Source organism: Rhizobium sp. AG207R (assembly GCF_027109195.1).
In the GTDB taxonomy this organism is placed as follows: domain Bacteria; phylum Pseudomonadota; class Alphaproteobacteria; order Rhizobiales; family Rhizobiaceae; genus Rhizobium; species Rhizobium dioscoreae.
On sequence record NZ_JAEPVT010000003.1, the window covers coordinates 1 to 113,966 of the forward strand.

The window sequence follows — 113,966 nt, forward strand, 5'->3', positions numbered from 1 at the left end:
AGAACCACCAATCAGCATCGCAGCCAATCCAGGAAACACCAGAGCGAGAGACTTCGTCGCCAGCAGCGCCGCCGCCCTCGTCAGTGATCGGGCTTATAGACCCCCCAACCCGATATAGTCAACAGGCCTATTTTGAAAAAAATCAAAAAACAAATAACTAATTGATTCTTATGTGAGTTTTGTGAAGATGCCCTGTAGTCATCGAAAATAGCCTGCAAAAACACCCACAGATATCCTGGATGAAGCGTCGGGCCGCCTGCACGATGACGGAACAAGCCGCAAAACCGCTTTTCTGCATCCCCATCTTCATCAGCGAGCCTGCCATTTTATGGGAAACAGCATATGGATCGCCGCAAAAAACGCCCGGTTGATTTGACACCCCTGTCATAAATATGCACATCTTCGCCCCCAGCCTGCGGCTCGCATGAAGGAAGCGGATCACGATCGGCATGATGACGGACAAGATGATGCTCCGATCGCTCGGCAACGAGCCGCCTATCCTGGCCGATGGCCGGCGGGCGCCGGATCGGCGCGAAGTGTCTCTCCGTTGGCTTTCCGGCACCTTTCTGACAGGCCTGACGTCGAGTATCCTGATGGGCGTGGCCTTGTTTGCCGCACTTGACGGCCGCCAGCAGCTGGCGATCCCCGCGGAAGCCTACGCGACATCGGACAATCATAATGCCACCGACGACCAGGTCACCCGCGGCGGCCGGCTGATTTCCACCGCGATCGCCTCGAAGCCGTCCGACCGCAATATTCTCGAAGTTTCGACCGTTGTGCGCGATGGCGACAAGGAGGTGGTGCGCCGCCAGCCCTTCGCCCATGTGAAGATCGCGCTCGCCACCAATCGCATCGCCAGCGAAAGCTACCCCCCCTTCGATCCGCTGGCGATCTTTTCCGCCGACGAAAACATACCGCAGCCCGCCAACAAGACCGGCGCCATCTACGGATCGGACGTCGAATCCGAAGTCAGCCTGAAGACGATTGCCTTTCCCACCAAGGATATTCCCTTCCAGCTCGCCGGCTCAATGTCACTCGATGAGGTCGAAGAGAATGTCCGTTCCAACGGTTCGGTGCTGGCGGACGGCAATACCCAGCTTTCGGCGCTCTATTATGTCGACCCGCGCCGTTTCGCCAATGACGATCCCGACGTCGATCTGACGGCGGGGCTGGCAGCTCGCATCGTTGAAGAGAACATGTCGGTCTCCGCTCCGGAAGCCGTGACCGCGCAGACGGAAGAATTTGCCGACGACATCATTCCCGTCCGCGAAAACATGTCGATTGCCGCGGCGCTGACCGGATCCGGTTATCTGAAGGCTGACGCGGACGATGTCGCAGCCAAGATCCAGCCGCTCTTCGGTTCGTCCGATGTCTCCGCCGGCGACGTGTTGCGCATCGGCATCCTTCAGAAGGGTGAGCAGGCGAAAATCATCCGCGCCAGCATCTATCGCGGCACGAAACATCTGCTCACCATCGCGCAGAACGACCGCGGCGAATTCGTCGCCGGCAGTGCACCGCCGATGCTCGATGCCATCGCCACGGCCTTCGACAACGACTTGCCAGCTGTTGCGGCCGGCCGCGACCTGCCGAGCGTCTACGACGGCATCTATCGCGCCGCCCTTTCCTACGGCATGACCAAGGAGATGGTGGCGCAGATCGTCAAGCTGCTTGCGAGCAATGTCGATTTCCAGGCGCAGCTGAAACCGACGGATTCGCTGGAAGCTTTCTTCTCGGTCACCGACGACAAGGGACAGGCGACGGCCGATTCCGAACTGCTCTACGTCAACGCCAGATTCGGCGACAACGTCACCCGCTTCTATCGCTTCGAGGATCCGACCGATCATTCGATCGACTACTTCGACGAGAATGGCAAGAGCATCCGGCAGTTCCTGCTGCGCAATCCCGTTCCCACCGGCGTCTTCAAATCCGGCTTCGGCATGCGCCGCCACCCGATCCTCGGCTTTGCGCGCATGCATACCGGTGTTGACTGGTCAGCCCCGCGCGGCACGCCGATCATCGCTGCCGGCAACGGCATCGTCGAAAAAGCCGGTTGGGATTCAGGTGGCTTCGGCAATCAGACACTGATCCGCCATGCCAATGGCTACGTCTCCTCCTACAATCACCAGAGCGCGATCGCCAAAGGCATCGTGCCGGGCGCAAAGGTGGTGCAGGGACAGGTGATCGGCTTTATCGGCTCGACGGGCCTGGCGACCGGCCCCCACCTGCACTACGAGCTGATCGTCAACGGCACGAAGGTCGATCCCTTACGCATCCGCCTTCCCGGCGGCAAATCGCTGGAAGGCGATGCGCTCGCCAAATTCCAGGAAGAGCGCAAGCGCATCGATACGCTGCTTACAGACGAGAAAACGAAGCAGATCGCCAGCAAGTAGCCTCGGCCACTCGGCCTATTTCATGCTGAGCTATCAACACTACGCTACGGCCGATAGCAAAATGGCGGCCCGAAGACCGCCATCTGCGTTGACTCGGTCGGCCAGCTTACGCTGCTTCGTTTACCGCCTGACGCGGACGGAACAACAGCCGGTCCGAACCGCTGGTGACCTTGACGAGCGAGCCATCCGGAATCTGCCCGGACAGGATCTGTTCGGCTAGCGGATCCTGGACATATTTCTGAATCACCCGCTTCAGCGGCCGCGCACCGTAGACCGGATCGTAGCCCTTGTTGGCCAGCCAATGGCGGGCATCGTCGTCGAGTTCGAGCGTGATTTTGCGTTCCGACAGCAGCTTCAGCAGACGTTCGAGCTGAATGTCTACGATCGCGCCCATCTCATCGCGCTTCAGGCGATGGAACAGGATGATCTCGTCGATACGGTTCAGGAATTCCGGCCGGAAATGCGACCGGACGACTTCCATTACCTGCTCGCGCACCAGATCGCTGTCATCGCCGTCCTTCAGCTGGGTGAGATATTCGGCACCCAGATTGGAGGTCATGATGATCATTGTGTTGCGGAAATCGACCGTGCGGCCCTGTCCGTCCGTCAAACGTCCGTCATCCAGAACCTGGAGCAGGATGTTGAAGACATCGGGGTGCGCCTTCTCGATCTCGTCGAACAGCACGACCTGATAGGGCCGGCGGCGGACGGCTTCGGTCAATGCGCCGCCTTCCTCATAGCCGACATAGCCGGGAGGGGCACCGATCAACCGCGCCACGGAGTGCTTCTCCATGTACTCGGACATGTCGATACGCACCATTGCCGTCTCGTCGTCGAAGAGGAAGCGAGCAAGCGCCTTCGTCAACTCCGTCTTGCCGACACCCGTCGGACCGAGGAAGATGAACGAGCCGATCGGCCGGTTCGGATCCTGCAGGCCGGCACGCGAGCGGCGAACGGCACGCGACACAGCCTGAACGGCGTCACCCTGGCCGACGACCCATTTTGCCAGCTCGTCTTCCATCCGCAGCAGCTTGTCGCGCTCGCCTTCCAGCATCTTGTCCACGGGAATCCCGGTCCAGCGGGAAACGACCTGGGCGATATTGTCGGCGGTAACGACCTCCTGCACCATGGAATCGCGGGCACTATCCTGCTCTTCCGCGGCGTGCAATTCCTTCTCAAGATTGGGGATCACGCCATAGGCAAGCTCGCCGGCGCGCTGGAATTCACCCTTGCGCTGGGCAATGGCGAGTTCGTTGCGGGCATCGTCGAGCTGCTTCTTGAGATCGGCGGCAAGACCGAGCTTCTGCTTTTCGGCCTGCCAGCGCGCGGTCAGCGCATCGGCTTCCTCTTCCAGCGACGCAAGATCGCCCTCCAGCCGCTTCAGCCGGTCGGCGGAAGACTGGTCGGTTTCCTTCTTCAGCGCCTCACGCTCGATCTTCAGCTGGATGATGCGGCGATCGAGTTCATCGAGCTCTTCCGGCTTGGAATCCACCTGCATACGCAGACGCGCCGCTGCCTCGTCCATCAGGTCGATGGCCTTGTCCGGCAGGAAGCGATCGGTGATGTAGCGGTTCGACAGGGTTGCAGCAGCCACCAGAGCGGCATCGGCGATGCGCACCTTGTGATGCTGCTCATATTTTTCCTTCAAGCCACGCAGGATCGAGATTGTGTCTTCGACCGTCGGTTCCTCAACCATGACAGGCTGGAAGCGACGGGCAAGCGCCAGATCCTTCTCGACATGCTTGCGGTATTCATCGAGCGTGGTCGCGCCGACGCAGTGAAGTTCGCCGCGCGCAAGGGCCGGTTTCAGCAGGTTGGATGCATCCATCGCGCCATCGGCCTTGCCGGCACCGACCAGGGTGTGCATTTCATCGATGAAGAGAATGATCTCGCCGTTTTCCGACTGCACTTCGTTGAGCACGGCCTTCAGCCGCTCTTCGAACTCGCCGCGGAATTTCGCACCGGCAATCAGCGCGCCCATGTCGAGCGCCATCAGCTTCTTGTCCTTCAGCGATTCCGGTACGTCGCCATTGACGATACGCAGCGCCAAGCCTTCGACGATCGCCGTCTTGCCGACGCCGGGCTCACCAATGAGCACAGGATTGTTCTTGGTGCGGCGAGACAGGACCTGGATGGTGCGACGAATTTCGTCGTCACGGCCGATCACCGGGTCGAGCTTGCCTTCGCGGGCCTCGGCGGTGAGATCGCGAGCATATTTCTTCAGCGAATCGAAGCCCTGCTCCGCATTGGCGGAGTCAGCCGTGCGGCCCTTGCGGATATCATTGATGACCTGATTGAGGGCGACGGGCGTGACGCCTGCATTTTTCAGGGTTGCCGAGGTCGACGCCGTGGGCTCGATCGCCAGCGCCTGCAAAAGACGCTCGACAGTGACGAAACTATCGCCCGCCTTCTTGGCCGCATCTTCTGCGGTCGTGAAAACCTTGGCGAGCGGCTGTGAGAGATAGACCTGGCCGTCACCGCCGGAAACCTTCGGCAGCTTTGCAAGTGCGGCATCATTGGCAATGCGGGCAGCCTTGGCGTCGCCACCGGCACGTTCAATCAACGAGGCGGCCATGCCCTGGTCGTCGTCCAGAAGCACCTTGAGAACGTGCTCGGGCGTGAACTGCTGATTACCCTGTGCAAGCGCATTGGTTTGGGCGGATTGCAGAAAACCGCGTACCCGCTCGGAGTATTTTTCAATATTCATATGAGACCTCCATGAATCGCTCTGCCCGGACCCGGCACAGACCGATGATTGAGATTGAGCCCCCTCTAGAGGCAGGCCCCGCCTTTCCGCCATTGAGATTTGCGGCAAGACAACTGGAGGAAATATGGGAGGATATCTGGAGAGTTTAAAGGGTATAAAACGCGAAAAAAGCGCGAGATTTGTCACCACAGCCCGCCGACTTATTGGCCGCCTCATCCAGCTCAACCCCGGCTTCGACCGTCGGTGGACATCGAATCTTTCCTCTCGCGACCTGATGACCATTCCGCCCATAGCAAAACGGCAACGGTGGTGCCCACAGCACTGCCGTTGCCGTTTCAATATTGTGACCACCTGCGCCAGAAGGCGCAGAAGTCTTATTCAGAGGTTGCGTCCGCCAAGGCCGGAGCTTCGCCCGAAGCGGCTTCGCCCTCACCGTCGCCACCGGCAGCGCTGCGGCGCGGCTGGCGGCGCGGGCGGTTACCGCCGGCACTGCGGCGGCGCGGCTGGCGCTCGGTGGCGGCCACGGCCGGAGTTTCCTCTTCGATCGCCACTTCGGCCGGAATCCCTTCGATCACCGGCTGCGGACCGGTGCCATTGATGACCTCGGGCTCGCTGGCCGGAGCGGCAGCAACCGCTGGAGCAGCCTGCTGCTGGCGACCGTGGGGCTGAGCCATCTGCGGCTGATCGTCGATCTCCTGCGCATCGATATCGTCGATATCGCGCTCGGCATTATCGCGGTCATTGTAATTGTGATGATCGTCGCGCTGGTAGCGCTCCTGCATCTGCGCCTGGGCGCTGGCAATGATCCGATTGTAGTGCTCGGCATGCTGCAGGTAGTTTTCCGCCATGACGCGGTCGCCGGAGCTTTGAGCATCGCGAGCCAAGGCCGCGTACTTCTCGGCGATGTGCTGTGCGGTTCCGCGGATTTTCACATCGGGACCGGAGCTGTCGTAAGTCCTGGTCAGCGGGTTCGAGCCCTTGCGGTTGAAATTGTTGTTGTTATTTCCGCCGCCGCCGTTGTTGTTATTACCACGCCCCCGACCGCGCTTGTTTTGCTGTCCTGGCCTCATAGATCCTTCACCTGAATTCTCTTCGTTGGGATAAAATTATACACGGCACCTGCCGCCGCGGGTCGGATACTTCCGAACCGGGGCCTGCGTGCCGCAAGCAAACTGCGCTTTAGCGCTCGTCTGCCGCTCGACTACGTCAGATTAACTGATCACGCATTGGGTTATCTTCAACCTTTGACACTCTTATCAGAGAGCGGATCCCCGAGGCTGTCCAAGATGAGCGAATCGTCTCGTTCATTCCCAGCCGCCCAACGCGTGAGCGCAACCTATATTGCTTCCTCAGGAAATCCAAGCTTTTTCTTTGCGATAACAACGGGGTTCCACAAATCCGCTGCAAAATGTCACGTTAATGTTGAAATTCAAACACAAGAACCCGGTCGTTCTGGCCGTAGTCCCGAACCGCCTCGACAAGGGAAAATCCTGCTCCTTCAAAAACCGAAGTCACCGTTTCACGCTGATCGTAGCCGATCTCCACACCAATCATACCGTTCTGATATAGAAATCGAGCCGCATCCTTTGCGATCGCCCTGTATGCATCCAGCCCATCAAGGCCCCCATCAAGGGCCGTGGGAGGATCGAAACCCTTTACTTCTGGAGCGAGAGTGGAAACGACACTAGACGCAATATAGGGCGGATTTGAGACAATCACGTGAAAACGTTCGTGGATGGCTTCAAACCAGCTCCCTTGCACAGTTCTGAACCGCGCCGCCAGGCCATTTCGCTCCGCGTTCCCGCGAGCGGTTTCCAGCGCTTCGCTGGAAATATCGGAACCAACGCCCATTGCTTTAGGGCATTCATGAAGCAGGGCCAGGCAAATGGCCCCGGTTCCCGTTCCGATGTCCAGTATATGGATATTGCCGATCTGGGATTCAAGACGCCTGACATGTGGCAGCATCGTATCGACGAGAATTTCGGTATCGGGCCGCGGTTCGAGCGTCGCAGCCGAAAGCCGCAGCGAGAGACCATAGAACTCCCGTTCGCCGAGAATGCGATAGACCGGCTCATGATTAAGCCGGCGAGCGATCGCCGCGCGTATCATCACCACATCATCCTCAGATACGGGCTCGGAACCGTGCGTCACGAGGCCGGTCGCAGAAAGATGCAGAAGGCCGCCGACAAGAATGCGTGCTTCCGTGGCGGGATCGTCGAGATCGGCCCCGGCAAATCGGGCGCGCGCCTCCTGCAGGAGCTCGGATGCGGTCGGCCCCTGCCCGCCACTCATGCCTGTTCGCCGAGCTGGGCGAGCTGGCTCGCCTGATAATCCGCCAGCAGCGCATCGACCACCTCGTCGATCTCGCCCACCATCATCCGGTCGAGCTTGTAGAGCGTCAGGTTGATGCGGTGATCGGTGACGCGCCCCTGCGGGAAATTATAGGTGCGGATGCGCTCGGACCGATCGCCGGAGCCGACCTGGCTCTTGCGGTCGGCGGAACGCTCGCTGTCGGCCCGCTGGCGCTCCATGTCGAACAGGCGAGACCGCAGGACCTGCATAGCTTTGGCGCGGTTCTGATGCTGCGACTTTTCCGAGCTCGTGACAACGATACCCGAGGGAAGATGGGTGATGCGCACGGCCGAGTCGGTCGTGTTGACGTGCTGACCACCGGCGCCGGAAGAGCGCATGGTGTCGATACGGATATCCTCAGGCCGGATCTCGATATCGATTTCTTCGGCTTCCGGCAGCACGGCGACGGTCGCCGCAGAAGTATGAATACGCCCGCTCGCCTCGGTTTCCGGCACACGCTGCACGCGGTGAACGCCGGATTCGAACTTCAATCGGGAAAACACGCCCTTGCCGCTGATGGTGGCGATGATTTCCTTGAAACCACCCGCTTCGCCCTCGCTCGCCGAAAGCACTTCCACCTTCCAGCCATTGCTGGCGGCAAAACGCTCATACATGCGGAATAGATCGCCAGCAAAGAGGGCCGCTTCGGAGCCGCCGGTGCCGGCGCGGATTTCCAGGATCGCGCTCTTCTCGTCGGCGGCATCCTTCGGCAGAAGCTCGATCTGGATCGCCTTTTCCAGCGTCTCGATCCGCTCCTTAACCTCGGGCAGCTCCATTTCGGCAAGATCGCGCATATCGCGATCGACGGATTTATCGGAGAGCATGGTTTCGAGATCGGCAGCCTCGGCAAGGGCGCGCTCGTAATCGCGGATTTTGGTCACGACCGGCTGCAGCTCGGAATATTCGGAAGCAAGCTTCACATAGACATCTGCGGCCGGGCCGGCGGACATGCGCGCCTCGATCTCGCCGAAACGGCGTTCCAATTCGCGCATCTTTTCAACAGGGAGCTTCGCCACCCTCTACTCCAATTCTTCTTATTATCTCTGCTTTGATGTTGTGATGCGCATGATCCCGCCTGCAAACCGCTTCGTGCTTTTCAGGATCGCGCGCTAAAGCGGAATATTGTGGCTCTCGGCAAAGCGCACAAGGATATCCCGCATGGAACTCGTCGGCTGCTTGTCATCGAGTGCGGCTTCCATGACTTCGGACAAGGCCTTGAGGTCAAGCCCGAGCAGCATTGCTTTGACCGGCCCGATCGAGGCCGGCGACATCGAAACCGAGCGGAAACCGATGCCGAGCAGGGCCATGGCCGAAATCGTCTTGCCCGCCAGTTCGCCGCAAAGCGTTACCGGCGTCTTGTTGCGTTCGCCAGCCCGCACAATATCGCGCAGGATACGCAGAAACGGCCGCTCGAGCGGATCGAAGCGATCCGAAACGCGGGCATTGCCGCGATCGACCGCCATCGAGAACTGGAACAGGTCGTTGGAGCCGACCGAGACGAAATCGACCTCCGCCATCAGCTCGTCCAGCTGCCACAGTAGCGCGGGCACCTCGAGCATTGCGCCGAACTGCAGCTTGCGCGGCAGGCCGTGCCCGAAGCGCGAGAGGTGCTGCACTTCCTTTTGCAGGAGTTCACGCACGGCTCGGATCTCGGAGACTTCCGTGACCATCGGCACCATCATCTTCAATTCGCTGTCGGCTGCCGCCCTGAGCATAGCCCTGAGCTGCGTGCGCAACAGGCCTGGACGATCGAGCGAGAGGCGGATGGCGCGCCAGCCGAGCGCGGGGTTTTCTTCCTCATGCGCCCGGAAATAAGGAACGACCTTGTCGCCGCCGATATCGAGCGTGCGGAAAGTGACAACGCGGCCACCCGCCTGCTTCATGACATTGCGATAGAAGACTTCTTGCTCATCCGCCTTCGGCATGGTCGAGGCGATCATGAACTGCAGTTCGGTGCGGAACAGGCCGATACCCTCGGCTCCGGATTCCGCAAGTTGCGGCAGGTCTACCAGCAGACCGGCATTCATCAGCAGCGAAATGCGCTGCCCGTCCTTGGTGACCGGCTCGACGGAGCGCAACGCACGGAACTGCTCCTGCCGACGGGCACGGAATCGGACCTTCTCTTCATAGGAGCGCTGATGATCAGCCATCGGCCGCAGGTGTACATGACCACCGTCGCCGTCGATGATGACCGGATCGCCGTTTTCGGCCAGCGCAACGACACCTACCGCCTGTCCGACGACCGGAATGCCCATGGCGCGTGCCACGATGACGACGTGGCTTGTGACAGCGCCCTCTTCCAGCACCAGGCCGCGAATATTGGCGCGGGGATAATCGAGCAGTTCAGCCGCGCCCATCGCACGCGCGAAAATGACCGCATCGTTCGGGAAGCCTTCGGCGCTGGTACGGCCTGAATGTCCGATGAGCTGCCGCAAAAGCCGGTTTGCCAGATCCTCGAAATCGTGCATGCGTTCGCGCAGATAGGGATCGGTCAGGCGCATCATGCGCGCCTTTGTGTCGCTCTGCACCTTTTCGACGGCGGCTTCAGCGGTCAGGCCGTTGCGGACGGCTTCCTCGAGCTTGCGCACCCAGCCCTGGTCGTGCGCGAACATGCGGTAGGTCTCAAGCACCTCGCGATGCTCGCCTTCCATGGACACGTCACGGCGCGACAGCATGTCGTCGATCGAAATACGCAGCGAACCGAGGGCTTCAGCGAGGCGGCCGATTTCCTTGTCGGCATCCTCGTTCAAGAGATTGGTGACGACGATGCGCGGCTCGTGCAGCACGACATAGCCGAGGCCGATGCCTTCATTGTAGCTGTCGCCATCGATCGTAACGGAGCGAGTGAGATCGAGTTCCAGGCCAGGCTTGGTGATCTTCTTCAGCTCGCCGGTTGCGATCATCTCAGCCAGCACCATGGCCGTCGTTTCGAGCGCCTCCAGCTCTTCCTCGCGATAATTGCGGCTCGCCTTGTTCTGGACGACGAGAACGCCGAGCGAACGGCCGGTGCGCAGGATCGGCACGCCGAGGAAGGAATGATAGATCTCTTCGCCGGTTTCCGGCAGGTAGCGGAAGGCCGGATGCGATTGTGCATCGGAAAGATTGAGCGGCTGGGCGGATGCAGCAATCGTGCCGACCAGGCCTTGCCCCATCTTCAATTGCGAAAGGTGGACGGCCTCTTTATTCAGACCCTCGGTGGCATAAAGTTCAAGGACGCCGTCGGCGCGCAGCACATAGACCGAGCAAACCTCGGCAACCATATTGCTGGCAATCTGGCGGACGATCCGGTCAAGGCGCTCCTGCGGCTCCAGCGGCTCCGCCATCAATTCGCGTAGCCGCTTGAGCAGAACGCGTGGACCGCCGGATAGGTCTCTCATTGCGCCACTAGCTCCCGAATCAAGATGTCATGCCCGTCTTGCCCACGTCAGGGCCGGCCGAAACTCACCTCCGTCACGGTCCGTCGTCAGCAGTCGTGACTCAACTCTTATCCAGACCGTAGCAGGAATGCAAAGTCCTGACTGCGAGTTCTGCATAAGGACCGTCGATCAGGATGGAAATCTTGATTTCTGACGTCGTAATGGCCTTGATGTTGATGCCTTTTTCGGCAAGTGCCCTGAAAGCGGTCGCAGCTACGCCTGCATGCGAGCGCATGCCGATGCCGATGACCGAAACCTTGACCAGACCTGATTCGCTCTGGACGACGTCGTAGCCGATCTTTTCCTTGTTTTCGCCAAGAACGCGCAGCGCCTTCTCGACGTCGCCCGAGGGGACCGTGAAGGTCATATCGGTCTTGGAGCCGTCTTCGGAAATGTTCTGGACGATCATGTCGACATTGATGTGGTTTTCGGCCAGCGGCCCGAAGATCGCGGCGGAAACACCCGGTCGGTCGGCAAGACGACGCAGCGAGATCTGAGCCTCATCCTTGGCATAGGCAATGCCGGTGACTACTTCCTGTTCCACGATTTCTTCCTCGTCACAAATCAGCGTTCCGGGCGGGTTAAGCAGATCGCCCATGCCCGGAGCATCGGGATCCTCGAAAGAAGAGCGCACGAAAGTGCGGACCTTGAATACCATGGCGAGCTCGACCGAGCGCACCTGCAGCACCTTTGCACCGAGAGACGCCATTTCGAGCATTTCCTCGAAGGCGATCTTCTTGAGGCGGCGCGCCTTCGGCTCGATGCGCGGGTCGGTCGTGTAGACGCCATCGACATCCGTGTAGATATCGCAGCGATCGGCCTTCACGGCGGCCGCGATCGCAACGGCCGACGTGTCGGAACCGCCGCGGCCGAGCGTCGCGACGCGATTGTCGGGACCGAGACCCTGGAACCCGGCGACGACGGCGACCTGCCCTTCCTTCATGCGGCGGATCATGTCTTCGCCGTCGATGTCGAGAATGCGGGCCGCACCATGCGCATTGTCGGTGCGGATGGGAATCTGCCAACCCTGCCACGAACGGGCGTTGATGCCCATGGCCTGCAGCGCAATCGCCAGCAGACCGGAGGTGACCTGCTCGCCCGAAGCCACGACGGCGTCATATTCGCGCGCATCATAGATCGAATGATTGGCGCCGGAGACTTTCGGCATGTTCTGGACCCAGCCGACCAGTTCGTTGGTCTTGCCGGACATGGCGGAAACGACGACTGCCACTTCGTGACCGGCATCGACCTCGCGTTTCACATGGCGTGCGACGTTCTTGATACGGTCCAGATCCGCGACGGAGGTCCCGCCGAATTTCATCACGATGCGTGCCATGTGCCTCTACCAGTACCCTGCGCCGGGCGGCCGAATGCGGAAAGCCCGACATGCAAAATCGCCCTTCCGGTTCGGTAGCCGGAAAAGCGTGATCTCAATGGGGCCGTCTCTTAGCGAGTTTGTCGGGCAGGCGCAATAGCATCGGACGCCAGAGGCGACGAAAAGTTTACTCTAAAAATCCACTTTTAAGGTCGACCAGAGCTTGTCGAGAATGCCCCCTTCCTTGGGGATATTTTCTTTGTTGAGGAAGGTGGCGACAAGCACGCCGCCTTCCGGCCGGCCGGTCGCGACAATCTCATATTCCATGACGTCGTCGTCGGTGGTCGTCTCTGCCTTCACGCCCTTCAGCACGGTACCGCTCGGCAATGTGCGCTGGGTCGCTCGCTTGCTGATCTTCGCGCCGCCATTGATGCTCTCCTGCACCATCTGCTGGAGTACGACATCGGTATAGCTGGAAGGGTTGAGCCCCTTATAGACCTGCACGATGATGCCCGTGCCGATCGGCGTCATCAGCGCATATTGCTGCACGCCGTCGCCGAGATCCGTCTTTGCAACCGTGAACTTGCCATCATGATCGAAGGAGAATTTGCCGCCGGTGAAGGTCACCGTCTCGCTGCGCTGCAGCTCCACCGGGACCTTGCGACCGTCCTTCATGGTGACTTCGAGCGTATCGCCGGGATTGATGCCGACGCTGACTCCGTCGATCGTCAGGCGAAACCCCTTGCCGTCCCCGGCGCATGCATGGCTGGCCGCAAACCAGCACATGGCGACGACCGTCGCGAGACGGAGTGGTCTCATGAGGAGCTCCTCTACAGGCCAGTCGATCGCAATCGATCCCGGTTCCGAAAGTCCATTTCACAACCCGGCGATTGATCGGCCATAAGATACCGCCATGTCAACCTCCGCACCGCAATTCGCATCGCGCAATCGAGATACCCCACAGCTGATCGAAGGCCGCAGGCCCTTGACATCGCGCATCGATCGTCCGACTTCACCCTTCAGGTAGAATTATTGCTTGCAGTCGTGCGAACCGCAGAACGACGCAAATGATGGAGTGAGCCATGAGCGAAACGGCAAAGAGCACGATCGACCAGAGCGAAGTGGACCGTTTTTCCGCCATGGCGGCTGAGTGGTGGAGCCCGACCGGCAAGTTCAAACCGCTTCACAAGTTCAATCCGGTCCGTCTGGCATATATCCGCGACCGCGCCTGCGAGAATTTCGACCGCGATCCGAAGAACAGCCGACCGCTTGAGGGCCTTCGCGTGCTCGACATCGGCTGCGGCGGCGGTCTGCTGTCGGAACCGGTAGCGCGCATGGGCGCCACCGTCATCGGCGCCGATCCCTCGGAAAAGAACATCGGCATCGCCTCGACGCACGCGAAAGCCTCCGCCGTTCCCGTCGACTACCGTGCCGTCACCGCCGAGCAGCTGGCCGAAGCCGGCGAAACCTTCGATATCGTGCTGAACATGGAAGTGGTCGAGCATGTCGCCGACGTCGAATTCTTCCTGTCGACCTGCGCAAAAATGGTGCGTCCCGGCGGCTTGATGTTCGTTGCGACCATCAACCGCACCATGAAAGCAGCAGCCCTCGCCATCTTCGCCGCCGAAAACGTGCTTCGCTGGCTGCCTCGCGGCACCCACCAGTATGAAAAGCTGGTCCGCCCGGAGGAAATCGAAAAGCCGCTTGCCGCAAGCGGCCTCGATATCATTGCCCGCACAGGCGTCTTCTATTCGCTGCTGCAGGACCGCTGGAACCTCTCGAAGGATATGGACGTCAACTACATGCTTCTCGCGAAGCGAGCGAACTTGGGCTGATCGTGCATCTGCGAATCCGCCTCAGACCTTCAATGTCAGCACGTGTGCCAGCAACTCGCTCTGGCCCACGGCGTTGCGAGCAACGATCTCTTTAATGCGAAGGCGATCGATCTCCTGAGGCCGGCCAGCAGGCCCATAGGGCTGCTTGAACGAGAAGGCAGCCGGGCCGGCACCATGATCGTGCAAATGTTCCAGGCGCTCGACGCCATCCCTCCATTCCGGAATAGTCCCGTGATCCACCCACCAAAGGACAAGCGGCGGCCAGCTCTGCCTGAGGTTCCAGTGTCGCGCGCCTTTCAGGGCGTCGGCATGCACGCCGCTGTAGGTGAATGCCATCAGCGATTCGATATCGGCCCAGAGCGACAGTGACGATGGCGCCGTCTGAAAGCCGCTGCCCTTGATGAAACGCGGAAAGACCTGTTGACCCCAACAGGGAACGCCCGGCTCGCCGGAATAACCGGATCGACCGATAAAGCCATCAGCCCGGGCAGCAGCCTCGAAATTCGCCGCCTCGCGCAGCCGAAATCCCTCAACCTCAGGACTCTCGTAGGCCGCGACATGCAGCCCGAAATTATACATGGCGAGATGTTTGCTGCCGGTCGCCGGCATCAGTTGATATCGTCTGGCAACACGGGAATGGCTGCGATCTCGATACCCTCCTCGACGAGGGCCTGCGCCTCATCAGGCGTCGCCTTGCCGATGATCCCACGCGCATCCGCTTCGCCGTAATGAATCTTGCGGGCCTCCTCAGGGAATTTCGCCCCGACATCCTCGGCATTGGCCTTGATGGCGTCAACGGCTTCCTTGAGCTTGGCCATCGCCTCCTTGCGGGCGGCATCCATGGCAAGCGTCTGCATCTCGTCCTTCTTGCGCGCGGTCGAAACCGACGGCGCCATCAGCTGCTTGGAGATCGCAGCCGAATTGCAGACCGGACAGGTGAGAAAACCGCTTGCGACCTGGCGGTCGAAATCGGCACTTTCGGAAAACCAGCCCTCGAACTCATGGGCATTGTCACAGGTAAGCGAATAGCGGATCAAGCAGCGACGCCTCCAGCCGCCGGCGTCGCGATCTTCTCCAGCGAAAATTCGCGCGCATTCTTCAGGTTCGGTATCTTGTCATGGGCTGATTTGACGGCAGCGATATCGATCTCGGCGATGACCACGGCCTCGCCCGTGCCACCGGCGGATGCCAACACCTTGCCCCAGGGATCGATGATCATCGAATGGCCGAAAGTCTCACGGCCGTCCTCATGCTTGCCGGCCTGCGCGGCGGCAATGACGAACATGCCGTTTTCGATGGCGCGGGCGCGCAGCAGAATTTCCCAATGCGCCTCGCCGGTCTGCTTTGTGAAGGCGGCAGGTACCGTCATCACCTCGGCGCCAGCAACGGCCTGGGCGCGGAAGAGCTGCGGAAAGCGCACATCGTAGCAGATGGAAAAGCCGAGTTCGGCGAACGGCAGCGATGCGATGCGCGCCTCCGACCCCGGCCGATAGACGGCGCTTTCGCGCCAGCTCTCGCCATTGTCAAGATCGACGTCGAACATATGGATCTTGTCGTAGCGATTGATGAGCTTGCCGTCGGGACCGAAGAGGAAGCCGCGATTGGCGATCTTGCCGTCATCGAGCGCAATGGCGGTCGAACCGATATGCAGGTATATGCCGAGCTCTTCTGCCAGTCCGGACGCCGTCTTGACGATGATATCGTTCGGCTCGTCACGCAGCACAGCGCGCAGGCCCGGACGATCCTTCTGCACCGCGCCGGTCATCTCCGGCGTTTGCACATAGACAGCACCCTGCGAAGCGGCATCGCGCACCAGGCGCGCCATATCAGCCGCGTTCTTCATCGGATCGACACCGGAACACATCTGGACGGCGGCAGCCTTGAAGCTCATCGGTTTCTCCCTCGTAAAGACAGGTCAGGCAGCCAGCATCGGATCGAGCTTGCCGGCCCGGTCGAGCGCATGGATGTCGTCGCAACCGCCGACATGCTCACCATTGATGAAGATCTGCGGGAAGGTCGCGGCGCCGTTCGACTTCGCGATCATCTCCTGCCGCAGTTCGGGCGAATAGGTGGCGTTGTGCTCGACATAATCGACGCCTTTGGATTCGAGCAGAGATTTCGCACGGGCGCAATAGCCGCAGAATTCACGCGTATAGATGACGACGGATGCCATGATCCACTCCGGAAAAGCCTATATCGATTGTCATATAAGATGGCGGACGACCCTTGCAAAGGTCAAAACCGTGACATCGGCCGCACCTGCTTTCTTCAGTGCGCGCGTGGCCGCGGCAACCGTGGCGCCCGTGGTATAGACATCATCGACCAGAACGATGCGCCGCCCGAATATATCGGCCGCCCGATGCTCGGAGACGGCGAAAGCGCCGCGCACATTGTCCTGTCGCGCCTTCGCCCCGAGACCCACCTGCTGGCTCGTGCGTTTGACGCGCAGAAGCGTTGCAGCGAGCAACGGTTTGCCTGAAAGACGGGCAATGTGGCGAGCAAGCTCGGCAGCCTGATTGTATTTGCGCGCAAACAGCCGCGCCCGGTGCAGTGGCACCGGAATGATCGCATCGCAATCCGCAATCGTGCCGTCGCTGGCACGCAGCATCCAGCCGGCCATCATCGGCGCGAGATCGGTGCGATCGCGATACTTCAGGCTCAGAACGAGATCCCGGACGATGCCGTCGTGAACGGCGGCGGAGCGCAGGCGGTCGAAGACGGGCGGATCGGCAATCGCCTCTGCGCTGAGGATGCCGGCACCAAGATCATGGGAAAACGGACTGCCGAGCACCTCGCAATAGGGCCGCTCGATGAAGCGAACGCCCGACCAGCATGCCGCACAAAGACCGCGATGCGCGCCCACGGAAACGCCACAACCCGGGCAGGCCGGCGGATAGACCAGATCGGCAAGAGCCATCCAGGGTCTTTTCAGCCCGGCGCCCAGCATAGACAAGGTGATTTCGCGTCCCATCATCCCCATATGATTGACACTAGCAATTCCGGGAAAAGTGTATAGCGGTTTTCCGTCCGGAATTGCGCAAGAGAAAACGCGCGTGCCCGGCACGCGCCGCCGAATTGATGATAGTGCAGGAAACCACCATGGAAATCGTGTTCGACCAATCGCTGCTTGCAGCCCGCAAGCGCCGGGCCTTGAGACAAGGCGACCCGAAAGCGGCATTCCTGCTCGACATTGCCGCCGGCGAACTGGCGGAGCGGCTTGGCGTCACCGAACGCCATTTCGACGAAGCCGTCGAGCTGCATGGCACGACCGGCGTAGCTGCGCACCTGGCTCTGGCAACCGGCAAGATCAGCCATTTGAAAAGGATCGAAAGCGAAATGGGTTTTGCCGCTCCCGGCGAGACCCTTATCGAAGCGCCGCCGGAAGAACTGCCGCTGGAGCCGGAATCGGTCAATCTCGTGCTTTCGCCGCTTAGCCTGCATGTCACAAACGACACGCCCGGCGTCTTCATTCAGATCCGCCGCGCGCTGAAGGCGGATGGTCTTTTCCTGGCGGCGATCCCCGGCTCTGGAACCCTGCAGGAATTGCGCGACGTGCTGCTCGCGACCGAAATCGAACTGACGGGGGGTGCAAGCCCGCGCGTCATCCCCTTTGCCGATGTCCGCGATGTCGGTGGCCTCCTGCAGCGTGCCGGCTTTACCCTGCCCGTCATCGACGCCGAAACCTATACGGTGCGCTACGACAATCTCTTTGCCCTGATGCGCGATCTGCGGGCCATGGGCATGACCAATCCGCTGGTCGACCGCAGCCGCAAACCGCTGACGCGTGCCTTCTTCCTGCGTGCGGCCGAGCTTTACGCCGAACGCTATTCCGATCCGGACGGGCGGATCAGGGCGACATTCTCCATCATCTACGTCTCAGGCTGGACGCCGCACGAAAGCCAGCAGAAGCCGCTGCGGCCTGGTTCGGCCAAGGCGCGGTTGGCCGATGCGCTCAAGGTCGAGGAACACAAGCTCAAGCAATAGGCGGTCGCGTCAGTTCTGGGACGCCGCCGAATTCTGTATCGTATTGGACAGGAGGTTGAATGTGCTTGAGAGGCTGCCTCCGAAGGCGCCGACACCGCTGATGATCGCAGCCGACATCAAGGCTGCGATGAGGCCATATTCAATGACCGTGGCACCGGTCTTATCGGTGAAAATACGCCGAACGGAACGCATAAGCTCGAAGCTCCAAGCATTGGACAACTGATGAATCCGATGCTCGTCATGGCATCCGGCAGGCTATGCTCACGCGCCAGAGCGTTTGTGCTTCTTTAAGTCGCAAAAACGCTCTATCTTTTTGTTTCTACGCAATTCCGATGGGAAACCGCTACGCACTTTTCCTGGAATTGCTCTATTGGCAGCCGCTGTCGGCACCATAACCCTGGACGATACAAACCGAACCCGGCTCCTGCTGCAGAACACTACGGCGGATCGTATACCGCTTGCCGTTTTCCGTCTGCGGGATCGAACCCGTGGTAATATTGTCAATATCCGGCGCGCTTGCAAGCACGCGTGACTTGGATTTGTCTGATAGCATCGGGGTCAGAATAAGCGAAAGCGCGACCGCCGCCGTACCGAACAGCAAAGCGATATTCAACGCGCCCGTTCTGCGCGACGTGGAATAGGACTGCTCTTTTTCCTGAACAGCTTTCCAGAAATCGTCGTCCATTATGTCAAGCCTTCTCTAACGCACCCAACAACCGCTTGATTGAGAGAATTGAATGCCAGAAGGTCATAAACGATCCCTTAATATCCACATGCAAATTAATGAGACGTAAAATTCCGGGACAGTGCATGATTCGCATTATCAGGCTGATATTAAATGGCTAATTCTCGTTAACCATATTTGCGACGTATTACCTTGACGCATTTCAAACCGTCACTGCGTGAACCCAAAAAAGATCCGCCCCACGACGGGACATCAAATTCGGTCCGGAGAGGCACGCACTGGACGAAAATTTCATCGATACATCAAATAATAGAGATTGACACTTGCGCGCCATGATATATCGCCAAGCTACATTTTGTTATCCTGGGTTGCGTGAATTTACACATGGCAGGTTTGCTCAAGGCGGTTGGCGGTTTGGTGATTGGTATTGCGATCCTGTTCGGGATTGCGACGTTGTTTAGTGGAAGTGCAGCGGGCGTAGCGGCGGGGCTGATAGGCGCCCTTTCCTACGCTTTTAACGGCGCCGTGATTTTTGCCCTTGGACTGATGCTCGAACATTTGGAGGCAATTCGCCGCGAATGTGACAGGCAATCTGACATGCTGACGGATTTGCTCCGCAAAATGCCGAAGACGGATGCGTCCCCTCGAGAGCCCGGCGTCTCCCAACTTGATCAGCTTGCAAAATCAAGTTTCAAATTCAGAGATATCTAGACACGGGGGGCGCGACACCGCCCGATACCGGCGCTGCCTCAGCCCTTGCCGTAAAAAGCTAAAGCAGATCCTGCAGGAACGGGATCAGCGGCTCATCGGCCGGCGGCATCGGATAGTCGCGCAGGGCCTGCGGCCGTACCCATTTGATCGCCTGCCCTTCCCGGCCATGCGGGATTCCTTCGTAACGCCGGCAGATATAAAGCGGCATCAGCAGATGGAAGGTTTCGTAAGTATGGCTGGCGAAGGTCAGCGGCGCGAGACAGGCGATTTTCGTCTGGATGCCAAGCTCTTCCTGAAGCTCGCGCACCAAGGTCTCCTCCGGCGTCTCGCCAGACTCGACCTTGCCGCCGGGAAACTCCCAGAGGCCGGCGAGCGATTTTCCCTCGGGGCGCTGCGCCAGAAGGATACGGCCGTCAGCGTCGATGAGCGCGCAGGCGGCCACGAGAACGATCTTTCGGCCAGCCTCGTTCATGCAGCCTCCGGCGGTCGCCAATAGCAATAACGATAGGCTTCGCGGAAACCGAAACGAACGTAGAGCGCCAAAGCCGGAGCATTGTCGGCGCTGACCTGCAACCAGGCGGTCTTGGCGCTGCGCATCCGGGCCCAGCGAAGCGCCGAAGTCAGGATCTCGGCTCCGAGGCCCTTGCGCCGATGCTGCTGCGAGACGGCAACCGACATGACGCCGGCAAGATCGTTGTCCTGCACGCAAAGCGTTGTCGCCACCGGTCCGGCATCATCATTTTCGATGACAAAGAGGCCCGATGGCGGCTTGATGCCGCTCACCACCTCGGCCAATGCCGGCTTCAGAGCCGGATCAGCCTCATCAACGATGAGGCTCGCATCGACAAAGCGGCCGACATCGTGGCTCGGCAGATGATCCAGCATATCAGGCAATTCGAGATCGACGAGATTGGCGGTCATGACGATCGTCTCGTCGAAACACGTCCAGCCGCGCTCCCGTAGGAGATCGATGAGCTTCGGCGAGGCGAGCGGCGTCTCGCGCACGACCATAGGCCTGCCATAGGCTTCGAACTTGCGCTGCGCTTTTGCCAGCCGGATCTCGAGATCGCGATGATCGGAGGGATCGAGCGGCACGACAGAATTCAGCCGCTTCGACGGATGACCCGCCGTCAGCCGGATTTGCCAGCTGCCATCATATTGCACCGACGAGGCGGGCCAGGCCCGGAAACCGACGGCTTCCAGCCTGCGCACCAAGGGCAGCTTGTTTATCGTGGACTGCGCATGCATCAGCTAGGTATCAGCTCCGGTAGTCGCCATTGATGGCAACATATTCCTTGGTAAGGTCGCAGGTCCAGACCGTTGCGCGGCCATTGCCGAGGCCAAGATCGACCTTCACGGGAATATCCTGCTGCTTCATGACATTAGAGGCGGCTTCTTCCGAATAGGAAGCGTCACGCTCACCGTTGACTGCGACGCGGACATCGCCGAACCAGATGGCGAGCTTGTCGCGATCCGCCATTTCGCCCGCCTTGCCGACAGCCATGACGACGCGGCCCCAATTGGCGTCTTCGCCGGCGGCGGCGGTCTTGACCAACGGCGAATTGGCGATCGAAAGCGCGATGCGCTTGGCAGCCGCGTCGTTTTCGGCGCCCGTCACCGTAATTTCGAGCATCTTGGTCGCGCCTTCGCCGTCGCGAACGACCTGGATGGCAAGATCCTTCAGCAGCTCGTTAAGTGCCGCCCGGAAACCGATAAGCTTCGGATCGTCGGCGCGATCGATATGCGCCTGACCATCAGCCGCGGCAGTGCCGGTGGCGAACAGCATCAAAGTATCGGAGGTCGAGGTATCGCTATCGACCGTCATCGAATTGAAGCTCGGGCCGACGCCTTCGGACAGCAGCGTCTGCAGCACGGCAGAAGAAATATCGGCATCGGTGACGACGAAAGAGAGCATCGTCGCCATATCGGGTGCGATCATGCCGGCGCCCTTGGCAATACCGTTGATCGTGACCTTGACGCCGCCGATCTCGGCGGTGCGGGTCGCGACCTTCGGATAGGTATCCGTGGTCATGATCGCCTTGGCGGCCTCGAACCAGAAATCGCTTGTCGCATCCTTCGCCATCGTATCGAGCACACCGGCGAACTTGCTGGCGTCAAGCGGCTCACCGATGACACCGGTGGAGGCGAGATAAACTTCGTTTTCACCGCAACCGACGGCAGCCGCCGCGGACTTGGCGGTCAGTTCCGTCGCCTGGCGTCCCTTGAGGCCGGTGAAGGCATTGGCATTGCCGGAATTGACGACGACGGCGCGCGCGCTGCCGTGCGCCAGGTTCTTCCGGCAGAAATCGACCGGAGCCGAAGGGCACTTCGAGCGGGTGAAGACGCCCGCTACGGCGGCCGGCTTGTCGAAGACCATCAGCAGGACGTCGGTCCGGTTCTTGTACTTGATGCCGGCGGAGGCCGTGGTCATGCGCACACCGCGAAGGGCGGGCATGGATACAAAGGTTTTGGGAGCGAGCGGAGAAACGGAACCGGACATGAGACCCACCTGGACGAGCATGATGCCGAAAAGTGTAGGCGGTTTTCGGATTACATCATGCTCTGCTTTTTAATTCTGGAGCGGATTCAGATTTTAGGTCGTATCGACCTAAAATCATCCGGCTCCAGTGAAGGGCCCGGAAAATCCGGGCCCTGATTGTTTGACTGCTGTCAATTACTGCTGCGGCTGAGCGTCGGGCGCTGCCGCACCGTCGGCAGGCGCAACTGCATCGTCGGCCGGTGCTGCATCCTGCTGCTTCTGCGCGTCGTCATAAGCCTTGCTGAGCGCCGGATCGTTGATGACGACCTTGGTATCCTGCTTGGCCTTGTTCAGGAGTTCAAGATACTTGTCGCGCATGACGAGCTGACGAACCTGGTCCTTGACCTGGTCGAACGGCGGAGGAGGAGCATTGCGCTTGTCTTCAACCTTGATGATGTGCCAGCCGAAATCGGTCTTAACCGGGGTCTTCGTGTAGGTTCCGACCGGAAGCGCGAAAGCCGCGTCCTCGAATTCCTTGACCATGCGGCCATGGCCGAAATAGCCGAGATCGCCGCCGTCAGCCTTGTTTGGATCCGTCGACTTTTCCTTGGCAAGTGCGGCGAAATCCTTGCCGGCATCGAGTTCCTTGATGATCGCCTTGGCTTCATCCTCGGTTTTCACGAGAATGTGGCGGGCATGAACCTCTTCCTGCTTCGGCAGGGCTGCGACTTCCTTGTCGTAACGAGCCTTGACTTCATCATCCTTGATGGCGTCGGCGACGTGAGCCTTGAAATAGGCATTGTGCAGCTCGCGGTCGCGCAGATAGGCCATGTGAGCCTGGAAGTCCGGCGTCTGATCGAGCTTCTCGGCAGCGGCCTTCTGCGACAAAAGCTTCACATCGACCGAAGCCGAGAGTGCTGCGACCTTCTTCTGGTCATCCGGAAGCTGGCCGAGCTGCGGATCGAGATTGGCGATTGCCAGATCGAGTTCGGATTGATGGATTTCGACATCGCCGACCTTGGCGACAACGGGGTCCTTGGCATCGGCCGCGAAGACCGGAGCCTGGAAGGTAACGATTGTTGCGAAAGCAACCGCAGCAAGCTTGTTATACTTCAACATAAAATAACCCTTCGGTGATCTCGACCGGCTCGACAGATGTGAATCCGGCGTGAAAAAGCCTTCAGCAGGAGAATGTGGCCTTTCTGTATCGGCCAAATCCCGTTGACATCAATCGACCCCCCTCTTATCTGTCACGCAACCTCGCGTCCAGAACAGTTTCCGGCCGTTTTGTGCTATACTCCCGTTTTTTTCGGGAATGGATCAAGCAGGAAACGGCAGGATGAAATCTCAGAAAGGACCAGTCACATGGTCAGCCTAGGTGGAATTGCCCGCAAGTTGTTCGGCTCGTCCAACGACCGTCGGGTTAAATCGTTCCAGCCGAAAGTAGCCGCAATCAACGCGCTCGAGCCGGAGATGCGTGCGCTGTCCGATGAAGCTCTGGCCGCCAAGACGGTTGAGTTCCGCCAGCAGCTCGCGGACGGCAAGACGCTGGACGATATCCTCGTGCCGGCCTTCGCGGTCGCTCGTGAAGCGTCGCGCCGTGTTCTTGGCATGCGACCCTTTGACGTGCAGCTCATCGGCGGCATGATCCTTCATTCCAATGCCATCGCTGAGATGAAGACCGGTGAAGGTAAAACTCTGGTTGCCACCCTCCCGGTCTATCTGAACGCGCTGGCCGGCAAGGGCGTCCATGTCGTTACCGTCAACGATTACCTGGCGCAGCGCGACAGCGGCACCATGGGCCGCCTGTACAGCTTCCTCGGCCTGACGACGGGCGTCATCGTCCACGGCCTGTCGGATGAACAGCGCCATGACGCCTATGCCTGCGACATCACCTACGCCACCAACAACGAGCTCGGCTTCGACTATCTGCGCGACAATATGAAATATGAGCGCGCTCAGATGGTTCAGCGCGGCCATAGCTTCGCGATCGTCGACGAAGTGGACTCGATCCTGGTCGACGAAGCGCGCACGCCGCTGATCATCTCCGGTCCGCTCGACGACCGCTCCGATCTCTATATCACCATCGACGCCTTCATTCCCCGCCTGGCGAAGGAAGACTATGAAATCGATGAAAAGCAGCGCTCGGCCAACTTCTCCGAAGAAGGCACCGAGAAGCTGGAAAACATGCTGCGCGAAGCCGGCCTCTTGAAGGGTGAATCGCTCTACGACGTCGAGAATGTCGCGATCGTCCACCACATCAACAACGCGCTCAAGGCGCACAAGCTGTTCCAGCGCGACAAGGACTATATCGTGCGCAACGGTGAAGTCGTCATCATCGACGAATTCACCGGCCGCATGATGCCAGGCCGCCGTTATTCGGACGGCCAGCATCAGGCGCTGGAAGCCAAGGAGCATGTGCAGATCCAGCCGGAAAACCAGACCCTGGCGCAGATCACCTTCCAGAACTACTTCCGCATGTACGAAAAGCTCGCCGGCATGACCGGTACGGCATCGACGGAAGCAGAGGAATTCGGCAACATCTACGGTCTCGACGTGATCGAAGTGCCGACCAACCTGCCGATCCAGCGTATCGACGAGGACGACGAGGTCTATCGCACGCACGCCGAGAAGTATAACGCCATCATCAATGAGATCCTCGACGCTCACAAGCGCGGCCAGCCGGTGCTGGTCGGCACGACGTCGATTGAGAAGTCCGAACTTCTCGCCGACCTTATGCGCAAGCGCGGCTTCTCCAATTTCCAGGTTCTGAACGCGCGCTACCACGAGCAGGAAGCCTACATCGTCGCCCAGGCCGGCGTTCCGGGCGCAGTGACGATCGCCACCAACATGGCCGGCCGCGGCACCGACATCCAGCTCGGCGGCAACCTCGAAATGCGAGTCGAGCGCGACCTGCACGAAATGGAACCCGGTCCGGAGCGCGACGCGGCCATTGCCCGCATTGCCGAAGAGATCAAGGAACTCAAGCAGAAATCGATCGCTGCCGGCGGCCTCTACGTCATCGCCTCCGAGCGCCATGAAAGCCGCCGTATCGACAACCAGCTGCGTGGCCGTTCCGGCCGCCAGGGCGACCCGGGCCGCTCGAAATTCTACCTGTCGCTCCAGGACGACCTGATGCGCATCTTCGGTTCCGACCGCATGGATGGCATGCTGCAGAAGCTCGGCCTCAAGGAAGGCGAAGCGATCGTCCACCCCTGGATCAACAAGGCGGTTGAACGCGCCCAGAAGAAGGTCGAGGCCCGCAACTTCGACATCCGCAAGAACGTTCTGAAGTACGACGACGTATTGAACGATCAGCGCAAGGTCATCTTCGACCAGCGTGTCGAGCTGATGGAATCCAAGGACCTCTCCGAATTCGTCGGCGACATGCGCCACGATGTCATCGAAGATCTCGTCGCCAGACATATTCCAGAGCGCGCCTATGCCGAACAGTGGGATGCCGACGGCCTGAAGACGGCTGTCGCCAACTTCTTCGATCTCGACCTGCCCATTCATGACTGGGTCAAGGAAGAAGGCATCGGCGAAGACGACATCCGTGCGCGCCTGACGGAAGCGGCTGAAAAGGCTGCGGCCGAAAAGGCTGAACGCTTCGGCCCTGAGATCATGACCTATGTCGAGCGCTCCATCGTGCTGCAGACGCTGGACAATCTGTGGCGCGAGCACATCGTCAACCTCGATCATCTGCGCTCGGTCATCGGCTTCCGCGGCTACGCCCAGCGCGATCCGCTGCAGGAATACAAGGCCGAAGCTTTCGAGCTGTTCCAAGCACTGTTGAACAATCTGCGCCAGGCCGTGACCGCGCAGCTTTCGCGCGTCGAACTGGTGCAGCAGCCGGCCGAGCCGGAGACGCCGCCGATGCAGGCCCGTCATATCGACGCGACAACGGGCGAAGACGAATTCTCACCATTCACGCTTGCAAGTGAGAGCGCTGTGGCACCGGAAAATCGCGATCCGCGCAACCCGGCAACCTGGGGCCGCGTCGGCCGCAACGAGGCCTGCCCCTGCGGCTCCGGCAAGAAGTACAAGCACTGCCACGGCGCCTTCGAAAGCAGCGAAGTGGTCTGAGCCTCGCAAACCGACAGCAATGAGCAAAAATGCCGCCTTCGGGCGGCATTTTTGTTTGCAACGATCAGGGACTACAACAATTCGCCGATAGGCGCCGCCGACAACCATTTCAGCACGCCCACCGCGTTCAGACAGCGGAATGCGGATCCTCATTGTAGAGATGCACCGGGTAGCCCGGTCCAATGACGTCAAGCACCCGATCGAACCAGGCCCTAAGCGCGGGGTAGTCGGCAAGATCCAAGCCGCAATCCGCCGCCCTATGGGCATAGGCGTAAACCGCGATATCCGCGATCGAGAACTCCTCACCAACAAGGAACGGCGTGTTCTTCAACCCGCGCTCGAGCGCTGCAAGCGTACGAAGGCTGCCCGCGCGCTTGGCCTCCGCCAAAACGGCATTGAGCTCGAGCCGTCCCGTGAGCGTCCAGAAGCGCAGCGTACCGATGACCGGTTCGACATGATACTGCTCGAAAAACAGCCATTGCATGACCTTGGCATGTCGATAGCGATCCGCCGGAAGAAACCGCGTGCCTTCAGCAACATAGGTGAGAATAGCGTTCGATTCCGCAATCGTTCGCCCATCCTCCAGTTCGAGAACGGGGATGCCTCCTGCCGGATTGAGATCGAAAAAGGCGTCCGTGCGCCCCTCCCCCTCGAAAATGGATACCAGGCGGGTCTGATAGGGAATATCGAGCAATCCGAACAGAACCCTGGCCTTCCAGCCATTCTGCGACGGCAAATAATCGTGAAGTGTGAGCATGAAATCCTCCTCCAATAGACCCTGGATTCTACATGCCGACCAAACCTCCGCCACCCGTTTCCTGCGACGGCTCTCCGAGTGGAGCGGGCATGAACTCCTCGCAGCCAACGGTTGCTTCTGCACTCACCCGACAGACAACCGACCGCATGCATGACCCCTGACATTTAACTATCGAAAGAACCGATTCTTAACTCTCCTCTGCCAAGACTAACGCGAGTTTGGGATCATACTTAAAGTATTGCGTATCGATCATGGCGGTCTTTCAAACAGCGGAAAGAATGTTGCCGTCCGCATTGCGGGCCGCGCTATCGCCGTATCTGCGCAAAGTCGCCGCTATGCTTACCGGCCGGGACGAAAAGGCAGTTTCACAGCGCATGGCGCTGATCGCCTTCACGATCCGCGTTGCAGGCGCCGCCCTCGCCTTTCTCTCGCAGATCATCCTGGCCCGCCTGATGGGGCGGTTCGAATACGGCATCTTCGTCTTCGTCTGGGTGCTGATGATCCTGTTCGGCAATCTCGCCTGCCTCGGCTTCCCGACCGCCATCATCCGCTTCCTGCCCCAATACGATGCCAACGGCAATCATGATGCCATTCGTGGCTTGAATGCCACGGCACGCCTGTTCGTGGTCGCCGTTTCGGGCAGTCTGGCACTGATCGGCGCGCTGCTGCTCTTCGCCTTCCGCGGCATGGTCGAACATTATTACGTCATGCCGGTTTTCCTCGGTCTGATTGCCGTGCCGATGATCGCGCTTGGAGACGTTCTGGACGGTACGGCCCGCGCCAAACACTGGCCAATCATGGCTCTCAGCCCGACCTTCCTCATTCGTCCGACGCTGATCCTGCTCTTCATGGTGACCGCCATCCTCGCCGGCGCGCCACGCGATGCCGTTACCGCCATGGCGGCGGCGCTTTCTGGCGCCTTCACCAGCGTCCTGCTGCAATATCTTGCGGTGACGCTCCGTCTGCGCCGCCATTATCCAAGCGGCCCGAAAACGACTGAATTCAGCGCTTGGACAGCCGTCGCCCTGCCGATTTTCCTGGTCGAAGGCGTGGGCTACCTGCTCACCAATTCGGACGTCATCGTCGTCGGCATTTTCCTCGATCCGGATGAAGTCGCCGTCTATTTCGCGGCGGCAAAAACGATGGCCCTGGTGCTCTTTGTCTCCTTCGCCGTCAGGGCAGCCATCGGGCCGCGTTTTGCCGCCATCCTGGCTGAGGGCGATCGCGGCAAGCTCGCAGCCTTCGCGACCGAAGCGACGCGCTGGTCCTTCTTTCCGGCGCTTGCCCTCGGCCTCGTGGTGCTGGCGGCAGGGCAACTCCTGCTTTCACTGTTCGGCGCGGCCTTCACCGAGGGCCAGATCGTGATGGCGATCCTGCTTGCCGGCATTCTCGCAAGAGCGCTCGTCGGCCCTGCTGAAGTGCTCCTGACCATGGCGGACAAGCAGATGCTCTGCGTCTATCTCTATGCTGTGGCGCTCATTGCCAACGTCGGCCTGAACGTTGCGCTCATCCCGCATCTCGGCATCGAAGGAGCGGCGATTGCCGGAGCGGTCGCCATGGCGATCGAAGCCCTGCTCCTGCACATCGCCGTGCGCCGTGCGCTCGGCATCACCCTATTCGCCCTTATCCGGCGTCCTGCAGCGCCATCGGCAACGAGGGCCCTCTGATCATGGCACGTCCACCCTATACCGAAACCACCGACAGCCAAGTGAACGCCCTGACGCATACGCTCGCAGCGCTGCATTTCGAAGCGCCGAAAGCCGAGGCTCGCGTCGAGGTCGGCCGCACCGGCCGCGAATTCTGCCTCTATCCCGGCAAGCTCGGCTACGAGCTGCAGGATGAGCTGGACTTCCTGTCCAACCGTGCCATGGAGCCGAACGTCTTCTTCTCCGGCCGCTTCCTCGCGCCCGCCATGCCCCGCCTTGAGGATCGGCAGGTGCGGCTGGCGCTGATGCGCGACAACAGCAGCACGCGCAGCCGCATCCGTCTGCTGATGCCCTTCACGGTCGACAAACCGGGCTTTGCAATAGGGCCGTCCATTATCCGGGTCTGGTCGAACTCGTTTGGCCCACTCGGCACACCCTTGCTCGACGCCGAGGATGCCGGCGAAACGCTCGACAACCTCCTCGAGGCGCTCTCCCGGCCGGAGCTGCATCTGCCGAGCACGCTCGTATTGCCGGATGTTCGTCTCAACGGTCATTTCGTCCAGATGGCCAAGGTCATCGCCATCGGCCGGAACCTGCCGATCGCCGTCGCCAACCCATTCCAGCGTCCGATGCTCCAGAGCAATGACGACGCGCTTACCTATCTCAAGCGGACGATTTCCAACGCGCACTTGCGGGAAATGCGCCGGCAGTGGCGGCTGCTGGAAAGCCTGGGCGAAGTCACCTACAGCGTCGCGCGCCAGCCCCGCGATATTCATGGGCGCATGGAAGAATTCCTGGCGCTGGAAGCAAGCGGCTGGAAGGGCAAGAAGCGCTCGGCGCTGGTCACCGATCGTCACCATGCCGCCTTCGCCCGCGAGGCGATTTCCAACCTCGCAGCCATCGACGCGGTGCGCATCCACACCATCGATCTCGACGGCAAGGCTATCGCCTCGATGATCGTACTCATTATGAGCGGTGAGGCCTATACCTGGAAAACTGCCTATGACGAGGCCTATGCCCGCTTTTCGCCGGGCAAGCTGCTGATGGGCGAGCTGACGGAATGGCATCTGGACGATGCCAACGTCGTTCGCTCCGATTCCTGCGCCGTGCCGGATCATCCAATCATGAGCCGCTTCTGGCACGAGCGTGAAGAGATGGGCACGCTCATCATCGGCCTGACGCCGAACGGCGACCGCGACGTCCGCCAGGTTACCACGCAGCTCCATATGTATCGCAGCACCCGCAACATGGCGAAGCTGCTGCGCGAAAAGATCCTGTCGCTTACGAAGCGCTGACCTCGGCGATCGCCCGCTCGCGCAGCAGGCGGCGGATCACCTTGCCCGAGGTCGTCAGCGGCAGAGCATCGACAAATTCGATCTCGCGCGGATATTCGTGCATGGAAAGCCGGGTCTTCACCCATTCGCGGATTTCGGCCGCCAGTTTGTCACTCGGCCCACGACCGGGCACGAGCACGACATAGGCCTTGACGATTTCCGTTCTGACCGCGTCCGGCTTTCCCACCGCCGCGGCAAGCTGCACGGCCGGATGGCCGCCGAGGCAATCCTCGATCTCGCTCGGGCCGATGCGATAGCCCGACGAGGTGATAACATCGTCGTCGCGGCCGACGAAGGAAATATAGCCATCTGCATCCTGCCGGCCGATATCGCCCGTCAGCAGCCAGTCATTGGCAAATTTTGCCTCCGTCGCCGCCTCGTTCTGCCAGTAGCCGAGGAACATCACCGGATCGGGCCGACTGATCGCGATCTGCCCCGTCTCGCCCACGGGAACCTCATGGCCATCAGCATCGACGATCGCGACACGATGGCCGGGGGCGGGCTTGCCCGTCGCCCCGCCGCGGCTGACGCCGAACGCCTCGCTGGAGGAGAGCACGAAATTGCATTCCGTCTGGCCGAAGAATTCGTTGACGCTGACACCAAGCGCGGACCGCGCCCATTCGAAGGTTTCACGGCCGAGCGCCTCGCCTGCAGACCCTATCGTGCGCAGCTTGAGATCATACTGCACCCGCGGATTGTCGACGGCCTTCAGCAAGCGCAGCGCCGTCGGCGGGATGAATGCATTGCGCACCTCCATCTCGGCCATGATGCGGAACGCCATGTGCGGATCGAATTTCTGCGCCGGGGAGGAAACGACGGGAACGCCGAGCATCAGGCTCGGCAGCAGCGCATTCAGGAGACCGCCGGCCCAGGCCCAGTCCGACGGCGTCCAGAGCCGATCGCCGGCTTTGGGAAAGCCCTCATGGGCGAATTGCATGCCCGGAATATGACCCGGCAGCACGCGATGCCCATGCAGCGCGCCCTTAGGCGGCCCGGTCGTGCCCGAGGTGAAGATCATCAAAGCCGGATCATCCGGGCCGGTCTCTGCCACGTCAAACAAAGGCGGATGGGCCGCCACCAGATCGGCAAAGCCGGCAACATCCTCTTCGGCGCCATCGATGCTAATCACCCGCGCCAGTTCCGGCAATCGGTCCCGGATCGGTCGCAGCCGTTCGAGGCCGAACCGGTTGGTGACGATGGCCGATGCCCCGGCTGCCCTCAGCCGGTATTCCAGCGCCTCGGCGCCGAACAGCAAGGCCAGCGGCAACGCGATCGCGCCCATCTTGTAGATCGCCACATGCGCGACGACTGTCTCAAAACTCTGGGGCAGCAGCAGCGCCACCCGATCTCCCGCCCGCACCCCGAGCGCGACAAGCGCATTGGCGAAAGAGGCGGAACGATCGCGCAACTCACCATAGGTCATGGAAAAGTGATTGCCGTTGGGATTGAAATGCTGAAGGCAGACGCGATCGGGCTCGTGCTCGGCCCAGGCATCGCAAACAGCATGTCCTATGTTGAATTTCGCCGGAATCTCCCAACGAAAGTCGCGATAGAGGGCTTCATAAGTATCACGCGGGGGCAATTTCATGCGCAGTTCCAGAAAATGGTGCGGTGCAGCTAACACCTGTCGCCTCTGGGGTTCAAGGAAACATTTGAAATCACCGTCTTCCCCCGGGCGCGAATCGCCTTATTTATTGAGGAATACTTCGAAGCTCTTCACGAATTCATGCGTCGACCGACGGCGACTTTGCCCGTCGATTTGCTTTTCGCGACGCACCCATCCCATCGCCCTTCTGACGATGGGCCTCCTTGTAGCGAATGATCGAATGGACGGAGAATAGCGATGGAATACGTAAAGCTCGGCAGGACCGGCCTTGAAGTCTCACGCATCTGCCTGGGTTGCATGACCTATGGCGATCCCAACAAGGGCACGCACGCTTGGTCATTGAAAGAAGAAGACAGCCGTCCGCTGCTGCGCCAGGCGATCGAAGCCGGCATCAACTTCCTCGATACGGCCAATACCTATTCCAACGGCTCGTCGGAGGAGATCGTCGGCCGCGCCATCAAGGATTTCGCCCGCCGCGACGATATCGTGCTCGCGACCAAGGTCTTCAATCGCATGCGCCCCGGCCCGAACGGCGCCGGACTATCACGCAAGGCGATCTTTGACGAGATCGACAACAGCCTTCGCCGCCTCGGCACCGACTATGTCGATCTCTACCAGATCCACCGCTGGGATTATACGACGCCGATCGAAGAAACGCTGGAAGCGCTGCATGATGTCGTCAAGGCCGGTAAGGCCCGCTATATCGGCGCTTCCTCCATGTATGCCTGGCAGTTCGCCAAGGCGATCTATATCTCCCGCCTCAACGGCTGGACGGAGTTCGTCAGCATGCAGGACCACCTGAACCTGCTCTACCGCGAGGAAGAGCGCGAGATGCTGCCTTTCTGCGAAGACCAGAAGATCGCCGTCATCCCCTGGAGCCCGCTCGCCCGCGGCCGCCTGACGCGTGACTGGGACGAGGCGACAGCCCGCACGGAGTCCGACGAATTCGGTAAAACGCTTTACACCCAGGCACTCGAAGCCGACCGTAAGATCGTCGATGCCGTCGGCGCGGTCGCCAAGGCACGCGGCATCCCGCGCGCGCAGGTCGCAACCGCCTGGATCTTGCAGAAAAGCGCCGTCACTGCCCCGATCATCGGCGCTTCCAAGCCCGACCACATCACGGATGCTATCGCCTCTCTGGAAGTCAAATTGACGTCGGAAGAAATCGAAACGCTGGAATCACCCTATGTCCCGCATGGGGTTGCTGGGTTCAAGTGAACCGGGATTTTGGAGCTGCCCAGGTTGGGCTGGTGATATTGCGGCTGGCTGCCTGGCCCCTCACCCCAGCCCTCTCCCCGCACATGCGGGGAGAGGGAGCTTTTCCTGCCCAATCCACGCCTTTCCACACGGTGAACGCGAGCATTTTTGCTCTGTCGTCCCCTCTCCCCGCGCGCGGGGAGAGGGTTAGGTGAGGGGCATTCCCACCCTCTGAAGCCTATTGACGCCACGGCAAATCGCGCAAAAGTGACTTCACGAACCGGTCATAGTTGGGGCTTAACAGATCGAGGTTCCTTCCCCCCGAGGATGATATCCAATGATCACTGTTCCCTTCGAAGCACGGCGATTTCAATCGACCGCGGCCTATTACCTGCGCTATCGCATTCCCTATCCTGACAAGCTGATTACCCGCGTCGCCGAACGCAGCGGCCTGAAATCAGGCGATCATGTGCTCGATCTCGGCTGCGGCCCCGGCCAGCTTGGCATCGCCTTCGCGCGGCTGCAGGGTGCCGCCGTCACCGCCATGGATCCGGAACCGGAAATGCTTGCCGAAGCCGAGATCGGCGCGAAGCAAGCGGGTGTCGATATCACCATCCGCCAAGGCTCTTCCTACGATCTCGGACCTGACATCGGCAGGCTGCATCTCTGCGTCATGGGCCGCTCCTTCCACTGGATGGACAGGCCGGCGACGCTTGAGGCCCTCGATAAGCTGATCGAGCCGGGCGGCGCCGTCGTGCTTTTCCACGATAAAGGCATTCTGGCGGAGCCGAACTGGCGCGGCATCCTTGAACCGCTGATGGAAACCTATTCGCCCGAGCGCAGCGCGGAGCGGCAGATGCGCCGGAGCAAGGAATGGGCGCCGCATGAAGCCATGCTGCTCGCCTCACCCTTCCGCAATCTGGAACGGATCGGCATCGTCTCGGAATATACCAGGGATATCGAAGAGATCGTCGGCCGCATCTTCTCGATGTCGTCGACCTCGCCGCAGGCACTGGGCGACAAGGCCGCCGATTTCGAAGCCGCACTTCGCGCGGAGCTGCTGGCGGCCGCACCCGATGGCAAATTCAGGGAGGTCGTCGAGGCGAACGGGCTGCTCGCCTTCCGCGACTAGGCAAGCTCAGCCGTTGCTTTCACCCGGCGGCGGCGAAAGCTCCTGCCGGGTCGCCGACAGAAACTCTTGCGATAGCTCAGAATTGTCCATCGCCCGCGCCAGAATGACGGCGCCCACCATGGCCGAAAGGCTGGCAAACGCCTTGCGCCGGCGCTCCTCCGGCGTCTCGCCGGGAACGATCTCTTCCAGCACTTCGACCAGCCCTATCAGGCCGCCGGTGAAGGTGGATTGCATCTTGGGGCCATGGCGGCTGACCTCCTGCGTCAGCGCCGCAAAGACGCAGCCTGTCGCGTGCTCGATGACATTGCGATGCGAGAGATAATGGGCAAGCAGCGCTTCCAGCGGCTGTTCGGGCGAGCTTGCAGCCACCTGCTTCCAGCGCTCCAGCGAGCGGGCCACCAGCGCCTTGCTCGCCTCGCAGGCAAGCTCGTCCTTCGAATCGAAATGGCCGTAGAAGCCGCCATGCGTGAGCCCGGCCGCCTTCATGATCTCTGCGACGCCGATGCCGTCGAAACCCTTCTCGCGAAAGAGCTCGCCCGCCACGGCAAGGATCTTCTCGCGATTCTCGGCGAATTTCTCGCGGCTCACTCTCATCAAAAAACTCCATCAGAGCATCAAGAAAACTGTATTGACAATTTATATGATGACCATCATCAATACGCAACAAATATGATAGCAATCATGTAAATGCCTTTACACAAACGTTCAAGCCGGGAGAACGGCGGGACGCTATAAGCGGATGTGGTCCCCAGGCCGTCCGCGATCGAGCGCTCGTAAGCCTCCCGGTCCAGCCGCCAAGACACGCAACCTGATTGGAACGCACCTCATGGTTTCCACTGCCCTTGCCTCGACGCTCGCCCGGCGCAACATCCATTACGGATGGGTCGTCGTCGCCGCCACTTTCCTCACCATGCTGGTCACGGCCGGCGCCATGGGCGCGCCCGGCGTGCTCATCAAGCCGCTGGAGGACGAGTTCGGCTGGAGCACCTCCTCCATTTCGTCGGCGCTTGCCGTCCGCCTCGTGCTGTTCGGCCTGATGGGTCCCTTTGCCGCCGCCTTCATGAACCATTTCGGCGTGCGCAAGGTCATCGTCTTCGCGCTGGCGACCATCGGCGTCGGCTTCATCGGCTCGCTCTTCATGACGCAAGTCTGGCAGCTGCTGCTCTGCTGGGGCATCATCATCGGCTTTGGCACCGGCCTCACCGCCATGGTGCTCGCCGCAACCGTCTCGACCCGCTGGTTCACCAAGCATCGCGGCCTCGTCATCGGCATGCTCTCGGCAAGCTCGGCCACGGGGCAGCTCGTCTTCCTGCCGCTGATGGCGGAGCTGACGACGCGCTATGGCTGGCGCACCACCGTGCTCTTCGTCTGCGGCATGATCGTCGTTGCCGCCCTCGTCGTGCTGCTCCTGATGCGCGACCGCCCCTCGGACGTCAACCTGCCGCTGGTCGGCGAGATCCACATCACGCCGCCGCCGGCCGCCACCAAGGACCTGAAGGCCGCGCTTGCCTCGCCGATCGCCATTCTGCGGGAGGTTTCCACCACATCCACTTTCTGGATCCTCTTTGCCACCTTCTTCATCTGCGGCCTATCGACCAACGGGCTGATCCAGACGCATTTCGTCACCCTCTGCGGCGATTTCGGCATCGTGCCTGTCGCGGCCGCCAGCGTGCTCGCGGTCATGGGCATCTTCGATTTCTTCGGCACGATCGGCTCCGGCTGGCTCTCCGACCGTTTCGACAATCGCTGGCTGCTCTTCTGGTATTATGGCCTGCGCGGCCTGTCGCTGGTCTACCTGCCCTTCAGCGACTTCACCTTCTACGGCCTGTCGATCTTCGCCGTCTTCTATGGCCTCGACTGGATCGCCACCGTGCCGCCGACCGTCAAGATCGCCGCCGACCGCTTCGGCCGCGAAAAGGCCGGCCTCGTCTTCGGCTGGGTCTTCGCCGGCCATCAGCTGGGTGCGGCCACCGCCGCCTATGGCGCCGGCCTCACCCGCACGGAGCTCAACACCTACCTCCCCGCCTTCTTCGTCGCCGGCGCTTTCTGCCTGCTTGCCGCGATCCTCGCGATCACCCTGCAAAAGTCCGGCTCCACCAGCAAAGGCCCGGCCATGGCTCACTGAGCCTCAAACGGCAAAAAGCCCATGGCGTCCACCCACGCCATGGGCCAAGCCGCAACCCTGCGGAAACACTCGCAATATCTGCCGACCCGGCTTGCGCGCCCCGCCGCTCACATGCTAGACAGCCGCCTCGTCAGTACCCCGTTGCCCCATTGGCGGAATTGGTAGACGCGCTCGACTCAAAATCGAGTTTCGAAAGAAGTGCTGGTTCGACTCCGGCATGGGGCACCAAAAATCTCCAAGCAGCTCAATTAGTTGCTGTGATTCCAATGACTTGAGCTTCCATCCGCTACAGCGCGGGGCATAGAAGACGTGACCATTAACCCGACGTCTCGATGCTTCCCTAAAGCCATTGATGAATCCGCCTAAAAACTGCACAGTCTTCACTTCTCAACCCAAAGAGAGTCTTAGGATTAGACTTTCGAAAAGAATTCCGTTTAGGCTCGATTGACTGCGTGGCCAACTGGAGAACAATTGTGATCATTACCAATCTGAGGATCGAGGGCTATCGCGGTATCAACGACCTTCGATTGGAGTTCGATGATAAAATAACCGTTATCGTGGGTAGAAACGGTCTGGGAAAATCCTCTATACTTGATGCAACGGCGTTACTCTTGGATACTATCCAACGTGGATGGCCAAGCGCAGATTTGTCGTCTCATTGGCAACAACCGCGATTGCAAAAAAAGGACAAAAAGCTTGGCAGTAACGACGCGCTGGTCGAATTGGGCTTCTCATTCGAAACCACTAACAACTCTCACCAGCCAGCTCCCATAGGTCTAAGTACCCGATATAGCGAAACAATTAACAACAATATTTCCAGTACACTTTCGTCCCTTATGAATTTTATTCAAAAAGGCGGACTGATAAACGAACCTCGCCCACTAATGGTTTATTATAAGCAAGATCGAGGTTTTGACTCTAGCAACGGTGTTCCGTCGTCCAATTTGCAAGGCGTTGTACAAACCTCTTTACAAGGGGATTTGCGGGCCATTAGCCAACTACAAATGTGGTGGGATAAACGTGATGCCGAAGAAGCTCGTCACGTACGGGATCAAGACCCCAATTATCGCGACCCTCAATTGGAAGCAGTGAGGAACCTGATTAAAGAAATCGACGGCTTCATTGGCATAGCATACTCATCAGTAAAGGAGCCAGAAGGCCTTTATTTTGAGAAGACACCCAACACCTTTATTCACGTCAACATGCTTTCATCCGGGGAGCGCTCGTTCATCATCCTGTTGGCCGACCTCGCGCGTCGTCTTCAAATTGTGAACCCCGACGCGCCCCTTGGCGAAATTCCAGGCATCATACTGATCGACGAGATCGAACTTAACCTGCATCCCGCATGGCAAAGTAAGATCATTGCTACTCTCCGCCGAGTCTTTAGGCGTTGCCAATTTGTAATCACAACGCATTCTCCTCAAGTTATTTCGTCTGTCGAGAGTGAACACGTCCGAGTTTTGTCCATATCGGAAGATGGGCATCTTGCGGTGGACATTCCGCTACGTACGAAGGGCCAAACGAGCAACTACCTTTTGGAGGGAGTTTTTGGTTCTAACGAGCGCTTCCCTGAGATTGATGAATTAATCCAGGAGTTCAACAATGCAATCGACGCAAGCGATACCAAGTTAGCCGCGAATCTTCTCCAACAAATAACATCCGAGATTGAGGGCGATCCTCCTGAACTACTCGTCCTAAGGAAGAGGCTCTCAAAGCTCGGGGGAGAAAAATGAAGGGCAGTAGAAAACTCGAACCTCCTCTTGAACTGGTAAATTGGCTTGCTCAGGCTAATGAAGACTGGCAACCGGCCTATCCCTTCGATAGCCCCGCCGTAAGAGATGCCGTCCGGAATGCGCTATATCAGGACCAAAGAGGCGTTTGCGTCTATTGCGGCAGAAAGCTTAGCCTGTCACGACCGGGGAAAACCTACCATATTGAGCATTTTCGCCCACAGACAACTTATCCTACAAGAGCGGTTGCATACGAAAACCTTTTCCTGAGTTGCGGCCAAGAAGATGGCAATGGCGGGCGGGCACCAACCTGTGGGAGCGTAAAAGGCGATTGGTTCGACGAGCTCGCCAATATTTACCCCGCTTATTCGGAATGTACTGCCCGATTTCGCTTCACGCTAAACGGTGAAGCCGTCCCGGCTACAGATGGCGATATGGCAGCAACGGAGATGATTGAGCACCTTAAATTGAATCACCCCGAACTAAGGAAAGATAGAGAAGACGTTCTCCGATTGATGGATGAGGGAACTTTGTCTCCGCTTGACTACTGGAATGCCGACGACCAAATCGCAGAAAGCTATGCCCACGTCGCTTTCCAGCATCTAGGCCAAACTATCCCCTGATGCTTTACACTGAGGCGCTCACTGCTCGTCTCATTTTTCATGAGCGAGATTAATTGGCTTCGGGCGCGTTGAACAAAACCTAGCTGCTGGATGGTTCCGGCCGGCCCTTCGGCCGCCTCAATTGCACCTTCAATATCGGTCACACGATAGGACATGTGGTTCTCTGGGTCCTTGGCCTTGCCAGCTTCCTTATGTTTATCGTGTGATCCCGCGTCGTCCTTAACGAAACGCGAGTTGAATATTACTGAGAAGGTCTGGTGACGGCTTCGATGCCGCCATCTTAACCCCACACCATCACGAAAAATTTTGCCTTTCCGCCACTTCCGTCGGTCCTCGACCATTTACAGCCATAATCCTGCCCCCTAAAGGTTTGCAACGCAGCAAAAAGGGGGCCCTATGCTTCGTAGACTGTACGACTGGACCATGTCGCTCGCCGGCCGCAAATCGGCGGAAATCTGGTTGGCCGTGATCGCCTTCGTCGAGAGCTCCATCTTTCTCGTTCCGGCGGATGTGCTTTTCCTGCCGATGTCGCTGGCGAAGCCGGAGCGTGCCTGGCGCTATGCGCTGACGGCGACGGTTGCCTCCGTGCTTGGCGGCATTGCCGGCTGGGCGCTCGGCTATTACGCCTTCGAGACCATCGCCAAGCCGATCCTGGAATTCTACGGCAAGCTCGACGCCTTCAACCAGATGAGCGCCGGCATCACCTATGAATGGGTTCTCCTGCTGCTGGTCACATCGGGCCTGGCGCATCTGCCGCCGATCAAGGTGGTGACGATCCTCTCCGGCGTCGCCCATATCAATCTCGGCCTGTTCATCGTCTCGGCCATCGTCGCCCGCGGCGCCCGCTTCTTCCTCCTGGCCTTCCTGCTTCGCCGCTATGGTGAATCCATCCGCCACTTCATCGAAAAGCGCCTGGGCCAGATCACCATGGCCGTCGCCGCCGCTCTCATCGCCCTCTATGCCGTCTTCCATTTTGCTTTGGCGAGCTGACAAGGAGCCCTCAGCATGTCCATGACTTCGCCTTCCCCCCGCGCCGGCCTCGGCTATGGCCTATTGCTGACGATCGGCATGATCGTCGTCATCGGCTCGGCGCTCGGCTTCCAGTACATTGGCGGCTATATCCCCTGTGCGCTCTGCCTCGATCAGCGCCAGCCCTATTATTACGGCATCCCCGTCGCTATCATCGCCGTGCTGACGGCGGTTGCCGGTCTGCCCTCCTGGATCACCCGCGGGCTGCTGATCATCGCCGGCCTGATGATGGTGGTCGGCGGCGGTATCGGCGTCTATCACGCCGGCGTCGAATGGCACTTCTGGGAAGGCCCGACCACCTGCTCGACAACGGCCAGCAGTGTCACGCAGAATGCCGGCGACCTGCTCGGCCAGCTGAACACCATCAAGGGGCCGTCCTGCACGGAAGCAGCCCTTCGTGTCGCCGGCCTTTCGATGGCTGGCTGGAATGTGATCGCCAGCATGATCCTGGCTGCGATTGCTTTTGTGGGGGCAAAGAAGGCTGCGTGAATCATTGGGCGAGTAGCCGTGATCTCTCGCATGTCGCGGCTCTGATACCCCCCTCTGTCACTTCGTGACATCTCCCCCCACAAGGGGGGAGATTGGTGGGAGTGTGTCGCACCTGCAAAGCAAAGTAAGCTCAACGACAGCAGATACGATGTCGATTTAGGTCGGGAAGGTACCGCAAGTTACCGATCTCCCCCCTTGTGGGGGAGATGTCCCGAAAGGGACAGGGGGGGTGCCGCACTCACTTCAAACTCGGACCTAAAGAAGCACGTCCTTACGGCTGCAGTTCCGAATCCCAGTAGAGATAGTCGAGCCAGCTGTCGTGCAGATAGTTCGGCGGGAAGAGGCGGCCGTTATTGTGCAGGTCCTGCACGGTCGGCTGGTATGGCTTCTGCGCCGGGAACATGCCGGCCTGCTTCGGCAGTTTGCTGCCCTTGCGGAGATTGCACGGCGAACAGGCGGCCACGACGTTCTCCCAGGTCGTCTCGCCGCCGTGGGCGCGCGGAATGACGTGGTCGAAGGTCAGGTCGTCATGGGAGCCGCAATACTGGCATTCGAACTTGTCGCGCAGGAAGACGTTGAAGCGGGTGAAGGCGGGATTGCGGGACGGCTGCACATATGTCTTCAGGCATACGACGCTCGGCAGCCGCATCGAGAAGCTCGGTGAGGACACGCACTGATCGTATTCTGCGATGATGTTCACACGGTCAAGAAAAACCGCCTTGATCGCGTCCTGCCAGGACCAGAGCGACAAGGGATAGTAACTCAGCGGTCTGTAGTCAGCGTTCAGCACGAGCGCCGGCAAGGACTGCGGGGAGACTGCAATCGTCAAGGAACCCTCCTGATCGATTCGGCATCTGCACCTGTATATTAGGCCGGTTGTTACAGGATTGTGAAGTCCAATAAATTCAGTGCATAAAGGCGATTTCGAGACATAGCCGATTAAACGATCGGCAGCGCATCCCGGCGCGTTTTCACGGCATAATAAGCCCAGAAAAGCCGGGCCGCGACCGAGCGCCAGGGCGCCCAAACCGCGGCTTCCCGGGTGATTTCCTTGGCCAAGGGCCTGACTTCATGGCCGAAAGCCATGCCGACGGCCGCCTGAAGCGCCACGTCGCCGGCCGGAAACACATCTGCGTGACCGCCGCAAAACATCAGGTAGACCTCGGCCGTCCAGGGGCCGATCCCCTTGATGGCGGTCAGTTCGGCGAGCGCCTTGTCGGGTGATTCGGCGCTGAGCGCACGGAGATCGAGGCTGCCACCGGCAACAGCTTCGGCAACACGGTGAAGCGTCTCGTGCTTGATTCGCGACAGGCCGAAGGTCCGCCAGGCCTCCGGCTCCAGCCCGGCATATCCCCGAGCGGTCACCTGCCCCATCCCGGCGATCATTTTCCCCCAGATCGCATCGGCGCTGGCGCGGGAGACGACCTGCGACACGATGATATGGGCAAGCCCTTCGAAGCCCGGCTCGCGCAGGCGCAGCGGCAAGGCGCCGGCTTCCGCGGCAACCGGCCGCAGGCGCGGATCGAGCTCCAAAAGGGCTGCCAGTCCCTGTTCGATATCGCGCTCGTCGCGAATGATCTGCATGACGCCTCGTGGTCCCCGGTTCAAATTCGTGGCAGAAGAAAGCATGATCGAGATTCCCCGTCAAAAGCCGAAGTTCCGTTTTGCCCCGAGCCCGAACGGCCCGCTGCATCTTGGCCATGCGCTGTCGGCGATCCTCAATCACGACATGGCGGCAAAGGCAGGCGGCGATTTCCTGCTGCGCATCGAAGACATAGATCAGGCGCGCTGCACACCCGATTTCGAAAAAGGCATCTATACCGATCTCTCCTGGCTCGGCCTCAGCTGGCAGCAGCCGGTGCGCCGGCAGTCCGAGCATTTTCCGGCCTATCAGACAGCGTTGCAGACGCTTGTCGAGCGCGGCCTCGTCTACCCCGCCTTCCTGACGCGCGGCGAGGTCAAATCGCGCGTCGCCGCTTTCGAAGCGGATGGTAAATCCTGGCCACGCGATCCTGACGGCACGCCGCTCTATCCGCCCGATGACCGCGAGCGCAGCGATGCCGAGCGGCAGCGCCTGCTTGCTTCGGGCATGAAACACGCCTGGCGTCTCGATATGAAAAGAGCGCTGGCGGCAGCGGACGAACCATTGCATTGGCGGGAAAGCGGCGATGGCGAGACGGGCATTATTCCAGCCGATCCCGCCGCCTGGGGCGATGTCGTGCTGTCACGTTCCGATGCGCCCTCCAGCTATCATCTTTCTGTTGTCGTCGACGATGCCGTGCAGGGCATCACCCATGTCGTGCGCGGGCTCGATCTCTTCCACGCCACATCGATCCACCGCTTGCTGCAGACGCTGCTCGGTCTGCCGGAGCCGCTCTATCATCACCACCGCCTCGTCCTCGGAGAGGATGGCAAAAAACTCTCCAAGAGCATGGGTGATACCGGCATAGCCGAATGGCGCCGGCAGGGCCTTTCACCGGCGGAGCTTCGCCGCCGCATCGGCCTCTGATTCCGCCGCTACCTTTTCCGATGACACCTCCGCAGCAGGGCGGCTCGCCGCCTTGCCGAACAGCAGGCGGCGCACGCGGAACTTCATCAGCGCCGCATTGATTTCCGCCCCCATGATGAAGATCACCGCCAGCATATAGAGGAAGATCAGCACGATCATCACCGATGCCAGGCCGGCATAGGTGGCGGTGTAATTGGCGAAGGTGGAGAGATAATAGGCGAAGAGCACCGCGCCGATCGACCAGAACACCAGCGTCAGTATCACGCCGGGAATGACGTCGAACAACCGCCTGCGTCCGGCGGCCAGCCACAGATGCAGGATCAGCAGGCCGGCCAGGAGCAGAAAAATCGTGCCGTAGATCCGCCAGCTGAAGACGATGTCGAGGATATCGGCAAGCTTCGGCAGCCATTGCCTGGTGTAATTGAGGGCGAGCGGCACTGCGACGAGCAGGATACTGAGGATGGCGAAGATCAGCACCGCGATCAGCACGTAACCGAGGCTGGCAAGGCGATTGAAATACCAGGGCCGGGTTTCGGGCACGCGATAGGCGCGGTTCAGCGATATGCGCAGCGCCTCGACGCCGTTCGAGGCGAAATAGGCGGCCGCAAGCACGGAGATCGTCAAAAGGCCGCCGCGCGGAATGGTCAGCACCTGCACCACCTGATCTGCAAGCGGCTTGGCGATCGCCTCCGGCCAGGTGTCGAAGATCAGATGCACAGCCGTCGACGAGAATTGGCTGGCGCCGAGAAAGCTTGCGAGCGCCGTGCCGAAGATCAGGAAAGGGAAAACCGCGAGCAGCGTCGACAGCGCCACATGACTGGCCATGGCGAACCCGTCATCCTCGACGAAATGGAACACTGCGTCGTATATCACCTTGTAAGTCGTCCGCAGGGCTGTCGGCATCCCATCTCCGCTTGACGTCGGCGCTCACCTGCCGGTTGTCGATTGTATCGGGTTCCTGAATATGGGAAACGAGTCCCGGTTTGTACAGGAATCATCTTCCATGACGGAACAACGCACGATCCTTATCACTGGTTGCTCCTCCGGCATCGGCGCTTATTGCGCGCGAGCGTTGCGCGGCGATGGATGGCGCGTCTTTGCAACCGTGCGCAAGGAAGACGATCTCGCCTCGCTCGAAGCCGACGGCATCGAAGCGCTGCTCCTCGACTACACAAAGCCCGAGACCATTTCCGCCACCGTAGCGACAGTGCGCGAGCGCGCGGGCGACCGCATCGACGCCCTCTTCAACAATGGCGCCTACGGGCAGCCGGGCGCCGTGGAGGATCTGACGGCCGATGTGCTGCGCGAACAGTTCGAAACCAATTTCTTCGGCTGGCACGAGCTGACGCGCCAGATCCTGCCGCTGATGCGCAAACAGGGGCATGGCCGCATCGTCAACTGCTCGTCCATTCTCGGACTGGTTCCCTACCGTTTCCGCGGCGCCTACACGGCCTCGAAATTTGCACTCGAAGGGCTGACGATCACGCTCAGAATGGAGCTGCAGAATAGCGGCATCCATGTGAGCCTCATCGAGCCCGGCCCGATCGCGACGCGTTTTACGGCCAATGCGCTCGCCAAGATCAACGAGCATATCGACCTCGAAGGCTCGCCCCATGCGGTGGAATATCGCAGGCAGCTGAAACGGCTTGATGGATCAGGTCCGATCAATAAACATAAATTGGGTCCGGAAGCAGTCTATGATGTGCTAAAATCGGCTTTGAACGTGAGAAACCCGCGCCCGCATTATCTGGTAACGACACCCGCCAAGCAGGGCGCCTTCTTGAAAAGGCTATTGCCGGCTAACCTTTTCTATCGTCTGATGCGCCGGCTGGACTAGAGCAATCCCACGAAAGGCGCGAAGCGTGTTTTCCGCTTGTGATTGCTTGAAATGATGACCTTGAGTGACTTGAAGCTTCAACGGAGCGCTGAGCCACTCTGAAGACAAGGGTGGAGGAGCCATGTCTACCGTTACCTATGTTGCCGCCATCATTGTCATGGGACTTGTCGCGATCGTTCTCATTCGCGGCCTGCTGAACATGATGAAAGGCGACAACCCGAACCTTTCGAACCGGCTGATGCAGCTGCGCGTGCTGCTGCAGGCAATCGCTGTGATCCTGATCATGCTGACGCTCTGGCTGACGGGCGGCGGCCGCCCGGCCTAAAGCAATTTCAGGAAAAGTGCGAAGCGGTTTTCCGTCCGGAATTGCTTAAAATAAAGGGTTAGGGCATTTCGCGATTCAAAAAAGGCGAAAGGCTCTAACCACAGGAACCCGATGGTCAAGCTCAACAAGATCTACACGAAGACCGGCGACGACGGCACGACAGGCCTTGCTGCCGGCCCGAGGCGGCTGAAGCACGACCTGCGCGTCGAAAGCTACGGCACGGTCGATGAAGCCAACTCCGCCATCGGCGTTGCCCGGCTGCACACGTCGGACATGCCCGAGATCGACGCGATGCTGATGCGCATCCAGAACGATCTGTTCGATCTCGGCGCCGATCTTTCGACCCCCGAAACAGAGGAGCCGCCCGCCTATGAACCCTTGCGCATCATCGATCACCAGGTCGAGCGCCTCGAGCGGGATATCGACCGGCTGAACACCGATCTCGAGCCTTTGCGATCCTTCGTCCTGCCCGCCGGCAGCCCCGCTTCCGCCCATCTTCACCTTGCCCGCACGATAGCGCGTCGCGCCGAGCGCCTCATGGTGGCGCTGTCGCGGGAGCGAGGCGAACGGGTGAGCCCGGCGGCGCTGAAATATATCAACCGCCTTTCCGATTTTCTCTTCGTCGCGGCACGGCACGCCAATGATCGCGGCCAGGCCGATGTTCTCTGGGTTCCCGGCAAGAATCGATAGCGGCGCGAATTCGATCACCGAAGGCAGACATATTGACGTTGACGTAAACGTTATTTATGCCTTTCAAGCAATTCGTCTCTCGGCGGCCTGGAAGCGTTGTAATTGGGAAAAAAACGCGTATCCATGTCGCCATTCGACAAATGGAATGGCGCTAAACAGCGCATGTTCTCGGGCGGTCATGTTGAAGGAAGGATTCCATGAAGATTCTCGTCCCCGTTAAGCGGGTTGTTGACTACAACGTCAAGATTCGCGTGAAGCCGGATGGTTCTGGCGTTGAGCTTTCGAACGTGAAGATGTCGATGAACCCGTTCGACGAGATTTCGGTCGAAGAGGCGCTGCGTCTGAAGGAAGCCGGCAAGGCCGAGGAAGTGGTGGTCGTATCGATCGGACCTGCCAAGGCTGAGGAAACTCTGAGAACGGCGCTTGCCATGGGTGCGGATCGTGCCATCCTCGTCGAGACCGACGATGCCGTCGAGCCGCTCGCCGTCGCCAAGATCCTGAAGGGTGTCGCTGAAGCCGAACAGCCGGGCCTCATCATCGTCGGCAAGCAGGCGATCGATGACGACTCCAACCAGACCGGCCAGATGCTGGCGGCGCTCCTCGGCACGGCGCAGGCAACCTTCGCCTCGAAGATCGAGATCGGGGATGGCAAGGCTCAGGTGACGCGCGAAGTCGATGGCGGCCTGCAGACCATCGAGGTCAAGCTACCGGCCGTCGTCACCACCGACCTGCGCCTGAACGAGCCGCGCTACGCCTCGCTGCCGAACATCATGAAGGCCAAGAAGAAGCCGCTCGACAAGAAGAGCCCGGCCGATTTCGGCGTCTCGACCGAGCCGCGCCTGAAGGTGCTGAAGACCGAAGAGCCGTCGGGCCGCAAGGCGGGCGTCAAGGTTGGCTCGGTTGCCGAGCTGGTCGAAAAACTCAAGACCGAAGCCGGCGTGCTCTGAGGATAGGAAAGGATAAGACCCATGGCCATTCTTCTTCTGGCTGATCACGACAATGCCCACCTCTCCGACCAGACCGCCAAGGCGCTGACGGCTGCCACAAAGATCGGCGGCGACATTCACGTGCTGGTCGCCGGCGCAGGCGCCAAGGCTGCAGCGGAACAGGCGGCAAAGCTTGCCGGTGTCTCGAAGGTGCTGGTTGCCGAAGATGCAAGCCTTGCCAACAATCTGGCGGAACCGCTGGCGGCCCTGATCGTATCGCTTTCCGGCTCCTATGACGTGATCATCGGCGCGGCCACTTCGGTCGGCAAGAACGTGCTGCCGCGCGTTGCCGCCCTGCTCGATGTCGCCCAGGTCTCGGAAATCATCGAAGTGGTTTCCGCCGACACCTTCAAGCGGCCGATCTATGCCGGCAACGCCATCCAGACGGTGCAGTCGACCGACGCCAAGAAAGTCATCACCGTGCGCACGGCCTCGTTCGCCTCCGCCTCTGAAGGCGGCTCGGCCGCGATCGAGACGGTGTCTGCAGCTGCCAATCCCGGCCTTTCCACCTTCGTCGGCGATGCCTTGTCGACGTCTGATCGTCCGGAACTGACCTCTGCCAAGATCATCATCTCGGGTGGCCGTGCACTCGGCTCGGCGGAGAAGTTCAGGGAAGTCATCTTGCCGGTTGCCGACAAGCTCGGTGCCGCCGTCGGCGCCTCTCGCGCGGCCGTCGATGCCGGCTATGCGCCGAACGACTGGCAGGTCGGCCAGACGGGCAAGGTGGTGGCACCGCAGCTCTATATCGCCTGCGGCATTTCCGGCGCCATCCAGCATCTGGCCGGCATGAAGGATTCGAAGGTCATCGTCGCCATCAACAAGGATGAGGAAGCCCCGATCTTCCAGATCGCCGACTACGGCCTCGTCGCCGACCTCTTCGAAGCACTGCCGGAATTGCAAAAGGCGCTCTGATCGCGCCGATAGAGTTTCTCGCAGTTGCGAGAGACTGGAAAATCGTCTTTTATAGGTCTATCAATCTTTGCCGGGCTAGAAATGGCCCGGCAAATTTGAATTAAAAGCATAGCGCATCGCCAGGAGCGCGCCGGGGAGTTGGCAATGAGTTCGCTGAAGACGATCGGTATTATCGGCGCGGGCCAGATGGGCTGCGGCATTGCCCATGTGTCCGCCATGGCCGGCTACAAGGTCCATATCTACGATCTCTCGCAGGATCGCATCGAAAGCGGCCTTGCCACCATCAACGGCAATCTCGCCCGCCAGGTCGCATCCGGCAAAACAACCGACGAAGAGCGCAAGGCAGCGCTCTCCCGCATCACCGGCTCGGCCGATCTCAACGATCTCGCCCAGGTCGATCTCGCCATCGAGGCGGCGACGGAAGACGAAAGCGTCAAGCGCAAGATCTATGCGCAGGTATGTCCGGTGCTGAAACCCGAAGCGATGCTCGCAACGAATACCTCGTCGCTCTCGATCACCCGCCTTGCCTCCGCAACCGACCGTCCCGAACGCTTCATGGGCATCCACTTCATGAACCCGGTTCCGGTGATGAAGCTCGTGGAGCTGGTACGCGGCATCGCGACCGAAGAATCGACTTTCTCCGCTGCCAAGGACTATGTCTCCTCGCTGGAAAAGACGATCACCGTCGCCGAAGACTTCCCCGCCTTCATCGTCAACCGCATCCTGCTGCCGATGATCAACGAGGCGATCTACACGCTCTATGAAGGTGTGGGCACCGTCGATGCCATCGACACCGCCATGCGGCTCGGTGCGAACCACCCGATGGGGCCTCTGCAGCTTGCCGATTTCATCGGCCTCGACACCTGCCTCTCGATCATGCAGGTGCTGCATGACGGGCTCGCCGATTCCAAGTATCGTCCCTGCCCGCTGCTGGTGAAATATGTCGAAGCCGGCTGGCTCGGCCGCAAATCGGGCCGCGGCTTCTACGACTATCGCGGGGAAACGCCGGTTCCGACGCGGTAAGATACCCTCGCCCCATTGGGGAGAGGGTCGCGCGACAGCGCGGGGTGAGGGGGCGTTACCGGCAAACGGTACTGTTTACCCAGCAACGCGCTTGCTATGACACACCCCCTCATCCGCCCTGCCGGGCACCTTCTCCCCCAGGGGAGAAGGAGAAAATCAAATACCCGCCGCAGCCTTCACCAGGTTCTTGGCATCCTCGCTATCCCAAGCCGCCGGTCCGTTCATGGCCGACAGCAGGCAGCCCTTGTCGTCGATGAGAAGCGTCACCGGCAGCCCAAAAGCGAGGCCCTGTTTCTTCAATACATTGAACACGCCCATCGTATTGTCGCGATAGTAGCCGAGCTTGTCGATCGCATATTCCGTACGAAATGCCTTGGTCTTTTCGTCGTCGCCCGTATCTATATTGACGGCAACCACTTCGAACTTGTCGCTGCCGGCGCTCTTCTCGAGCGCGTTCAGTGCCGGCATTTCCTCGCGGCACGGCACGCACCAGGTCGCCCAGACATTGAGCAGCACAGTCTTGCCGGCGAAACTGCCGATCGACAGCGGCTGGCCGTCAGCCCCCTTGAAAGAAACACCCTGAAGCGAGATCGGCGCCGGCGGCACGCTCATGGCGGCGACCTGGCCCTTGGTAAAGGGCGTCAGGGCAGCGGCGCGATCCCTGGCGGTCCCGCATTGATCGGCCGAAGCCGTTTCACCAATGCCATTGCCATACCCCGCCTCCTTCACGTATACCGCTGCCGCACCGGCAATAACCCCGGCGACGGCAGCGAGCATAACGAGTTTCATGGACGGCAGACCGAACGGCTTCTTTGCTGTCATTTCATTCTCCAGGTGGGCATCTCATGACTGACGGCACGGACACCAAATCCTCCAACCAGATGTGGGGCGGGCGTTTCGCTTCCGGCCCCGCGGCAATCATGGAGGAGATAAATGCCTCGATCGATTTCGACAAGAAGCTGTTTGCCCAGGATATCCGCGGCTCAATCGCGCATGCGAGCATGCTCGCCAATCAAGGCATCATTTCAACCGAGGATAAAGACAAGATCGTTCACGGGTTGAACACGATCCTGTCAGAGATTGAAAGCGGCAATTTCGAGTTTTCGCGCCGCCTCGAAGACATCCATATGAACGTCGAGGCGCGGCTTGCGGCCTTGATCGGCCCGGCCGCCGGCCGCCTGCACACCGCCCGCTCGCGCAACGATCAGGTGGCGCTTGATTTCCGTCTGTGGGTGAAGGAAGAGCTGCAGAAGTGCGAGCAGGCGCTGACTGATCTGATCGCAGCTTTCCTCGACCGCGCCGAGGAACATGCCGAAACCGTCATGCCTGGTTTCACCCATCTGCAGACGGCCCAGCCCGTCACCTTCGGTCATCACTGCATGGCCTATGTCGAAATGTTCGGCCGCGACCGCTCGCGCGTGCGCCATGCCATCGAGCATATGGACGAATCGCCGATCGGCGCCGCTGCCCTTGCCGGCACCGGCTTCCCGATCGACCGCCACATGACGGCCAAGGCGCTCGGCTTCCGCGAGCCGACCCGCAACTCGATCGATACCGTCTCCGACCGCGATTTTGCCCTCGAATTCCTGTCGATCGCCGCCATCGCCGGCATGCATCTCTCGCGCCTTGCCGAAGAGATCGTCATCTGGTCGACGCCGCAATTCGGTTTCGTGCGCCTCTCCGATGCCTTCTCCACCGGCTCCTCCATCATGCCACAGAAGAAGAACCCGGATGCGGCCGAACTCGTGCGTGCCAAGACGGGCCGCATCAACGGCTCGCTGGTGGCGCTGCTGACGATCATGAAGGGCCTGCCGCTCGCCTATTCCAAGGACATGCAGGAAGACAAGGAACAGGTCTTCGACGCGGCCGAAAGCCTGGAACTTGCCATTGCCGCCATGACCGGCATGATGCGCGACATGACGATCAACACCGCCCGCATGAAGGCCGCCGCTGGCTCCGGCTATTCCACCGCCACCGATCTCGCCGACTGGCTGGTGCGCGAAGCAGGCCTGCCCTTCCGCGATGCCCACCACGTGACAGGCCGCGCCGTGGCGCTTGCCGAAAGCAAATCCTGCGAGCTGGCTGAGCTCTCGCTTGCGGACCTGCAAGCGATCCATCCGGATATCACCGACAAGATCTTCGATGTCCTGACGGTCGAAGCCTCCGTTGCCAGCCGCAAGAGTTTTGGCGGCACGGCGCCCTCGGAAGTGCGTAAACAGATCGCCTTCTGGCGCGCTCGCAACTGAGAAAATCGCCGAAAGTCACAACCAACAATCAGGGTGCACAAGGCCTGGAAACTTCGCTAAGAAGAGTGACTTCCGCGTTTGCCGCCCAAGAGGATTTCGATGCAGATCAACATGCCGCACATCATCCGCCTGACCGTCGTGCTTTCGGTCGTCGGCCTTGCCGTTGTCGGATGCGGCCGCAAAGGCCCTCTCGATCCGCCGAGTGCTCATGCGACCAAAGGCGGTGACGTCTCCAAGCCGACGAAGGAGCCGGGTACGGAGGACAAGAAGTTCTTCCTCGATCCGCTTCTCTGATTGGGCAACGACCGTGAATCATTTTGAGTATCGCGACGGCATCCTCCACGCCGAGGATGTTCCGGTTCCAGAGATCGCCAAGGCGGTCGGCACACCCTTCTACGTCTATTCGACGGCAACGCTGGAGCGCCACTATCGCGTCTTCGCGGAAGCCTTCCGCGATGTCGACGCCATGGTCTGCTACGCCATGAAGGCCAATTCCAACCAGGCGGTGCTGAAGACGCTCGGCCGCCTCGGCGCCGGCGTCGATGTCGTCTCCGTCGGTGAGCTGCGCCGCGCGCTGGCCGCAGGCATTCCGGCGAGCCGTATCATGTTCTCAGGTGTCGGCAAGACCGCGCAGGAAATGGATGTGGCGCTCGAAGCCGGCATCTACTGCTTCAATGTCGAATCCGAGCCGGAACTGGAAGTGCTGAACCAGCGCGCCGTCCGCGCCGGCAAGGTCGCTCCCGTTTCCTTCCGCATCAATCCGGACGTTGACGCCCGCACCCATGCGAAGATTTCGACGGGCAAGAAGGAAAATAAGTTCGGCATATCCTGGCAGCGCGCCCGCGCCGTCTATGGCCGCGCCGCCAGCCTGCCTGGGATCAAGGTCACTGGCATTGACATGCATATCGGCAGCCAGATTACCGAGCTGCAGCCATTCGACGACGCCTTCAAGCTGCTGCGCGATCTCGTGGAGACCCTGCGTGGTGACGGTCACGACATCCATCACGTCGACATCGGCGGCGGTCTCGGCATTCCCTATCGCGACGACAACAATCCGCCGCCTTTGCCGGATGCCTATGCCGAAATCGTCAAGAACCAGCTGCGCGGCCTCAACTGCCGGATCGTCACCGAGCCCGGTCGCCTGATCGTCGGCAATGCGGGCATTCTCGTGACCGAAGTCATCTATGTGAAGGATGGCGGCGACAAGAGTTTCGTCATCGTCGATGGCGCCATGAACGACCTCATCCGTCCGACGCTCTATGAGGCCTATCACGAGATCCGCCCGGTCGTAACGAATGCTGCCGATATCAAGCGCATCAAGGCTGATGTCGTCGGCCCGGTCTGCGAGACGGGCGACTATCTGGCACTCGACCGCGAGATGGCGCTGCCGAAGCCCGGCGATCTGCTGGCCGTCGGCTCAGCCGGTGCCTATGGCGCCGTGCAGGCCGGCACCTATAACAGTCGGCTTCTGGTTCCCGAAGTGCTGGTCAAGGGCAATGAATTCCACGTCATCCGCCCGCGCGCGACTTACGAGGATTTGATTGGCCTGGATTCCATCCCGGCCTGGCTCGAAGGTTAATCGGCTTTATCGGCAATTTCGGGCAGGACCGCAAAAGCTGCTTTGCCCGATCACGTTTCGGCGAAGTCCGGTGAAAAAACAGCCTTTTGCGCCCGTTGCCCTCGTCTTCGCCACAAAGAATGTTATCTTTGATTGAATGGCGTCTCGCCGGGCGCCGCGTGCGCGAGCGTGTGGGACGCCGCGCCATCCCCAACGGGCCACTAGAGCGGATGATTTTGGATCGAATCGATCGAAACTCTGAATTCGCTCTAGAATCAGGGAAGTAGAGCATGACGCCGTCCGAAAACCGCTTACACTTTTCGGCATCATGCTCTGGCCATCAACGTCAGATCGGGAGAAGACCGGACCGATGACCAGCCCCAGCAACCCTAAGAAGGGCGCTTTCGCCACCCGTCCGGCGCTGGCGCGCATGGTTGCGGTCAAGCGTCTCTTTGCGCAGCTGGTGCTCGCCAGCGAGCAGCTTCTGCCACGGCTGCTGTTGCCGGCATCCATTCTGGCTCTTTTCCTGTCCGTCGCCTGGTTCGGCATTTTCCGCATTGCGCCGGATGTCCTGCGCTTTCTGCTGCTTGCCGTTTTCGCGGTCGGCTTCGCCATCTCCCTCTATCCGCTGCGCCGCCTGCGCTGGCCGAACACCGTCGAGGCGGACCGGCTGCTGGAGGAGCGCAACGGTCTCGCCCACCAGCCTGTCACGGTGCAGGAAGAAGAGCCGGCGCTCGACACCCCCTTTGCCCGCGCGCTCTGGCGCGAGCACCAGACGCGTATGGCCGAACGCATCGCCGCCCTGGATGCCGGCCTGCCGAGGCCGGATATTACCCGCTACGACCGCTTCGCATTGCGCGCAGTCCCGGCTTTGCTGCTGGTAACAGCCTTCAGCTTTTCCATGTCCAATAGCGGCGGCTCGCTCGGTGATGCCTTCACGGCATCAAGCTCGACATCGGGCAACCCGGATGTCCGCGTCGATGCCTGGGTTACCCCGCCCTATTACACCGGCGAAGCCCCCGTCTATCTGACAGGCAATGTCGACAATGCCGGCAATAGCCTGAACGTGCCGCAATTCTCCGAACTCACTGTGCGTGTTTCGGGTGCTGCGACGGATGAGAAAGTGCTGTTCCAGGCAGCTGGCGCCGAAAAGGGCGTCGAAATCCCCGAGCAAGCCGCTGACGCTGACAAGCAAGGCCCCGCTGGCGCAAAGCCTGCAACGCCTCCTGCCGTACCACCGGCAGCGAACGGCACCGGCAATATTCCGGCCGCGGACGGAATGGTTGCCCGCACCCATGTTCTCAAGCTTGAAAAGGGCGGCGAGCTGACCGTCAACGGCAAGTCCTGGTCCTTCAATGTGGTCGTCGACAAGCCGCCGGAGATCACCTTCGACGGCATTCCGCACGCGACGGCGAGCGGCGCATTGGAACTCGGCTTCAAGGTCAAGGATGACTACGGCGTCGAGGAAGCCCATGCCGAGATCGTGCCGGTGGAATCCGATCCGGCTGCCAAACCCCTATACGGCTTGCCCGAATACAAGCTGGAACTTCCGCGTCGCGACCGCCGCAATGGCAAGGGTCTGGCGAGCCACGATCTGACGCAGGATCCGCTTGCCGGCAAGCGCGTCCGCATCACCCTCGTCGCCAAGGACGGCGCCGGCCAGACCGGCCGCAGCTCACCCTACGAGATGGTATTGCCGTCACGCAATTTCAGCCAGCCGCTTGCCGCAGCCGTTGCGGAAGAACGCCAGGTGTTTGCGCTTGACACGCGGAAGATGCCGGAGGCGATTGAGCTCAACAAATCGCTGACCATACGGCCCGAAGAGACAATCCCCGATCTCGGCAATTATCTCGCCATCAGGTCCGCGCTTACGCGCATGAAGCTCGCGAGCAATGAGGCCTCGCTGAAGGATACCGCCGATTATCTCTGGCAGATCGCGCTCGGCATGGAGGACGCGCAGCTGACCGATGCGGAAAAGGCCTTGCGCGACGCCCAGCAGAAGCTTTCCGACGCCCTGCAGCGCAACGCCCCCGACGCCGAGATCAAGAAGCTGACCGACGAGCTGCGCAAGGCGATGGACGCCTACATGAAGGAGCTGGCCGAGCGCATGCGCAACATGCCGGCCCAGCCGAACCAGCGCTCCGCCAATATCCTGCGCCAGCAGGACCTGCAGCGCATGATGGATCAGATCGAGAATCTCGCCCGCTCCGGCAATCGCCAGGCCGCACAGCAGATGCTTTCCGAACTGCAGCAGCTGATGAACAGCCTGCAGGCCGGCAAGCCCCAGCCGGGGCAGCAGCAGAACCAGGCCAACGACAAGATGCGCGAGCAGATGGACAAGCTCGGCCGCATCATGCGCGACCAGCAAAAGCTGATGGATCAGACCTTCAAGCTCGATCAGGCCATGCGCGACCGCATGCAGCGCGGCGATTCCAACGAGGACGGCGATGGCTTGATGGATCAGCCCATGCCCGGCCTCAACGACCCGATGCGTCCGGATATGGGCCAGCGCAATCAGGGCCAGCAGGATCAGCAGCAAGGCCAGAACCAGCAGGATCAGAAGGGCAAGGACCCCACTGATGGCATGACGGCCGATCAGCTGCGCGACGCGCTGAAGCAGCTGCGACAGCAGCAGGAGGATCTCGGCAAGCAGCTCGGCGAACTGCAGAAAGACCTCGGCTCGCTCGGCATGAAGCCGAACCAGAATTACGGCAAGGCGCAGCAGGAAATGAAGGGCGCGTCCGGTCAGCTTGCCGAGGGCAATGGCGAAGGCGCCGTGCAGGGTCAGGGGCGCGCGCTGGATGCCCTGCGCAAGGGGACGCGCGAAATGATGAACCAGCTCATGGCCCAGATGCAGCAGGGTCAAGGTCAGGGGCAAGGCCAAGGCCAGATGCCGGGGCAGATGGGCCAAGGCGGTCAAAACGGCCGCGACCCGCTCGGCCGGTCACGCAATGACGGTGGTTTCTCTGACAACCCCAACGACAACATGGTGCCAGACATCATCAACGCAGAGCGCGCCCGCCAAATCCTCGACGCCATTCGCGAGCGGCTGAGCAACAATCCATCGCTCAGCGAAGAACGGCGCTATCTGGAACGTTTGCTGAATCTGGGTCAGTAAGGCAGCCCGCCATCAAAGAAGTTGCCTGTCTTCATGCTTCGCAAAGGGGGATGATATGGAGACCAAGCTTGCCCATATTTCGGATCTGCCTGTCGCGACAGGTCTGCCCGGCGTTGCCGACGCGGATGCGAGGCTGAGCGGCAAGCACGAGATTCGGCTGGCCAAAGCTGTGGGCATCACGCAATTTGGCGTGAACCTCGTCACCCTCGATCCCGGAGGAATGTCGTCATCGCGCCATTGGCATATGGCGGAGGACGAGTTTCTCTATATTCTGACGGGCACCCCGACGCTGGTCGACGAAAACGGTCACCATATTCTCGGGCCTGGCGATGTCGTGGGGTTCCCGGCGGGGCAACCGAATGCGCATCATCTGCTCAACCATTCCGCCGCCGCGGTGACGATGATCGTTGTCGGCTCAAGAAAGCCGGGAGAAGAAACTATCTACTATCCGGATGACGATTTCGGCCCTATCCGCAAATGATGATGACGTCGGCACAGGAAACGACTGCGCCGATAGTCGAGAGCTTCAGGCAGCCAAGGCCCGGGCAACAGCCTTGCGGATGTCTGGCAGCGCGAAGGGCTTGGCAACGACGTCGACGATCTTTTCCATGAGGTCGTCGGCGCGCTCGCGCTGTTCCGCATAGCCGGTCATCAGCAGGATCTTCATGCCTGGGCAGGTCGAATGGGCCTGATGGGCAAGCTCGATGCCATCCATCACGGGCATGCGGATATCCGACAACAGGAGATCGTAGCCGCCCTCTTTCAGCTTTTCTAAGCCTTCCGCTCCGTCGGCCGCCTCTTCGGTCTCGTGACCGTCCAAGCGCAGCGCGCGGGCGACGAAGGTGCGAAGTGAATCTTCGTCTTCCGTGATCAGAATTTTTGCCATGGTCCGTGCTCCTGGTCCGTCATGTTCCGCGACCGAAATCACCAGAATTCCGTTTGCGATAGGTAAACGGCGGACAGGCGATCAAGCTCCGTGGTTAACGGTTCGTCATCGCCGGAGCAGAATGGGACAGGCGGACAAGCCGCCGGCATTAACTTAAGATCAGGCCTCGGCGTCGCCCGTGACGACACCGACGAAGGGCAATTCGCGGAAGGCGTAGGCGACATCCATGCCGTAGCCGACAACGAAATAATCGGGGCATTCGAAGCCGACATAATCGGCCTCCAGCTCTTCCTGACGCTTGACGCTCTTGTCGAGCAGGACGGCCAGCGTGACATTGCGGGCGCCACGTTCATAGAGCAGCTCCTTGGCGAAACGCAGCGTACGGCCCGATTCCAGAATGTCGTCGATCAGCAGCACGTCGCGATCCCGAACGTCGCTGTCGATGTCCTTGACGATGCGCACGCCCTGCGATGTCGTGCCGGCGCCATAGCTCGAAAGCGTGATAAACTCGACCTCCGGGGCAAGCCCGGTCTCATGCAGCGCCCGCAGCAAATCGGCTGCGAAGATGAACGAACCCTTGAGAATGGCGATGACAAGGAGGTCCTTTGTCGGCCCACTGGCGATTTCCTTGGCCAGGGCATGATTGCGCTCGGCGATCTGCTCGGCAGTGAAAAGCGGCTCGATATTCTTCCCGCGTACGACAGGCATTGATTGGCATGCTCCATGGCTGCGCGGCCCCTGGCCGCCGATCAAGCTCTACAGCGCCGCACGTCGCATACGACGCGTCAAGGTCGCTGTAGCACTCTAAAGCAGTAGCCCGTAGCACACTCAGCGGCTTGGACACACCCCCTATGGCATGAAGGAAAGCCGGACATCCGGCGTTTTTCCACCAGGATGCTGCAATCTTGTAGAGAATCCGCGGCTTTCATGCGGTCCGAGACGATCAACCGGCGTATCCACGACGATGCTTCTGACCAGCTGATCGCCGGCAAAGAGATCGGCACGCACCTGCGGAACCGAAAGCGTGGCACCGCTGACATTCTCGATGATGCCGTTCAATCTCAGGACCGGCAGCCCGTTCTCATCCCTCGGCGTCAGTGTCACATGCGAGAACTGCAGCGGATCGGATGTCGCCTCGGCGGATGCGCCGGAAAGACCGGAAAAACCGCCCGAAAGGCCGAAGATCAAGATTGCAAGGCAGATGATGAGCGCCACGAAGCTGCGCCGCGATGCCCGCTGCAAGATTTCCTCGGTTACGCGCAGAACGGTGAGGATGCGCGAGAAGGTAGTCTTGCGCGTCACTGGCTGAGGTCTAGGTTGGTTACGTCCGCCATAGCGCATATTGACGCCCGATGCTGGCCGCCCGCGTGCGGCGGAAACGGTCACGAATTCGGCGTCGACGATATCGGGTTTCGGCATGACGTAATGCACCGGGCTCGACCCCGCTCCGCGTTCGGGCGGAATGAGATCATAAATCATCCCCGCCTGCTGTTGACGGTGGCGAAAAGCGCCCATGATGGCCTCCCGTTGCGGTGATCCACATGGTTTCGACGCCCATTGCCAATCTGGGCATTGAAACGAATCCTGCCCAGTCGTAAATTTTATTGGTTAATGCTTCGCAAAGATCGCCATGAATAGGGCGCCTTTCCAGAAAAATTTACCGGCTGTTAATGCCATTGGTTAACAAGTCGCCTGATTGAACCCTGCGGAAGACTGGACTGCCCGTTGATTCATTTTGAGAACGTCGGTTTGCGCTACGGCATGGGTCCGGAGATCCTCCGCGACCTGAGCTTCGACATACCGAGGAAATCGTTCCAGTTCCTGACCGGCCCTTCCGGCGCCGGCAAGACGACACTGCTGCGGCTGCTCTTCATGTCGCTGCAGCCGACGCGTGGGCTGATCCGCATGTTCGACCGGGAGATTTCCTCGATCCCGCGCAATGAGCTGCCGCTGCTGCGCCGCCGTGTCGGCATCGTCTTTCAGGATTTCCGGCTGCTCGAGCATTTGACGACCTATGAAAATGTCGCCCTGCCACTCCGCGTGCGCGGCAAGGACGAAAGCTCCTACCGCACCGACGTCCTGGAACTGCTGAAATGGGTAGGCCTCGGCGAGCGCATCAATGTGCTGCCGCCGGTTCTCTCCGGTGGGGAAAAGCAGCGCGCCGCGATCGCCCGCGCCCTCATCGACCGCCCGGAAATCCTGCTTGCCGACGAACCGACGGGCAATGTCGACCCGCCGATGGCACGCCGCCTGCTCAATCTCTTTCTGGAACTCAACCGTCTCGGCACCGCCGTCGTCATTGCCACGCACGATCTCGCTTTGATGGACCAGATCGAGGCGAGGCGCATGATCCTATCGGGGGGGCATCTCGATATCTATGACTGACCCCCGCCCCCGCAGGACAGCCCCGAACACCGGAGCTCCGCAAGCACGGCAGGCGCCTGCAGCACCCGCAGAACGCAAGCGCCCGGAAATGCGCGTGCGCCCGACGGGACCAATCGTGCCGTCCTCGAACATTCAGGGCAATGCGCTGATTGTCGTCATCGCCATCATGGCCTTTCTTGCCTGCCTGACGCTCGGTGCGGTCAGCATGGTGCGCTCGACGGCGGCAAGCTGGGAGAGCCAGATTTCCCGCGAGATCACGATCCAGATCAAGCCGGACGACAATCTCGACATGGAAAAGGCACTCGCGAGCGCCCGCGACATCGCATTGAGCTTCGTCGGCACCAAATCAGGCCAGATCGTCGACGAGGCGGCGACTGCACGCCTGCTCGAGCCGTGGCTCGGCGCCGGCCTCGACATCAAGGAACTGCCCGTCCCGCGCCTCGTCATCATCACCATCGACGAGACGCATCCGCCTGATTTCGAGGCGATGCGCAGCCTGCTCAAGGCACAGATCCCGCAGGCGACCCTGGACGACCATCGCACCTGGGTCGACCGGCTGGTATCCATGGCGCACACCACCGTTCTCATCGGCACCGGCGTCCTGCTGCTCGTCTTCACCGCCATGGTCCTGACGGTGGTCTTCGCCACGCGCGGCGCATTGTCGGGCAATCGCCATATCGTCGAAGTCCTGCATTTCGTCGGCGCCGAAAGCACCTTCGTCGCCAATGAATTCCAGAAGCATTTCCTGAAGATCAGCCTCAAAGGCTCGGGAGCCGGCAGCGCGCTCGCCGCCTTGTTTTTCGCAACAGCTGGCCTTCTGCAGAGCCATACGATCGCCACGCCGCAGACCGACCAGGCAACGGCATTGTTCGGGACTTTCTCCGTCGGCGCGCTCGGCTATGTCGGCATTCTCGCCACCATGATCATCATCGCGCTGCTGACGACGCTGACGGCGCGATTCACCGTCATGCGCACGATTTACGAGATCGATCTGGTCCGTTCCGATCCCGGGCGGACGGATAGCGTACCGAATTGACGCTTCAGCGATGTTTTTTTACCGTTTGCCAGCCCGTTCATTGCCGCAATTGGCGTATAATAGCGAATCATGAGCATGGATCTGACGACTCGCAAGTCCGTGAGTTTGCAGTCGCTGCGGGCACGACCCGGCGGCGATAGACCCGTGCGCCGCAGCCTGTTCCGCCGTCTCCTGCGCTGGGGCGGCTTCGCTTTCATTTTTTTGGTCGCCATCGTTTTCGGCGGTTTCCTGCATTTCGCCGATTCGATCACCACCTTGAAGCCGCCGCTCGAGCCGAAGGCCGATGCCATCGTCGTGCTGACGGGCGGCTATCAGCGGATCGATCAGGCGGTGGAGCTGCTGCGCACCGGTGCCGGCAACCGCCTGCTGATATCGGGCGCACATCCGACCACCACGCCAACGCAAATCCGCAAGCTGACCCAGAGTTCCGCCAGCCTGTTCAGCTGCTGCGTCGACATCGGCTATGACGCGCTCGATACGATCGGCAATGCCCGCGAAGCGGCAAAGTGGATTCACGCCAGGGGCTACAAGAGCGTTCTCGTTGTCACGAACAACTACCATATGCCCCGCAGCCTCGCAGAACTGAAATACGTGGATCCCTCGACCGATTTCATTCCCTATCCGGTCGTCAACTCCGATCTGAAGAGCAAGAACTGGTTCACGGACCCGAATGCGCTGCGCACGATGATCGCGGAATATGCCAAGGTGCTCCTTGCCGGCGCCCGCAACATCACTGGACTTGGACGCCCGACCGGCTTGCGTTCGCGTCAGCCGATCGAGGACGACGACTAAGGCCTGTCGCGCAAAACCGTGCATGCACCGACTTTTTATTGACGTCGTAATCGTGTAGGCAAACCTTCGAATGCCGGCGCAAGCCGGTGCGTTGGGAAAGCCTCAATGATTATCCTGCGTTCGATCCTTTTCAACACAGCCTTCTATGCCAATCTAATCATTCGCATGATCGTGTTGGCGCCGATTTACTTCCTCATGCCGCGCAAGGCGGCCTATGCAATTCCGAAGGCATGGGCGAAATCCAGCACCTGGCTGATGGAGAAGATCGTCGGCACCACCTTCGAGATCGAGGGCTTGGAAAATATCCCCAAAGGCAGCTTCATCTTCGCGCCCAAGCATCAATCCTTCTGGGATACATTTGCGCTGCTGCCCTATCTCGACGATCCGGTCTATATCCTGAAGCGCGAGCTGATGTGGATCCCATTGTTCGGCTGGTATGCCGGGAAACAGCGCATGATCCCGGTGGATCGCGGCGCCCGCGGCAAGGTCATGTTCGATGTCCTGAAGCGCACGCGCGAAGAGCTCGCCACGGGTCGCCAGCTCATCATCTACCCCGAGGGCACGCGACGGCCGCCGGGCGCCGAGCCGGTCTACAAATACGGCATCGCCCGCATGTATCGCGACCTAGGCATCCCCGTCGTCGCCGTTGCCATGCATCCGGGCCTTTTCTGGCCGCGCCGCACCTTCCGCAAATATCCCGGCCATATCAAGGTGCGCATCCTGCCGCCGATCGAGCCCGGCATGGACCCGGATGCCTTTTTCGCGCGCCTGATCGAGGAGACGGAAAGAGCAAGCGACGAGCTGCTGGTCGAAACGATCGCCAACAACCCGAAGCTGCCGGTTCCGCCGACGGCGGCGCAACGTCTCGCGGAAATCGCCAAGGCAAAACCCGTTACCGCCGCAGTCTGAGCGAGCTCTCAACGCCAGGCGACAGGTTCAGGATGCCTTTCGCATCCGCTCCACTTCGCCGGCAACCTGTTCGAGCCAATGATCGCGGATGCCCATGTCGCGCAGATGCGTCAGCGTATTGAAGAGATAGGCGTCATTCGGGCCGGAACGCCCATTGGCAGCTTCCACCACGTGCGCGGCCTCGATTGCATCCAGCGAGCCGGCATATTGCCGGTGATTGCGATCGACGACATAGGCGACGGCGATCACGCGCCGCCCGTCGGCGAGCCGAATCGGCAAGTTCTTTTCCAGATAGACGTTGGTGACGAGTTCGCGCTCGCGCAGATAGGTTAGCACCTCATCCCAATCGGAGGCCGGAACCCGGAAGGCCATGCCCCGGCAGGAGCCGCCACGATCGAGCCCGAGGACGAGGCCGGGGTTTTCTTCCGTGCCGCGATGGACCCAGGAACGGACGCAGAGTGAGCGACGATAGCCAAAAATCAGGGCCTCGGCCCGCTCGTCATAACCAAAGCCCGGATTCCACATGAGGGATCCGTAGCCAAACACCCAAAATTCGTCCATATCCAACGCCAAATCACTGTGAAGCTTCAGTCCAACCATTGGAGAACAACATGGCAGCGTCAAGCCAGAGCGTAACGACCGGTCGAGGCAAGCGTCTGTGGCTCATCCTTTTTGGGCTTGTGGTGGTTCTAGCCGGTCTTTACACCGGCGGTTGGTACTATGCGACCAGTTTCGTCAGGACCAATGTCCTGAAGGCGCTCGGCCAGCAGAACAGCGCCGGCATTGCCGGCAAATGCGAGAACATGGCCTTCAACGGCTTCCCCTTCTCCATAGGCCTGACCTGCGACACGGTGACGGTCGACAACCCGACGCGCGGCGTCTCCACCAATTTCGACAGGCTCAGCGCCTCCGCACCGGTCTTCCAACCCAACCATGTGAGCTGGAGCCTGAAATCCCCCGCCGAGTTGCGCACGACGGAAGGCCTGACCGTATCGGCCGAATGGGCCGATCTGCAATCGAACCTTATCGCCAAGGGCCGCGGCGTCGCTCAGACTCAGACTGTCATCGAAGGGCTGAAGGCCGGCATCGTCTCCTCCGTCACCGGCCAGAGCCTTAATGTCACCGCTGCCCACACGGAGATGCACGCCAATCAGAATGGCAGCGATCTGGATTTCGCGATCGGCGTCGAAAATGCCAATGCCGTCATCAAAGACTTCCCGCAGACATTGCCCACCGCATCGACCAGCGCCAAGGTGACGCTGTCCGGCAAGGCCGGCCTGCTCGATGGCAGCGACCGGGAGGGGCTTCGCGGCTCGGCAGGCATGCTGCATCAGGCCGTCATCGATATCGGCGATGGCCGCATCATGACGCTTTCCGGACCTTTCAACTTTGACGATGAGGGTTTTCTGTCCGGGCAGTTCAAGCTGGAGATCAATCAGATCGGGCCCTGGGGCGATAGCCTGACCACGACGCTTCCCGCCGCCAAGAACATCATCAAGACGGCGACGAAGATGCTGAAGGCGCTGGCCAATGGCGCGGATAAGGTCTCCGTCGATCTCACCGCCGATCGAGGTCGCCTCTCACTCAGCGGCTTCATCCCGCTCGGAAAGATCCCGCCGATCTGAAGCCTATCCTCTGCGGGCGTCGGAGATATCCTTCACAAAGAATATCTCCGGGCTCGGCTGGACGATACGGAGGTCGATGCTGCCAGCTGGCTTGAAGCCGTTGCGGCGGTGCCAGGCCTGTGGCTCGGCTTGCGCCCATTCGCTCGATGTCATCAGATGCTTGGCGCCCTCGTCGATCATGGCGCTTTCCCAGGCGTGGAACAGAGCAGTTCCGAGACCCTCGCGCCGGTGTAGCGGCAGCACGCGGATCATATCCATATAGGTATCTTGCCCCAAAAGCGGCTGAAGCGCAGGAAGCCGAGGAGTTTGCCATCCCGCTCGGCCACAAAATATTCACCGAACGCAATGCAGCGCCCAATCCAGTCTTCACTGGCGTCATCATGCTCAAGGAGCCAGGACAAATCTTCGGAACGCGCGCGCCTGACGATCATAAGCGCCCCTCCGTCGTATAGGGATGCCTATTCCTTCACATCCAGCGCATGACGGCCGAAGTCAGGCACGTCGACATCCTGGCCGGCTTCGACGATCGAACGGCGAATGGCGCGGGTGCGGGTGAAAAGTTCGAAGATCTTGTCGCCGTCGCCCCAGCGGATGGCACGCTGCAGCGATGCCAGATCCTCGGAGAAGCGCGACAGCATCTCCAATATGGCATCCCGATTGTGCAGACAGACGTCGCGCCACATGGTCGGATCGGACGCGGCGAGGCGCGTGAAGTCACGGAAGCCGGAGGCGGAATATTTGATGACTTCCGATTCGGTCACCGTCTCCAGATCGTCGGCGGTCCCGACGATGTTATAGGCTATCAGATGCGGCAGATGCGAGACGATCGCCAGCACCTTGTCGTGATGCTCCGGATCCATCTCGTCGACGCGGGAGCCTAAGGTTTCCCAGAAGGTGCGCAGCGTCTTGATCGCCGCCTCGTCTGTGCCCGGAACTGGCGTGAAGATGCACCAGCGCCCCTTGAACAGCCCCGGGAAACCCGCATCTGGGCCGGACTTTTCCGTACCTGCGAGCGGATGGCCCGGAATGAAATGCACATTGGACGGCATATGCGGCTGCATCTGCGCAATAACCGACGCCTTGGTCGAACCGACATCGGTGACGATAGCGCCCGGCTTCAGATGCGCCGCGATTTCTTTGGCGACGCTCTCGGAGGCGCCTACAGGCACGGAAACGATGACGAGATCGGCGCCTTTCACTGCTTCGGCCGACGACGGCGTATAGCGGTCGCCGAGCTTCAGCTCCTCGGCACGCTTCAGCGTCTCGGCGCTGCGTGTCGAGATCACCACTTCCTTTGCGATACCGAGGCGCTTGATGTCGTGGGCGATGGAAGAGCCGATCAGGCCGATGCCGATCAGCGCAATGCGATCGAACTGGATGTTGCTCATGCCTTGCGTCCCATAAACTCGGTCAGAGCGTCGATGACGCCGAGATTGGCCTCTTCGGTACCGATGCTCAGGCGCAGCGAATTCGGGAAGCCGTAAGCGCGCACAGCGCGCAGGATATAGCCGCGGCTCGTCAGAAAGTCATCGGCCTCGGCCGCACGCTTGCCGTCGCTGTCGGGGAAATGGATCAGGACGAAATTCGCAACCGACGGCGTCACCCTGAGGCCGAGGGCCTCGAGCGCAGCCGTCATCTTCCCGATCCAGAGCGTGTTGTATGCCACAGCCTTTTCCGTAAAGGCCTGATCGCGAATGGCAGCCGCTCCGGCGGCAATGGCGGCGCTGTTCAGATTGAACGGAGCACGCACGCGGTTGATCGCATCGACGATATCGACAGGCCCGTACATCCAGCCGATACGAAGGGCCGCAAGGCCATAGACCTTGGAGAAGGTACGGGTCATGACGACATTCTGGTTCGCCGAAACGAGCTCGAGACCCGCCTCGTAGTCGTTGCGGCGAACATATTCGGCATAGGCCGCGTCGAGCACGAGAATGACATGCTTCGGCAAGCTCGCCTGCAGGCGACGGATCTCGCTTACCGGGACGTAAGTGCCGGTTGGATTGCCAGGATTGGCAATGAAGACCATCTTGGTCTTCTCGGTGACCGCCGCGAGGATCGCGTCGACATCGACGGTGCAATCCTTCTCCTTGACGGTGACCGGCGTCGCGCCGGCGGCCATGATCTGGATCTTGTAGACCAGGAAGCCGTGTTCGGTGATGATGCCTTCGTCACCGGTGCCGAGATAGGTGTGGCAGAGCAGCCCGAGCAGTTCGTCCGAGCCGGCGCCGCAGAGGATATTGGCCACATTCAGCCCATGCACATCGGCGATCGCCTGGCGCAATTCCTTCGCCTGTCCGTCCGGATAGCGCTCGAGATTGCCGGCAGCACTCCGGAAGGCTTCGATGGCCTTGGGGCTGGCGCCAAGCGGCGTCTCGTTCGAGGAGAGCTTGAACACGCGCGCAACGCCCGGCGCATGCTCCTTGCCCGGCACATAGGCGGCTATATCGAGGATGCCGGGACGCGGGACGGGCTTGCTCATTTCCATGCTCATGGGATCGACCTTGGGAAAGACCGGAAAATTCCGGTTTATGACACCCCGTCGCATTAAAGCGGATTGATAAATTTGTCGAGTGTCGGCGCTACGACGAAAGCGTCACGCGCCATCACGGGTCGTCGGTATGCCACGCGGCGCCAGCACCGGCACGAAGACACGGCGCGAGGCGCGAACGGCAACGGGCAGGCCCTGATAAAGCCGTTTCTGCGCCTCGACGATGATGACGCCGGAAAACGCCGGCCACAGGGTGCGGCCAACCCGCTCGAAGGCGCGGCGCAGCCGCAGCACGGTGCGCAGCTTCGAGGGCGGAAAAAACAGCGCCTCCGCGGTCGCGCCTGGCGTGAAATTGGTCTCGCGCAGCAGCGACGTCAGCTGGCCGCGCGAATAGGGCCGGCCGGAGCCGAATGGCGTGTGCTCCATGCGTGCCCATACGCCGGTACGGTTCGGCACGACAATAACAAGCCGACCACCGGGCGCCAGAACGCGCCAAAGCTCTTTCAGCGTCTCGCGCGGGCTTTCAGCGAACTCCAGAGAATGCACCATCAGCACGCGGTCGATCGAACTGTCGGGCAGCGGCAATTCCTCATCGAAGATCAATGCTGTCGCCGAGGCCGACCCCATAGGCCAGTTCACCGCGCCCTGCCCCGCCGGCATGAAGGCGAAAGTGCGTTCGGTATCGGCACGAAAACGATCGAGATAGGGCACGGCATAGCCAAGGCCGACGAGCCGCTCCTCCGGCATACGTGCCCAGATGGAAGAAAGCGCCATGGCAATCGACTGCTCCGCCAAGCGACCAAGCTCGGAATGATAAAACTGGCGGAGATCGACAATATCGGTATGCATCGAAACAAATGTTATCAGCCGAACGTTGGACTTCAAGGCCGAACGGCTTACATTCTCTACTCACGGAAAAGATGAGGACGATTTCGATCATGAAACCATTGGAATTAGAGATTTTTATCTGCCGTTCCGACAATTACGGCGTCTTGGTCCATGATCCCGAAACCGGATTGACGGCATCGATCGACGCTCCGGAAGCAGATGCGATCCTGAAGGCCGCTGATCGTCGTGGCTGGACCATCAGCCATATCCTGACCACGCATCACCATACCGATCACGTCGAGGGCAACCTGGCGCTGAAGGAGCAGTTCGGCTGCGAGATCATCGGCCCGATCAACGAGGCCGTCGCCATTCCGGGCCTCGATCGCGCCGTCGCTGATGGGGATACGTTCGAGTTCGCCGGCCATACGGTCAATGTCATCGAAACGCCCGGGCATACCGCCGGCCATGTCTGCTATCATTTTGCCGACGACAAGCTGCTCTTTGCTGCCGATACGCTGTTTGCGCTCGGCTGCGGCCGCCTGTTCGAACGGCCGGCAGCGGATATGTGGGCCTCGCTGCAGAAGCTCGCCGTGCTGCCGGACGAAACGGCCGTCTATTTCGGCCATGAATATACGCTCTCCAACGCCCGCTTCGCGCTGACCATCGATCCCGACAACGAGCGGCTGAAGGCGCGCGCCGCGGATATCGAAGCCTTGAGGGCGGAAGGCAAGTTCACCATTCCGACGACATTGGCGCTTGAGAAGGAAACGAACCCGTTCCTGCGCGCCGCGGATCCGGCAATCCGCCGCCATCTGCTGATGGAAAGCCGCAGCAACGAAGAAGTCTTCGCCGAGATCCGCAAGCGCAAGGACAATTTCTGATGCAGGCAAAAGAGATCATCGAAACGCTTTCCATGCAGCGGCATCCGGAAGGCGGCTGGTACGTGCAGACGTTTCGCGACGAGAACGGCGGCACGAGAGGCCACTCCACCGCCATCTACTATCTGCTGGAGGCGGGCGAGCGCTCGCACTGGCATCGGGTGCACGACGCCGCCGAGGTCTGGCACTACTATGCCGGCGCCCCCCTCGCTTTGCATCGCTCGGCCGACGGCAAGGCGAGTGAAAAACTCGTTCTCGGCATGGATCTGGCAAAGGGCGAGCGCCCGCAGGCAATCATTCCGGCCAACTGGTGGCAGTCGGCCGAAAGCCTCGGGCAATTCACGCTCGTCGGCTGTACGGTCGCACCCGGCTTCGAATTTTCGAGCTTCGAGATGGCGCCACCTGACTGGAAGCCGGCCTCAGACTGACCCTTTTCTACCTTTCATTGACATCACGCAGGATGCGGCCAGACAGCGCGCAGCGACGGTCTTGAAAAAGCGACGCGCTGTGTCAGCTTTACACGGGGAAAGTGAAAATTGATTCATCCGGAGGAGGTTTTTTCGTGCGTTTGTTGTTTCCTTTGCTCGTCGCAGCAGGCTGCGTCATGAGCGCCCCTGTCTTTGCCCTTGATGCTCCGGCCTCGCCGCCGGCCGACAAGTCACTGAAGAACTTCGTGACCGCGGTAGAGAAGGATGGGTCTATCACCTTCCGCCTCTATGCGCCGGCGGCAAAAGCGGTTTCCGTCACTTTGGGCTCGCGCGATCCCCTCGCCATGCAACGCAGCGACGATGGCACATGGAGCGCGAAGACGGAGGTGCTGAAGCCGAACCTCTACGAATATTACTTCAACGTCGACGGCTTCCGCAGCATCGACACCGGCACCAATGCGCCGAAGCCGCAACGGCAGGTCAATACCAGCCTGATCCTAGTGCCCGGCAGCATTCTTGATATCCGCAACGTGCCGCATGGCGACCTGCGGCTGGTGACCCTGCATTCCAAGGCGCTCGATTCGGAACGGCAGATGTATGTCTACACGCCGCCCGGCTACACCGATTCCTCCAAGCCGCTGCCGGTGCTCTACCTCTATCACGGCTTCGGCGATACCGTGGGGTCCTGGGTGCTCCAGGGCCGCGCGCCACAGATCCTCGACAATCTCCTTGCCGAAAAGAAGATCGAGCCGATGATCGTCGTCATTCCCGATACGGAAACCGACGTACCGAATGCGATCGCCGAAAACTTCCCGGCCGCCGATCGTCGCGCGAATTTCTATCCGGCCAATGCCGAGGCGGCCGATCGTGAGCTGACGGAAGACCTTATCCCCTACATGAAGAAGCATTATCGGGTGCGGAACGAGGCGAGCGGCCGCGCCGTTGCCGGCTTGTCGCAGGGCGGCTATCAGGCTCTCGTATCCGGCCTTTCACATCTGGATACCTTCGGCTGGGTCGCAACCTTCAGCGGCGTCAGCACGACGACCGTTCCGAACAAGGCGGTAGATGCCGTGCTGAGCGAACCGGAAAAGATCAACAAGGCGCTGCATAATTTCACAGTGACCGTCGGCAGCAAGGATCAGGTCGTCGGCAAGGACGTAGCCGGCTTGAAGGCGACGCTCGACGCCAAGAAGATCAAGCACGAATACCATGAATACCCCGACCTCCAGCATGAGATGGATGTCTGGCGGCCGTCGCTCGCGGCCTTCCTGGAAAAAGTCTTCAAGAAATAAACGGCAGCGAGGGCGGCGGAGCTATTCCGCCGCTTCCGCCTGCGTCCGCACGACATCATCCCGGCGCAGGATCATGCGATGGGCGGCCAGCACCGCACCTCCCGTCACGAGCAGGCAAGCAAGCGCAATGCCCCAGCTCGGCTCGGCAAAACCGAACAACGTCAGGATCAGCGTCGAGAGCAGCGGTGCGGCATAGCTTGCCGCGCCGAGGATCTGGATATCACCGTTCTTGACGCCGTAATCCCAGGCATAAAAAGCCGCGCCGACAGGAAAAAGACCCAATCCAAGCACGGCGATCCATTGGGGCACGCTCTCAGGCCAGATGGTCTCCTCCAGGCCAAGGTGGCAGAAAAAGGAGAGAATCGACGTGACCAGACAGAAGATGGTGACGACATCTGTGGAAACGGCCTCGAAGCGGCGCGTTATCAAGGAATAGCCCGACCAGGTGAAGGCACAGAGAAACGCCGCGCCATAGCCGACGGCATAGGCGCCTTCGAAATGAAAGCCGTTGCGGCCGACGATCAGAACCGTACCCGCCAGCCCCATCAGCGCGCCGACGATGTGATACCAACGCAGCCGCTCGCCGGGCAGCAACGCCGAACCGACGACGATCAGCAGCGGCCAGAGATAGGCAATCAGCCCTGCCTCCACGGCCGGCGCATGGCGCAATGCCGTGAAATAGAGGAAGTGATAGCCGAACAGGCCGGCAATGCCTGTTATCCAGACCTTGGCGGGATGGCGCAGGAGCTGCAAACGCTCCGGCCGCAGCAACAGCACCACAATGCCGGGAATGCTGCCGATGGCAAAGCAGATGGCGAGCAGCTGAAAGGGCGGCATCTTGCCGGAGGCGACAGTCAAAAGCGCCAGAAACGACCACATCAGAATGGCTGAAAAGCCTGTCAACGTCGCGCGAAATTTCATCCCTGCCCCCAGCTTATCGCCGCGGACGTCCCCAGCCCGCCAAAGCAATTCCACGAAAATACACAGCAATTTTCGTGGAATTGCGTAGAAACAATGGCGAGAATCGTCAAGCGTTTCCGTGAAAACAGCAGCCGGTCTAGCTGCCGTATTTTACGGCCGTAATCGTCACCGTTCCGTATTGCGTCGGGATGCGGACGTAGACCGGGGCATAGACATTCATCGTATCCGCCTTGGCGAACCAGATCTCCATATTGTCGCTCTTGGCGAGGTAGAGATAATCCTTGCGGGTGCTCTTGTAGCCGCTCTTCGGCGTGAAGCGCACCCCACAGGCAATGGTCTTGCCCTTGAAGCCATCGGTCGAGAAAGGATGCGATCCCTTTGGCGACAGCTTCAGATCCATGCGCATCTCGCCATCGAAGACGGCCAGCGTCTGGTTGCAGAGGTTGAGGCTGGGCGTGATCGGGAAGATCATGCCCGATATCGGATCGAGCACGGACTTCAAGTCGCTTTCCGTGATGGGGACCCAGGTGTCCGGACGCTTCGGCTCGGGCGTGATCGTATTCGACGTCACATTGCCGTTGGTATAGGCGACATCATAGGTGCGCTCTTTCTTCCCGCTCTTGTAGAAGAGCGTGTAGTGGGTCGCCTGCAGCTTGCTGTCGTTGACGACCCCAGTCACATCGGTCTTCGCATCGATCGAGGTAACGAGATCTGCAAGGCCTGCCGAGGTGATATCGCCGCGAATGGTGAACTGTTTGCCCGTGACCTCGGTCTTGAAATCCGCCCTGGCGATCGGCAGGCCGGCCAGCGAAACGCGATAGCGCGCTTCATGCCGCAGCACGTCGGCCAGTGCCATCGACGGCATTGACGCGACGATCGCTGAAATAAGAAGCCACTTCCGAATTTGAACCATGATCAGGGCCTTCAACGAGGATCAGGCAAGTTATATAGTTGCTTTGCTCGCCTGCTGCGAGCGTCAGACAACAGCAGCTTTTTGACGGAATTGCGGGAAAACACAAGGTTTGGCTTGACGCGGCCAGCCTCTCTGACTATAGAACCGCAACTTTCCAATTATGGCCTGTTGGATTGCGCGCCGGGTTTTGCCCGGTATGTCTATCCGATGGCCGAGAAAAACAAAAGTAGGTGTACCATGTCCCGCATGTGCGAATTGACCGGCAAGGCCGTCCTCGTGGGCAACAACGTTAGCCACGCCAACAACAAGACCAAGCGTCGGTTCCTGCCGAACCTCTGCCAGGTCACGCTGATTTCCGACGTTCTCGGCCAGCGCTATCGCCTGCGCGTTTCCGCTGCAGCGCTGCGTTCGGTCGAGCATCGCGGTGGTCTGGACGCTTTCCTCTTGAAGGCAAGCGAAAACGAACTCAGCATGCGCGCTCGCCTGCTGCGTCGCCAGATCGTCAAGAAGTCCGCTGAAGCTGCCGTTGCTGCCTAAGCAGCGCTAGCATTTCGCGATTTCATACCGGCTAAGAGGCTTGCACGGATCATATCCGGACAAGCCTTTTTCCATGTCCGGTTTCTTTCAACTGGTGGCATCTCCCAGGATAAAAAAATGCTGACGATACGTCATACCCTTATCTACGTTCTGCTGATGACGCTGGTCGTCGTCGCTTCCAACATCCTCGTGCAGTATCCGCTGCAGGTCAGCCTCGCCGGCATCAATCTCGCGGATATCCTCACCTGGGGTGCCTTCACCTATCCAGTCGCCTTCCTCATCACCGATCTGACCAACCGCCAGTTCGGCCCCAAGGCCGCGCGCAAGGTCGTCTTTGCCGGCTTCGTCGTCGGTGTCGCGCTGTCGTTCTACACGGCTCAGCCGCGCATCGCGATCGCCTCCGGTTCGGCCTATCTTGCCGGCCAGCTGCTCGACATCTCGGTCTTCAACCGCCTGCGCCGCATGGCCTGGTGGCGCGCGCCACTGTTCGGTTCGCTCATCGGCTCGATGCTGGACACTCTGATCTTTTTCTCCTTCGCCTTCGCGCCCTTCTTCGTCTTCTTCGGTCCGAACGATCCCTTCGCGATCGATTGGGCTCCGATCCTCGGCGCTTTCTCCACCTCGGCCCCGCGCTGGGTATCCTGGGCGATCGGCGATTTCTCAGTCAAGGTGACCGTCGGCCTCGTGATGCTGCTGCCCTATGGCGCGCTGATGAACATGCTGAAGCCGATGTCGCAGGCGCCGACCGCCTGACAGCCGAATAGTCCGCTGCGCGACGCAGTATGGCGAGCGGCACCATTTTTTGACAAAGAAGGATGGCAGCGGCCGAAAACCAGGCCGCTCGCCCGCTCTCAATTCTGGCTGACGATATTGTCATCATGCAGCTTGAACTCCAGCATCAGGCTGCGCTGCAGAATCGAATGATTGTCATCCGAGACCATGACAAGATGCAGGGAACCGTCGGCCGCGCGGAAGACATCAAGACCCTCCATATTGTCGATCTGATCTCCGGAGCCCGCCTCGAAGATCACCTTGCCGTCCACGACAGCGCCCGGCTTGATATCCGCACCGACGATGCGGCGGACACGCACGCCGAGGCCATGGATCAGCCCGAAGCGCCGCTCCAGCAGCAATAGGTCACCATCAGGCAGAAAGACGCCGTCGCTGACATTGAAGCCGCCATGGCGCCTCACGGTGAAGCGCCCCTGAAGCGGCCCGTCCAGAACGGCGGCGAACAGATTACCCTGATCATCCAGACTGTCTTCGGCGACGATAACAGCCCCACCGGCAAGCGGGCTCGACTGCGGCGCGATCATCAGTGCCTCGAGGCTGCGATTGGACCGCAGTTCCCATCTCGGGATAAGAACGGGCATGCTGCCATCGGGCGGCGAAATCTCAAAGCCTGGATCGGGATAGGCATCGACGCGGTGATATTGTTCGTAGCTGACGAGGACGTGATTGCCGCGCAGCGCCAAGCCTTCGGCATCCATGGCCCCATCGCCCGCATCCGTCTCGCCGAAGCGGTCGATCATAGGCGCAATCCGCGCATCGCTGATCCCCTTCAGCCGCCCCTCCTGGTCGCGTTCGATGGTGCCGGTGAACCAGTGGCCGGTATCCAGGACCGAAATGAAATGCCGCTGATCGTCACGAAAACGAATGGCCGAAACAGCGCCGAGAAGCGCATTGTCCGAGCTGAACTCAAGACCGCTGAGAAATTCCAGCGCGCCGAAGCGCGTTTGATCCGAGCCTCGTTTGAAGGTGGAAATGACCTGGGCCTGAATTGCCGCCTTGCCACGCTCGTCGGCGTCATTTCCGGAACCGCAGCCCGAAAGCAGACCCGCGACCATCGCAATGAAACACACGGATTTCGCGGCAACCGGCCAGCGTCGCGAACCGGCGATCTCGTCCGAAAAAGACGCCGGCCATAAGGCCGATGCCGATAAACGCCACAGCGGGCTCAGCTGGCGCGGCGCATGCGCGAGCGCGGCATGCTCGTCTGATCCTCGAAAAGCGAGGCAAGCTGCTCCGTCATGGCGCCGGCCAGTTCATCAGCATCGACGATGGTGACGGCGCGGCGATAGTAGCGCGTCACATCATGGCCAATACCGATGGCAAGCAATTCCACCGGCGAGCGCGTCTCGATCTGGTCGATGACGGCGCGCAAATGCCGCTCCAGATAATTGCCTGGATTGACCGACAGCGTGGAATCATCGACCGGCGCACCATCCGAGATCATCATCAGGATGCGGCGTTGTTCTCGGCGTCCGAGCAGGCGGTTATGCGCCCAGATCAGCGCTTCGCCGTCGATGTTTTCCTTGAGCAGGCCTTCGCGCATCATCAGACCGAGGTTACTGCGAGACCGTCGATAGGGCTCGTCCGCGGACTTGTAGATGATGTGGCGCAGGTCGTTCAACCGGCCCGGCGTTTGCGGCTTGCCGCTGGCCAGCCACTTTTCACGCGCTTGGCCGCCCTTCCACGCCTTGGTGGTAAAGCCGAGAATCTCGACCTTCACACCGCAGCGCTCCAGCGTGCGGGCCAGAATATCGGCACAGGAGGCGGCAACCGTGATCGGACGACCGCGCATCGAGCCGGAATTGTCGATCAGCAGCGTCACCACCGTGTCGCGGAACTGCGTATCGCGCTCCATCTTAAAGGACAGCGCCTGCATCGGATCGATGATCAGCCGCGGTAGGCGTGCCGGATCGAGATAGCCCTCTTCCAGATCGAAGTCCCAGGAGCGATTCTGCTGCGCCATCAGACGGCGCTGCAGGCGGTTGGCGAGCCGGCCCACGGCGCCCTGCAGATGGGCAAGCTGCTTGTCGAGGAAGGCACGCAGGCGCTCGAGTTCGGCCACGTCGCACAGCTCCTGCGCCGTCGTGGTCTCGTCGAACTCCTCCGTATAGACGTGGTAGTCGACCTTCTCGTTGAAGTCGGCGAAAGGCGTGTTCGGACGACGGGTTTCGCCCGGCGTTTCCGAATCTTCCTCGCCCTCTTCGCTCATATCGTCGTCGGAGATCTCGCCGCCGTCTTCGGTCGCACCGTCTTCCATCTGCTCGTCGGAAGCTTCGCTATCTTCGGCTGGGGCGGCGTCGGCGCCTTCGTCTTCCTTGACGTCGTCGTCGTTCTGATCCTCGCCGCTCGGCTTGTCTTCTTCGCTCTGCTGATCCTCGCTGTCGGGTTCCGACTGCTCGTCGCCATACTCCTCGGCCATTTCCATAGCCGTCAGCATGTTGCGGACGACACGGGCGAAGCTCTGCTGGTCGTTGATGGCAGACAGCAGATTGTCGAGTTGACCGCCGGTCTTTTCCTCGATGAAGGGGCGCCAGAGATCGAGCACCTTGCCGGCGCTTTCCGGCGGTTTCTGGCCGGTCAGCTTCTCGCGCACGATCATCGCCATGGCTTCACCGATCGGCGCATCCTCGCGCCGTTCGATGCCGGAGAAATTCGCCTTGGCGTATTTCTCCGTATTCATGGAGTTGAGGTTGGCGGCAACACCGCTCATGCGCAGCGAGCCGATCGATTCGACACGCGCCTGCTCCACAGCATCGAAGATCGAGCGGGCGTCCGCGCCTTGCGGCGCCATGACGGCATGCACGCGGGCATCGTGACAGGCAAGCCGCAGGGCCATCGAATCGCCAAGGCCGCGCGTCACCGCGAGCTCATGGGCTGTCGGCCGCTTCGAAAGCTCCGGCAAGCGGATGCGCTCGCCGGTCATACCCGGGCGTTCATTGGCAAAGGCCACCTCGACCTCGGCATCGCCGGCGATCGAGCGGACACAGCCGCTGATCGCCCGGCGCAACGGCTCCATGTCCACCGGGGCGCCCGGCTTCGCTTTGGAATTATCTCCGCGACCTGACATGATGTGTCGGCTTTTCCTTAGGCTTCGAGCACGATGTTGGCGGCACTTTCCTTCAGCTCGACGCCGAACGCGCGCTGATAGTGCTCGGCAACCAGCGGCCGTTCCAGCTCATCACACTTGTTGAGGAAGGTGACGCGGAAAGCAAAGGCGACATCGCCGAAGATTTCCGCATTTTCGGCCCAGGTGATGACGGTACGCGGGCTCATGACGGTCGACAGATCGCCATTCATGAAGGCAGCGCGCGTCAGGTCGGCAACGCGGACCATCTTGGAGACGGTGTCGCGGCCCTTGTCGTTGCGGAAGGACTTCACCTTCGCCAGTACGATATCGACTTCATTGTTGTGCGGCAGGTAGTTCAGCGTCGTCACGATCGACCAGCGGTCCATCTGCGCTTGGTTGATCTGCTGCGTACCGTGATAGAGGCCGGTCGTGTCGCCGAGACCGATGGTATTGGCGGTTGCGAACAGGCGGAAGGCCGGGTGAGGACGGATGACGCGGCTCTGGTCGAGCAGGGTCAGACGGCCCGAGGATTCCAGCACGCGCTGGATGACGAACATCACGTCCGGGCGGCCGGCGTCATATTCATCGAACACGAGCGCGACATTGTGCTGATAGGCCCAGGGCAGGATGCCGTCCTTGAATTCGGTGACCTGCAGGCCATCCTTGACGACGATCGCATCCTTGCCGACGAGATCGATACGGCTGACGTGGCTGTCGAGGTTGATACGCACGCACGGCCAGTTGAGGCGCGCGGCGACCTGCTCGATATGGGAGGACTTGCCGGTGCCGTGATAGCCCGAGATCATCACACGGCGGTTATGAGCGAAGCCGGCGAGAATGGCGAGCGTGGTCTCGCGGTCGAAGAGATAGTCCGTGTCGAGATCGGGCACGTAGGCACTGCCCTGGCTGTAAGCGGGCACGCGAATGTCGGAATCAATGCCGAAGACTTCGCGGACCGAAACTGTGGTATCGGGGATCTCGGAAATATCAAGGTCAATCTTGCTCATCATGTCTCCAGGGCGGGTGGCTCTCACCCTGCCATATCAAACTCAGCCGATTTATCCGAAACGCCGCAGCTTGTTGCCCGCATCCGTCCGGTCGGAACAGCGGCGATACTTCTCCGGGACTAAAGCAAAATCTCGGCGCGATAATATGATCGCTTGCGAGCATCCTTGAACAGAGTCCCCGGACAAGAAACGCCGCGCCCGGAAAGTTGACCGAGGTGCAGCCAGCCAAATGCGCACCCTGCCGCGGTTGCCCGCAGCTTCAGCCGATTTGGACCATACCTGATTGAAGGCGGAGAGCAAGGACGGGAATTAACAAAAACCGTTCTGCTTCAATAATTGATAGGCCTGAATAACTGCGCGGAAGCGCTCTTCCGAGCCGCGGTCGCCGCCATTGGCGTCGGGATGGTGCATTTTCACCAATTCCTTGTAGCGGCGCTTGATTTCCGGAGCCGAGGCATTGGCGCCGAGACCCATGGTGTCGAAGGCTTTCGCCTCCAGCGTTTTCAGCTTGCGCTGCTGCGGAAAACGCGGGCCGCGACCTTGGCCCTCGCCTTCCCTAACGAAGCCGAAGGGGTCGCGAACGCGGGAATAGGCGCCCGAGCGGATATCGGAATGAAGCGGGCTGTTCCTGGCAGCCTTGTTCACGCCGACGGTCCAGGTCGGACGGTGGCCGGTGATGGCTTCCTTCTGATAGCGCGCGATTTCCCCGTCCGAGAGGCCGGAGAAATAATTGTAGCCCTTATTGTATTCCTTGACGTGCTCGAAGCAGAACAAAAAGAACTGCCCTTCCGCATTGCGCCCCACCGGGGCGCGATGCGTACCGTGCTTGTCGCAGCCGTCCCACTGGCACGTCGGAGGACCCTGTTCGGGCTCCTGCGCGCGCTTGCGGCGGGTGCGGATGCGATCGAAATATTTTGAATCAAGTCTCATGGCGTCCTAATTATGGGGCCTTGGATACCCCACAACAAGAATTGACAAACAGGAATGTTATAGGCTTTGTGGGAGCCTTTTTTTCGCAAGCGAGGTCGACGCGGGAATATGGAAACGACACTGCAATCCCGCATTGAGCGGAAGCTCACCGATGCCTTCGCGCCCGAGCGCCTTGCCGTCATCAACGAGAGCCACCTGCATGCGGGTCATCAGCCCGACATGACCGGGACGGGCGAAACTCATATAAGAGTTCGCATCGTGTCCGCCAAGTTTTCCGGCATGCCGCGCCTCGCGCGCCACAGGGCGATCAACGAGTTATTGAAGCCGGAACTGGAGGCGGGGCTGCACGCGCTGGCGGTAGAGCCAGCAGCTCCGGGAGAGACGGTGCGCTGGTAGGGCGCTGGGGACGCCTTAAGCCGGCTTCGCCTCTTCCGACTCCGCGGGACGGATGCGCAGCTTGGTGATGCGGTTCTTTTCGCGCTTCATGACGATGAAGCGCTTGCCGTAGAACGTGAAGGCCTGCCGCTCTTCAGGGATGGTCATCGATTCGTGGATGACGAGGCCGGCAATCGTCGTCGCCTCTTCGTCGGGCAAATCCCAGTCGAGCGCGCGGTTCAGGTCGCGAATCGGCACGACTCCGTCAACAACGATCGAGCCGTCGGCCTCCTGCCGCACGCCCTGGATATCCAGATCGTGCTCATCGGCGATGTCGCCAACGATCTCTTCCAGAATATCCTCCAGCGTGACGATGCCCTGCACCTCGCCATATTCGTCGACGACGACGGCGAAATGCTGCTTGCGGCGCAGGAAGGCGTTGAGCTGGTCCTCGAGATTGGTGCTGTCGGGCACGAACCAGGGCTTTTGCGCGATCTTGACGATATCGAGATTTTCCGGCTCGACATTGCGTTCCGCCAGCGCCCGCAGCAGATCCTTGGCATGTACGACGCCGATGATGTTGTCGATGGTGCCGCGCCAGAGCGGCATGCGCGTATACGGACTGTCGAGGATCGCACGCACGACCACTTCTGGCGGATCATCGGCATTGATGGCGCGCATTGCCGTGCGGTGAACCATGATATCTGACAGTTCCAGCTCGCCGAGATCGAGAACGCCGCCCAGACGGTCGCGGTCGGCCTTGACCACGGAACCCTCGCGGTGGAGCAGATCCACGGCGCCGCGCAACTCCTCATGCGCCGACAGCATCGACACTTCCCGCGAGAGATTGACGCCGAAAATGCCCAGGATCTGGCGCACGATGGCATTGACGACGCTCGACACGGGCCCAACGACGATGACGAAAAGGCGTATCGCACTGGCGACATTCAGCGCGAAGCGATCCGGCGTCGCAATGGCCCAGCTCTTGGGCAGAACCTCCGCGAAAATGACGAGGATGACGGTCATGGCGGCAGTGGCGATCGCCACGCCGGAATTGCCGAACAGACCCAGGAACACGCTGGTCGCAAGCGAGGACGACAGAATATTGGCGAGATTGTTGCCGATCAGCAGCGCGCCGATCAATCGGTCGCGACGTTCTATCAAGAGCCGCACGATGCCGGCACGCCTGTCGCCGTTGGCTTCCAATGTATGAATACGGCTGCGCGAAGCCGCCGTCAGCGCCGTCTCCGAGCCGGCAAAGAAGGCGGAAAGCAGCACCAGGGCCACGATCGATATAATCTCGGGCCAATATTCCCACAAAACAGCCAGCGTGCCCTCGACGGTCATCAGGGATGTTTTTCCTTCAGGAAACTCAGGACTTCGGAAGACGGTACATCGTCCGCAACGAAGGACTGACCGATGCCACGCGTGAGGATGAAGGTGAGCTTGCCGCTTTTGACCTTCTTGTCCTGCGCGATCGCATCCATCAGCGCTTCGGCCGGCGGCAGCTCGCCCGGAATATCGCCCATCCGCGTTGGCAGGCCCACGGCCTTCAAATGCGCCTCGACACGCTTGGCATCATCCGGGCTTGCCAGATTGAGGCGCGCGGAAAATTCATGCGCCAGCACCATGCCGATCGCAACACCCTCGCCATGCACCAGCCGGCGGCTGTCATAGGCAGTGGCGGCTTCCAGCGCGTGGCCGAAGGTATGGCCGAGATTGAGCAGCGCACGCGGGCCGTTTTCGCGTTCGTCGGCAACGACGACATCGGACTTTGCCTGGCAGCTGGCGGCAATCGCCTCGATGCGAGCGGCACCACCCGAGAAGACATCCTTCCAATTGGCTTCCAGCCAGGCGAAGAAATCCGGCTTGTCGATCAAGCCATATTTGGCGACTTCGGCATAGCCAGCACGAAATTCACGCTCGCTCAGCGTATTCAGCACATCGGTATCGGCAAGGACGAGATCAGGCTGGTGGAAGACGCCGACCAGGTTCTTGCCATGATGGGTGTTGATGCCGGTCTTGCCGCCGACGGACGAATCCACTTGCGACAGCAGCGAGGTCGGCACCTGGACGAAACGAACGCCGCGGCGCACGATGCCGGCAGCAAAGCCGGAGAGATCACCGATGACGCCACCGCCAAGTGCGATCACCGCATCGTTGCGCTCCACACGCGCCGTCAGCACTGCATCGCAAACGGTAATCAGATGCTCGAAGCTTTTTGTCTTTTCGCCAGCGGGCAACACGAGGCTGGAAGCCTGGATACCGGCCGCTTCAAGGCTCGCAACCAAAGCATCGAGGTAAAGCGGCGCGACATTTTCATCAGTGATGACGGCGGCCTTGCGCCCCTTCAGCCGGGCTGCGATCTCTTGGCCCGCACGCGCGATCAGGCCGGGGCCGATCAGGATGTCATAGACACGCTCGCCGAGAGGCACGCGCACGAGACGCTCAGCGGAAGCCGGTGTGATCGCATTCATGGTATTCTGCTTTCTGCTTTCTTTCCCTCGGCAATCGCGGCAAGGACTTCCCTGACCATGATATCCTTGCTTACGTCGCGGGAGAGAACCGTGATATCGGCTTCCGCATAGATCGGATAGCGCGCATTCATCAGGTTCTCGAGGGTCTGTTTCGGATTCTCGGTCTTCAGCAACGGCCGTGTGTCGCGCTTGTTGACGCGGTCCCACAAGACGTCGAGGTCGGCCTTCAGCCAGACGGAAAGACTGCCGCGCTTGACATGCAGCCGCGTGCTTTCGTTGATGAAGGCACCGCCGCCGGTCGAGACGACACGCGGGCCGCCCTTGAGCAGCCGCTTGATGACACGCGTTTCAAGCGCCCGGAACTCCTGCTCGCCATAAGCGGCAAACAGTTCGGCGATCGTCATGCGCGACACGCGCTCAATCTCGATATCCGTATCGACGAAGGGAAGGCCGAGCTGCTGCGCGACTGGCCGGCCGATCGAGGATTTTCCTGCTCCCATCAATCCCACGAAGACGAGATTGCGCTGACCGAGCGCAGCACGCGCCCTGTCTTTAAGGCTCTCGGCAAGGGTCAGGACTTGTTCACTCATCGGCCCATTCACAATTTCTTTGGAAACGGTATCGTCAAATGCACCGGTAGCGTCAAGACGCCGCTATCGTAAACATGTCTGCAATATCCTTCAGCTAACCCTTGAAGGACATAATTATTGCGCATCGCCGCGCCAATGAACGGCGAAGGAGAGTTTTCGAATGCCAACCCTATTTCGCTTCCTTGTCATCTGCGCGGTCATCGCCGGATCGATATATGGAGCAATGTGGGCTCTGGTGCTCTTCGTCGATCCCCAGCCACGTGATGTGACGATCCGCATTGCCCCCGAACGCCTCAATCCTCCGACGACAGGCTCACTGAAACCATGAGCGCGCAAGCCGAAAATATACGAGCGGGCAAGAGAGATCTGGGGCGAGTGCATCTGGAAGCCTTTCTGGAAATGATGAGCGCCGAGCGGGGTGCTGCCGTCAACACGCTGCAATCCTACGAGCGTGATCTCGACGATCTTCATTCATTCCTATCCGGGCAAGGAGTCCGCCTGACGGAAGCCAGCTCCAGCGACCTGGGAGCCTATCTTTCCAACCTGTCGAGCCAGGGCTTCAAACCGTCCTCGCAGGCACGCCGGCTCTCTGCCATGCGGCAATTCTATAAGTTCCTCTATGCTGAAGGTCTGCGCACAGACGACCCGACGGGGATCCTCGATGCTCCCAAGAAGGGCCGCGCCCTTCCGAAGACGATGGGCGTCGACGACGTGACGAGGCTTCTGAGCCAGGCTGAGGAGGAGGCCGCGGCCGACGGACCGGACCGGCTGCAGCGCCTGCGCATGCTGGTGCTCCTGGAAATGCTCTATGCCACCGGCATGCGTGTGAGCGAGCTCATCTCTCTGCCGGCGAAGGTGCTGGATCAGGAAGGCCGCTTCCTGATGATCCGCGGCAAAGGCAACAAGGAGCGGCTGGTACCGCTGTCGCAGTCGGCCATTTCGGCGCTGAAAAGCTATGGGCGGCTGCAGGCCGAGATTGCGGCAAACGCTAAGAACCCTGCCCCCGAAAGTCCGTGGCTTTTCCCCGCCGCTTCCAGGCAGGGCTATCTGCCGCGTCAGGTTTTTGCGCGCGATCTCAAGGACCTTGCCATTCGGGCGGGCCTGACGCCTTCGATGATTTCACCGCATGTGATGCGCCATGCCTTCGCGAGCCATCTTCTCGCCAACGGCGCGGACCTGCGCGTCGTGCAGGAACTTCTCGGCCATTCGGACATTTCGACGACGCAAATCTACACACATGTGCTGGAAGAACGCCTTCATCAGCTGGTCCAAACGCATCACCCCCTTGCCAAACAGGCAAAAAAACAGGATTAGGACCGGCACACAGGCTGAAGCCGCCATCTCTCGTCACGGGCAAAAGGATCGGAAACGCACCTCATGCACAATTATCTGGACTTCGAAAAACCCATCTCGGATCTCGAAGGCAAGATTCACGAGCTCAAGAAACTGGCGAGCGAAGACGAAAGCATCGACACGTCCGAGGAAGTCGGGCGGCTTGAAATCCGCGTCCGCGAGGCGATGGCCGACATCTATTCCAAGCTCAACGCCTGGCAGAAGACGCAGGTCGCCCGCCACCCGCAGCGCCCGCATTTCGTCGATTATGCCAGTACGCTGTTTACGGAATTCACACCGCTGGCCGGCGATCGCCAATTCTCCGAGGATGCCGCGATCCAGGCAGGTTTTGCTCGCTTCCGCGGCCAGCCGGTCGCCCTCATCGGCCAGGAAAAAGGCAACGATACCAAGAGCCGCCTGAAGCATAATTTCGGCAGCGCCCGGCCGGAAGGCTATCGCAAGGCGATCCGTATCCTCGAAATGGCCGACCGCTTCCAGTTGCCCGTCATCACGCTGGTCGACACCGCCGGTGCCTATCCGGGCGTTGGCGCCGAAGAACGCGGTCAGGCCGAAGCGATCGCCCGCTCGACCGAGATGTGTCTCGGCGTGAAGGTGCCGATCATCTCCATCGTTATCGGCGAAGGCGGTTCCGGCGGCGCCATCGCGATAGCCGTCGGCAACCGCGTCTATATGCTCGAACACTCGATCTACAGCGTGATTTCGCCCGAAGGTGCGGCCTCGATCCTCTGGCGCGATTCAACGCGCGCCAAGGAAGCAGCAACCAACATGAAGATAACGGCCGATGATCTGAAGAGCCTCGGCGTGATCGACGGCATCATCTCCGAGCCCGTCGGCGGCGCGCATCGCGATCCGAACGCGGTGATAAGCTCGGCCGGCGAAACGATTGCGACCGCGCTTGCAGAGCTTTCCAGCCGTTCGGGCGAACAATTGCGCAGCGACCGCCGCCAGAAATTCCTCAACATCGGTCGCAATCTCTAAGCGGCATTCGGAAAAAGTGATCGCTGAAAGCGGAAATGAGGCCAAACCTTGGCCACATTTCCGTTATCGAAGCTTTTATGGCAAAGAAAAGCTTGCCGACGCGCTGCGGGCACGTCATAGGCTGGTAAGGAATTTTCAAGTATAAGCCATCTATGATTCCGTTTCATGCTTCGAGGGGAGTGGCGAAACAGATCGAACTGCCACTCTTCGCATTTATGGACCAGGTCAGAATGCGCATTCGTCACCTTGCCTATGTTTCCCTGATGGCGCTAGCACTCGCCGGCTGCAACGACGCGCTGGATACCGCGTCGATCGACCTGTCGAAGGTGAAGAACAAGGTCGAACAGCCGCTTCCAAGCCATATCCTCGCCGACATGGCCAAGAAGGGCATGGACCGCAACTCGCCGATCATGATCCGCATCTTCAAGGAAGAAGGCGTGATGGAGATCCTGAAGGCGAACCAGAACAACCGTTTCGAAGTCATCGCGGATTACAAGATCTGCGCCTGGTCCGGCCGTCTGGGCCCGAAGGTGAAGGAAGGCGACCGGCAGGCGCCGGAAGGCTTCTACATGCTGACGCCGGCCAACCTGAACCCGAATTCGAAATACTATCTCGCCATCAACACCGGCTTCCCGAACCGCTACGATGCAGCCAATGGCCGCACCGGCAACAATCTGATGATCCACGGCGCCTGCTCGTCGTCCGGCTGCTATTCCATGACCGACCAGCAGGTGCTGGAGATCTATGCCTTCGCGCGCGACGCCTTCAAGGGCGGCCAGAAGGCCGTTCAGCTCGAAGCCTTCCCCTTCCGCATGACGGCGGAAAACATGTGGAAGCATCGCCTCAGCCCCAATATCGAATTCTGGAAGATGCTGAAGGTTGGCTACGACAATTTCGAAGTCACCAAGCGCCCGCCCGAGGTCGAGGTCTGCGAGAAGAAATACGTCTTCAACCAGCAGGCCAGCGGTCCGTTCAACGCCAGTGGCAAATGCCCTGTCATGACGACACCGCCCGCCCTGCAGATGGCGCTTGCGACCTATGACAAGCAGTATCAGGCAGACTATGCCGCTGCCTCGAAGAAGTTCGACGGCATGGCCTGGTACGACCCGACCGAAGCCGAGCGCAAGGCCGTCGTCGCCAAGCAGCGCAAGGGCCACGATATCGCCTATGCTCCCACAGGCACCGCCCTTGCCGCCGGTAAGATGATGAAGGTCGCCGATCTCGAATCGATGATGGCGAACCAGTCGGCCCAGCAGATCGCGCGCGGTGGCACGGCAGTAAGCCCGACGGGTAACCCGACGACGGCAAGCATTCGCGTGGCCACGGCAACTCCTGCGACAGGTGCTCCGATGGCACCTGCGCAGCAGCCCGCGGCCGGCCCGATCGTTGCAGCCAACGTTCCGGCAAATGTGCCGATTCCGACGGCAAACCCCATGAACCCCAGCCTCAACGCGCTCGCCTACGCGCCAGCGCCTCCTGTCGAGACCGCGCAGACCGAGGCCAAGAAACCGCCTTTCTGGAAGTTCTGGGCCAAGAGTGAATAGTCCGGATACCGAGATCTACAATCTGCGCGGCCTGAAATGCCCCTATCCGGCGATCAAGACGGAGAAGCGTCTGCGCGGCATGGCAAGCGGCGCGACATTGACCGTGGAAACCACGGATCCGCTCGCCGTCATCGACATCCCGCATCTCTGCAACGAGAAGGGCCACACGCTTCTCGAGAGCGAGAAGACGGATGGCGGCCATCGCTTCGTGATTCGCAAGGGGTGATCTCTAGCAGCTGGTGGCCATCCCAATGGTTCGAGGGTCGCTACGCTCCCGCCTCACCATGAGGATGGAGCGACTGCGGATTTCCCTTATCGCGCCACCCTCTCTTCGATCATGGCCGACAGTGTGGCCAAGACCAGCCTCACCCTGAGCCTGTCGAAGGGCGGGGCGGGTTGTTAGATCTCATCGAGATTTAAAACTTCATCCCCGGCACGGCGAGCGGATTATCCTCCAGCGCCGCCCTATCAGGCGTATCGACGCGCGGCTTACTGAGGAAGGCGTCAAATAGGCCCTTCACGAAATCTTCCGGCAAATCCTTCGTGATGATGACCATGCGCGTGCGGCGGTCTTCGGGATCGGGCCATGCCGGCAGGCGCACCGGCGCATGAAAGATATTCTGCACGCCATGCAGCACGACAGGGCGTTCCGGCCGATCCGACACTGCAACGATCGCCTTCATGCGCAGGAGCTTTTCGCCATGCGCCGAACGCAGCAGATCGATGAACATTTCGAGCGCCATCGGATCGATAGGCTGAATCTCGACGATCGAGAACGACCGGATCGAGCTGTCATGCCGCGTGACGTCATGGGCGTGCTGATGCCGGTGGCCGTGGTGGTGCCCATGATGGTGATGGTGGTGTCCATGATCGCCATGATGATGGTCATGATCATGGTCGTGGTGATCGTGCTCATCATGGTGATGATGATCGTCGTCCGCTTCCAGCTCGTCCTGCAGCCAGCGGCCGACATCGGCGATCTTTGAAGCCGGGTCGTAGAGGCCGTTGACCAGAATGGCGGCGCGTCCCGCCTCGTCGCTATCGGCATTCAGGATCTGCGCGCGCGGATTGAGCGCCCTCAGCCTGCTCTCCAGCTGCGCCTCCGGCACGGCGCCGGCAATCCCCGTCTTGGACACAATCAGCCGGTCGGCGACTGCGACCTGCTTGCGCGCTTCTTCGTGATTGTCGAGCGTCTGCAGCCCGTTGACCGCATCGACGACGGTAATGACGCCATCGAGATCGAAATTGTTGGCGATGATCGGATTGCCCATGATCGACTGCATGACGGGAGCAGGATCGGCAAGGCCGGTCGTTTCGATGACGACGCGCTTCAGCGGCCGGATGCGGCCGGTCTGCATCGCGTCCATCAGGTTCGCCAGCGTGTCCACCAACTCGCCGCGCACCGTGCAGCACAGGCAGCCATCGGAAAGCTCGATGATGGAATCGCCGGAGCTTTCCACCAGCAGATGATCGATACCGACATCGCCGAACTCGTTGATGATGACGGCCGCATCGCGCATGGCCTCATCCTTGAGGATGCGGTTGAGCAGGGTCGATTTACCCGCACCGAGGAAGCCGGTCAGGATGGCAACCGGCACTCTTTGCTGCGAAACGCTCATGATTCCTGTCCGATATTAGAAAGTGGGCCGCGGCATCGGAACCGGCACATTGGACGCGCTGCCGGAGATCGCGATCTTGTTGTCCCTGGTCGCCTTGTCGCCTCTGGCCGTGACATCGTCCTTGTCGCTCTTAGCGGCCGTCGCGATATCCTGGCCGCCGATCAGGCCGGCATAGACGAAATTGGGCTCATGATCCATTTCGTGGATATAGGGCGATTGTACCTTGGTGCGACCGAAGGGATCGCGGGTCTCGCTGCGCGCCTGCGCGCCCTTGGTGCTGCAGATGTCGGCCGTGACATCGGCGACATCGGCCGCAAGCGGCGCGTCAGGTCTCAAGGTTGCGAGCGTGTCGCGGGTGGAAAGCTGGTTCTGGAAGCCTTTTTCCAGGAGATTGGCGGAATCGTCGGCGCGTGCCGCCAGGCTGTCGGTGCCGAGAACGACCGAGATCAGCGTACGGCCGTTGCGGGTTGCCGAGGCGATCTGGTTGAAGCCGGCAGCGCAGATGAAGCCGGTTTTCATGCCGTCGGCGCCGTCGAAACGGCCAATGAGCATGTTGATGTTCGGCACCTGCTTGACGCCGTTGGTGAAGCCCTCGAGCGAGAAATAGCCGGCATATTGCGGGAACTCGCGGCGCAGCGCCACGCTGAGGATCGCAAGATCGCGCGCCGTCGTATACTGTCCTTTGCCGGGCAGACCGTTCGGATTGATGAAATGCGAGTCGCGCATGCCGAGGCGCGCGGCTTCCGCATTCATCCGCGCCACGAAGCCCTGCTGCGAGCCGCCGACCGTCTCTGCGACCGCCATGGCAAGATCGTTTGCCGATTTGACCAGCATCATCTTCAAGGCGTTGTCGAGCGTCATCTTCTGGCCCGGCTTGAAGTACATCTTCGCCGGCGGCTGTGCGGCAGCAAGCTTCGACATGACGACGGGCGTATCGAGCCGGATCTGACCGGACTGAATGGCCCGGAAGGTCACATAGGTCGTCATCAGCTTCGTGAGCGAGGCGGGATACCAGCGGCGAAACGCCTCCTGCTGGTCGAGAACGCGTCCGGTGCTGACATCGACGAGAATATGCGGATTGGCTCCGGCCGTTTGCGCGGTCGACAGGAAAAGCATGGATGCTGCTGCGGCCATAGGAACGAGCCGCAGGGCGGCATACAAACGATTCTGCTTCGTCGGCACGATCTATCCTTCAGAAGTCCGGAATTTTCTCGAAAGCTTCGTCTATTTAACCTATATGGCTAGGAGAAGGCAAAGGCGATTGACGACTTTATTTCCCGATGGCACGCCGCCAAGGCCACGATAAGCTGGCCAAGGCTGTGCCAAGGACCCGCAGGTTGAACCAGAATCGATATTGAGCAGCAGGAAAATCAGCATATGCCGATCTTGAACAGAGCCGCAGAACTCCAGGGCGAAGTGACCGAGTGGCGCCGCCATATCCATGCGCATCCCGAACTCCTCTATGCGGTCGAGAATACGGCCGCTTTCGTGGCCGAGAAACTGCGCGCCTTCGGCGTCGACGAGGTGGTGACCGGCATCGGCCGCACCGGCGTCGTCGGCCTGATCCGTGGCAAGGGCGAGGGCCGCACGATCGGCTTGCGCGCCGACATGGACGCCCTGCCGCTCACCGAAATCACCGGCAAGCCCTATGCCTCCCAGACTCCGGGCAAGATGCATGCCTGCGGCCATGACGGCCACACCGCCATGCTGCTGGGGGCTGCGAAATACCTCGCCGAGAACCGCAATTTCAACGGCAACATCGCCGTCATCTTCCAGCCGGCCGAAGAAGGTGGCGCCGGCGGCGACGCCATGGTCAAGGACGGCATGATGGAGCGCTTCGAGATCGCCGAAGTCTACGGCATGCACAATATGCCGGGGCTGCCGGTCGGCCATTTTGCCATCCGCAAGGGCGCGATCATGGCGGCGACGGATGAATTCACCGTCTCCATCAAGGGGCTCGGCGGCCATGCCGCCATGCCGCACAAGACGATCGACCCGATCGCCATCGGCGCCCAGATCGTCTCCAATCTACAGCTCATCGCCTCGCGCAGCGCCAATCCGCTGAAATCGGTTGTTGTCTCCGTCACGACATTCAACGCCGGTAATGCCCACAACGTCATCCCCAACGATGCGAGCTTCACCGGCACAGTGCGCACGCTCGATCCCGAGATGCGCGACCTTGCCGAACAGCGCTTCAAGCAGATCGTGACAGGCATCGCGACGAGCCACGGCGCGGAAGTCGAGATCGAATTCCAGCGCAACTACCCCGTCACCTTCAATCACGCCGACGAGACCGATCACGCGATCGCGGTGGCCGAGGAAATCGCCGGCGCGGGCAATGTCATCCCGAATATCGACCCGATGATGGGCGGCGAGGATTTCTCCTACATGCTGCTCGCCCGCCCCGGCGCCTTCATCTTCGTCGGCAATGGCGATAGCGCCGGCTTGCACAACCCGGCCTACGACTTCAACGACGAAGCCATCGCCCACGGCATATCCTACTGGGTACGCCTCGCCGAACAGCGCCTCAACGCCTGAGGCCTGCCTCGATACCTCCGCGTAGTCTTTGAGGCTGCGCGGAGCCTGCTCAAGGCAGATTGTCTCCACGACGCAAAAGGGCTTGGCTTCGGGCCTTGGCTTTTGTATGGATCATGCCGAGTGGTCTCGTAGCTCAGCAGGATAGAGCATCAGATTCCTAATCTGAGGGTCACGCGTTCGAATCGCGTCGAGATCACCATTATACTCAAGCACTCAGTATCGCTCTTAGTCCGCGTTTCGAGCTGGCGAAGGTTGCGGCGATCACGATCTTTTCATGCGTTTCGCCTCGAGAACGGAGTATCCCGTGAGCCCCAAGGCAAGCGTACATGAAACGACGCCGTTGCCGCGTCCTCCTTCTCCCCTCGGGGAGAAGGTGCCGACAGGCGGATGAGGGGGGTGTTGCCAAGGGTGCGAAAACCCCACATTCAAATCGGTCAGCCCCCTCATCCGACCCTTCGGGCCACCTTCTCCCCGAGGGGAGAAGGAACTTTCGCCCATATGCGATCACTCTGCCGTGAGCCCCATCGGGCGCCGCGTAAACGCGAACTTAAAAGGCGGATATCACCCCACAGCGATCCTGTTCCTCACCAACCGCACACCGGGAATGGATTCTGCCACCGCGGTTGCCCGCGTCACCTCCTGATAGGTCGCGACCGAACCGTGCAGGCGGATTTCCTGGCCTGCCGCAATCACGGTAACATCGGAAGCATCGATTCCGCCGGCAACGGCGAGCGCATTGGCAACCGCAGATTCCAGCGCCGAGCGCCTGGCCTGGTCGTTTTCCAGATAGAGCTCCATACCGTGAAACGTTGCCGCCTTGAAAACCATTCATCGCCCTCCTCAGTCGAGTGGTCGGAAAACGCAGCAGTTTGCATTTGGTTCAATGGAGATTGAAAAAAATATGACTAATTCACACGGTCGCTTTTCGCGTGTATCGCCCGGGGGAGCGGTTGCATGGCTCCGGACTTGCCGCTCCGCCCAATCCCCTGTAGAGCCTTGGAGAACAGCAGCAAATGCGGATACCTGAATGAACACCGGCAGCACGGCGCGTCGTCGCCTGACGATATTGGGTTCGACCGGCTCCATCGGCCAGAATACGCTCGACGTCATTGCCCAGCTGGGCGGGCGTGAGGCCTTCGATATCGCGGCAATCACCGGACATGACAATATCGGCCTGCTGGCCACACAGGCAAAGGCCTGCGGTGCCGCCTTTGCGGTGACGGCCAATGAGGAGCGCTATCAGGATCTGAAGGATGCGCTGGCCGGATCGGGCATTGCCGTCGGCGCGGGCAAGAATGCCTTGATAGAGGCCGCCTCCATGCCCTCGGACTGGGCGATGGCGGCGATCGTCGGCACAGCCGGCCTGGCGCCGACGCTGGCAGCTGCCCGCCGCGGCGCCGATATCGCGCTTGCCAACAAGGAATGTCTTGTCTCCGCGGGCGATCTCTTCGTGCGCGCCGTGGCCGAAGGCGGCGGCCGGCTGATCCCCGTCGATAGCGAGCACAGCGCGATTTTCCAGGCACTAGAGGACGACCAGCAGCACGCGGTGGAGCGCATCATCATCACCGCATCGGGCGGCCCCTTCCGCACCTGGACGCGGGAGCAGATGGCGAATGTCACGCCGGCGATCGCGCGTGCCCATCCCAATTGGTCGATGGGCTTAAAGATTTCGATCGGCAGCGCCTCCATGTTCAACAAGGCGCTGGAGATGATCGAGGCCAAGCACTTGTTCGATGTCCGCCCTGATCAGATCGAAGTGGTGGTGCACCCCCAATCCGTCATCCATTCCATGGTCGGCTATACGGACGGCTCGGTGCTGGCGCAGCTCGGCTGTCCCGACATGCGCACCGCCATCGGCTATGCGCTGACCTATCCCGCCCGCACCAGGCTCAATGTCGACCGGCTGGATTTCGCCAAGCTCGCCCGGCTCGATTTCGAGGCGCCGGACGAAGTGCGTTTCCCCGCGCTGCGCCTTGCCCGCACCGCACTGGAGCGCGGCGGCCTTCAGGGCGCGATCATGAATGCGGCCGAAGAAATCGCCTTCCACGCCTTCGTCGACAGCCGCATCGGCTTCCTCGAAATGGCCGATATCGCCGAAGCCGTCATGGAGGAGATGATTGCGATCGGCAGCGCCGATACCATGGATGCGGTCTTTGCCGCCGATGAGGAAGCGCGCGGCCGCGCCGCCGTGCTCATCTCCCAGCGGGAAAAGGCTGCGTAAGCATAATCTTACAATAGATCGCAACGTTCCGCATTCGCTACGCAACCGCATATACGGCGGTTGCCATTCCCGGCGATGATGCTAGAGAGGAATTCCGGCTTCACTTTCAAGGGAATCACGATGCCGGACTTTTCCACGATCATTCTTTTTGCCGCCGCCGCGCTGGTGCTCACCGCCACGCCCGGTCCCGACATGCTTCTCATCGCCTCGCGCAGCGTCAGCCAGGGCCGCTCCGCCGGCTTTCTCACCTATGCCGGCATTGCGCTTGGAACCTATTGCCACGCCATGGCGGCAGCCCTCGGACTGTCACGGCTCTTTCTCACCGTGCCGGTCGCTTATGAGATCGTGCGTTGGGCAGGCTGCGCCTACCTGCTCTATCTGGCCGTCAAGACGCTCCGCTCCCAGGGTTCTGCGTTCACACCGTCGGCCGGGCTCAAGCGCCTTTCGGGTAAGCGCATCTTCGTCGAGGGCCTGGCAACCAATATTCTTAACCCGAAATTGGCCCTGTTCGTGCTTGCGCTCTTCCCGCAATTCGTCGATCCCAGCGGCTCGATGATCCTGCAGATGGCCTTGCTCGCCACCATTCTCAACGGGATCGGCTTCCTGGTGAACGGCTCCGTCATCCTGCTTGGCAGCCACATCCGCGGCCGGTTCTCGGCGATCAAGCGCCTTCCGAAGCTGCCGCAATATCTGCTGGCGACGGTATTTGCCGGCCTCGCCTGCCGCCTGGCTTTGGGAAGCCGCGGCTAACGACGGCACAAACAATCATTGCAGAAATCGGCATCGCACCGATATTCCGCAATGAAGCGCATTTTGATTTTGAGGCGGAAGCCGTCTCTTACGCAACGGCCCGGGCAAGCGCACAGCGAGACCAAAGCGCGTGCAGCGCACCGACCAACTGTTCGATATCGCCATCGGAATGCAGCGGCGTCGGCGTGATGCGCAAACGCTCGGTCTTCTTCGGCACAGTCGGATAGTTGATCGGCTGCACATAGACGCCGGCATCGAGCAGCAGATCGGAAATCCACTTGCACTTGGCCGCATCGCCGACCATGACCGGAACCACATGGCTCGGGTTCGGCATGTGCGGAATGCCGGCCGCATCGAGCTGGGCGCGCAGCTTACGCACGCGATCCTGATGGCGCATGCGTTCGAACTGGCTGACCTTGAGGTGTTGGATCGAGGCGACGGCACCCGCAGCCAGAGCCGGCGGCAGCGACGTCGTGAAAATGAAGCCCGACGCAAACGAGCGGATGAAATCACAGAGCGCGGTCGAAGCGGCGATATAGCCGCCCATGACGCCGAATGCCTTGCCGAGTGTGCCTTCGATGACGGTCAGACGATCCATCAATCCCTCGCGCTCGGCAATACCGCCGCCGCGCGGGCCATACATGCCAACGGCATGCACTTCGTCGAGATAGGTCATCGCGCCATACTTGTCGGCGAGGTCGCAGATTTCCTTGATGGGGGCGATATCGCCATCCATGGAATAAACGGATTCGAAAGCGATCAGCTTCGGCGCCTTGGGATCGGCAGCCTTCAGCTTGGCTTCGAGGTCATGCAAATCGTTATGCTTCCAGATGACCTTGTCACACTTCGCATAGCGAATGCCCTCGATCATCGACGCGTGGTTCAGCGCATCCGAGAAGATGATGAGGCCGGGAATGCGCGCGCCGAGCGTGCCGAGCGTCGCCCAGTTGGAGATGTAGCCCGAGGTGAAGATCAGGGCGGATTCCTTGCCGTGGAGATCGGCGAGTTCCTGCTCGAGCAGAACATGGTAGTGGTTGGTGCCAGAAATATTCCGGGTGCCTCCCGCACCCGCGCCACAGTGATCGATCGCCTGCTTCATCGCCTCGATCACTTTCGGATGCTGGCCCATGCCGAGATAGTCGTTGGAGCACCAGACAGTCACTTCCTGCGGGCCATTCGGGGTATGTCTGATAGCGCGGGGAAAATTGCCACGGCGGCGTTCGAGATCTGCGAAAACCCGATAACGGCCCTCATTGTGCAGGCCTTCCAGCTCGCCTTTAAAAAATGCTTCGAAATCCATCATATGCTCCAGTACCGTGCGACCGTTTTCGAGAATGCCGGTTCACACGTCAACCCCTCCGCATTGCTTTCGCGCCCACTGCGGCAAATGGCCCCTAATTTTGAACAATTCCAGACAAGAATAACCATTCACGTCAAATTGACAATCGAAACCATGCTGGAAACACTCTCTCCGGAGCGGAGGGTAAACCCTGCCGCTCCGGGCTTGTTCACGGCGAATCTAGGCGGCAGCCACAGCGCGCTTGGCCATAACCTTGATCAGATTGGCGCGATATTCGGCCGTGGCGTGCAGGTCGGACAGCAGCGCGGATGGGTCCACCGTCACGCCGGTAACCGCGTCCGGCAGAAAGTTCGCCGCAAGCGCCTGCTCCAGTTCGGTATGGCGGAACACGCCGTCCGCACCGGCACCGGTAATGGCAACGCGCACGCCCCCCGCCCCCTTGGCGACGAAGACACCCGTCATCGCATAGCGTGAAGCCGGATTGGGGAATTTTGCGTAAGCTGCCCTTTCCGGTGCGTCGAAGGCGATGGAGGTGATGAGCTCCGCCCCTTCCAGTGCCGTTTCGAACAGACCCCGGAAGAAGTCGTCAGCCGCGATCTGGCGCCGGTCGGTGACGATGGTGGCATTCAGCGCCAGCATTGCCGAGGGATAATCCGCCGACGGGTCATTATTGGCGATGGAGCCGCCGATCGTGCCCATGTGCCGGACATGCGGATCGCCGATCATGCCGGCAAGGTCGCAAAGCGCCGGACAGACCGCACGGATCGCTGCCGAAGAGGCAACCTCCGCATGGGTGGTCGCCGCGCCGATCGTGACCCTGCGGCCATCGACGCGGATTCCCTTGATCGAAGGGATATGCCTGAGATCGACGAGATCGCTCGGCGATGCCAGACGCTGCTTCATGGTGGCGATCAGTGTCATGCCGCCGGAAACATATTTGCCTTCGTCGGCATCAGACAGAAGCTTCACGGCTTCGTCGACCGAGGAGGCGCGATGGTAATTCGTTGCGTACATTGTCCTATCCTCCTCTCGTTTCAGGCCGTGGCCCGTGCCGCTTCCCACACCTTGAGCGGGGTTGCCGGCATGGTCAGCCTGTTGTTGCCGATCGCATCGGTGATGGCGTTCATCAGCGCCGGCGGCGAGCCGATCGCACCCGCCTCGCCGCATCCCTTGATCCCCAGGGGATTGTTCGGGCATGGCGTATTCTGATGCGAAAGCTGGAAGGACGGCAGATCATCGGCGCGCGGCATGGTGTAGTCCATGAAGCTGGCCGTCAGAAGCTGGCCGCTCTCGTCGTAATGTACGCCTTCCAGCAGCGCCTGACCGATACCTTGCGCGATGCCGCCATGCACCTGTCCCTCGACGATCATCGGATTGATGATGTTGCCGAAATCGTCGGCCGCGACGAACTGCACGATCTCGGTCTTGCCCGTTTCCGGATCCACTTCGACCTCGCAGATGTAGCAGCCGGCCGGGAAGGTGAAGTTCGCCGGATCGTAGAAGGCAGTTTCCTTCAGGCCTGGCTCCATACCGGCAGGCAGATTGTGGGCGGTATAGGAGGCGAGCGCCACCTGGAACCATGGCAGCGCCTTGTCGGTGCCTGCCACTTTCACTTCGCCGTTCTCGATGACGATATCGCTCTCATCGGCCTCCATCAGATGTGCGGCGATCTTTTTTGCCTTCGCCTCCACTTTGTCGAGCGCCTTGACGACGGCGGACATGCCGACGGCGCCGGAGCGGGAACCATAAGTGCCCATGCCCATCTGCACCTTGTCGGTATCGCCGTGGACGATGGATACGCTGTCGATCGGCACGCCGAGGCGATCGGCGACCAATTGCGCGAAGGTCGTTTCATGCCCCTGTCCGTGGCTGTGCGAACCGGTAAGCACTTCGATGGTTCCGACCGCGTTCACCCGCACTTCGGCCGATTCCCAGAGGCCGACGCCGGCCCCGAGCGATCCCACGGCCTGCGAGGGCGCGATGCCGCAGGCTTCGATGTAGCAGCTCATGCCGATGCCGCGCTTCATACCGCGGGCGGCGGCTGCTGCCTTGCGGGAAGGGAAACCTGCCCAATCCGCCTGCTGCATGGCGGCGTTGAGTGAAGCCTCGTAGTCGCCGGCATCGTAGTTCATGATGACGGGCGTCTGATGGGGGAAGGAACGGATGAAGTTGATCCTTCTTAGCTCCGCCGGCGAAACGCCGAGTTCGCGCGCAGCCGTTTCCACCGTGCGCTCCAGCAGATAGGTCGCCTCCGGCCGCCCTGCTCCGCGATAGGCGTCGACGGGCACGGTATTGGTATAGACCGTGCGGACATTGGCATGGATTGCCGGGATATCATATTGGCCCGACAGCAGCGTCGCATAGAGATAGGTCGGCACCGCCGAGGAGAAGAGCGACATATAGGCGCCGAGATTGGCGATCGTGTCGACCTTCAGAGCCGTCATGCGGTTCTGTGCATCGAAGGCCATCTTGACCTTGGAGACATGATCGCGACCATGTGCATCGGTGAGGAAGGCTTCCGTGCGATCCGCCGTCCATTTCACAGGCACGCCGGTCTTCTTCGATGCCCAGAGGCAGACGATTTCCTCCGGGTAGATATAGATCTTCGAGCCGAAACCGCCGCCGACATCGGGCGCGATGACGCGCAGCTTGTTTTCCGGCGCGACATTATAGAAGGCGCTCATGACGAGCCGGGCCACATGCGGGTTCTGGCTGGTCGTATAGCAGGTATAATGGTCTTCGGCCGCATCATAGATGCCGAGCGTAGCGCGCGGCTCCATGGCATTCGGCGAAAGCCTGTTGTTATGAATCTCGACTTCGGTGACATGCGCGGCCTCGGCAATCGCCTTGTCGGTCGCCGCTGCATCGCCCAGTTCCCAGTCGAAGATTAAATTATCGGGCGCTTCCGGATGGATCTGTGGCGCGCCGGCTTTCAGCGCATCCACCGCCTCAACAACGGCAGGCAGCTCCTCATAGTCGACTGCCACGGCTTCCGCCGCATCGCGCGCCTCGCCAAGACTATCGGCCACGACGATGGCGACGGCATCGCCGACATAGCGGACGGTATCGACCGCCAGCGGCCGCCACGCGCCCATCTTCATCGGCGATCCATCCTTAGAATGGATCATCCAGCCACAGATCAGATTGCCGATGCCATCATCAAGCAGCTGTTTGCCGTCGAGCACGCCGGTCACGCCCGGCATGGAAAGAGCCGCCGACGCGTCGATGCCCTTGATCTTCGCATGTGCATGCGGGCTGCGAACGAAATAGGCATATTTCATTCCCGGCGTCACCATGTCGTCGGTGTAGCGCCCCTTGCCCGTCAGAAATCGCTTGTCTTCCTTGCGCGCCACGCGCGCGCCAATGCCTTCAACGCCCATCACATCCTCCATTGGGGTTCCGGGCCTGGCAATCCGCCAAGATCACAGCCCGGGCGTTTAGCCAGACGGTCTCGGTGGAATTTATTCGGCCGCTTGGCTTGCGGCGTTCATCGCGGCATTGGCTGAAAGCACCGCCTTGACGATGTTGTGATAGCCGGTGCATCGACAGATATTGCCTTCGAGTTCGCTGCGAACGGTCTTTTCGTCCAGCTTGCCGCCATGACGGTTGATCATGTCGACCGATGTCATCACCATGCCCGGCGTGCAGAAGCCGCATTGCAGGCCATGATGCTCCTTGAAGGCGGCCTGAACCGGATGCAGCTCGCCATTGGCGGCGAGACCCTCGATGGTTGTGATCTTGGAGCCGGAAGCCTGAACGGCCAGGATGGAACAGCTCTTCACCGACTTGCCGTCCATGTGCACGACGCAGGCGCCGCATTGGCTGGTGTCGCAGCCGACATGGGTTCCGGTCAGGCCGAGTTTTTCCCTGATGAAATGGACAAGCAGCGTGCGATTCTCGCACTCACCGCTGACCGAACGGCCGTTCACCGTCAAAGTCACTTTTGCCATATTTTCCTCCTCGCCTCTCCTCCAGAGGCAAGGAGCATCATTTGACTTTTTCGCAATCCAATCAACCTCTACTTTAGAGAGGAGGTGGATTTTCTGCCTCCCGGCAAGCTGTTTTCTTCTCCAGATGGCAAGCCGCCTTTTTTCAGCAATAAAAAAACTGCTATCCACCAATAGACAATCATATTTTGCACGATATTTTCTATCGTTGCAGGACTGTAAAGACAGCCCATCGTGGTGGAGCTGAAGAATTGGGACGACGTTGGCCGGGGTTCGGCTTAACTAACGTTGGAGAGAGTAAATGAAGAAAGTTCTTATGCTCGCATTGGTCGGCTTGTCTATCGCAAGCTGCACGCCGACAGAACAGGGCGCAGGCATCGGCGCGGCATCCGGCGCGATCATCGGCGGCGCGGTCACCGGCAACGTCCGCGGCGCGGCAGTCGGCGCAGCGATCGGTGGCGTTTCCGGCGCCGTCATCGGCAGCGTCCAGGAACAACCCGGCCAGTGCTACTACCGCGACCGCTACGGCCGTCGCTACATCGACGATTGCCCGCGCGGTGGCTATCGCGGTGGTTACGGCGGCTATTGATCGATTGATCGATCTTTCATCGAATTTCGAAGGTCCCGGGCCGCAAGTCCGGGACTTTTTGATTCGGGCCGCAAATGCCTTTGGCAACGCGGCGAAACCTGGTTATCGCATGGTTTTGACAACCCAAGGACGCTGTTTTTCGGGCCGCCTGAATATATGAGAATTCCAGCAAGAACCTCAGCGTTTCGCGCGCTAACGGGCATATTTTCCCTGTTTTTGACTCCAAAACGGTACACCTGAGAGACTTTTGCCTCTATGGTGGCCGCGCGTTAACCCCCGGGAAACGTCAAACTGAGTAAGTTCTCATGTAACCGTAAAGCGGCGTATGCATAAAAGAACTGAACCGAGAAAGAGTATTGCGTATCGGCAGGCAGGAACCGTGGCAGCGGTTGCGGCAATGCTGGCGCTCGGTCCGGTGTGCGCCCAAAATGCCTTTGCATTCAAACTTTTCGGCATCAAGCTCTGGGGTGAAGACGAAACGGCGGATCAGGTTTCCGATCCCGTCCGCTACACGGTGGATTTCAAGTCCGATAATCTCGACAAGGACCTCAAGGAAGCATTGAGCGATAGCTCGATGCTGATCTCCGACGAAAAGAAGCCGGTATCCGGCGACCTTGGCGTCGTCGTGAAGGCGCGCGACGATCGCGACCGGCTGATAGCAGCGCTTTACGAAAAGGCCCGTTACGGCGGCGTGGTCACCATTGCCGTCAACGGCACGCCTCTCGACGCCTTACCGCCGACGCCGACCTTCAGCCGCGCCAAGCCCGTTGCCGTCACCATCAGCGTCGATCCCGGCCCGGTCTTCAAACTCGGCAAGATCAACCTGCTTGGCGACGCCGCGAGGCTGGACCCGGCCAATTATGGCCTCGTGCGGGGCGGCGATGCCGGCTCATTGACCATTCTGAAGGCAGGCGACAAGATGGTCGTCGACTTCAAGAACGAAGGCCACCCACTCGCCAAACTGGACGAGCGCCAGGTCATTGCCGATCATTCGACCAATACCGTGGATGTCTCGCTGAAGGTCGAAAGCGGCCCCGTCGCTCCCTTCGGCAATGTCGGCGTTACCGGCCAGAAGTCGGTCGATCCAGACTTCATTAAGCGCTATGCCCGCATCAACGAAGGCAAGCCCTACTCGCCCGACGAGCTGAAGAAGGCCTCGGACCGCCTGAGAAAGCTCGGCGTCTTTTCAAGCGTTACCATTCGCGAGGCCGACAAGCTGGCGCCGGATGGCAGCATCCCGACGACCATCGAGGTGTCGGAAGGCAAGCAGCGCTTCTTCGGTGTCGGCGCACAATATTCCACCATCGACGGTTTCGGCCTGCAGGGCTATTGGGGACACCGCAACCTGACGGGACGCGCGGATTCGCTGCGCATTGAGGGCTCGGTTTCCCGCATCGGCGAGACCACGGATGTCGGCCAGCTCGACTATACCGCCGGCATCACCTATGTGCGGCCGGCAACCTTCTATCCCTCGGCAACTTTTACCGCCGGCCTCAAGATGCAGAGCCTGCATCCGGACGCCTACGACGCCAACACGGTCACGGCGAGCGGCGGCCTCGCCTATGAAATCAACGATCAGGATACGGTATCTGCCGGCGGCGAGGTGTCCTATGAATCCGATACCACCGATGCTTTCGGAAAACATAATTACCTGACGGTCGCGATCCCGCTCGAATACATCAGGGACACGCGCGACAACAAGCTGGATCCGACCGAAGGTTATCGTGCCTCCATCAGCGCCAAACCGAGCTATGAAGCAATGGGCGGCACGGTTTTCAGCTCCTTCGAAGGTTCGATCACCGGTTACAAGGGCATAGGCGCCAACAACAACGTGGTCTTCGCCGGCAAGCTCGCCGCAGGCTCGTTGCTGGGCGCAAACAGCATCGAGGACATTCCCGCGACCCGGCGTTTCTATGCCGGTGGCGGCGGCTCGGTGCGCGGTTACAGCTATCAGGAAATCTCGCCCTATAACTCCCACGGCGACGAAACTGGCGGACGCTCCTACGTGACAGCCTCCTTCGAAGCGCGGGTGAAGATCACAGACACGATCGGCGTCGTGCCTTTCGTCGATATGGGTAGCGTCACAGACAGCGTCTTGCCCGACGCGTCCGATCTGCGCATTGGCGCTGGCGTCGGCTTGCGCTACGCTACGCCCTTCGGTCCGATCAGGCTCGATGTCGCTGTGCCGTTGAAGAAATATGACAATGGCACATCTTATGGCATCTATGCCGGCATCGGTCAGGCCTTCTGATAAAGCGCAGAGTTGTCGCGGGCCTTTCAGCACACGGTTACGAAATTGAGGTTACTGTCGCTTTCATGAGCATATTGATTCGAATCCTCGGGAAATTGGTGCGCTGGATCGCCTATGCGGTCGTGGCAATCCTTTTGCTCGTGATCGTGGCTGTGCTCGTCGTCGGCCTCGTACCCTCCGCAACCGGTTATGCCGTCGATCAGGTGGCAAAGCTCGCATCTACGCCGGATCGTACCATCGCCATCGCCGCGCCCTCAGGACTGCTGAACGGCAATCTGAGGGTCGGTTCGATCACTGTGTCCGACACGAAAGGCCCCTATGCCAAGGTGCAGAACCTTGCCATCGACTGGTCTCCACTGTCCTTGCTGACCGGCACCTTCCATGCCGATCGCGTCGCAGCCGATGTGGTCGATTTCGAACGGCTGCCGGTTTCGACGGTCGCATCCGCACCGGCAACGCAGCCGGCAAGCTCCAGCGGTTTCTCCCTGCCCATCGCCATCGATATCGGCGCCATCGCCCTGCCTGATCTTCGCATCGGACAGGCCGTTGCCGGGCAGGACTTCGTTCTCGCCGCCGACGGCAGCGTCAAGGCAAACAACAGCAGTATGGGTCTGACACTCAATGCCTTCAGGCACGATGTGCCGGATGCCAAGCTTTCCGCCGATATCGCCTTTGCTCCGGCCGACAATCAGCTGAAACTGAAGACACAGATCTCCGAGCCGCGCGACGGCATGCTGGCCGGGCTGCTGCACCTGCCGGGCGGCCCTGCCGTCAATATCGATCTTTCCGGCGATGGCCCTCTCTCCAACTGGGCCGGCAAGCTGCAGGCGTCACTCGACGGCAAGCCGACAGTCGCCATCAGCGGTCACCACAGCCTCTCCAACGACGGCCTGCGCCACATCGATGTCAAAGGCGGCGGCGATGTCGATTCCCTCCTGCCGCCGACCATGCGCGCGCTCTTTGCCGGCCAGACCACCATCGATCTCTCCGCAACCTTCGACGGCAAGGGCAAGATCGATATCCAGACTGGCAATCTCGCCACCGGCAGCGCCGTGCTTGCCGCATCAGGCACACTCGATCCCGCCGGCAACAATAGCCTCAATGCCAATCTCATCGGCACCTCCGGCCCCGTCGATTTCCGCTGGCCTATGGAAAACGGCGAGGTCCGCGCCCTGATTTCGCGGGTTGACATCGCGCTGACGGGTGCGGCCCAATCGGTGAAGATCGACGCAAAAGCTGCTCTCGACAGCGCCAGCACGCCGCAGGGCAATATCGGACAGATCAATCTCAGTGCCCGCAGCGATGCCTTCAATCTCACCGGCATGTCCGGCCCGCTGCAGCTTCGCCTGGTTGTCGGCCAGACGGCCTTCGTGAGCCCCGACCTCAATCGCCTCATCCGCGCGCCGATTGCGCTGACTGCGCCGCTGCAGCTCTCGCCCGATACGATCGGCTTCAACAATACGACATTGGAAAGCGCCAGCATCGGCGGCACCGTCAACGGCAAATATACGCTGTCGTCGAAGGCGCTGACGGGCAATTTCAAGCTTTTCGCCCTGCCCGGCGTTCTGCCGGATGGTGTCTCGGACAAGTTCGAAGGCACGATCTCCCTGGAAGGCCAGGTCGCCGGCACGGTGCCGACCAAGATGACGCTCTCCAATCTTGCGGTGAAATCCAATGTCGCCGAAATCAATGGCAATGTCGCGCTCAACGACCAATCGCTAACCACAGATCTATCCGGCAAGGTACTCGACCTTTCCAAGCTCGTCCCGAACGCGCAAGGACAGGCCGATATCGGTCTCAAGGCCAAGGGACCGCTCTCTGCACTCGGCATCGACGCGACCGTCAGGGCCGTCAATGTCAAGCTGGCGGGACGGCTGCTCGATACGCTTGACGTCGGCGTGACCGGCACCGCCGATCCCAAGGCACCGCAGGCAAATATCCGGGCAAATGGGGCAATCGACGGCAAGCCGATCCGCATCACCGCCGACGCCGTTTCCAAGGATGGCCGCACCAGTATCCCATCGCTGGCAGCCGAAATCGGCATCAACAAACTGCAAGGCAAACTGGATCTGTCGCCGAGCTTCGAGCCGACAGGCGCGCTGACCTTTGACCTGCCGGATCTCAGCCTTCTGGCCGCGCTTGCCGGCCAGCAGGCCGAGGGTGACCTCAAGGGCTCGCTCGACATCGCCAGCACCGGCGGCAAGATCGGCCTGAAAGTCAATGCAAACGGCAGCGGCATCCGCCGCGACGATCTCGTCATTAGCAAGCCGGCCGTGGCACTTGCCGTCGATGATCTCAAGGCCCTCTCTGCAAATGGCACCATCCGCGCCGATACGATCGCCTCCGGCGCCAACCGCATCGCCGATCTTAACCTGACCTTCACCCAGCAGGGCAGCCGCACGGATTTTGATCTGAAGTCGACCTATGATAGCGCGCCGCTGACGACACACGGCAGCGTCGAAACGGCTGGTGGCCAGACGACGGTGAGCCTCGACTCGTTTGCAGGCGCGCCGCGCACGATACCGGTGAAGCTCGCATCGCCGACGAAGATCGTCATCAAGGACGGCATCGCCTCTCTGAACGGCCTGACCCTTCAGACCGGTGGCGGTTCAGTGACCGTTGATGGCACCGCCGGGCAGGTCCTGAACATCAATGCGAAGATAGCCAACCTGCCCGCGAGCCTGGCCAATGTCTTTGCGCCGACGCTTGCGGCAGAAGGCGTCATCTCGGGCACGATCGCGGTCACCGGCAAGGCCGCCTCACCGGCCGTTGTCTTCCAGACCAACTGGTCGGGAGCAGCAACAAGCCAGACGAAATCCGCCGGCCTCGCCGCGCTCGGCATCAAGGCGGACGGCAAGTTCGCCGATAATGTCGTCACCATCAACACCAACCTGACCGGCCAGAGCGGCCTGGCGCTGAATGGCAGCGGCACCGTCGCTATTGCCGGCAACAAGGCGATGGCGCTGAGGTTTGCCGGTAGTCTGCCGTTCGACGCCTTGGCAGGCCAGCTGGCCGCCCAGGGCCTGGTCATGACGGGTACGGCGAAAATCGACATGCAGATCGGCGGCACGACGGCAGCACCCGCCATTACAGGCTCGATCACCACCGACGGCGCCAAGCTGGTCGATGTACGGCGAAATCTGACCCTCAACGGCCTCGCCGTCACGGTTACGCTCGATGGCCGGCAGGCCGTCATCTCGCGGCTGAGCGGCAACCTCACGAGCGGCGGCAGCGTTTCCGGCAGCGGCACGGTCGGCATTACCCCGGATAGCGGCTTCCCTGCCGATATCCAGATGAAGTTCAACAATGCGACCTATGTCGACGGGACCCTGGTCACCGCGACGGTCAACGGCACGCTCGGCATCAAAGGACCGCTCATGACCGCGCCGATGCTGACGGGCAATCTTAGGATCAACAAGGCATCGATCACCGTGCCGCAGAAGCTGCCGGCCTCGCTGTCTGAGATCAACATCAAGCACAAGAATGCGCCGGCTGCGGTCAACGCCCAGTTCAAGGATCAGAAACCGGAGGCGCCGCGCAGCAAATCGACCACGCTCGGCATCGATCTGCAACTCGAGGCACCCTCGCAGATTTTCGTGCGTGGCCGCGGCATCGATGCCGAACTCGGCGGCAACATCACGGTGCGCGGCACGGCAGCAGAACCAATCGTGTCCGGTGGATTCACCATGCGGCGCGGGCGTCTGACCATCTTGAGCCGTCGGCTTGACTTCACCGATACCAGCAAGATCACCTTCGGCGGCGATCTGACGCCGGCGCTCAACATGGAAGCGACGTCGACGGCAGGCTCCACCACGATAACGGTCGATGTCACCGGGTTGGCGACCGACCCGCAGATCGGCTTCTCCTCATCGCCGGCTCTGCCGCAGGACGAGGTGCTGGCACAGCTGATCTTCGGCCAATCCATGTCGAAACTATCGGCCATGCAGATCGCCCAGCTCGCCGACGCCGCCAGCCAGTTGGCCGGCGGACGCTCCACCTCGCTCTTCGAAGGCCTGCGCAGCCATCTTGGCGTCGACGATCTCGACATCTCGACGGATGCGAACGGCCAGGCACAGGTTGGCGCCGGCAAGTATATCAACAAGCGCACCTATATCGAACTGCAGCAGGGCGCTTCAAACAACACCAAGGCCATCATCAATTTTAACGTCGGTCGCGGCGTGAAGCTGCGCGGTGCGGCGGGATCCGACGGCGCCGGGGAAGCCGGCGTCGTCTACGAGCATGAATATTGAGGAACACTTCTCCCGCGGAAGCAGACCATTATCGAGTGAGAGGAAACGGAGATGTGTGCGTTGTTGCGCAGCGCGAGCTCACATGAAGATTGAGCCGTCGGATTGTCATTCTGCGCAATCAGACTGATCAATCTGTCGAAAGTCGGATGATTCTGGACAATTTTCTATCTTTTTGCTGTCATCCAGACAATTGATAATGCAAGGCAACCTGATTCAGGCCGATCAGCTCTTCACTGGCCGCGAACTGGTCTATCTCATTGTTTTCATGCCGTCCCGGCAAAGCCGCTGCTGGCTTTTCCGGAATCGCTCTAACTCTCGGAGCAATGCCGATGAATACGCAATCCACTCCCGTTACCCTGATCGGCGTTCCCCTGGAGGAAGGCTCCGGCCGCCGCGGCGCCGGCATGGGTCCGACGGCGCTCCGCATCGCAGGCATCGAAACCACCCTGACCGAACTTGGCCATCGCGTCACGGATAGCGGCGACCTGCATCCTGTTCCGGCAGCGGATCTTCCGGACCATCCCCACGCTCACAATCTGAAGATTGTCGGCGCCTTCACGCGTGCGCTGGAAGCGAAGGTCTATGATGTCGCATCGTCTGGCGGCTTCCCGCTGATCCTCGGCGGCGACCACAGTCTCTCCATGGGCAGCGTCTCCGGCATGGCCCGCCATGCGGCGGAGGTCGGCCGCCCGCTCTTCGTGCTCTGGCTCGACGCCCACTCCGATTTCAATTCGCCCGCCACCTCCCCCTCGGGCAATATTCACGGCATGCCCGTTGCATTCTTCTGCGGCGAAGCCGAGATCGAGGGTGTTCTGCCGGCCGGGCGGCCGCTGGTCGACCCGACGAAGGTCTTCCAGGTCGGCATCCGCTCCGTCGACCCGCGCGAGCGCGAGGAAATCCGCGAACACGGCGTCAACGTCTTCGACATGCGTTCCCTCGACGAGCAGGGTGTCGCCGCCATCATGCGCAAGGTGCTTGATACCGTCAGCGAAGCCAACGGCCTGCTGCATGTCAGCTTCGATGTCGATTTCCTCGATCCGGATATCGCGCCGGGCGTCGGAACCACCGTGCCGGGCGGCGCGACCTATCGCGAAGCGCATCTCATCATGGAGATGCTCTCCGACAGCAATCTCGTCTCGTCGCTCGATCTGGTCGAGCTCAACCCGTTCCTCGATGATCGCGGCAAGAGCGCCCGCGTGCTGGTGGAAATGGCCGCAAGCCTCTTTGGCCGGCGCATCTTCGATCGACCGACCCGGGCCGCCTGAGGCGCTGTCCGGCCGGCAAAGGAATCCGGTGATGGATTGCCGGCGGGCGAGCATTCCTATCTGGGGCCACCCTCGTCCTTCGACAGGCTCAGAATGAGGGTGGAGTAAGCCCTTCCTCGATATAGCTACGCTCTTTGGCAGCAGAGCGAGACGATCAGCCTTCATGGTGAGGTGGCGCGTGAGCGCCCTCGAACCACGGGGGCGGGTGGCTGCTCTCCCTTTACAACCTCCATACTTCCAGCATCTTGCTTTGCCAGCCAATACTGTCGAAACCGCTTGTATAGGTTTAGGTTTAAGCAATCTTCTTGCCCTATCGTGCCAATAACGCGCCGCATCGGCGTCACGGGTTCAATGGGAAGAACGTTCATGGCCACGATCAATTCCACCAGCTTCAGCGGCGATACTCTGGAGATCATTGCCTTCCGGCTGCATGATCAGGAATTCTGCGTCAAGACCACCACGATCCGCGAAATACGCGGCTGGGCACCCTCGACGCCGATCCCGCACGCGCCGGCCGATGTCATCGGCGTCATGAACCTGCGCGGTTCGGTCATCCCGATCATCGACCTTGCCTACAAGCTCGGCATGCAGAGCACGGTCGCCAACGAACGCAGCGCCATTGTCGTCGCCGAAGTGCATAACATGGTCATCGGCATGCTGGTCGACCGCGTCTCCGACATCCTGACGATCGCCTCCAGCCAGGTGCAACCGGTGCCGGAAGTGACCGCCTCCTTCGATCGCGCCTATTGCGAAGGCATCATCGCCACGGAGAATGGCATGATCTGCTTCCTGAACCTCGCCAAGATGTTCAAGGAAAACGAAACAGATGAACTTGCCGCATAACTTCGCCGCATAGTCCTTTTTAAAAAACCGCCGCTCTCTCGCGGCGGTTTTCTCGCAATTCGGCTTTGTCGTCTTCAAAATGCTTGGTTAGCCGAACAATGCGTAGGTGCTCTTGATCGTCACCCATACACCCCAGAGGAGCGGAATGCCGACGAGTGCCCAGGCGATCAGTGCCTTGCCGTCGAAACCACCCGTGCCGATGCCGAAGGAGCCGGTGGGGCCTGCATTGGCGGCAGCGGTCTTTGCCTGCAGCGCCGCCACCTCCTCGTCCGACATGAACCATTTGTCCGAGAGCGGCTTGACCAGCGAATTGGCGATCAAGCCCAGAGCCAGCATGCCCGCAAGAATATACATGGTGAAGGTGTAGAGCTGCGCACCTTCGACGCCTGCTGCCTTCTGTGCCTCGCGGATATAGTTGACGACGACAGGCCCGATGATCCCGGCCGTCGCCCATGCCGTCAGCAGCCGGCCATGGATCGCACCTACGAACTGCGTGCCGAAGATATCGGCAAGATAGGCGGGAACGGTAGCGAAGCCGCCGCCATACATCGACAGGATGATGCAAAGCGCACCGACGAACAGCACTTTGCTATGGATACCGGCCGCCCAGGGAGCCAGGACATAGAGCGCAATGCCGATGACGAAGAAGCAATAATAGGTGTTCTTGCGGCCGATCTTGTCGGAGAGCGACGCCCAGAAGAAGCGCCCACCGATGTTGAAGAGCGACAGCAGACCGGCAAAGCCGGCGGCTATGGCAGCGACGGTGGCGATCTGATCCTTGCTGAGATCGGCGAATTTCACATCCGGCAGGCCGATGAGGGCTCCGCCGAAAATCTCCTGCAGCATGGGCGAGGCCATGCCGATGACGCCGATGCCGGCCGAGACGTTGAGGCACAATACTGCCCAGATCAGCCAGAACTGCGGGGTTTTGTGGGCATCGCGGAGATGCACATGCTTTGTGGTAATCATCGAGCTCTTGGCCGCGGGTGCCGTCCAGCCCTCAGGACGCCAGCCGGCCGGCGGCAGGCGATAGCCGAAGGCGCCTCCCATCATGAAGACGAAATAGATGGCCGCCATGACGATGAAAGTCTGCCAGACGCCCACCGATCCATCCGTGCGAAAGTGGTTCATCAGCAGGCTCGCAAGCGGCGCCCCGATCATCGCGCCGCCGCCGAAACCCATGATCGCCATGCCCGTCGCCATGCCGCGCCGATCCGGAAACCATTTGATCAGCGTTGACACGGGTGAAATATAGCCGAGACCAAGCCCGATACCGCCGATGACGCCGGCGCCGATCCACATGATCCAGAGCTGATGGAAGATGACGCCAATCGCGGCAATCAGGATACCGCCGCACCAGCAGCAGGCAGCGACTACGCCGGCCTTGCGCGGCCCGGCCCGTTCCAGCCAGCCGCCCCAGATGGCAGCGGAGGAGCCGAGCAGCACGAAGAACAGCGTATAGATCCAACCGAGATCGCTGACGCGCCAGTCGCAGCTCGTCGTGAACAGGGCGGTCAGAAGATTGAGGCTGGCGCATTCTGCAGGAGCTGGAGCCGGAGTACCGAGCGCCTTGGAGAGCGGCAGCCAGAACACGCTGAAGCCATAGGCCATGCCGATGCAGAGATGGATCGCCAATGCCGCCGGCGGCACCAGCCACCGGTTGAAGCCCGGCTTGGCAATGATGCGCTCACGATCGAGCAGACCCGCCGTTGCCGTCCCTCGGGAAATATTCGTATCCGCAGCCGTCATGAACAACTCCTCCTTGCTTCAAAGACCGGCACCCTTCCTCAAAGGAATCGCATTCGACGATAGAGCCTCCACTCTCCATCCCAATGCGCCATCTGTGCTAGTATTAAGCCGACTTAATTTCCTCGGCCGGCGCCGGCCTGTGGATCAGCGAGGCCGCCTCCAGGACCAAAGGGTTCAGCCCACTGTCGCCATGATCGATGATCGCGAACAGCTGTCTCCGCATGCGCGGCTCCCAGAATTTGTTGATATGCGTAGCCACACCCTGCACCGCCTCACCCGCCGGCTGTGTCTTGAAGAAGGTGGCGATCTGGTTCGCCATATAGATGAGCTTGGTCTCGGTCTTGCCATGCGGCGTTTCGTCAGGCGACATCGGCGATGCTCCCCGTGATGATGCGATGCGGGTGGGTGAAAATCTCGAAATCGTCGCCGCGCACCAGCGCCACCAGCGTCATGCCGGCCTCCTCGGCCGTACGGATCGCAAGCGCCGTCGGCGCGGAAATCGCTACAAGGACGGAACTGCCTAATATCGCTGCCTTCTGCACCATCTCGACGGAAAGGCGACTGGTGACGGCGACCACGCCATCCGCGCCCTTATGACCGGACCGAATGACCGCGCCGCATAGCTTGTCGAGCGCATTGTGCCGGCCGACATCCTCGCGCACGGCAAGCAGACCCTCGGACGGAATATAGAAGCCCGCGCCATGCACGGCATGCGTCTCGCGATGCAGCGGCTGGGCATCATTGAGGAGAGCGATGGCGCGAACGATATCCCTCTGCGTCAGCTTCAAAGCAACTTTCGAGACATCCGGCACCTTGCGAACTGCCTGTTCGATCGATTCGATGCCGCAAAGGCCGCAGCCGACGGGGCCCGCCATATGGCGGCGGCGCAGCCGCAGGGCATCCGCGGCATCATCGACGAGCGTGATCTGCACGTCGATCCCCTGCTCGTCCTCAATCGGCTCGATCGCAGCAATCTCACTCATATCGGTGATGATGCCCTCGGTGAGGCTGAAGCCGACAGCGAAATCCTCGATATCGGCGGGCGTACCCATCATGACCGCGTGCGAGGTGCCGCCATAGGAAAAAGCGATCGGTACTTCCTCGGGGACAATTCGGGAGCCGGACCGCACCAACCCGTTGCGGCGGGCGGTCTCGGGGACGAGGGTGGTGGGCGTGAATTTGGTCATTGTGGGGTGGGGCGGAAAGTACCCCCCTCTGTCGCTATCGCGACATCTCCCCCACAAGGGGGGAGATCGTTGGGAGTTTGACGCTCTTTATCCGTTAAACAATAAGCTGCAACCTCTACAGATACAGCATAAGCTTGTGCCGAGAGCATCCCGCGAGCTACCAATCTCCCCCCTTGTGGGGGAGATGTCACGAAGTGACAGAGGGGGGTATTCCGCCGCATCCTCAAACTCACTCCGCAGCCTCCATCTTCCCAACGATGCGTCGGGACTGCCGGGCCTGTTCATCATACTCGACCTGCCACTGCGATGGACCATTCGAGGGCGAGACCTGCACGGCCGTCACCTTGTATTCCGGGCAGTTCGTCGCCCAGTCGGAATAATCCGTGGTAATGACGTTCGCCTGCGTGTCCGGATGATGGAACGTCGTATAGACGACACCGGGCGCGACGCGGTCGGTAATCAACGCCCTGAGCGTCGTGTCGCCGGATCGGCTGCTGAGCCGCACCCAATCGCCCTCGCGGATGCCGCGCTGCTCGGCGTCGTGCGGATGGATCTCCAGGCGGTCCTCCGCGTGCCAGACGACATTCTCCGTGCGCCGCGTCTGGGCACCGACATTGTACTGGCTGAGGATACGCCCGGTCGTCAGTAGCAGCGGGAAGCGCGGGCCGGTGCGCTCGTCGGTCGGGACATATTCCGTGCGGATGAACTTGCCCTTGCCGCGCACGAAGCCATCGACATGCATGATCGGCGAGCCGAGCGGCGTCTTCTCGTTGCAGGGCCACTGCACCGAGCCCATCTTTTCCAGATAGTCGTAGGAGACGAGCGCGAAGCTCGGCGTCGTCGCGGCGATCTCGTCCATGATTTCGGACGGATGCGTATAGTTCCAGCCGAGACCCATGGCCTGCGCCATCTTCTGTGTCACTTCCCAATCGGCATAGCCGTTGCGCGGGGTCATGACCTTGCGCACGCGGTTGATGCGGCGCTCGGCATTGGTGAAGGTGCCGTCCTTTTCCAGGAAGGTCGAACCGGGCAGGAAGACGTGGGCGTAGTTGGCGGTCTCGTTCAGGAAGAGGTCGTGGACGACGACGCATTCCATCGCAGCAAGGCCGGCCGCAACATGCTTGGTGTCCGGATCGGACTGGAGAATGTCCTCACCCTGGATGTAGATGCCCTTGAACGTGCCTTCGACGGCGGCATCCAGCATGTTTGGAATGCGGAGGCCCGGCTCGTTGTTGAGCTTCACACCCCAGAGCTTTTCGAAGATATCGCGGGTCGCATCGTCGGAGATATGACGATAGCCCGGCAGCTCGTGCGGGAAGGAGCCCATGTCGCAGGAGCCCTGCACGTTGTTCTGTCCGCGCAGCGGGTTCACGCCGACGCCCGGACGGCCGATATTGCCCGTCACCATGGCGAGATTGGCGATCGCCATGACGGTGGTCGAGCCCTGGCTGTGCTCGGTAACACCGAGACCGTAATAGATCGCGCCGTTGCCGCCCTTGGCAAACAGACGAGCGGCGCCGCGTACGAGTTCCGGAGAAACGCCGGTGTATTTTTCCGTTTCCTCCGGGCTGTGCTGCGGCTCGGAAACGAAGGCTGCCCAGTCCTCGAATTCGGACCAGTCGCAGCGCTCACGGATGAATTTCTCGTCGAACAGGCCTTCGGTGACGATCACATGTGCCAGTGCCGTCAGAATGGCGACATTAGTGCCTGGCTTCAGCGGCAGATGATAGCTGGCTTCGACATGCGGCGTGCGCACCAGATCGATGCGGCGCGGATCGATGACGATGAGCTTGGCGCCCTGGCGCAGCCGCTTCTTCAGGCGCGAACCGAAGACCGGATGGCCATCCGTCGGGTTGGCGCCGATGACGATGACGACATCGGAATGCTCGACGCTGTCAAAATTCTGCGTGCCGGCGGAGGTGCCGAAAGCCTGGCCGAGGCCGTAACCTGTGGGAGAATGGCAGACGCGGGCGCAGGTATCGACATTGTTGTTGCCGAAGCCTGCGCGCACCAGCTTCTGCACCAGATAGGTTTCCTCATTGGTGCAGCGCGAGGAGGTAATGCCGCCGATGGAATCGCGGCCATACTGATATTGCAGCCGCTTGAACTCGGTGGCGATATGGGCAAACGCCTCGTCCCAGGTCACTTCACGCCAGGGATCGGTCACCTTCTCGCGGATCATCGGATTGAGGATGCGGTCCTTGTGGGTCGAATAGCCATAGGCGAAGCGGCCCTTGACACAGGAATGGCCGCGATTGGCCTGGCCGTCTTTCCACGGCACCATGCGCACCAGCTCCTCGCCGCGCATCTCCGCCTTGAAGGAACAGCCGACGCCGCAATAGGCGCAGGTGGTGACGACCGAATGCTCCGGCTGGCCGATCGAGATGACCGATTTTTCGGTCAGTGTCGCGGTCGGGCAGGCCTGCACACAGGCGCCGCAGGAAACGCATTCCGAATCGATGAAACTCTCATGCATGCCGGGCGAGACGCGCGAGCCGAAGCCGCGGCCCTCGATGGTGAGTGCGAAGGTGCCCTGCACTTCCTCGCAGGCGCGCACGCAGCGCGAGCAGACGATGCACTTCGAAGGATCATAAGTGAAATAGGGGTTCGACTCGTCCTTCGGCATCCATTTCAGATTGATGTCGCCGTTGTTGCGCGCCTTGACGTGGTTGTCGCCCTCATAGCCGTAGCGCACATCGCGCAGGCCGACGGCGCCGGCCATATCCTGCAATTCGCAATCGCCGTTGGCGGCGCAAGTCAGACAGTCGAGCGGGTGGTCGGAGATATAGAGCTCCATCACGCCGCGGCGGATGTCCTTCAGCCGGCCGGTCTGCGTGTGAACGACGAGGCCGGGTGCCACAGGCGTCGTGCACGAGGCCGGCGTGCCGTTGCGGCCTTCGATCTCGACGAGACAGAGGCGGCAGGAGCCGAAGGCATCGACCATATCGGTGGCGCAGAGCTTCGGCACCTGAATGCCTGCTTCCATCGAGGCGCGCATGATCGACGTACCCTCGGGCACCGTGATCTGGCGACCGTCGATGGTGAGCGTCACCATGGTTTCGGATGTGGAGGCCGGCGTGCCGTAATCGATTTCTGGAACGAGGGACATGGGTCTTACTCCGCCGCTTCAATCAAGGGAGCCGGAGAAAAATCCTCCGGAAAATGGGTCATCGCGCTCATGACGGGATAGGGCGTGAAGCCGCCGAGCGCGCAGAGCGAACCGAACTTCATGGTGTTGCAGAGATCGGCAAGCAGCACCCGGTTTTTCTCCGGCTCGATCCCTCGCGCGATCTTGTCGGCCGTCTCGACGCCGCGCGTCGAGCCGATGCGGCAGGGCGTGCACTTGCCGCAGCTTTCGACCGCGCAGAATTCCATGGCGAACCGCGCCTGCTTCAGCATGTCGGCGGTATCGTCGAAGACGACGATGCCGGCGTGGCCGATGAGACCGTCCTTGGCCGCGAACGCTTCATAGTCGAACGGCGTGCCGAACAGCGCGCGCGGGAAATAGGCGCCCAGCGGCCCACCCACCTGCACGGCCTTGACCGGTCGCCCCGTCGCCGTGCCGCCGCCGATCCGGTCGACGATGTCGCCGAGCGAAAGACCGAAGGCCGTTTCATAGAGGCCACCATGTTTGACGTTGCCGGCGATCTGCAGCGGGATCGTGCCGCGCGACCGGCCCATGCCGAAATCGCGATAGAAGGCAGCACCCTTGTCCATGATGACGGGGACCGAGGCGAGCGAGATCACGTTATTGATGACGGTGGGACAGTTGAACAGGCCCTTATGCGCCGGCAGCGGCGGTTTGGCACGCACGATGCCGCGCTTGCCCTCGAGGCTGTTCAAGAGCGCCGTTTCCTCGCCGCAGACATAGGCGCCGGCGCCGGTGCGGATTTCCATGTCGAAGGTTTTGCCTGAGCCGAGCACGGATGCGCCGAGAATACCGGCCTTGCGCGCGATTTCGACAGCTTCCGTCATCGCGGCGATCGCATGCGGATATTCCGAACGCGTATAGACGAAGCCCTTGGTCGCGCCCGTCGCGAGGCCTGCAATCGCCATGCCCTCGATCAGCACGAAGGGGTCGCCTTCCATGATCATCCGGTCGGCGAAGGTACCGCTATCGCCCTCGTCCGCGTTGCAGACGATATATTTGCGTGTCCCCGGCGCATCGAGCACCGTCTTCCACTTGATGCCGGTCGGGAAACCCGCGCCACCGCGGCCGCGAAGGCCGGAATCGGTCACTTCCTTGACGATATCGCCAGCAGCCATGCCGATGGCGCGGCGCAGACCTTTCAGGCCGCCGTGCGCTTCGTAATCCTGCAGCGAAAGCGGGTCGGTGATGCCGCAGCGGGCAAAAGTCAGGCGGGTCTGTTCCTTGAGGAATGGGAGGCTTTCGACCTCCCCAAGACAGAGCGGATGCTCGCCGCCTTCGGCGAGCCCGGCATCGAATAGTGCGGGAACATCCTTGGCCTTCACCGGTCCATAGCCGATGCGCTTGCCGTCGATCTCGACTTCGACCAGAGGTTCGAGCCAGAACATGCCGCGCGAGCCGTTGCGTACGATGCGCGCATCGAGCCCGCGTTTGGCAATCTCCTGCGTGACGGCTTGCGCCACCTTTTCCGCACCCAGCGAAAGGGCGGCGGCATCGCGAGGGACATAGATGGTGAGTGTCATCGGCGCGCCTCCTTTACGAGGTCTTCGGCGCTTTCGTCGTCGAGCCGGCCATGCAGCTCGCCGTCGAGCATCGCAGCCGGAGCGCAGGTGCAAAGCCCAAGACAATAGACCGGCTCCAGCGTGACACTGCCATCGAGCGTGGTCTGATGGAAATCGATACCCAGGAGACGCTTGATACGCTCCGCCAGCGCATCGCCGCCCATCGACTGACAGGCTTCGGCGCGACAGAGCTTCAGAACATGGCGGCCGGCCGGATGATCGCGATAGTCATGATAGAAGGTCATGACGCCGTGCACTTCGGCGCGGGAAAGGTTCAGTGCCTTGGCGATCAGCGGCAACGCGTCCTGCGGCACATAACCGAATTCTTCCTGGATCCCATGCAGGATCGGCAAAAGCGGCCCCTCCATCGATTTCATGCTATCGATGATGGTGCCGGCCCGGGTTGCGATATCGCCCGCAGCCTGATTCAAACTCATTAGCAGCCTCCCGCGCATAGCTCCGAAGATCGAAGGCGAATCTTCGGAAAAGGCCTATGCGGCATTTCCTCCTGGCGCGCGATCGACACGCCATGCCGTTAAGGTCGCAGGGAGACGGCTAGGGATCAATAAGGCAGTCTCGTTGCTCGATAGAAAATTTCTATCGATTCTCGTCCTCTTCCGCGAGCAATCTTGCCTCGTGCAACAAGGCAGAGACGAGGGGCGTGAAGGGTTCACGATGTGTGGCGACCAGGCCGACAAGATGCTCGGCGTCAGGCTCCGTGATTGGGATCTTATGAATATCCGCCGGAAAACCGAAGGAATCAGCGATATTCTTCGGCATGATGCTCGCCCAGCGCCCGGTCTGCACATGCGAAAACAGCACGATCATCGAATTGGATTCCAGCGTCGGTTTGGCCGTTGCGCCTGCCTCGGCAAGATGCC

General features: G+C 60.6%; 106 protein-coding genes, 2 tRNA genes and 1 pseudogene (1 of these 109 running past the window's edge). 52 read left to right on the forward strand and 57 right to left on the reverse strand.

The features are described 5' to 3' along the window. Positions 1 to 157: 157 nt before the first annotated feature. On the reverse strand, positions 158 to 463 hold the full coding sequence (locus JJQ51_RS07510) for a hypothetical protein (RefSeq protein WP_269244463.1): 306 nt from the start codon (positions 461 to 463) through the stop codon (positions 158 to 160). Here JJQ51_RS07510 and JJQ51_RS07515 point away from each other — a divergent pair. Beyond that, entirely contained in the window at positions 450 to 2,390 is a 1,941-nt protein-coding gene (locus tag JJQ51_RS07515) for a M23 family metallopeptidase (protein WP_269244464.1), read from the forward strand. The genes JJQ51_RS07510 and JJQ51_RS07515 overlap by 14 nt on opposite strands. Positions 2,391 to 2,496: 106 nt before the next feature. Here JJQ51_RS07515 and clpB read toward each other — a convergent pair whose 3' ends face one another. The 7 genes from clpB to JJQ51_RS07550 form a co-directional block, all read right to left on the reverse strand. Beyond that, a complete protein-coding gene (gene clpB / locus JJQ51_RS07520) occupies positions 2,497 to 5,097 on the reverse strand; it encodes an ATP-dependent chaperone ClpB (RefSeq protein ID WP_269244465.1) in 2,601 nt (866 codons plus the stop codon). Positions 5,098 to 5,471: 374 nt separating this feature from the next. Beyond that, positions 5,472 to 6,167: a DUF4167 domain-containing protein gene (locus tag JJQ51_RS07525; protein ID WP_095435959.1), complete on the reverse strand. Its 696-nt coding sequence runs from the start codon at positions 6,165 to 6,167 to the stop codon at positions 5,472 to 5,474. Positions 6,168 to 6,513: 346 nt separating this feature from the next. Then, positions 6,514 to 7,389: a peptide chain release factor N(5)-glutamine methyltransferase gene (gene prmC / locus JJQ51_RS07530; RefSeq protein ID WP_269244466.1), complete on the reverse strand. Its 876-nt coding sequence runs from the start codon at positions 7,387 to 7,389 to the stop codon at positions 6,514 to 6,516. Next, positions 7,386 to 8,465, reverse strand: coding sequence for a peptide chain release factor 1 (gene prfA / locus JJQ51_RS07535; protein WP_069612964.1), 1,080 nt, complete (start codon positions 8,463 to 8,465; stop codon positions 7,386 to 7,388). The genes prmC and prfA overlap by 4 nt, the downstream gene beginning before the upstream one ends. Before the next feature lie 93 nt (positions 8,466 to 8,558). After that, positions 8,559 to 10,826, reverse strand: coding sequence for a phosphoenolpyruvate--protein phosphotransferase (gene ptsP / locus JJQ51_RS07540; RefSeq protein ID WP_269244467.1), 2,268 nt, complete (start codon positions 10,824 to 10,826; stop codon positions 8,559 to 8,561). Between the two features lie 100 nt (positions 10,827 to 10,926). Beyond that, a complete protein-coding gene (locus JJQ51_RS07545) occupies positions 10,927 to 12,201 on the reverse strand; it encodes an aspartate kinase (RefSeq protein ID WP_069612962.1) in 1,275 nt (424 codons plus the stop codon). Positions 12,202 to 12,372: 171 nt separating this feature from the next. Next, positions 12,373 to 12,999, reverse strand: coding sequence for a hypothetical protein (locus JJQ51_RS07550; protein WP_113332336.1), 627 nt, complete (start codon positions 12,997 to 12,999; stop codon positions 12,373 to 12,375). Positions 13,000 to 13,262: 263 nt separating this feature from the next. On the opposite strand from JJQ51_RS07550, the gene ubiG reads away from it, so the two are divergent. Further along, the gene (gene ubiG / locus JJQ51_RS07555) at positions 13,263 to 14,015 is read left to right on the forward strand and encodes a bifunctional 2-polyprenyl-6-hydroxyphenol methylase/3-demethylubiquinol 3-O-methyltransferase UbiG (RefSeq protein ID WP_269244468.1); all 753 of its coding nucleotides are present in this window, start codon (positions 13,263 to 13,265) and stop codon (positions 14,013 to 14,015) included. A 21-nt stretch (positions 14,016 to 14,036) separates the two neighbouring features. On the opposite strand, the gene JJQ51_RS07560 is transcribed toward ubiG, so the two are convergent. Genes JJQ51_RS07560 through JJQ51_RS07580 form a run of 5 tightly spaced genes read right to left on the reverse strand, consistent with a single transcriptional unit; the run spans position 14,037 to position 16,995 of the window. Beyond that, positions 14,037 to 14,624: a DUF3291 domain-containing protein gene (locus JJQ51_RS07560; protein WP_269244469.1), complete on the reverse strand. Its 588-nt coding sequence runs from the start codon at positions 14,622 to 14,624 to the stop codon at positions 14,037 to 14,039. Next, a complete protein-coding gene (locus tag JJQ51_RS07565; RefSeq protein WP_113332339.1) occupies positions 14,624 to 15,052 on the reverse strand; it encodes a DUF1178 family protein in 429 nt (142 codons plus the stop codon). The genes JJQ51_RS07560 and JJQ51_RS07565 overlap by 1 nt, the downstream gene beginning before the upstream one ends. Beyond that, complete coding sequence (locus JJQ51_RS07570) at positions 15,049 to 15,906, reverse strand: carbon-nitrogen hydrolase family protein (RefSeq protein WP_269244470.1); 858 nt, start codon at positions 15,904 to 15,906, stop codon at positions 15,049 to 15,051. The genes JJQ51_RS07565 and JJQ51_RS07570 overlap by 4 nt, the downstream gene beginning before the upstream one ends. Before the next feature lie 24 nt (positions 15,907 to 15,930). Continuing rightward, positions 15,931 to 16,188: a glutaredoxin 3 gene (gene grxC, locus JJQ51_RS07575; protein WP_069612956.1), complete on the reverse strand. Its 258-nt coding sequence runs from the start codon at positions 16,186 to 16,188 to the stop codon at positions 15,931 to 15,933. Positions 16,189 to 16,218: 30 nt separating this feature from the next. Next, positions 16,219 to 16,995 carry a ComF family protein gene (locus JJQ51_RS07580; protein ID WP_113354196.1) on the reverse strand — a complete coding sequence of 259 codons (777 nt, stop codon included), beginning with the start codon at positions 16,993 to 16,995 and terminating at the stop codon, positions 16,219 to 16,221. A 119-nt stretch (positions 16,996 to 17,114) separates the two neighbouring features. Here JJQ51_RS07580 and JJQ51_RS07585 point away from each other — a divergent pair, with 119 nt between their 5' ends. Next, positions 17,115 to 17,999: a methyltransferase domain-containing protein gene (locus JJQ51_RS07585; protein ID WP_113354197.1), complete on the forward strand. Its 885-nt coding sequence runs from the start codon at positions 17,115 to 17,117 to the stop codon at positions 17,997 to 17,999. Between the two features lie 9 nt (positions 18,000 to 18,008). Here JJQ51_RS07585 and JJQ51_RS07590 read toward each other — a convergent pair whose 3' ends face one another. Together JJQ51_RS07590 and JJQ51_RS07595 are read right to left on the reverse strand one after the other, a co-directional pair. Beyond that, positions 18,009 to 18,191, reverse strand: coding sequence for a Flp family type IVb pilin (locus JJQ51_RS07590; protein WP_069612954.1), 183 nt, complete (start codon positions 18,189 to 18,191; stop codon positions 18,009 to 18,011). A gap of 175 nt (positions 18,192 to 18,366) precedes the next feature. Beyond that, on the reverse strand, positions 18,367 to 18,684 hold the full coding sequence (locus tag JJQ51_RS07595; protein WP_069612953.1) for a hypothetical protein: 318 nt from the start codon (positions 18,682 to 18,684) through the stop codon (positions 18,367 to 18,369). A gap of 384 nt (positions 18,685 to 19,068) precedes the next feature. On the opposite strand from JJQ51_RS07595, the gene JJQ51_RS07600 reads away from it, so the two are divergent. Then, complete coding sequence (locus JJQ51_RS07600; RefSeq protein ID WP_069612952.1) at positions 19,069 to 19,395, forward strand: hypothetical protein; 327 nt, start codon at positions 19,069 to 19,071, stop codon at positions 19,393 to 19,395. A 58-nt stretch (positions 19,396 to 19,453) separates the two neighbouring features. Here JJQ51_RS07600 and mutT read toward each other — a convergent pair whose 3' ends face one another. The 4 genes from mutT to JJQ51_RS07620 all read right to left on the reverse strand — a co-directional run bounded on the left by mutT (position 19,454) and on the right by JJQ51_RS07620 (position 22,993). Further along, positions 19,454 to 19,867 (reverse strand): 8-oxo-dGTP diphosphatase MutT, encoded by a 414-nt coding sequence (gene mutT, locus JJQ51_RS07605; protein WP_113354198.1) that lies wholly within the window; start codon positions 19,865 to 19,867, stop codon positions 19,454 to 19,456. Next, complete coding sequence (locus JJQ51_RS07610; protein ID WP_113354199.1) at positions 19,864 to 20,643, reverse strand: GNAT family N-acetyltransferase; 780 nt, start codon at positions 20,641 to 20,643, stop codon at positions 19,864 to 19,866. Before JJQ51_RS07610 ends, mutT begins: the two co-directional genes overlap by 4 nt. Before the next feature lie 10 nt (positions 20,644 to 20,653). Next, on the reverse strand, positions 20,654 to 21,895 hold the full coding sequence (gene argJ, locus JJQ51_RS07615) for a bifunctional glutamate N-acetyltransferase/amino-acid acetyltransferase ArgJ (protein WP_113354431.1): 1,242 nt from the start codon (positions 21,893 to 21,895) through the stop codon (positions 20,654 to 20,656). A gap of 174 nt (positions 21,896 to 22,069) precedes the next feature. Continuing rightward, positions 22,070 to 22,993 (reverse strand): peptidylprolyl isomerase, encoded by a 924-nt coding sequence (locus JJQ51_RS07620; RefSeq protein WP_069612949.1) that lies wholly within the window; start codon positions 22,991 to 22,993, stop codon positions 22,070 to 22,072. 246 nt (positions 22,994 to 23,239) lie between these two features. On the opposite strand from JJQ51_RS07620, the gene secA reads away from it, so the two are divergent. Then, the gene (secA, locus tag JJQ51_RS07625) at positions 23,240 to 25,960 is read left to right on the forward strand and encodes a preprotein translocase subunit SecA (RefSeq protein ID WP_113332346.1); all 2,721 of its coding nucleotides are present in this window, start codon (positions 23,240 to 23,242) and stop codon (positions 25,958 to 25,960) included. Positions 25,961 to 26,087: 127 nt separating this feature from the next. Here the strand turns inward: secA and JJQ51_RS07630 are convergent, their stop codons facing one another. Then, entirely contained in the window at positions 26,088 to 26,717 is a 630-nt protein-coding gene (locus JJQ51_RS07630; RefSeq protein WP_113332347.1) for a glutathione S-transferase family protein, read from the reverse strand. Positions 26,718 to 26,968: 251 nt separating this feature from the next. On the opposite strand from JJQ51_RS07630, the gene JJQ51_RS07635 reads away from it, so the two are divergent. Next, complete coding sequence (locus tag JJQ51_RS07635) at positions 26,969 to 28,384, forward strand: lipopolysaccharide biosynthesis protein (RefSeq protein ID WP_269244471.1); 1,416 nt, start codon at positions 26,969 to 26,971, stop codon at positions 28,382 to 28,384. A 2-nt stretch (positions 28,385 to 28,386) separates the two neighbouring features. After that, entirely contained in the window at positions 28,387 to 29,658 is a 1,272-nt protein-coding gene (locus JJQ51_RS07640; RefSeq protein WP_269244472.1) for a GNAT family N-acetyltransferase, read from the forward strand. Here the strand turns inward: JJQ51_RS07640 and JJQ51_RS07645 are convergent. Then, the gene (locus tag JJQ51_RS07645) at positions 29,645 to 31,285 is read right to left on the reverse strand and encodes an AMP-binding protein (RefSeq protein ID WP_269244473.1); all 1,641 of its coding nucleotides are present in this window, start codon (positions 31,283 to 31,285) and stop codon (positions 29,645 to 29,647) included. The genes JJQ51_RS07640 and JJQ51_RS07645 overlap by 14 nt on opposite strands. Positions 31,286 to 31,540: 255 nt before the next feature. Here JJQ51_RS07645 and JJQ51_RS07650 point away from each other — a divergent pair, with 255 nt between their 5' ends. Beyond that, entirely contained in the window at positions 31,541 to 32,521 is a 981-nt protein-coding gene (locus tag JJQ51_RS07650) for an aldo/keto reductase (RefSeq protein ID WP_269244474.1), read from the forward strand. A 316-nt stretch (positions 32,522 to 32,837) separates the two neighbouring features. Then, on the forward strand, positions 32,838 to 33,632 hold the full coding sequence (locus JJQ51_RS07655; RefSeq protein ID WP_145636260.1) for a class I SAM-dependent methyltransferase: 795 nt from the start codon (positions 32,838 to 32,840) through the stop codon (positions 33,630 to 33,632). Positions 33,633 to 33,638: 6 nt separating this feature from the next. Here the strand turns inward: JJQ51_RS07655 and JJQ51_RS07660 are convergent, their stop codons facing one another. Then, complete coding sequence (locus tag JJQ51_RS07660) at positions 33,639 to 34,226, reverse strand: TetR/AcrR family transcriptional regulator (RefSeq protein ID WP_269244475.1); 588 nt, start codon at positions 34,224 to 34,226, stop codon at positions 33,639 to 33,641. Between the two features lie 232 nt (positions 34,227 to 34,458). Between JJQ51_RS07660 and JJQ51_RS07665 the strand changes: the two genes are divergently transcribed. The 6 genes from JJQ51_RS07665 (at position 34,459) to JJQ51_RS07690 (ending at position 39,628) form a co-directional block, all read left to right on the forward strand. Then, positions 34,459 to 35,757, forward strand: coding sequence for an MFS transporter (locus JJQ51_RS07665; protein WP_269244476.1), 1,299 nt, complete (start codon positions 34,459 to 34,461; stop codon positions 35,755 to 35,757). 143 nt (positions 35,758 to 35,900) lie between these two features. Then, positions 35,901 to 35,985 (forward strand) — tRNA-Leu (locus tag JJQ51_RS07670). A gap of 245 nt (positions 35,986 to 36,230) precedes the next feature. Then, entirely contained in the window at positions 36,231 to 37,490 is a 1,260-nt protein-coding gene (locus JJQ51_RS07675) for an AAA family ATPase (protein ID WP_269244477.1), read from the forward strand. Beyond that, positions 37,487 to 38,110 carry a retron system putative HNH endonuclease gene (locus tag JJQ51_RS07680; RefSeq protein WP_269244478.1) on the forward strand — a complete coding sequence of 208 codons (624 nt, stop codon included), beginning with the start codon at positions 37,487 to 37,489 and terminating at the stop codon, positions 38,108 to 38,110. The genes JJQ51_RS07675 and JJQ51_RS07680 overlap by 4 nt, the downstream gene beginning before the upstream one ends. 396 nt (positions 38,111 to 38,506) lie before the next feature. Continuing rightward, a complete protein-coding gene (locus tag JJQ51_RS07685; RefSeq protein ID WP_145636271.1) occupies positions 38,507 to 39,100 on the forward strand; it encodes a YqaA family protein in 594 nt (197 codons plus the stop codon). A gap of 15 nt (positions 39,101 to 39,115) precedes the next feature. Next, positions 39,116 to 39,628, forward strand: a complete 513-nt coding sequence (locus JJQ51_RS07690; RefSeq protein ID WP_269244479.1) for a disulfide bond formation protein B — start codon at positions 39,116 to 39,118, stop codon at positions 39,626 to 39,628. Positions 39,629 to 39,899: 271 nt separating this feature from the next. Here JJQ51_RS07690 and JJQ51_RS07695 read toward each other — a convergent pair whose 3' ends face one another. Both JJQ51_RS07695 and JJQ51_RS07700 read right to left on the reverse strand, forming a co-directional pair. Next, positions 39,900 to 40,457, reverse strand: a complete 558-nt coding sequence (locus tag JJQ51_RS07695; RefSeq protein WP_015341304.1) for an HNH endonuclease — start codon at positions 40,455 to 40,457, stop codon at positions 39,900 to 39,902. 110 nt (positions 40,458 to 40,567) lie between these two features. Next, positions 40,568 to 41,257, reverse strand: coding sequence for a DNA-3-methyladenine glycosylase family protein (locus JJQ51_RS07700; RefSeq protein ID WP_269244480.1), 690 nt, complete (start codon positions 41,255 to 41,257; stop codon positions 40,568 to 40,570). Between JJQ51_RS07700 and gluQRS the strand changes: the two genes are divergently transcribed. Continuing rightward, entirely contained in the window at positions 41,256 to 42,137 is an 882-nt protein-coding gene (gluQRS, locus tag JJQ51_RS07705; RefSeq protein ID WP_269244481.1) for a tRNA glutamyl-Q(34) synthetase GluQRS, read from the forward strand. The genes JJQ51_RS07700 and gluQRS overlap by 2 nt on opposite strands. On the opposite strand, the gene JJQ51_RS07710 is transcribed toward gluQRS, so the two are convergent. Beyond that, positions 42,102 to 43,040 (reverse strand): YihY/virulence factor BrkB family protein, encoded by a 939-nt coding sequence (locus JJQ51_RS07710; protein ID WP_145636277.1) that lies wholly within the window; start codon positions 43,038 to 43,040, stop codon positions 42,102 to 42,104. The two genes, gluQRS and JJQ51_RS07710, sit on opposite strands and share 36 nt — an antisense overlap. 100 nt (positions 43,041 to 43,140) lie before the next feature. Here JJQ51_RS07710 and JJQ51_RS07715 point away from each other — a divergent pair, with 100 nt between their 5' ends. The 6 genes from JJQ51_RS07715 to JJQ51_RS07740 all read left to right on the forward strand — a co-directional run bounded on the left by JJQ51_RS07715 (position 43,141) and on the right by JJQ51_RS07740 (position 47,910). Further along, positions 43,141 to 43,974, forward strand: a complete 834-nt coding sequence (locus tag JJQ51_RS07715; RefSeq protein WP_269244482.1) for an SDR family oxidoreductase — start codon at positions 43,141 to 43,143, stop codon at positions 43,972 to 43,974. Positions 43,975 to 44,095: 121 nt separating this feature from the next. Further along, a complete protein-coding gene (locus JJQ51_RS07720) occupies positions 44,096 to 44,299 on the forward strand; it encodes a twin transmembrane helix small protein (RefSeq protein WP_113332360.1) in 204 nt (67 codons plus the stop codon). Positions 44,300 to 44,410: 111 nt separating this feature from the next. Beyond that, complete coding sequence (locus JJQ51_RS07725) at positions 44,411 to 44,989, forward strand: cob(I)yrinic acid a,c-diamide adenosyltransferase (RefSeq protein WP_269244483.1); 579 nt, start codon at positions 44,411 to 44,413, stop codon at positions 44,987 to 44,989. 197 nt (positions 44,990 to 45,186) lie between these two features. Further along, positions 45,187 to 45,936 (forward strand): electron transfer flavoprotein subunit beta/FixA family protein, encoded by a 750-nt coding sequence (locus tag JJQ51_RS07730; RefSeq protein ID WP_113332362.1) that lies wholly within the window; start codon positions 45,187 to 45,189, stop codon positions 45,934 to 45,936. 21 nt (positions 45,937 to 45,957) lie between these two features. After that, the gene (locus tag JJQ51_RS07735; RefSeq protein ID WP_113421398.1) at positions 45,958 to 46,887 is read left to right on the forward strand and encodes an electron transfer flavoprotein subunit alpha/FixB family protein; all 930 of its coding nucleotides are present in this window, start codon (positions 45,958 to 45,960) and stop codon (positions 46,885 to 46,887) included. A 144-nt stretch (positions 46,888 to 47,031) separates the two neighbouring features. Further along, the gene (locus JJQ51_RS07740; protein ID WP_269244484.1) at positions 47,032 to 47,910 is read left to right on the forward strand and encodes a 3-hydroxybutyryl-CoA dehydrogenase; all 879 of its coding nucleotides are present in this window, start codon (positions 47,032 to 47,034) and stop codon (positions 47,908 to 47,910) included. Between the two features lie 156 nt (positions 47,911 to 48,066). On the opposite strand, the gene tlpA is transcribed toward JJQ51_RS07740, so the two are convergent. Beyond that, positions 48,067 to 48,732 carry a thiol:disulfide interchange protein TlpA gene (gene tlpA, locus JJQ51_RS07745; protein WP_269244485.1) on the reverse strand — a complete coding sequence of 222 codons (666 nt, stop codon included), beginning with the start codon at positions 48,730 to 48,732 and terminating at the stop codon, positions 48,067 to 48,069. Positions 48,733 to 48,755: 23 nt separating this feature from the next. On the opposite strand from tlpA, the gene argH reads away from it, so the two are divergent. The 5 genes from argH to JJQ51_RS07770 all read left to right on the forward strand — a co-directional run bounded on the left by argH (position 48,756) and on the right by JJQ51_RS07770 (position 55,313). Further along, a complete protein-coding gene (gene argH / locus JJQ51_RS07750; protein WP_269244486.1) occupies positions 48,756 to 50,156 on the forward strand; it encodes an argininosuccinate lyase in 1,401 nt (466 codons plus the stop codon). A 99-nt stretch (positions 50,157 to 50,255) separates the two neighbouring features. Beyond that, complete coding sequence (gene lptM, locus JJQ51_RS07755; RefSeq protein WP_015341316.1) at positions 50,256 to 50,450, forward strand: LPS translocon maturation chaperone LptM; 195 nt, start codon at positions 50,256 to 50,258, stop codon at positions 50,448 to 50,450. Positions 50,451 to 50,463: 13 nt separating this feature from the next. Continuing rightward, positions 50,464 to 51,735 carry a diaminopimelate decarboxylase gene (gene lysA, locus JJQ51_RS07760; protein WP_269244487.1) on the forward strand — a complete coding sequence of 424 codons (1,272 nt, stop codon included), beginning with the start codon at positions 50,464 to 50,466 and terminating at the stop codon, positions 51,733 to 51,735. Positions 51,736 to 52,084: 349 nt separating this feature from the next. Beyond that, positions 52,085 to 54,832, forward strand: a complete 2,748-nt coding sequence (locus tag JJQ51_RS07765) for a TIGR02302 family protein (protein WP_269244488.1) — start codon at positions 52,085 to 52,087, stop codon at positions 54,830 to 54,832. Positions 54,833 to 54,887: 55 nt separating this feature from the next. Further along, positions 54,888 to 55,313, forward strand: a complete 426-nt coding sequence (locus tag JJQ51_RS07770) for a cupin domain-containing protein (RefSeq protein WP_269244489.1) — start codon at positions 54,888 to 54,890, stop codon at positions 55,311 to 55,313. A 45-nt stretch (positions 55,314 to 55,358) separates the two neighbouring features. On the opposite strand, the gene JJQ51_RS07775 is transcribed toward JJQ51_RS07770, so the two are convergent. The 3 genes from JJQ51_RS07775 to JJQ51_RS07785 all read right to left on the reverse strand — a co-directional run bounded on the left by JJQ51_RS07775 (position 55,359) and on the right by JJQ51_RS07785 (position 57,233). Then, positions 55,359 to 55,718 (reverse strand): response regulator, encoded by a 360-nt coding sequence (locus JJQ51_RS07775; RefSeq protein WP_113332370.1) that lies wholly within the window; start codon positions 55,716 to 55,718, stop codon positions 55,359 to 55,361. A gap of 159 nt (positions 55,719 to 55,877) precedes the next feature. Continuing rightward, positions 55,878 to 56,426 (reverse strand): hypoxanthine phosphoribosyltransferase, encoded by a 549-nt coding sequence (gene hpt, locus JJQ51_RS07780; RefSeq protein ID WP_095435999.1) that lies wholly within the window; start codon positions 56,424 to 56,426, stop codon positions 55,878 to 55,880. A gap of 141 nt (positions 56,427 to 56,567) precedes the next feature. Next, entirely contained in the window at positions 56,568 to 57,233 is a 666-nt protein-coding gene (locus JJQ51_RS07785) for a hypothetical protein (RefSeq protein ID WP_269244490.1), read from the reverse strand. Between the two features lie 210 nt (positions 57,234 to 57,443). On the opposite strand from JJQ51_RS07785, the gene ftsE reads away from it, so the two are divergent. The 4 genes from ftsE to JJQ51_RS07805 all read left to right on the forward strand — a co-directional run bounded on the left by ftsE (position 57,444) and on the right by JJQ51_RS07805 (position 60,840). Further along, positions 57,444 to 58,103 carry a cell division ATP-binding protein FtsE gene (gene ftsE / locus JJQ51_RS07790; protein ID WP_015341323.1) on the forward strand — a complete coding sequence of 220 codons (660 nt, stop codon included), beginning with the start codon at positions 57,444 to 57,446 and terminating at the stop codon, positions 58,101 to 58,103. Beyond that, positions 58,096 to 59,139, forward strand: coding sequence for a cell division protein FtsX (locus JJQ51_RS07795; protein WP_374430473.1), 1,044 nt, complete (start codon positions 58,096 to 58,098; stop codon positions 59,137 to 59,139). The genes ftsE and JJQ51_RS07795 overlap by 8 nt, the downstream gene beginning before the upstream one ends. A 69-nt stretch (positions 59,140 to 59,208) precedes the next feature. After that, on the forward strand, positions 59,209 to 59,931 hold the full coding sequence (locus JJQ51_RS07800) for a YdcF family protein (RefSeq protein WP_269244491.1): 723 nt from the start codon (positions 59,209 to 59,211) through the stop codon (positions 59,929 to 59,931). Between the two features lie 105 nt (positions 59,932 to 60,036). Beyond that, positions 60,037 to 60,840: a lysophospholipid acyltransferase family protein gene (locus tag JJQ51_RS07805; protein ID WP_269244492.1), complete on the forward strand. Its 804-nt coding sequence runs from the start codon at positions 60,037 to 60,039 to the stop codon at positions 60,838 to 60,840. A 27-nt stretch (positions 60,841 to 60,867) separates the two neighbouring features. Here JJQ51_RS07805 and JJQ51_RS07810 read toward each other — a convergent pair whose 3' ends face one another. Then, the gene (locus JJQ51_RS07810) at positions 60,868 to 61,440 is read right to left on the reverse strand and encodes a gamma-glutamylcyclotransferase (protein WP_113354222.1); all 573 of its coding nucleotides are present in this window, start codon (positions 61,438 to 61,440) and stop codon (positions 60,868 to 60,870) included. Positions 61,441 to 61,451: 11 nt separating this feature from the next. On the opposite strand from JJQ51_RS07810, the gene JJQ51_RS07815 reads away from it, so the two are divergent. Continuing rightward, positions 61,452 to 62,465: a DUF2125 domain-containing protein gene (locus JJQ51_RS07815; protein WP_145636297.1), complete on the forward strand. Its 1,014-nt coding sequence runs from the start codon at positions 61,452 to 61,454 to the stop codon at positions 62,463 to 62,465. Between the two features lie 3 nt (positions 62,466 to 62,468). Here JJQ51_RS07815 and JJQ51_RS07820 read toward each other — a convergent pair. The 4 genes and pseudogenes from JJQ51_RS07820 to JJQ51_RS07835 form a co-directional block, all read right to left on the reverse strand. Then, a pseudogene (locus tag JJQ51_RS07820) lies at positions 62,469 to 62,896 on the reverse strand (GNAT family N-acetyltransferase). A 27-nt stretch (positions 62,897 to 62,923) separates the two neighbouring features. After that, positions 62,924 to 63,853 carry a prephenate/arogenate dehydrogenase family protein gene (locus JJQ51_RS07825; RefSeq protein ID WP_269244493.1) on the reverse strand — a complete coding sequence of 310 codons (930 nt, stop codon included), beginning with the start codon at positions 63,851 to 63,853 and terminating at the stop codon, positions 62,924 to 62,926. Next, the gene (gene hisC / locus JJQ51_RS07830) at positions 63,850 to 64,959 is read right to left on the reverse strand and encodes a histidinol-phosphate transaminase (RefSeq protein WP_269244494.1); all 1,110 of its coding nucleotides are present in this window, start codon (positions 64,957 to 64,959) and stop codon (positions 63,850 to 63,852) included. The genes JJQ51_RS07825 and hisC overlap by 4 nt, the downstream gene beginning before the upstream one ends. Positions 64,960 to 65,061: 102 nt before the next feature. Further along, positions 65,062 to 65,841 carry a class I SAM-dependent methyltransferase gene (locus JJQ51_RS07835; protein WP_069612917.1) on the reverse strand — a complete coding sequence of 260 codons (780 nt, stop codon included), beginning with the start codon at positions 65,839 to 65,841 and terminating at the stop codon, positions 65,062 to 65,064. Positions 65,842 to 65,894: 53 nt separating this feature from the next. Between JJQ51_RS07835 and gloB the strand changes: the two genes are divergently transcribed. From gloB to JJQ51_RS07850, 3 genes are all read left to right on the forward strand, one after another. Then, on the forward strand, positions 65,895 to 66,665 hold the full coding sequence (gloB, locus tag JJQ51_RS07840) for a hydroxyacylglutathione hydrolase (RefSeq protein ID WP_113421404.1): 771 nt from the start codon (positions 65,895 to 65,897) through the stop codon (positions 66,663 to 66,665). Then, on the forward strand, positions 66,665 to 67,090 hold the full coding sequence (locus JJQ51_RS07845; protein WP_113333931.1) for a cupin domain-containing protein: 426 nt from the start codon (positions 66,665 to 66,667) through the stop codon (positions 67,088 to 67,090). The genes gloB and JJQ51_RS07845 overlap by 1 nt, the downstream gene beginning before the upstream one ends. A 134-nt stretch (positions 67,091 to 67,224) precedes the next feature. Further along, positions 67,225 to 68,382 (forward strand): esterase, encoded by a 1,158-nt coding sequence (locus JJQ51_RS07850; RefSeq protein WP_269244495.1) that lies wholly within the window; start codon positions 67,225 to 67,227, stop codon positions 68,380 to 68,382. A 21-nt stretch (positions 68,383 to 68,403) separates the two neighbouring features. Here JJQ51_RS07850 and yddG read toward each other — a convergent pair whose 3' ends face one another. Further along, positions 68,404 to 69,303 carry an aromatic amino acid exporter YddG gene (yddG, locus tag JJQ51_RS07855; RefSeq protein WP_269244496.1) on the reverse strand — a complete coding sequence of 300 codons (900 nt, stop codon included), beginning with the start codon at positions 69,301 to 69,303 and terminating at the stop codon, positions 68,404 to 68,406. A gap of 136 nt (positions 69,304 to 69,439) precedes the next feature. Continuing rightward, positions 69,440 to 70,216, reverse strand: coding sequence for a DUF3108 domain-containing protein (locus JJQ51_RS07860; protein WP_269244497.1), 777 nt, complete (start codon positions 70,214 to 70,216; stop codon positions 69,440 to 69,442). A gap of 237 nt (positions 70,217 to 70,453) precedes the next feature. Here JJQ51_RS07860 and rpmB point away from each other — a divergent pair, with 237 nt between their 5' ends. Then, positions 70,454 to 70,753 (forward strand): 50S ribosomal protein L28, encoded by a 300-nt coding sequence (rpmB, locus tag JJQ51_RS07865; RefSeq protein ID WP_069612914.1) that lies wholly within the window; start codon positions 70,454 to 70,456, stop codon positions 70,751 to 70,753. 117 nt (positions 70,754 to 70,870) lie between these two features. Beyond that, entirely contained in the window at positions 70,871 to 71,506 is a 636-nt protein-coding gene (locus JJQ51_RS07870) for a queuosine precursor transporter (RefSeq protein WP_113333929.1), read from the forward strand. Between the two features lie 98 nt (positions 71,507 to 71,604). Here JJQ51_RS07870 and JJQ51_RS07875 read toward each other — a convergent pair whose 3' ends face one another. From JJQ51_RS07875 to JJQ51_RS07890, 4 genes are all read right to left on the reverse strand, one after another. Beyond that, the gene (locus JJQ51_RS07875) at positions 71,605 to 72,600 is read right to left on the reverse strand and encodes an esterase-like activity of phytase family protein (RefSeq protein ID WP_269244678.1); all 996 of its coding nucleotides are present in this window, start codon (positions 72,598 to 72,600) and stop codon (positions 71,605 to 71,607) included. Between the two features lie 110 nt (positions 72,601 to 72,710). Further along, a complete protein-coding gene (gene cobT, locus JJQ51_RS07880; RefSeq protein WP_269244498.1) occupies positions 72,711 to 74,612 on the reverse strand; it encodes a cobaltochelatase subunit CobT in 1,902 nt (633 codons plus the stop codon). A 17-nt stretch (positions 74,613 to 74,629) separates the two neighbouring features. Next, positions 74,630 to 75,619 (reverse strand): cobaltochelatase subunit CobS, encoded by a 990-nt coding sequence (cobS, locus tag JJQ51_RS07885; RefSeq protein ID WP_095436016.1) that lies wholly within the window; start codon positions 75,617 to 75,619, stop codon positions 74,630 to 74,632. A gap of 309 nt (positions 75,620 to 75,928) precedes the next feature. Continuing rightward, the gene (locus JJQ51_RS07890; RefSeq protein WP_069612909.1) at positions 75,929 to 76,549 is read right to left on the reverse strand and encodes a J domain-containing protein; all 621 of its coding nucleotides are present in this window, start codon (positions 76,547 to 76,549) and stop codon (positions 75,929 to 75,931) included. A 108-nt stretch (positions 76,550 to 76,657) separates the two neighbouring features. On the opposite strand from JJQ51_RS07890, the gene JJQ51_RS07895 reads away from it, so the two are divergent. Continuing rightward, positions 76,658 to 76,945: a BolA family protein gene (locus JJQ51_RS07895; protein WP_113333926.1), complete on the forward strand. Its 288-nt coding sequence runs from the start codon at positions 76,658 to 76,660 to the stop codon at positions 76,943 to 76,945. Positions 76,946 to 76,960: 15 nt separating this feature from the next. Here JJQ51_RS07895 and JJQ51_RS07900 read toward each other — a convergent pair whose 3' ends face one another. Genes JJQ51_RS07900 through JJQ51_RS07910 form a run of 3 tightly spaced genes read right to left on the reverse strand, consistent with a single transcriptional unit; the run spans position 76,961 to position 79,991 of the window. Continuing rightward, positions 76,961 to 78,271 carry an HlyC/CorC family transporter gene (locus JJQ51_RS07900; protein WP_113333925.1) on the reverse strand — a complete coding sequence of 437 codons (1,311 nt, stop codon included), beginning with the start codon at positions 78,269 to 78,271 and terminating at the stop codon, positions 76,961 to 76,963. Beyond that, positions 78,271 to 79,401, reverse strand: coding sequence for a 3-dehydroquinate synthase (aroB, locus tag JJQ51_RS07905; RefSeq protein ID WP_269244499.1), 1,131 nt, complete (start codon positions 79,399 to 79,401; stop codon positions 78,271 to 78,273). The genes JJQ51_RS07900 and aroB overlap by 1 nt, the downstream gene beginning before the upstream one ends. Then, positions 79,398 to 79,991 carry a shikimate kinase gene (locus JJQ51_RS07910; RefSeq protein ID WP_069612905.1) on the reverse strand — a complete coding sequence of 198 codons (594 nt, stop codon included), beginning with the start codon at positions 79,989 to 79,991 and terminating at the stop codon, positions 79,398 to 79,400. Before JJQ51_RS07910 ends, aroB begins: the two co-directional genes overlap by 4 nt. A gap of 160 nt (positions 79,992 to 80,151) precedes the next feature. On the opposite strand from JJQ51_RS07910, the gene JJQ51_RS07915 reads away from it, so the two are divergent. The 5 genes from JJQ51_RS07915 (at position 80,152) to JJQ51_RS07935 (ending at position 84,092) form a co-directional block, all read left to right on the forward strand. Further along, positions 80,152 to 80,319 carry a hypothetical protein gene (locus JJQ51_RS07915; protein WP_167078112.1) on the forward strand — a complete coding sequence of 56 codons (168 nt, stop codon included), beginning with the start codon at positions 80,152 to 80,154 and terminating at the stop codon, positions 80,317 to 80,319. Then, positions 80,316 to 81,305, forward strand: coding sequence for a site-specific tyrosine recombinase XerD (xerD, locus tag JJQ51_RS07920; protein ID WP_269244500.1), 990 nt, complete (start codon positions 80,316 to 80,318; stop codon positions 81,303 to 81,305). Before JJQ51_RS07915 ends, xerD begins: the two co-directional genes overlap by 4 nt. A 63-nt stretch (positions 81,306 to 81,368) precedes the next feature. After that, positions 81,369 to 82,322 carry an acetyl-CoA carboxylase carboxyltransferase subunit alpha gene (locus JJQ51_RS07925; protein ID WP_145322060.1) on the forward strand — a complete coding sequence of 318 codons (954 nt, stop codon included), beginning with the start codon at positions 81,369 to 81,371 and terminating at the stop codon, positions 82,320 to 82,322. A gap of 230 nt (positions 82,323 to 82,552) precedes the next feature. Further along, positions 82,553 to 83,866, forward strand: a complete 1,314-nt coding sequence (locus JJQ51_RS07930; RefSeq protein ID WP_113333935.1) for a L,D-transpeptidase family protein — start codon at positions 82,553 to 82,555, stop codon at positions 83,864 to 83,866. Further along, positions 83,859 to 84,092 carry a sulfurtransferase TusA family protein gene (locus JJQ51_RS07935; protein ID WP_269244501.1) on the forward strand — a complete coding sequence of 78 codons (234 nt, stop codon included), beginning with the start codon at positions 83,859 to 83,861 and terminating at the stop codon, positions 84,090 to 84,092. Before JJQ51_RS07930 ends, JJQ51_RS07935 begins: the two co-directional genes overlap by 8 nt. Before the next feature lie 190 nt (positions 84,093 to 84,282). On the opposite strand, the gene JJQ51_RS07940 is transcribed toward JJQ51_RS07935, so the two are convergent. Beyond that, positions 84,283 to 85,485 carry a CobW family GTP-binding protein gene (locus JJQ51_RS07940; RefSeq protein WP_269244502.1) on the reverse strand — a complete coding sequence of 401 codons (1,203 nt, stop codon included), beginning with the start codon at positions 85,483 to 85,485 and terminating at the stop codon, positions 84,283 to 84,285. Between the two features lie 15 nt (positions 85,486 to 85,500). After that, entirely contained in the window at positions 85,501 to 86,667 is a 1,167-nt protein-coding gene (locus JJQ51_RS07945) for a D-alanyl-D-alanine carboxypeptidase family protein (RefSeq protein WP_145322054.1), read from the reverse strand. A gap of 195 nt (positions 86,668 to 86,862) precedes the next feature. Here JJQ51_RS07945 and JJQ51_RS07950 point away from each other — a divergent pair, with 195 nt between their 5' ends. After that, positions 86,863 to 88,023 carry a M20 aminoacylase family protein gene (locus JJQ51_RS07950; protein WP_269244503.1) on the forward strand — a complete coding sequence of 387 codons (1,161 nt, stop codon included), beginning with the start codon at positions 86,863 to 86,865 and terminating at the stop codon, positions 88,021 to 88,023. 122 nt (positions 88,024 to 88,145) lie between these two features. Continuing rightward, positions 88,146 to 88,222: transfer RNA gene (locus tag JJQ51_RS07955), tRNA-Arg, on the forward strand. A gap of 362 nt (positions 88,223 to 88,584) precedes the next feature. On the opposite strand, the gene JJQ51_RS07960 is transcribed toward JJQ51_RS07955, so the two are convergent. Then, positions 88,585 to 88,851: a BON domain-containing protein gene (locus JJQ51_RS07960; protein WP_113354283.1), complete on the reverse strand. Its 267-nt coding sequence runs from the start codon at positions 88,849 to 88,851 to the stop codon at positions 88,585 to 88,587. Positions 88,852 to 89,050: 199 nt separating this feature from the next. Between JJQ51_RS07960 and dxr the strand changes: the two genes are divergently transcribed. Together dxr and JJQ51_RS07970 are read left to right on the forward strand one after the other, a co-directional pair. After that, a complete protein-coding gene (gene dxr, locus JJQ51_RS07965; protein ID WP_269244504.1) occupies positions 89,051 to 90,244 on the forward strand; it encodes a 1-deoxy-D-xylulose-5-phosphate reductoisomerase in 1,194 nt (397 codons plus the stop codon). A 120-nt stretch (positions 90,245 to 90,364) separates the two neighbouring features. Continuing rightward, a complete protein-coding gene (locus tag JJQ51_RS07970; protein ID WP_269244505.1) occupies positions 90,365 to 90,994 on the forward strand; it encodes a LysE family translocator in 630 nt (209 codons plus the stop codon). An 88-nt stretch (positions 90,995 to 91,082) separates the two neighbouring features. On the opposite strand, the gene hemA is transcribed toward JJQ51_RS07970, so the two are convergent. The 4 genes from hemA to JJQ51_RS07990 form a co-directional block, all read right to left on the reverse strand. Then, positions 91,083 to 92,294: a 5-aminolevulinate synthase gene (gene hemA, locus JJQ51_RS07975; protein ID WP_113333934.1), complete on the reverse strand. Its 1,212-nt coding sequence runs from the start codon at positions 92,292 to 92,294 to the stop codon at positions 91,083 to 91,085. Between the two features lie 219 nt (positions 92,295 to 92,513). Beyond that, a complete protein-coding gene (locus tag JJQ51_RS07980; protein WP_269244506.1) occupies positions 92,514 to 93,308 on the reverse strand; it encodes an FAD binding domain-containing protein in 795 nt (264 codons plus the stop codon). Positions 93,309 to 93,328: 20 nt separating this feature from the next. Further along, the gene (locus tag JJQ51_RS07985; protein WP_269244507.1) at positions 93,329 to 95,674 is read right to left on the reverse strand and encodes a xanthine dehydrogenase family protein molybdopterin-binding subunit; all 2,346 of its coding nucleotides are present in this window, start codon (positions 95,672 to 95,674) and stop codon (positions 93,329 to 93,331) included. Positions 95,675 to 95,755: 81 nt separating this feature from the next. After that, complete coding sequence (locus JJQ51_RS07990; RefSeq protein ID WP_183809775.1) at positions 95,756 to 96,244, reverse strand: (2Fe-2S)-binding protein; 489 nt, start codon at positions 96,242 to 96,244, stop codon at positions 95,756 to 95,758. A gap of 298 nt (positions 96,245 to 96,542) precedes the next feature. Between JJQ51_RS07990 and JJQ51_RS07995 the strand changes: the two genes are divergently transcribed. The 5 genes from JJQ51_RS07995 to JJQ51_RS08015 all read left to right on the forward strand — a co-directional run bounded on the left by JJQ51_RS07995 (position 96,543) and on the right by JJQ51_RS08015 (position 105,439). Next, entirely contained in the window at positions 96,543 to 96,830 is a 288-nt protein-coding gene (locus tag JJQ51_RS07995; protein WP_113333910.1) for a glycine zipper domain-containing protein, read from the forward strand. A 325-nt stretch (positions 96,831 to 97,155) separates the two neighbouring features. Continuing rightward, on the forward strand, positions 97,156 to 99,081 hold the full coding sequence (locus tag JJQ51_RS08000) for an autotransporter assembly complex protein TamA (protein WP_269244508.1): 1,926 nt from the start codon (positions 97,156 to 97,158) through the stop codon (positions 99,079 to 99,081). A 65-nt stretch (positions 99,082 to 99,146) separates the two neighbouring features. Beyond that, positions 99,147 to 103,331: a translocation/assembly module TamB domain-containing protein gene (locus JJQ51_RS08005; protein WP_269244509.1), complete on the forward strand. Its 4,185-nt coding sequence runs from the start codon at positions 99,147 to 99,149 to the stop codon at positions 103,329 to 103,331. 329 nt (positions 103,332 to 103,660) lie between these two features. Next, a complete protein-coding gene (gene rocF, locus JJQ51_RS08010) occupies positions 103,661 to 104,596 on the forward strand; it encodes an arginase (protein ID WP_113354439.1) in 936 nt (311 codons plus the stop codon). 366 nt (positions 104,597 to 104,962) lie between these two features. Beyond that, a complete protein-coding gene (locus JJQ51_RS08015; protein WP_095436032.1) occupies positions 104,963 to 105,439 on the forward strand; it encodes a chemotaxis protein CheW in 477 nt (158 codons plus the stop codon). An 87-nt stretch (positions 105,440 to 105,526) separates the two neighbouring features. On the opposite strand, the gene JJQ51_RS08020 is transcribed toward JJQ51_RS08015, so the two are convergent. The 7 genes from JJQ51_RS08020 to JJQ51_RS08050 form a co-directional block, all read right to left on the reverse strand. Continuing rightward, positions 105,527 to 107,188: an OFA family MFS transporter gene (locus JJQ51_RS08020; RefSeq protein ID WP_269244510.1), complete on the reverse strand. Its 1,662-nt coding sequence runs from the start codon at positions 107,186 to 107,188 to the stop codon at positions 105,527 to 105,529. Positions 107,189 to 107,291: 103 nt separating this feature from the next. Continuing rightward, entirely contained in the window at positions 107,292 to 107,558 is a 267-nt protein-coding gene (locus JJQ51_RS08025) for a formate dehydrogenase subunit delta (RefSeq protein WP_113333905.1), read from the reverse strand. After that, positions 107,548 to 108,375 (reverse strand): formate dehydrogenase accessory sulfurtransferase FdhD, encoded by an 828-nt coding sequence (fdhD, locus tag JJQ51_RS08030; protein WP_269244511.1) that lies wholly within the window; start codon positions 108,373 to 108,375, stop codon positions 107,548 to 107,550. Before fdhD ends, JJQ51_RS08025 begins: the two co-directional genes overlap by 11 nt. Positions 108,376 to 108,604: 229 nt before the next feature. After that, the gene (gene fdhF, locus JJQ51_RS08035) at positions 108,605 to 111,484 is read right to left on the reverse strand and encodes a formate dehydrogenase subunit alpha (RefSeq protein WP_269244512.1); all 2,880 of its coding nucleotides are present in this window, start codon (positions 111,482 to 111,484) and stop codon (positions 108,605 to 108,607) included. Between the two features lie 5 nt (positions 111,485 to 111,489). After that, positions 111,490 to 113,046: a formate dehydrogenase beta subunit gene (locus JJQ51_RS08040; protein WP_269244513.1), complete on the reverse strand. Its 1,557-nt coding sequence runs from the start codon at positions 113,044 to 113,046 to the stop codon at positions 111,490 to 111,492. Continuing rightward, positions 113,043 to 113,522, reverse strand: a complete 480-nt coding sequence (locus tag JJQ51_RS08045; protein WP_269244514.1) for a formate dehydrogenase subunit gamma — start codon at positions 113,520 to 113,522, stop codon at positions 113,043 to 113,045. The genes JJQ51_RS08040 and JJQ51_RS08045 overlap by 4 nt, the downstream gene beginning before the upstream one ends. A gap of 160 nt (positions 113,523 to 113,682) precedes the next feature. After that, a protein-coding gene (locus JJQ51_RS08050; RefSeq protein WP_183809767.1) for a LysR family transcriptional regulator crosses the window boundary here: on the reverse strand, positions 113,683 to 113,966 show its 3' portion. The gene runs 613 nt beyond the window's last position; the window shows 284 of its 897 coding nt (coding positions 614-897); the start codon falls outside the window, past its right edge — the gene reads right to left on this strand; the stop codon is at positions 113,683 to 113,685.

Coding starts and splice junctions, on each gene's coding strand:
- JJQ51_RS07515 (WP_269244464.1), top strand. CDS start 450: ATGATGACGGACAAGATGATGCTCCGATCGCTCGGCAACGAGCCGCCT.
- clpB (WP_269244465.1), bottom strand. CDS start 5,097: ATGAATATTGAAAAATACTCCGAGCGGGTACGCGGTTTTCTGCAATCC.
- JJQ51_RS07525 (WP_095435959.1), bottom strand. CDS start 6,167: ATGAGGCCAGGACAGCAAAACAAGCGCGGTCGGGGGCGTGGTAATAAC.
- prmC (WP_269244466.1), bottom strand. CDS start 7,389: ATGAGTGGCGGGCAGGGGCCGACCGCATCCGAGCTCCTGCAGGAGGCG.
- ptsP (WP_269244467.1), bottom strand. CDS start 10,826: ATGAGAGACCTATCCGGCGGTCCACGCGTTCTGCTCAAGCGGCTACGC.
- JJQ51_RS07545 (WP_069612962.1), bottom strand. CDS start 12,201: ATGGCACGCATCGTGATGAAATTCGGCGGGACCTCCGTCGCGGATCTG.
- JJQ51_RS07550 (WP_113332336.1), bottom strand. CDS start 12,999: ATGAGACCACTCCGTCTCGCGACGGTCGTCGCCATGTGCTGGTTTGCG.
- ubiG (WP_269244468.1), top strand. CDS start 13,263: ATGAGCGAAACGGCAAAGAGCACGATCGACCAGAGCGAAGTGGACCGT.
- JJQ51_RS07560 (WP_269244469.1), bottom strand. CDS start 14,624: ATGCCGGCGACCGGCAGCAAACATCTCGCCATGTATAATTTCGGGCTG.
- JJQ51_RS07570 (WP_269244470.1), bottom strand. CDS start 15,906: ATGAGCTTCAAGGCTGCCGCCGTCCAGATGTGTTCCGGTGTCGATCCG.
- grxC (WP_069612956.1), bottom strand. CDS start 16,188: ATGGCATCCGTCGTCATCTATACGCGTGAATTCTGCGGCTATTGCGCC.
- JJQ51_RS07580 (WP_113354196.1), bottom strand. CDS start 16,995: ATGGGGATGATGGGACGCGAAATCACCTTGTCTATGCTGGGCGCCGGG.
- JJQ51_RS07585 (WP_113354197.1), top strand. CDS start 17,115: ATGGAAATCGTGTTCGACCAATCGCTGCTTGCAGCCCGCAAGCGCCGG.
- JJQ51_RS07590 (WP_069612954.1), bottom strand. CDS start 18,191: ATGCGTTCCGTTCGGCGTATTTTCACCGATAAGACCGGTGCCACGGTC.
- JJQ51_RS07595 (WP_069612953.1), bottom strand. CDS start 18,684: ATGGACGACGATTTCTGGAAAGCTGTTCAGGAAAAAGAGCAGTCCTAT.
- JJQ51_RS07600 (WP_069612952.1), top strand. CDS start 19,069: ATGGCAGGTTTGCTCAAGGCGGTTGGCGGTTTGGTGATTGGTATTGCG.
- mutT (WP_113354198.1), bottom strand. CDS start 19,867: ATGAACGAGGCTGGCCGAAAGATCGTTCTCGTGGCCGCCTGCGCGCTC.
- JJQ51_RS07610 (WP_113354199.1), bottom strand. CDS start 20,643: ATGCATGCGCAGTCCACGATAAACAAGCTGCCCTTGGTGCGCAGGCTG.
- argJ (WP_113354431.1), bottom strand. CDS start 21,895: ATGTCCGGTTCCGTTTCTCCGCTCGCTCCCAAAACCTTTGTATCCATG.
- JJQ51_RS07620 (WP_069612949.1), bottom strand. CDS start 22,993: ATGTTGAAGTATAACAAGCTTGCTGCGGTTGCTTTCGCAACAATCGTT.
- secA (WP_113332346.1), top strand. CDS start 23,240: ATGGTCAGCCTAGGTGGAATTGCCCGCAAGTTGTTCGGCTCGTCCAAC.
- JJQ51_RS07630 (WP_113332347.1), bottom strand. CDS start 26,717: ATGCTCACACTTCACGATTATTTGCCGTCGCAGAATGGCTGGAAGGCC.
- JJQ51_RS07635 (WP_269244471.1), top strand. CDS start 26,969: ATGGCGGTCTTTCAAACAGCGGAAAGAATGTTGCCGTCCGCATTGCGG.
- JJQ51_RS07640 (WP_269244472.1), top strand. CDS start 28,387: ATGGCACGTCCACCCTATACCGAAACCACCGACAGCCAAGTGAACGCC.
- JJQ51_RS07645 (WP_269244473.1), bottom strand. CDS start 31,285: ATGAAATTGCCCCCGCGTGATACTTATGAAGCCCTCTATCGCGACTTT.
- JJQ51_RS07650 (WP_269244474.1), top strand. CDS start 31,541: ATGGAATACGTAAAGCTCGGCAGGACCGGCCTTGAAGTCTCACGCATC.
- JJQ51_RS07655 (WP_145636260.1), top strand. CDS start 32,838: ATGATCACTGTTCCCTTCGAAGCACGGCGATTTCAATCGACCGCGGCC.
- JJQ51_RS07660 (WP_269244475.1), bottom strand. CDS start 34,226: ATGAGAGTGAGCCGCGAGAAATTCGCCGAGAATCGCGAGAAGATCCTT.
- JJQ51_RS07665 (WP_269244476.1), top strand. CDS start 34,459: ATGGTTTCCACTGCCCTTGCCTCGACGCTCGCCCGGCGCAACATCCAT.
- JJQ51_RS07680 (WP_269244478.1), top strand. CDS start 37,487: ATGAAGGGCAGTAGAAAACTCGAACCTCCTCTTGAACTGGTAAATTGG.
- JJQ51_RS07685 (WP_145636271.1), top strand. CDS start 38,507: ATGCTTCGTAGACTGTACGACTGGACCATGTCGCTCGCCGGCCGCAAA.
- JJQ51_RS07690 (WP_269244479.1), top strand. CDS start 39,116: ATGTCCATGACTTCGCCTTCCCCCCGCGCCGGCCTCGGCTATGGCCTA.
- gluQRS (WP_269244481.1), top strand. CDS start 41,256: ATGATCGAGATTCCCCGTCAAAAGCCGAAGTTCCGTTTTGCCCCGAGC.
- JJQ51_RS07700 (WP_269244480.1), bottom strand. CDS start 41,257: ATGCTTTCTTCTGCCACGAATTTGAACCGGGGACCACGAGGCGTCATG.
- JJQ51_RS07710 (WP_145636277.1), bottom strand. CDS start 43,040: ATGCCGACAGCCCTGCGGACGACTTACAAGGTGATATACGACGCAGTG.
- JJQ51_RS07715 (WP_269244482.1), top strand. CDS start 43,141: ATGACGGAACAACGCACGATCCTTATCACTGGTTGCTCCTCCGGCATC.
- JJQ51_RS07720 (WP_113332360.1), top strand. CDS start 44,096: ATGTCTACCGTTACCTATGTTGCCGCCATCATTGTCATGGGACTTGTC.
- JJQ51_RS07725 (WP_269244483.1), top strand. CDS start 44,411: ATGGTCAAGCTCAACAAGATCTACACGAAGACCGGCGACGACGGCACG.
- JJQ51_RS07730 (WP_113332362.1), top strand. CDS start 45,187: ATGAAGATTCTCGTCCCCGTTAAGCGGGTTGTTGACTACAACGTCAAG.
- JJQ51_RS07735 (WP_113421398.1), top strand. CDS start 45,958: ATGGCCATTCTTCTTCTGGCTGATCACGACAATGCCCACCTCTCCGAC.
- JJQ51_RS07740 (WP_269244484.1), top strand. CDS start 47,032: ATGAGTTCGCTGAAGACGATCGGTATTATCGGCGCGGGCCAGATGGGC.
- tlpA (WP_269244485.1), bottom strand. CDS start 48,732: ATGACAGCAAAGAAGCCGTTCGGTCTGCCGTCCATGAAACTCGTTATG.
- argH (WP_269244486.1), top strand. CDS start 48,756: ATGACTGACGGCACGGACACCAAATCCTCCAACCAGATGTGGGGCGGG.
- lptM (WP_015341316.1), top strand. CDS start 50,256: ATGCAGATCAACATGCCGCACATCATCCGCCTGACCGTCGTGCTTTCG.
- JJQ51_RS07765 (WP_269244488.1), top strand. CDS start 52,085: ATGACCAGCCCCAGCAACCCTAAGAAGGGCGCTTTCGCCACCCGTCCG.
- JJQ51_RS07770 (WP_269244489.1), top strand. CDS start 54,888: ATGGAGACCAAGCTTGCCCATATTTCGGATCTGCCTGTCGCGACAGGT.
- JJQ51_RS07775 (WP_113332370.1), bottom strand. CDS start 55,718: ATGGCAAAAATTCTGATCACGGAAGACGAAGATTCACTTCGCACCTTC.
- hpt (WP_095435999.1), bottom strand. CDS start 56,426: ATGCCTGTCGTACGCGGGAAGAATATCGAGCCGCTTTTCACTGCCGAG.
- JJQ51_RS07785 (WP_269244490.1), bottom strand. CDS start 57,233: ATGGGCGCTTTTCGCCACCGTCAACAGCAGGCGGGGATGATTTATGAT.
- JJQ51_RS07795 (WP_374430473.1), top strand. CDS start 58,096: ATGACTGACCCCCGCCCCCGCAGGACAGCCCCGAACACCGGAGCTCCG.
- JJQ51_RS07800 (WP_269244491.1), top strand. CDS start 59,209: ATGAGCATGGATCTGACGACTCGCAAGTCCGTGAGTTTGCAGTCGCTG.
- JJQ51_RS07805 (WP_269244492.1), top strand. CDS start 60,037: ATGATTATCCTGCGTTCGATCCTTTTCAACACAGCCTTCTATGCCAAT.
- JJQ51_RS07810 (WP_113354222.1), bottom strand. CDS start 61,440: ATGGTTGGACTGAAGCTTCACAGTGATTTGGCGTTGGATATGGACGAA.
- JJQ51_RS07815 (WP_145636297.1), top strand. CDS start 61,452: ATGGCAGCGTCAAGCCAGAGCGTAACGACCGGTCGAGGCAAGCGTCTG.
- JJQ51_RS07825 (WP_269244493.1), bottom strand. CDS start 63,853: ATGAGCAACATCCAGTTCGATCGCATTGCGCTGATCGGCATCGGCCTG.
- hisC (WP_269244494.1), bottom strand. CDS start 64,959: ATGAGCATGGAAATGAGCAAGCCCGTCCCGCGTCCCGGCATCCTCGAT.
- gloB (WP_113421404.1), top strand. CDS start 65,895: ATGAAACCATTGGAATTAGAGATTTTTATCTGCCGTTCCGACAATTAC.
- JJQ51_RS07845 (WP_113333931.1), top strand. CDS start 66,665: ATGCAGGCAAAAGAGATCATCGAAACGCTTTCCATGCAGCGGCATCCG.
- yddG (WP_269244496.1), bottom strand. CDS start 69,303: ATGAAATTTCGCGCGACGTTGACAGGCTTTTCAGCCATTCTGATGTGG.
- JJQ51_RS07860 (WP_269244497.1), bottom strand. CDS start 70,216: ATGGTTCAAATTCGGAAGTGGCTTCTTATTTCAGCGATCGTCGCGTCA.
- rpmB (WP_069612914.1), top strand. CDS start 70,454: ATGTCCCGCATGTGCGAATTGACCGGCAAGGCCGTCCTCGTGGGCAAC.
- JJQ51_RS07870 (WP_113333929.1), top strand. CDS start 70,871: ATGCTGACGATACGTCATACCCTTATCTACGTTCTGCTGATGACGCTG.
- JJQ51_RS07875 (WP_269244678.1), bottom strand. CDS start 72,600: ATGGTCGCGGGTCTGCTTTCGGGCTGCGGTTCCGGAAATGACGCCGAC.
- cobT (WP_269244498.1), bottom strand. CDS start 74,612: ATGTCAGGTCGCGGAGATAATTCCAAAGCGAAGCCGGGCGCCCCGGTG.
- cobS (WP_095436016.1), bottom strand. CDS start 75,619: ATGAGCAAGATTGACCTTGATATTTCCGAGATCCCCGATACCACAGTT.
- JJQ51_RS07890 (WP_069612909.1), bottom strand. CDS start 76,549: ATGAGACTTGATTCAAAATATTTCGATCGCATCCGCACCCGCCGCAAG.
- JJQ51_RS07895 (WP_113333926.1), top strand. CDS start 76,658: ATGGAAACGACACTGCAATCCCGCATTGAGCGGAAGCTCACCGATGCC.
- JJQ51_RS07900 (WP_113333925.1), bottom strand. CDS start 78,271: ATGACCGTCGAGGGCACGCTGGCTGTTTTGTGGGAATATTGGCCCGAG.
- aroB (WP_269244499.1), bottom strand. CDS start 79,401: ATGAATGCGATCACACCGGCTTCCGCTGAGCGTCTCGTGCGCGTGCCT.
- JJQ51_RS07910 (WP_069612905.1), bottom strand. CDS start 79,991: ATGAGTGAACAAGTCCTGACCCTTGCCGAGAGCCTTAAAGACAGGGCG.
- JJQ51_RS07915 (WP_167078112.1), top strand. CDS start 80,152: ATGCCAACCCTATTTCGCTTCCTTGTCATCTGCGCGGTCATCGCCGGA.
- xerD (WP_269244500.1), top strand. CDS start 80,316: ATGAGCGCGCAAGCCGAAAATATACGAGCGGGCAAGAGAGATCTGGGG.
- JJQ51_RS07925 (WP_145322060.1), top strand. CDS start 81,369: ATGCACAATTATCTGGACTTCGAAAAACCCATCTCGGATCTCGAAGGC.
- JJQ51_RS07930 (WP_113333935.1), top strand. CDS start 82,553: ATGCGCATTCGTCACCTTGCCTATGTTTCCCTGATGGCGCTAGCACTC.
- JJQ51_RS07940 (WP_269244502.1), bottom strand. CDS start 85,485: ATGAGCGTTTCGCAGCAAAGAGTGCCGGTTGCCATCCTGACCGGCTTC.
- JJQ51_RS07950 (WP_269244503.1), top strand. CDS start 86,863: ATGCCGATCTTGAACAGAGCCGCAGAACTCCAGGGCGAAGTGACCGAG.
- JJQ51_RS07960 (WP_113354283.1), bottom strand. CDS start 88,851: ATGGTTTTCAAGGCGGCAACGTTTCACGGTATGGAGCTCTATCTGGAA.
- dxr (WP_269244504.1), top strand. CDS start 89,051: ATGAACACCGGCAGCACGGCGCGTCGTCGCCTGACGATATTGGGTTCG.
- JJQ51_RS07970 (WP_269244505.1), top strand. CDS start 90,365: ATGCCGGACTTTTCCACGATCATTCTTTTTGCCGCCGCCGCGCTGGTG.
- hemA (WP_113333934.1), bottom strand. CDS start 92,294: ATGGATTTCGAAGCATTTTTTAAAGGCGAGCTGGAAGGCCTGCACAAT.
- JJQ51_RS07980 (WP_269244506.1), bottom strand. CDS start 93,308: ATGTACGCAACGAATTACCATCGCGCCTCCTCGGTCGACGAAGCCGTG.
- JJQ51_RS07985 (WP_269244507.1), bottom strand. CDS start 95,674: ATGGGCGTTGAAGGCATTGGCGCGCGCGTGGCGCGCAAGGAAGACAAG.
- JJQ51_RS07990 (WP_183809775.1), bottom strand. CDS start 96,244: ATGGCAAAAGTGACTTTGACGGTGAACGGCCGTTCGGTCAGCGGTGAG.
- JJQ51_RS07995 (WP_113333910.1), top strand. CDS start 96,543: ATGAAGAAAGTTCTTATGCTCGCATTGGTCGGCTTGTCTATCGCAAGC.
- JJQ51_RS08000 (WP_269244508.1), top strand. CDS start 97,156: ATGCATAAAAGAACTGAACCGAGAAAGAGTATTGCGTATCGGCAGGCA.
- JJQ51_RS08005 (WP_269244509.1), top strand. CDS start 99,147: ATGAGCATATTGATTCGAATCCTCGGGAAATTGGTGCGCTGGATCGCC.
- rocF (WP_113354439.1), top strand. CDS start 103,661: ATGAATACGCAATCCACTCCCGTTACCCTGATCGGCGTTCCCCTGGAG.
- JJQ51_RS08015 (WP_095436032.1), top strand. CDS start 104,963: ATGGCCACGATCAATTCCACCAGCTTCAGCGGCGATACTCTGGAGATC.
- JJQ51_RS08020 (WP_269244510.1), bottom strand. CDS start 107,188: ATGACGGCTGCGGATACGAATATTTCCCGAGGGACGGCAACGGCGGGT.
- JJQ51_RS08025 (WP_113333905.1), bottom strand. CDS start 107,558: ATGTCGCCTGACGAAACGCCGCATGGCAAGACCGAGACCAAGCTCATC.
- fdhD (WP_269244511.1), bottom strand. CDS start 108,375: ATGACCAAATTCACGCCCACCACCCTCGTCCCCGAGACCGCCCGCCGC.
- fdhF (WP_269244512.1), bottom strand. CDS start 111,484: ATGTCCCTCGTTCCAGAAATCGATTACGGCACGCCGGCCTCCACATCC.
- JJQ51_RS08040 (WP_269244513.1), bottom strand. CDS start 113,046: ATGACACTCACCATCTATGTCCCTCGCGATGCCGCCGCCCTTTCGCTG.
- JJQ51_RS08045 (WP_269244514.1), bottom strand. CDS start 113,522: ATGAGTTTGAATCAGGCTGCGGGCGATATCGCAACCCGGGCCGGCACC.